Source organism: Actinomadura parmotrematis (assembly GCF_019458805.1).
Taxonomy (GTDB): domain Bacteria; phylum Actinomycetota; class Actinomycetes; order Streptosporangiales; family Streptosporangiaceae; genus Spirillospora; species Spirillospora parmotrematis.
The window spans coordinates 450,050-559,937 of record NZ_JAIBOA010000001.1 but is presented as its reverse complement, the minus strand read 5'-3'; the positions used below and the strand labels follow the sequence as shown (position 1 = coordinate 559,937).

Below are 109,888 nucleotides of genomic sequence, written 5' to 3'. Positions count from 1 at the left end.
TTCGGTGGCCCTCGCCGCCGAGTACGGCGACCCGGTGGTGTTCTCCAACGCGGGCCTGTCCAGCGAGAGCGCCCGCCCGCTCGTCGAGCACTACCGCGCCGAGTGGGCGCGGCACGGCCGGCCCGCCGACCGGCTGTTCACCGGCGCGGGCACGCCGGGGTTCCTGGTCGCCAAGACCTCGCAGGCGGCGGTCGCGGCGTACCGGCCCGCCTACGAGCGGCTCGCGGCGATGCAGCGGAGCATCGGCGCGCGGCCGCCGTTCGCGTCGGTGGAGGACTTCATCGCGCGCTCTCCCGCGCTCGTCGGCAGCCCCGCGCAGGTGATCGACAAGGTGCACCGCCAGCACGAGGTGTTCGGCCACTCCCTCATCGTGTTCAGCGTCGACCCCGACGGCCTGGCCGAGGACGACCACCGGGCGTCCCTGGAGCTGTTCGCCGGGGAGGTGGCCCCGGCGCTCCGCACCGCCCTTCCCGACCCACCCCCCTGACCCGGCGGGGACCGGTTGCCCGGACGGACGGCCGCGTGCCAGGCTGAGGCGTCCGCCCCCGGGAAGGGAGCCCGATGACAGCTGGATCACGGCTGCCCGACGACGTCGAGCCCGACACCTGCGCGGCGTTCCGCGACGCCCTCGACCGGGTCGGCAGCAAGTGGGGGATCGCGATCATCGCGGCCGCGAGCGACGGCCCGATCCGGTTCGCCGAGCTGCACCGCTCGATCCCCGGCATCAGCCGCCGGATGCTGACGCTGACGCTGCGCACCCTGGAGCGCGACGGCCTCATCACCCGCACCGTCCACCCGACGGTCCCCCCGCAGGTGGAGTACACCGCGACGGCGCTCGCCGAGGAGCTGTTCGCCTCCACCCGCGCCCTGTCGGCCTGGGCGCGCGACAACCACGCCAAGGTCGCGGCGGCGCGCGCCGCCTACGACGACGGCGAGGCCGCGCGCCACGAGGAGCGGGACCGTCCCGGCGGGCCCCAACCCTACTGAAACGATCGTTCGGGCATGGAACACCGCCCGGCAAGCACGAGGAGGGGACCGTGGTCTACCGCGACGCGGGAACGGCGGCCTGGCACGCGCGCATCGAGCACGTCCGCGGCGCGGACCTCGGCTCCGACACCGCGCAGACGGCGGGGATGCGCCGCTACGAGGCGATCTCGGGCCGGACCGTGGGGTCCGAGCGGCTCTGGATGGGCCGCACGCACGTCGGGCCCGCGACGAACTCCGGCGACCACCACCACGGCGAGGCCGAGACGGCGATCTACATCGTGTCGGGCCATCCGGTGTTCGTCTTCGCCGAGGGCGACGAGGAGGTGCGGGTGCGGACCGGGCCGGGCGACTACATCTTCGTCCCGCCCTACCTGCCGCACCGCGAGGAGAACCCCTCCGCCGACGAGGAGGCCGTCGTGGTCATCGCCCGCAGCACGCAGGAGGGCGTCGTCGTCAACCTGCCGAGCCTCTGGGCGGACGTCGGGCGCTGAACCGCCCGGAATGATCGCCGGAACGGCGAACCCGGACGGCCGTCCCGCCATCACAGGTACCGGAAAGATCGAACACCTGGGAAGAGCGGGGACATCATGGTCATGCAGCGCAGTGCGTTCGGGGGCGCCCGCCGGGCCGTCCTGCCCGTCGCGGTCGCGGCGTTCACCGCCTTCGGCGCCGCCGCCTGCGGTGGCGGGTCGTCGGGCGGGACCGCCTCGCCCGCGGCGGGCGGGCAGGACAGCGCGCCCGCCTCGGCTCCCGCGTCCGCGCCGGCCTCCGCGCCGGCTTCGGCGCCCGAGCCCGGACCGGCGGGGACGGCGGCGGCCCCCGGGAGCGGGCCGACCACCGCTCCGGCGGGCGCACCGGCGGGCGCGGCGCCGGCCGGGGCGCCGGCCGGGGCGCCGGCCCGGTGCACCGCCGCCCACCTGAAGCCGCAGCTCGGCCCGGCCGACGGCGCGGCCGGCAACCTCTACTACACGCTGCGCCTCGTCAACGTCGGCGCCTCGTCCTGCACCCTGTACGGCTACCCCGGGGTGTCGCTGCTCGGCGGGGACGGCGCCCCGATCGGCGTGCCCGCCACGCACGAGGGCACGTCGGGCGCCACCGTCCACCTCCCGTCCGGCGGGAGCGCGACCGTCGTCCTGCACACCGCCAACGAGGGCGTCTCCGACACGCCGTGCTGGGCGGTGCCGAGCCTGCTGAAGATCTACCCGCCGGGTTCCACCGCGTCGCTGACGCTCGCCACCGGCGGCCCGAAGGTGTGCGGGGGCCTGTTCACCGTCACCGCCGTGCGCGCGGGCTAGCGGCGGCTCGTGACGAAGCCGGTGATCGTCGCGATGGCGTGGTCGAGCATCTCCTCGGTGAGGCCGGGGAACACGCCGATCCAGAAGGTGCGCTCGGTGATGGCGTCGCTGTTGGCGAGCGTTCCCGACACCCGGTACTCCTGGTCGCGGTAGGCGGGCTGGCGGGTCAGGTTCCCGGCGAACATCATCCGGGTGCCGATCCGCCGGCCCTCCAGGTGCGCCACGAGGGCGTCGCGGTCGAACGGGGCGTCCGGCGCGACGGTGATGATGAACCCGAACCAGCTCGGGTCGCTGCCCGGCGTGGGCTCGGGCAGCAGCAGGCCGGGCAGGCCGTCGAGCCCCTCGCGCAGCCGCGCCCAGTTGCGGCGCCGGGCCGCGCCGAACTCCGGCAGGCGCCGCAGCTGGGAGAGGCCGAGCGCCGCTTGCAGGTCGGTCGTCTTCAGGTTGTAGCCCACGTGCGAGAACGTGTACTTGTGGTCGTAGCCGTAGGGCAGGCCGCCGAACTGCTGGGTGTAGCGCTTGCCGCAGGTGTCGCAGTCGCCGGGCTCGCACCAGCAGTCGCGGCCCCAGTCGCGCAGCGACTCCACGATCCGCGCGAGCTTCGGCCGGTCGGTGGTGACGCAGCCGCCCTCCCCCATCGTCAGGTGGTGCGCGGGGTAGAAGCTGACGGTGCTGAAGTCGCCGAACGTCCCGGTGAGGCGCCCCTGGTAGCGGGCGTCGACGCCGTCGCAGTTGTCCTCGACGAAGAACAGCCCGTGCTCCCTGGCCAGGTCGGCCACCTCGGCCGCCGGGAACGGGTTGCCGAGCGCGTGGGCGATCATGATGCCGCGGGTGCGCGGGCCGATGGCGGCGGCGACCCGCTCGGCGGTGGTGTTGTAGGTGCCGAGCTCCACGTCCACGAAGACCGGGACCATCCGGTTCTGCAGGATCGGGTTGACCGTCGTCGGGAAGCCCGCCGCCACCGTGACGATCTCGTCGCCGGGCTTCAGCCGGTCCGGGCCGATCTCCGGCTGGGTGAGCGCGGTGAGCGCCAGCAGGTTCGCCGACGACCCCGAGTTGGTGAGGTGCACCTTGCGGCGGTGCAGGGCGCGGCCGAGCTCGCGCTCCAGGGCGAGCGCGCTCGGGCCGGCGGCGATGCGCAGGTTGAGCGCGGCCTCGACGAGCGCGACGCGGTCGTCCTCGTCCAGGTCGGCGCCCGACGGCATCACCAGCGTCTCGCCGGGGACGAAGCTCCGCTCGCCGGTCTTCTCGCGGTGGTACTTGCGGACCAGTTCCAGGATGTCGTCCTGGGAGTCACCCATCATCGCCTCCGGGAAGCGCCGCGGCGCGAGCGCGGACCTCGTCCATGAAAGCAACGGGCGGCGGGGACCGTCCCCCTGTGGACCCCCCTGTCCGCCCGCACGGAACGGGTGCGGGCGGAGCGCTCGTCCTGCCCCTTCCCCCGGGTCAGCCCTCCTCGGGCACCGCGTTCGGGCCGTAGCAGCGGCAGACCGGTCCGGGCTTCGGCGGCCGCGGCCTCTTCGTCGGCCTGCGGGTGGGCTTCTTCGTGGGCTTCCCGGTCGGCGCCGGGGTGGCGGTCCGCCCCTCCTCCACGACGGTGTCGACGCAGGAGGCGTTCCGCGCCATGCTCCTCTCCGGCCGCGTGGTCTGCGTCGTCGCGCAGTTGACGATGCGGGTGCCGTCCGCGGTCCCGCCGTCGACCCGCTCGGTGATCTTGATGGTCCTGGTCCGGTGCGCGGGCAGCGTGCCGAGGGTGCAGTTCAGGGTGCCGCCGTTCTCGGCGCACTCGGCGGGGAAGCCGACGAGCGTCGCGTGCTCGTCGATCGGGTCCATTACGACGACGTCGGTGGCGTCCGCGTCGCCGTCGTTGCTCACCACCAGCGTGTAGGTGAGGGTGCCGTTCGGGTTCACCCGCGCCGGGCCGCTCTTGCGCACGGAGATGTCCGTGTTCTGGGGGCCGGTCGTCGGGGGCGGCCCGACGCTCGTTCCGGTGCACGAGTGGTTGTTGTCGGTGGTGGTCTCGCGGCTGCCGGTGTAGACCATCGCGCAGTTCTGGACGGCGGTGCCGTCGGCCAGCCCGGCGTTCGCCCGGACGGTGAAGGTGAACGTCCGCGTCTCGCCCGAGGTGAGGGTGCCGAGCGGGCAGCTCACGGTGAGGCCGCTCGCGGGGCACTCGGCCGGCAGGTCGGTGATCGCGGTGAGGTTGCCGTTGGTCGGGTCCTGCACGGTGACGTCCACGGCGTCGGACGGGCCGTGGTTGACGACGGTGATCGTGTAGGTGATGTCGCCGTTCGCCGCGGCCGTCGCCGGGCCCGTCTTGGTGATCTCCACGTCGGTCAGCGTGTGCGCCTGGCTGATGAGCCGGGTGCCCTGCGTCCGCGCGTCCGCTGTGGAGGTGGCGACGTCGGCGCGGTTGGTGAGGTTGGCGCCGTCGGACAGGCCGGAGTCCACCGTCACCGGGATCTCGTAGGCGACCGATCCGCCGGCGGAGACGGTGACGCCCGCACCGCCGCAGGTCGCCGTCCGCCCGGTGAGGGAGCAGCCGGCGGGCATGGTCCCGGCGGTGACGCCGCTCGGGAGCGCGTCGGTGACCGTGACGTCGGCGGCCGGCCGGTCGCCCGTGTTGGTGACCGTCACCTTGTAGACGGCCCGCGCGCCGATGGTCATCGGGTTCGGCGACACCGTCTTGCTCACCACCAGGTCGGCGGCGCGGAGCGCGGCCGCCGCCCGGACGGGACGCGCCACCGCCTCGTCGGGTACGGCGGCCGCCCCCGTCAGCGCCGCGGCCAGCACCGCGGCGGTGGTCCCGGCCGCCACCTTGAACAGTCCCGCCATTCCCGTCCCCCAATGCGTGCAGGCGTCACGAAACGTCAGCACCCTGCATCGTCTCCGAGAGCCACCCGGGACGCGGCCGGCGCGTGCCGGGGCTGGGCGTTCTTGTCCCGACCTTGTCCCGGCCCGGAAGGTCGGCGGCCGCTGCTACGTTCCCGCGCATGGGAACGAGATACCTGCCGTGGGACGAGGCCGTGGAGCTGTTCGAGCGGCGCGGGCTGCCCGAGTCGGCCTACGAGAACCTGTACGACGAGGAGTACATCCTCGTGGAGGGGCCCGCCGTGGTGGACGGCGACCTGCCGCTGGACGAGCACGGCCGGACGCCGTGGGCGCGCGACACCCCCGGCGCCGCCACCGGGTACATCGTCGACGGCGACCTCACCGTCACCGGCACGCTGGCCGACATCGACGACGGGTCCGCCGCGCTCGTCGTGCTGGGCTCCCTCACCGCCGGCGACGTCTACCTGGAGGGCGACGCGAAGATCCTCACGCGCGGCGACCTCACCGCGCGCGCGTTCGTCGGGTACATGACCGAGAAGCTCGTCATGGTCCACGGCGACCTGCGGACGCGGGTCGCGGTGCTGGCGGACGAGTTCGCGCCCGACCTCGTCACCGGCACGCTGTCGGGCCGCGTCCTCGCCCCCGACTACCTGGACCTGGCCGGGGACGAGGCGATCGGCGGCCTGTCCGACCCGGCCCCGGACGCCCCGCTCGCCGACCTCCTCGTCCCCGAGGTCCTCGGCGGCGACGGCGGGACGGACGGCGACTTCGCGGGGTTCGCCGAGCTCGGCCTCGACGGCGGGGCCGTCCGCGAGCGCGTCATGGCGGGCCTGCCGCTCTCCCCCGCCCCCTGACGGCCGCCGGTCCTCAGTGCCCGAGCTCGACGCCGTCCAGGGCGCAGACGGCGTTCGGGACCGGGACGGCGAGCGAGTGGTAGGCGGTCACGAGGTGGCTCTCGACGGCGCGGGCGTCGACGCCGAGGCGCCGCACGGAGACGCCCGGCTCGTGCTGGTCCGGCAGCTCGGCGGGGCGGAGGCCGACGACGCCCTGCCGGTCCTCGCCGGGACGCACGACCAGGATCGTGGTCGTGCCCCCGGCGACGGGGATCTTGTCGCAGGGCAGCAGCGGCAGGCCGCGCCAGGCGAGGAGGCGGTGGCCGTCCACGGCGACGGTGTCGGGCTGGAGGCGGCGGCGGTTGCACTGGCGGCCGAACGCCGCGATGGCGAGCGGGTGGGCGAGCAGGTGGCGCGGGCTGGTCTGCTTGCAGATCAGGGCGTCCAGGTCGGCCGGGGTCGGCGGCCCCGTGCGGGTGGCGATGCGGTGGCGCGGCGGCGGGGCGTGCAGCAGGCCGAAGCCGGGGTCGTTGACCAGGTCGTGCTCCTGGCGCTCGCGCAGCGCGTCCAGGGTGAGGCGGAGCTGCTCGGCGAACTGGTCCATCGGGTCGCTGTGGACGTCCGCGACGCGCGTGTGCACCCGCAGGACGGCCTGCGCGAGGCTGAGCGGGTACTCGCGGGGCGGCACGCCGTAGGCGATGCCCATGCCGGGCAGCACCGGCTCGCCGGTGTGGCCGGCGGCGGCGGGCACGCCGGGCTGGTCGCTGCCGGCCCGCTCCAGGGTGCGGCGCTCGGTGCGGGTGACGCGGTAGGTGCCGCCGGGGACGTCGGTCCACGGCAGGATCCGCAGCAGCCAGCGCGGGGTCGTCCCGGCGGTCAGCGGCGGCGTCTTGGCGGTCGTCGCCAGCAGCCGCGCGGCGCCGGTGGTGAGAGCCGTCGCGGACGGCGGGGCGTCGGTCAGGGGCGTGGCCATGCGGGTCCTCGGGAGTGCCGTGCCGGGTGCGGGGCGGAGTGCGGGGCGGGGTGGAACGGGCGGGCCGCGGACGTGCCGGGGCCGGCGGGGACGGGGACGCGCGGGACGGGCGTCCCGTAGCGGTGGGTGCGCGCGCCCCACAGCCGGTCGCCCGCGAGCCAGGCGCGCAGCCCGTCCACCAGCGGTGCCAGCTCGGGCGCCGCGGCCACCGCCTCGGCGGCGAGCCGGCCGAACTGGCCGGCGCGCGCCGCCCCGAGGTCGGCGACGACGTCGGCGGCGCGCTGCAGGCCGCAGCCGAGCAGCCGCTGCACGACGAGGACGCCGTTGCACGTCTCGCCCGGCGTGGCGACCTCCTTGGCGTGCGAGCGCAGGTCGTTGGCGATGGTGGCCTGGTCGGAGAAGGCCGCGAGCAGCGCCGGCGGCACGGCGGCGTCGAGGTCCAGCGCGTACCCCAGCAGGTCGCAGGCGATCGCGGTCGCGCCGGTCCGGCGGCGCATCTCCAGGTAGTCGACGGCGTCGGGGACGCGCTGCCGGGCGGCGCCCTCCATCTCCCAGGCGCAGCCGTCCAGGAACGCCCCGAAGTCCGCGGCCAGGCGGGCGCGGGCGGCGTCGCCGAGGCCGGCGGCGACGTCCCGCCAGACCTCGGCGAGGGCGCGCTCGGCGGCGCAGCCGGGCGGCGGCGGGCCGTCGGCGAGGAAGGCCGGCAGCCGCGCCAGGAACGCCCGCGCGCCGGCCAGGTCGCCGCGCGGTTTGAAGGCGCGGTCGAGCAGGTCGTCCAGGTGGGCGAGGACGACGCCCCAGCGGGCGACGGTGCGGAGCCGCGCGGCCGGCGCGTCCGGGTGGGTCATCGCGGCCCGGCCGCCGTGGTCGGCGGCGGCGAACGTCGCCGGGTCCCAGACGGTGCCGTCGAGCAGGCCGGTGCGGGCGGACCACACCGCGAGGTCGCTGCGGACGGCGGCGATGTGCGGGTTGACGCGGGCCGGACCGGCCGGGGGCGCGCCCGGGTCCTGGAAGGTCCGGGGCAGCCGGAGCACCGGCCGGTGCGCGGCCCACCGCCGCGCCGCGGCGGTGCCGAGCCCCGAGGGGCCCTGCCAGACCGGCGTGCGCGGGTCGCGGTCGCGGGTCGCCGCGTTGGCGTAGCGCGGGGACCGCAGATGCCATTCGTGGCTGCCGGCGTCGGCGTCCTGGAGGCAGCGGGCGAGCGTCAGCAGGTCGCGGCGGGTCCGCGCGTCGAGGCCGAGCTCGTCCATGAGGGCGGGCAGCTCGGCCGCCGCGGCGTCCTCGAACCGCTGCAGCCGGGAGGCGTGCAGGTCGGCGGCGGTGTCGGCGGCCCGCTGCGCGTCGACGCCGAGGAAGCGCTCCAGGATGAGGACGAAGTTGTGCAGCTCGCCCTCCTCGCGCGTCTCGCGCTCGTAGGACAGCAGGTCGTTCAGCAGGACCTGCGCGTCGGTGAAGGCGTCGCGCAGCACCTGCACGGGCCGGGACGCGACGACGCGGTCGGGCAGGTCCAGGCCCATGGCGAGCTCGACCAGGTCGGCGGCGAAGCGCCCGGCGCCGACGCCGCGCTTGTGCTCCAGGTAGTCGATCGGGTTCGGGATCCGCCGGGCGCTCAGGTTGTCGAGCTCCCAGAGGGCGTCGGTGATCTGCGCGAGGGTGTCGGCGGCGAACCGCGACCGCCATCCCGCCGACGTCCGGGGCACCGTGCGCGCCCACAGGTCGTGCAGGGCCCGCTGGACGGGGTCGCCGGGCTCGGGCACCGGGCCGGCCGGGTCCGCCGGCATGAACCGGCGGGTCCGGTCCAGCCAGGCGGCGGCGCCGGCGGTGTCCCGGCCGTCCTTGAAGACCCGCAGGAACCAGTCGTCGAGGAAGAACCCCCAGACGAACCAGTCGGTGATGAGCTCCAGGGCGGGCCGGTCGGCGTCGGGGTAGCAGTAGGCGGCGAGCAGCGCGAGGTCGATGGCCTCCAGGGCGGCGCCGTCCCACACCGCGGCGCCGGTCACGCCCTGCTCCGCGGCCCAGGCGCGGGTGTGCGCGCGGGCGGCGTCCAGGTGGGGGTTCAGGCGGGGCGGCCAGGGCCGGTAGAGGTCGGGCGTCCGGAAGGGCGGGGCGGCGGTCACGGTCGCGCCCTCAGCCCGCGTGGCCGAGCTCGACGCCCTCCAGCACGCCGAGGGCGTCGGGCACGAGGACGGCCGCCGAGTAGTAGGCGCTGACGAGGTAGGACAGCACGGCCTGGTCGTCGATGCCCATGAACCGGGCGTTCAGTCCCGGCTCGTACTCGTCGGGCAGTCCGGTCTGGTGCAGGCCGACGACGCCCTGCGCCTGCTCGCCGGTGCGCATCAAGAGGATCGAGGAGGTGCGGGTGCCGCTGATCGGGATCTTGTTGCAGGTGAGGATCGGGACGCCGCGCCAGGCCGGCACCTGGCGGCCGCCGATGTCGACGGTGGCGGGGTAGAGGCCGCGGCGGCTGCACTCGCGGCCGAACGCGCCGATCGTCTGCGGGTGCGCGAGGAACACCGCCGGGTCCTTCCAGACGACGGCCAGCAGGTCGTCCAGGTCGTCGGGGGTCGGCGGGCCGGAGCGGGTGGTGAGGCGCTGCGCGGGGTCGGCGTTGTGCAGCAGGCCGAAGTCGCGGTTGTTGACGAGCTCGTGCTCCTGGCGCTCGCGCAGCGCCTCGACGGTGAGGCGGAGCTGCTGCTCCACCTGGTTCATCGGCTCGTTGTACAGGTCGGCGACGCGGGTGTGGACGCGCAGCACCGTCTGGGCGACGCTGAGCTCGTACTCGCGCGGCGCGGTCTCGTAGGCCACGTAGGTGGCGGGCAGCACCGGCTCGCCCTCGTGGCCGGACGACAGCGCGATCGCGGCCTCGCCGCCGGCGTCGGTGTCGGGCGCGGGGGCGGCGAGCGCGGCCTCGACGTGCCCGCGCAGGCCGGCGTCGCGCGCCACGGTCTCGGCGAAGTCGCGGCGCGACAGGACCAGCATCGTGCAGGCGGTCGCGGCGCGCACGCCGTGCTCCCAGGAGCCGTCGTCGGCGACGAGGGCGTCCTCGCCGAAGTAGCCGCCGTCGCCGACGATGCCGTGCGAGACGGGCTCGCCGTACTCGCCGGTCCCGACGCGCTCGGCCTTGCCGTGCACCATCACGTAGAGCTGGTCGGCGGGCGTCCCGGCCTCGACGACGGTCTCCCCCGCCTCCCACTCGGTCTGCACGAACCGGTCGGCGAGCGCGCCCAGCGCGGCCTCGTCGCCGAACCCGCGCAGGTAGCGCAGCTCGCCGAGGTCGTTCGGGATGACGCGGGCCGACGCGCCGGTCGTCACGCAGTCGATGCGGCCGTCGCCGACGGTGTAGGACAGGCGCCGGTTCACCCGGTAGGTGCCGCCCGACACCTCCACCCAGGGCAGCACCCGCAGCAGCCACCGCGAGGAGATGCCCTGCATCTGGGGGACCGACTTGGTCGTCGTCGCCAGGTTGCGCGCCGCGGCCGTGGTCAGGCTGGTCGGCTGCTCCGCCGGCTCGGGAACGGTGGTCGTCATCGGGGGCCGTCCTCTTCTCGGTTGGCGAGGGCCTCCTGCGCGGCCCTCGGACGGCCCACACAGTGCCGATCGGCGGCCTCCGGGCGCGTCTGCCTTGGTGAACGCTTTGCCGCCTCCTCGCCAACAGCCGCCCCGCGTTCGGCGCATTCGACGCGCACACCGCAGGACGGGCGCCCCCGATCAGGGCGCGCCGGTCAGAGCCAGGACGTACCGAGCCAGGCCGCCGCGGCGGCCGCCGCCAGCAGCCCGATGTTGAGGCCGATCACGCGGGCCTCGCCGCGCGACAGGTGCACCGCGATGCCGCCGATCTGGATCAGGGCCAGGCCGACGGCGGCGGCGACGGCGAGCCAGGGCGCGATGCCGGTCAGCGGCGGCAGGACGAGGCCGGCGGCGCCGAGGACCTCCAGCACCCCGATCGCGCGGACGAGCGGCATCGGGACCTGGTCGACCCAGCCCATCATGGGCCGCAGCGCGTCCCGGCTCTGCACGGTCTTCTTGCCGCCGGCGTAGAGGTAGAAGGCGGCCAGCAGGGCGGCGAGGATCCCGTAAGCGATGTGCATGGGCGCCATGATGCGCCACCATGGAAAGCCGTACAAAAGGCACACGCGTGTGCGTGACGTGCAGGAGGCGGCCATGACGGGGTCCGAGCGCACCTGCCCGATCCGCGGGGACGGCGGGCGGGCGCTCCGCGCCGTCCTCGACCGGATCGGCACCAGGTGGACGCTGCTCGTCGTGGCGACCCTCGACCGCGGGGGGCTGCGCTTCGGCGAGCTGGAGAGGCGGCTCCCCGGGATCTCGCAGCGGATGCTGACGCTGACGCTCCGCAACCTGGAGCGCGACGGCCTGGTGTCGCGGACCGCGCACCCCGAGGTCCCGCCGCGCGTCGTGTACGCGCTCACCGCCACCGGCCGGAGCCTCATCGGCCCGGCCCTCGCCCTCGCCGGCTGGGCCGCCGAGCACGCCCCGGACCTGGAGGAGCGCCGGGCCGCCCACGAGGCCCGCGAGACCGCCGCGCACGACGAGTGAGTTGACGCGTCAACTCGCCATCGTCCATGATGCCGGGACGGGCGGGGGCGAACCCCGCCATTTCCCTACTTTTCCTGTCTCTTTCATCGACAATGTCGAGGGCGGCCCCGATGAAGTTCCTGCTGCTGCCGCACGTCCCCGACCAGCGCGCGTCCGACGCGGATCAGCTCCGGGAGCTGGTCGACACCGCCGTCCTCGCCGAGGAGCTCGGCTTCGACGGCTACGGCGTCGGCGAGCGCCACGACCGGCCCGTCGTCTCGTCCGCGCCGCCGGTCCTGCTCGCCCACATCGCGGCGCGCACGTCCCGGATCCGGCTGTTCACGACCGTGACGACGCTCGGGATGCTGGACCCGCTGCGGGCCTACGAGGACTACGCCACGCTCGACAACCTGTCCGGCGGCCGCCTCGACCTCATGATCGGCAAGGGCGGGTACCCGCGCACCGCCGCGCTGTTCGGGATCACGCCCGAGAACCGGTGGCGGCGGCTGCGCGACGGTTACGAGCTGTTCCGCCGCCTGTGGGAGAGCGACGACGTCACCGCGGACGGCCCGCGCCCTCTCGACCGCGCGGAGGCGCTGCCGCGCCCCTTGCAGAAGCGGCTGCGGGTCTGGCACGGCAGCGCCACCAGCCCGGAGTCGGCGGACTTCGCGGCGCTGCACGGCGACCCGCTCTTCTCCTCCAACGGCCGCGGGCGCCCCGAGCCGTACGCCGAACTCGTCCGGCACTACCGGGAGCGCTGGGCGCACCACGGGCACGACCCCGCCGGCGCCCTCGTCGGCATCGGCACCTCCGGCTACTTCGGCGCGCGGACCTCGCAGGAGGCGGTCGCCGGGTACCGGCCGGTGTTCGAGGCGCGGCTCGCGGTCAACCGCCGGTTCGACGGCGGGTCCATCCCCTACGACGACGTGGCGGAGTGGATCGCCGACAGTTCCGCGCTGGTCGGCAGCCCGCAGCAGGTCATCGACAAGGTGCACGCGCAGCACGCGCTGTTCGGCCACGAGGCGCTGCACATCCACGTGGACGCCGCCGTCCTCGGGGCCGCCGAGCACCGCCGCACCCTGGAGCTGTTCTTCTCCGACATCGCCCCGGTGCTGCGCCGGGAGCTGCCGAGCCGTCCGCTCGCCGCGGGCTAGACTCCCGCGCATGTCCGACGGCGCAGGCGAGTGGCTGGACGCGCGCGAGGACCGCGCGTGGCGGGCCTTCTTCGACGCCCAGGTGGGGTTCTGGCGGCGCATGTCCCGCGACCTGCAGCGCGACACCGGGCTCTCCGAGCCCGACCTCGCCATCCTCGGCGCGCTCCTGGACGCCCCCGGCGGCGCGCTCCGGCCCTACGAGCTCGGCGACGTCACCGACTTCGAGAAGAGCCGCCTGCACCATCACCTCACCCGGATGGCCGGGCGCGGCCTGGTCACCCGGGAGCCGAGCCCGGACGCGCCCCGCGCCGCCGTCGTCACGATCACCGGCGCCGGGCGCGCCGCCGTCGCCGCCGCGTTCCCGCTGCGCGCCGCCCACATCCGCCGCCGCCTCGTCGAGCCGCTCACCCCCGCCCAGCTCGACGCCCTCACCGAGATCTCCGAGCGGCTCGCCGCCGCGCTCCGCGACGACCCCTGACGGACCCTTCCGTCAGGTGGTGACCCTGGTGAGGAAGGAGGCGAGGTTGGCGCGGGTGCGGGCGACCTTCTCCTCGACGGTGAGCGTCTCGTCCGGGCCGTCGCCGGCGGCCGAGCGCCGCTTGCCGCGGGTGTAGAGGGAGCACGCCAGGTCGGTGCAGAGGTACTGGCCGACGGTGTTGCCCTGGCGGCCGGCCTCGCCGGTGCGGCGGGCGGTCATGAGGGCGACGCCGCCGCCGGTGTGCGTGGTCAGGCAGAGCGAGCACATGCTGCGGGCGGTGAAGCCGCGCCCCCCGGAGGCGACCGCGCGGAGCGCGACGCCGAGCGGCCGGCCGTCCCGCTCGGCCACCAGGTAGGCGCGCTCGGGGGCGCCCTGCTCGCGCCAGCCGAGGAAGTCCAGGTCGTCCCAGGGCAGCTCGGCGAGGCCCTTGGGGAGGTCCGCGCGCTTGGCCTCCCCCTTGGAGCAGTTGACGAACGACGCGCGGATGTCGCTTTCGGTCAGCGGTCTCATGGACCCGAGGCTAAGCGGGCTAATATATTTAGGCAAACGACTTATTCGATTAGCCTGCGGAGGTCCCGTGGCGCGTGCGGCCCTCACCCCCGAGCGCCTGACCAGGACGGCGGCGGAGGTGGCCGACGAGATCGGCTTCGACGCGCTGACCGTCTCGGCCGTCGCGCGGCGGCTCGGCGTCAAGGATCCGAGCCTGTACGCGCACATCCGCAACGCCCGCGACCTGAAGATGCGGGTCGCGCTGCTAGCGCTGGAGGAGCTGGCGGACCGGGCCGCCGCCGCCCTCGCCGGGCGGGCGGGCAGGGACGCGCTCGTCGCCTTCGCGGGCGCCTACCGCTCCTACGCCAAGGAGCATCCCGGCCGCTACACCGCGATGCGGTTCGAGCTGGACGCCGATGCCGCCGAGGACAGCGCCGCGCCGCGGCACTCCGCGCTGACGCGGGCGCTGCTGCGCGGCTACGGCCTGCCCGAGCCCGCCGAGACAGACGCCGTCCGCCTCCTGCACGGCGCCTTCCACGGGTACGTCGACCTGGAGATCGCGGGCGGTTTCGGGCACGGGCCCCGCAGCGCCGACGCCTCGTGGGCCTGGATCCTTGACACCCTCGACGCCGCCCTGCGGGACCGGGCGCGGGAATGACGCCGGCCCCCGTCCCGGGTACGGGACGGGGGCCGGCCGCCGCGGGCGTCAGGCGGTGACGGCCTCGATCGCGGGCGTCCGGACGGTGCGGCGGGCCGCGCCGAGGGCGGTGATCCCGGTGAGGGCGACGGCGAGGCCGACCACCGCGAGGTAGGTCCAGACGCTGCCGTCGGGCGCGGCCGAGCCCTTGCGGGCGAGGCCGAACGGGACGACGGTGAACACCGCCGCGACCGTCCCGCAGGCGACGCCGATCAGGATGACCGCCGCCGACTCCAGCGCCACCGCGCCGAGCACCTGGCCCGGGACGGCGCCCGCGAGGCGCGCCTGGGCGAACTCGCGGCGGCGGTGCGCGGTCGCCGCGACCAGCGTGTTCACCAGCATGATCGCGGTGAACAGCACGACCATGCCGATGACCGTCAGGTTGAGCGTCTCGATCGCCTTCTGGTCGGCGGTCTTGGCGAGGCCCGCCGCCGCCGTCGCGGCGTTCTCGGTGGCCTGGAGGAACAGCGTCCCGACGGCGGTGCCGGTGAACAGCACCACCGGCGTCACCGCGGACGCCACCGACGGCGCGCGGCGCCGCATGGTGGTGATCGCCAGGTCGCCCGCCGCGCCGAAGGCGCGGAACGGCCGGTCCAGCAGGGCCGCCGCCCACCGGACGAGCACCGGGGACAGCAGCGCGAGCCCGATCGCGGCGAGGATGTCGGCCTGCCCGGACGTCGCCATCGCGTCGCTGCCCTTGCCGTCCATGACCGTGACGGTGACGACGGCCTCGTCCACCGCGCCGAGCAGGAACAGCGCGGCGAGCACCAGGCGCTTGCGGCTCAGCCGCGCGGTGCCGGCGGAGGCCGCGGCGAGCGACGCGGCGGCGCCGGTGCGCCCGGCCCGCCGCGCGGCGACGAGCGCGGCGAGGAAGGCCGACGCGAAGGTGACGCCGGCGCCGATGGACAGCGCGGCCGCCCCGAACGCGTAGCCGACGTCCGCGGGGACCTGGTGCGTGCCGTGCAGCAGCCCGAGCAGGCCCCGGCCCGCGAGGGCGCCGGGGAGGACGCCGAGCGCCGTCCCGGCGGCGGCCAGGCCGCACGCCTCCCCGACGATCATGCGGGTGAGCTGGCCGGGGGTGGCGCCGGCGCTCTTCAGCAGCGCCGTCTCCGCCGCCCGCTGCTCGATCGCCAGGGTCAGCGTGGAGGTGACCGCGAACGCCACCAGCAGCAGGCCCCAGCCGCCGACGACCGAGGCCATCGTGACGAGGGTGCTGCGCGCCTGGCCGGTCGCGCCGCCCGCCCGCGCGGTGTCGAGCATCGACGCGAACGCCATGATGATCGCCGAGCCGAGGGCCATCGCGGCCAGGCTCGCGGTGAACGCGCCCGCGCGGCGGCGCAGGGACCGCAGTGCCAGCCAGGTCATCTCACGCCACCTCCGTCCGCTGCCGCGCGACTTCGTCGGCCAGGTGCGTCAGCCGCGCGGCGACGGTCTCGGCGGTCGGCGCGCTCTGGCGGCCGACGATCCGGCCGTCGGCCAGGTACAGGACGGCGTCGGCGTGCGCGGCGGCGACCGGGTCGTGCGTCACCATCACCACGGTCCGGCCGTCGGCGCGCACCGCCTCCTGGAGCAGCGCCAGCACGTCGCGGGCGCTGCGGGTGTCGAGCGCGCCCGTCGGCTCGTCGGCGAACAGGAGCGGCGGCCGCGCCACCAGGGCCCGCGCGATCGCCACGCGCTGCTGCTGCCCGCCCGACAGCTCGGCGGGCAGGTGGCCGAGCCGGTCGCCGAGGCCGACGCGGGCCAGGACGCCGCGCGCCGCGTCGCGGTCCACGCGGCGGCCCGCCAGCCGCAGCGGCAGCGTCGTGTTCTCCAGGACCGTCAGCGTCGGCAGCAGGTTGAACTGCTGGAACACGAACCCGATCCGCCGCCGCCGGAACCGGGTGAGCGCGGCCTCGCCGCGGCCCGCGAGCTCGGCGCCGTCCACGAACACCCGGCCCGCGCTCGGCAGGTCCAGCCCCGCCGCGCACTGCAGCAGGGTGCTCTTGCCCGACCCCGAGGGGCCCATCACCGCGGTGAAGGACCCGGCCGGCAGCGCCAGGGTGACGCCGTCCAGGGCGACGACCCGGTTCTCCTCGGGGCCGTAGACCTTCCGCACGCCCTCCAGCCGGAGCGCCTCGGGCGACGGTCCCCCCTCCGCCGGTCGTGCCGCCTCGCCTCGCCTCATCGTCTCCGCCTCTCCGCCGGCGCCCCGGTGGAGCGCTCTTGCGGACGAAGCTACGGACCGGCGGGGCGGGCGAGGAGGGGTCTAAGGTGCCGGTCGGGGTAGGGGAAGGCCTACCCTGGTGCCGCGCCCGTCAGCGGGGCGGCGGGTTGTGCCAGCCGTCGGCGCCGACCAGGGCCTCCGCCGCGTCCGGCCCCCACGAGCCGCGCGCGTAGGGGTGCGGGTCGGTCGGCTCCAGGATGGGGTCGACGATCCGCCAGCACTCCTCGATGGCCGGCATCGAGGCGAAGTGGCGCGGGTCGCCGGCGATCGCGCCGGCGATGATGTTCTCGTACGGCAGCTCCTCGCGGCCGAGCACCTTCTCGAAGTCCACCGCCACCGGGACCATGGTGGCGCGCTCCCCCGGCGCGGGCTGGTTCAGCAGCAGCTCGAAGGTGAGGCCCGCCGTCGGCTCGAACCGGAACCGCAGCAGGTCGGGTGGGGTGCCGCCGGCCAGCCCGCCGAACAGGTCGAGCGGCGGGCGGCGGAGCTGCACGACGACGTCGGTCGAGCTCGTCGTCAGCGCCTTGCCGCTGCGCAGGTAGAACGGGACGCCCGCCCACCGCCAGTTGTCGACCTCCAGGCGGGTCGCGACGTAGGTCTCGGTGATCGAGCCGGGCTTCACGCCCGCGACGTCGCGGTAACCCGCGTACTGGCCGCGCACCGTGCCGGCCGGGGAGATCGGCCGGGTCGCGCGCAGCACCCGCCACTTCTCGATCTGCTCGGCGCGCACGTCGGCGACGCTCGGCGGCTCCATCGCCACGAGCGCGAACACCTGGAGCATGTGGTTCTGCAGGACGTCCTTGACGCAGCCGACGGCGTCGTAGAACGAGCCGCGGTCGGCGACGTCGAAGTCCTCCAGCAGGTTGATCTGCACGTTGGCGATGTAGGACCGGTTCCACAGCGGTTCGAGCAGGGTGTTGGCGAACCGGGCGGCCTTCACCCCGTTGATCGGCAGCGAGCCGAGGAAGTGGTCGACGCGCAGCACGTGGTCGGCGTCGAAGGAGCGGGCGAGCTCGGCGTCCAGCCGCCGCGCCGACGCCAGGTCGTGCCCGAAGGGCTTCTCCACGACGAGCCGGGCGTTCTCGTTCAGGCCGACGGCGGCGAGCGACCCCGCGACGCTGGTGAACAGCGCGGGCGGGATAGCCAGGTAGTGGCTGAGGAACCCGCGGCCGCGCACCGCGTCGGCGAGGCGGGCGAAGGTGGCGCCGTCGGCGAAGTCGCCGGAGACCATGCTCAGCCGCCCGGCGAGCCGGGCGAAGACCTCCTCGTCGACGTCGCCCACGGCGGCGGCGACGGCCGCGCGGGCGTGCCGGCGGAGCGCGGCGTCGTCCCAGTCGCCGGCGGCGACGCCGACGACGGGCGCGGTCAGCTCGCCGCGCTCGGCCAGCCGGTACAGCGCCGGCATGATCATTTTCTTGACGAGGTCGCCGGTGATCCCGAACAGGACGAGGACGTCGGCGCGCGTGGTCGTGCCCATGGGCGGTCGTTCCTTCCGTGGTGCGCGGGTGCCGTGGTGCGCGGGCGCCGGTCAGCCCGCCCGGATCCCCCAGGTGCCGGTGAACGCGGCGCCCGGGTCGAGGGCGACGACGCCGGTCCCGCTCGCGAGGGCGTTCGGCGGGCAGGTCATGGGCTCGACGCCGAGGCCGCGCCGCCGGTCGCCCGCCGGCACGGCGTCGGCGGTGTAGATCTCGACCCAGGGGTGGGCGTCGTCCAGCCAGAGCTCGGCGGTGCGCGCCGAGCCGGTGAGGCGCACCCGGGCGCGGCCGCCGGCGTCGCGCTCCAGGCCGGTGAACGCGCGGTCGATCCGCCGGTCGCCGAGGACGCGGCCGCCGCGCAGGTCGTAGGCGGTCCCCTCGACGGGCTCGGCGGGGCCGCGCGGGATCATCCGCTCGTCGACCGGCAGGTGCTCGCGGGCGGGCACCGCGACCGTGCAGCCGTCGATCGGCTCGCCCACCGTCAGGTAGGGGTGGGCGCCGTGCCCGTAGGGCGCCGGGGCGCCGCCCTCGTTGCGGGCGGTGAGCCGGACGGTGAGGCCGCCGGCGGCGTCCAGGGCGTACTCGGCCTCCAGCGCCAGGCGGAACGGGTAGCCGGGCGAGCCGAGGAGGCGGCAGGCCAGGACGGCCCGGTCCGCCTCCTCGCGCACCGGCGTCCACGCCTTCCAGCGGGCGAGGCCATGGATCGCGCAGTCGCGCTCGACCTCGGAGATGTCGAGCTGCAGGTCGCGGCCGCGCCAGGTGTAGCGGCCGCGGTCGACGCGGTTGGGCCAGGGGGCGAGGAGCTGCCCGAACGCGGCGGGCGCCGGCTCGTCCGGGCCGTAGCCGAGGACGAGCGGCTCGCCCTGGAAGGTCAGCGACCGCAGGCCGGCGCCGCACTCGGTGACGACGGCCGCGTAGTCGCCGGCCGCCAGGGTGAGCTGCCGGCCGCTCAGCGCAGATCGCATGTCGGCGTACATACCCCCGCGCCGCGCGCGCTGATGTGTTCATCGCGGCAAAAGATCAGCAATGCCGCATGACGGGCGCGCCGCCGCGGGTCAGCTCGCGGGGAGCGGCGGGACGAGCGCGGGCGCGCGGTCCTCGACGGCCTGCGCGGCGTCCAGGAGCAGCTCCTCGGTGAAGCGGCCGCCGACGAGCTGGACGCCGACCGGCACGCCCTCGGCGAGCCCGACCGGGACCGTGACGCCGGGGAACCCGAGGACGGGCAGCGAGATCATGGGCCACTGCGCGGCGAACAGCGACAGGGCGCGGTCGTGGTCCGCGATGTCGGCGTCCTGCTCGAAGGGGAGCTCGGCGCAGGCGGGGGTGAGCAGGATCCGGTCGTTGCCGAGCAGGTCCTGCAGCCGGTTGATGAGGGTGGCGCGGCGCGCCCAGCCCTGGATGTAGACCTCCACGCCGGGCCGCTCGCCCCACAGCAGGGCGGCGTGCTCGTAGAAGTAGTCGAGGTTGGTGCGCAGCGCGTCGTCGCAGAGGTGGCGCATGCCGCCCTGCATCGGCCGCATGTCCTCGGCGAGGAGCAGCGCCCACAGCCGGGCCGCCTCGCCCAGCAGCGGCACCTCGATCTCCTCGACGAGGTAGCCGGCGTCGGCCAGCCACGCGGCGGCGGTGTCGAGGGCGGCGTCCACGGCCGGGTCCGGCTTGGCGAGCCCGACGTCGCGCACCAGCCCGACCCGGACCGGACCGGCCGGCGCGGGCGCCGGCGGCAGCGCGGGGACGCTGAACGCGTCGCGCAGGTCGGGGCCGGCCATCGCGCGCAGCCCGAGGCGGGCGTCGGAGACGGTCCGCCCGAGCGGCCCCTGCACCGCCCACGCCTGGAAGGTGAGCGGCCCCTCCAGCTCGTCGGGGCCGGGCGCCACCCAGTTGGACACGAGGCCGACGGTCGGGCGGACGCCGACCACGCCGCAGCAGGCGGCCGGGAAGCGGACCGAGCCGCCGATGTCGTTGCCCTGCGCGATCGGCGCCATGCCCGCCGCGACGGCCGCGGCGGCGCCCCCGCTGGAGCCGCCGGGGGTGCGCGCGGCGTCCCAGGGGTTGAGGGTGCGCCCGTGGACGTCGTTGGCGGAGAACCAGCGGACCGAGAACGCGGGCGCGTTGCTGCGGCCGGTGAAGACCGCGCCCGCCGCGCGGAGCGCCGCGACGCAGGCGTCGTCCTCGGTCGCCCGCACCCCGGCCATCGCCGCGACGCCGTGGGTGAGCAGCCGGCCCCGCTCCGCCGTGTTGATCTTCGTGGAGACCGGCACGCCGTGCAGCGGGCCGAGGTCCGCGCCCGCCGCGGCCCGCTCGTCGGCGGCCCGCGCGGCGGCGCGGACCGCCGCGGGGTCCAGCTCCACGAGCGCGTTGAGGGCGGGGTTCACCGCCGCGATCCTGCCGAGGCAGGACTCGGCGACCTCGGCCGCGGAGAACTCGCGGGCGCGGATCCCGGCCGCGAGCCGGGTCGCGGACAGCTGCCACAGTTGCATGCCTGCTCCTAGAGAGGGGCCGCCCACCTGCGGGGACGGGCCGGCGATGCGGAGGAGCGTACGTGATGCAACGCTGATGTACAACAGTGTTGTTCATCGGGTTCCGGCGGGCTACGCTGCCGCCATGCCAGTGGAGATCGACGTCACCGAGCGCCTCGCGACGATCGCCGCCGCCACGCTGGACATCGTGGCGGCCGAGGGGATCGACGGGGTCACCATCCGGGCCGTGGCCAAGCGGATCGGCGGGTCCACCACGCTCGTCACCAACTACCTGCCGACGCGCGAGGCGCTGCTCACCAACGCCGTCGAGCACGCGATCGGCGACTGGGAGGAGGACATGGCGCCGGTCGTCGCGGGCGCGCCCGCGCGCGACCGGCTCGCCGCGGTCGCCGCCTGGGCCTGCACGACGTCCGGCGACGACGAGGTGCTGCGCCGCCTCTTCATGGAGATCCTCGGCCGCGCCGACCCGGCGTCCGAGGCGCTCCGCGTCCTCGCCCGCGACGCCCGCCGCAACCACGGGCTGTTCGCCGAGGCCGCCGCCGACGCCGGGGCGCCCGACCCGGCCTTCGCCGCCGACGTGCTGCACCTGGTGCTGCGCGGCTTCTACGTGTCCAGCCTGGAGGACCCCGAACGCTGGAGCAGCGAGCGGACGGGCCCGGTGGTCGAGCGGCTCGTCCGGCTGCTGGTCGGCGGCCCGTGACCCGGCCCGCCCTCAGGCCCGCTCTCAGGCCCGCTCGCCGAGCGCGGCGAGCATCCGCTCGGCGAGCGCCCGCATCCCGGCCGGCCGCGAGGCGGGGAACGGCAGCGTCCCCAGCATCGAGTTGCCGAACGCCATGCAGAGCAGGGCGTAGGCCGCGCGCAGGCTCTCCGCCGAGCCGCAGCCGGGGACGGCCTCGCGGATCGCCGCGGCGACCTCGCGCTCCAGCCGGCTGTAGGTGTCGTAGACGCGGCCGCGCAGCCGGACGTCGTGCATCGCCCCGCTGATGAACGCCTCGATGACGGCGTCGTCGTCGTTGCGGGCCATCTGCGGCCCGAACAGGTAGTCCACCAGCGCGCGGAGCCGCGCGGCGGGCTCGCGGCCGGCGGTCGCGGCGGCCATCGAGGCGACGTAGGGCGTGATGACGTGGTCCCACAGGGCGTCGATGAGCTCGTCGCGGTTGCCCATGTAGTGGCGGACGTGCGAGCGGCTCAGGCCGGCCGCCTCGGCGATCCGCTCCTGCGTGCTGCCGGCGAGGCCGTGCCGCGCCACCGACCGGGCCGCCGCCCGCAAGATCTGCTCCCGCCGCTCGGCGGCGACGCTCGGCCTGCCCACCCCTGCCCCACGCTCCCGTAGTTGTGCCGCCGCGGCCGACAACCGCGCCCGCGCCGCGTTCCGTGCGCGGACCATCCTCTCACCCGTTCGCACGGGCATGCCCGCTGACCTCGATGTTCTTCTCCCGGCCCTTTTTGATTTGCAGTATTGACAATCAATCGGGACCGCGACCAGGCTGGGCGGGCCGCGTCCGGCAGCGGATCCGCCCCCCGCCGCCACGCCGCCACCGCCGCCGGCCGTCCCGGCCCGCGCCAGCACCACGAAGGGTCTCCCCATGGCTCGTCCACTCCCCGCCGCGCTCGCCGCGGTCCTGCTCGGCACGACCGCCCTCGCCGGCTGTACCGGCGGCGGCACCGCCGCCGGGGGCGCGTCCGCCCCGGCCGTCACCACCTCCGTCCCCGCGCCGACCGCGCAGGTCGGCACCGTCACCTGGAACTCCGCGCTCGGCGAGCCCGCCTCGCTGGACCCGGCGCTGTCCTCCATCGAGTCGGCCAGCACCGTCGTCGCCAACATGTGCGAGGGCCTGTTCACCTTCGGCCCCGGCTACAAGAGCGAGCCCGCGCTCGCGACGTCCGTCGACCACCCCGACCCGCTCACCTACGTGTTCCACCTGCGCAAGGGCGCGACGTTCTGGGACGGCAAGCCGGTGACTCCCGAGGACGTCGTCTACAGCGTGCGGCGCGTCCTGAACCCGGCGCTCGGCTCCTCCTGGGTCGGCTGGGCCGCCCACATGAAGAGCATCGAGCCGACCGGCGCCGACCGCGTCACGCTCAAGTTGAAGCAGCCCGACGTGCTCGTGCCGTCGTTCTTCGCGCTGCCGTCCTTCCACGTCGTGGAGAAGGCGTTCGCCGAGAAGGCCGGGAAGGCGTTCGGCACCGCCAAGGGCGGCGTCATGTGCACCGGCCCGTACAAGTTCGGCGCCTGGACGCAGGGCCAGAACATCACTCTCACCCGCAACGACGCCTGGTGGAACACCGCCGTCAAGCCCAAGGTGAAGGACCTGAAGTTCACCTTCATCGCCGATCCGGCCGCGCAGACCGCCGCGCTCGCGAGCGGCGACGTCGACGGCCAGTTCAACGTGCCGCGCCCCGCGCACAAGCAGCTCTCCGGCAAGGGCCACCTGCTGTACGGGCAGAGCCTCGCCCCGACGTTCCTGTCGGTGCTGAACCAGAAGGGCGCGCTCGGCGACCCGGCCGCCCGGCAGGCGCTCCAGGCCCTCATCGACTACAAGGGCATCACCGGCTCGGTCTACCAGGGCACCGCGCAGCCGCTCCGCGCGCTCGTCCCGCCCGCCGCCTGGGGCTACGCCGGCGACGTCTACAAGACCGCCTACGACGCGCTGCCCGAGCCCGTCCAGGACCTCGGCAAGGCCAGGAAGCTCGTGGCCGGGTCGCCGCGCGCCAAGCAGAAGATCGTGCTGGCCTACTCGCGGGCCATCGACGAGGAGAGCCGCATCGCCGCCTCCATCGCCGACACCGCGAAGCAGGCGGGCATGAACGTCGAGCTGAAGCCGCTCACCGGCGAGCAGTTCGGCGCGATGTTCGCCTCCCCCGCCGCCCGCGCGGGCGTGGACCTGTTCCTGTCCACCGGCTACCTGGACTTCCCCGAGCCGCTGGAGTACTACCAGTACTTCACCACCGGCAGCTTCTACAACTTCGCCGGGTACAGCGACAAGGAGTACGACGCGGCGGTCGCGTCCGCCCTCGGCACCGCCGGCCCGGCCGCCCGCGCCCGCCTGATCGTCAAGGCGCAGGGCATCATGACCCGCGACCTGCCGACGATCCCGATCGCGACGCAGTACGTCAACGTCTACTACGGCGCCCGCCTGACCGGCCTCGTCCCGCGGCAGGACTACCTGTACACGCCGTGGGCGACCACCCTCGGCGGCAAGTGATGGAGGCGCGCCCCCTCGCCGCCTGGATCGGGCGCCGGGTGCTCGGCGCGGTGCTCACCGTGCTCGCCGCCAGCGTCGTGATCTACGGGGCGCTGCGGCTCGTCCCCGGCGACCCGGTGCTCGCGCTGACCGCCGGGCGCCGGGTCACCCCCGACCAGATCGAGGCGCTCCGCCACCGCTACGGCCTCGACCGGGGCTTCGTGCAGGGCTACCTCGGCTGGCTCGGCGGCGCCGTCCGCCTCGACCTCGGCACCTCGCTGAACTACCAGACCGGCGTCGGGTCGCTCATCGCGAGCCGGCTCGCGGTGTCGGGGCTGCTCATCGGGTACGCGGCGGTCCTCGCGGTCGTCGCCGGCTGCGCGGTCGCGCTGGCCGCGGCGGTGCGCGGCGGGATCGCCGCGCGGGCCACGACGCTGGCGGCGGCCGTCACCACCGCGACGCCGCCGTTCGTCGCCGCCGTCGTCCTGCTGTCGGTGTTCGCCGTCGGCCTCGGCTGGTTCCCCGCCACCGGCGCGGGCGACGGCCTCGCGGGCCGGCTCTGGCACCTCACGCTGCCCGCCGTCGCGATGGCGGCGGCCGGGTTCGGGGTCCTCGCCCGCGTCGGCACCGCCGCGTTCGCCGACGAGCTCGGCCGCGAGCACGTGGAGGTCGCGCGCAGCCGCGGCGCCGGCGGCGCCGCGCTCGTGCGGCGGCACGTCGTCCGCAACGCGCTCGCGCCGCTGCTCACCGTCATCGGGCTGCTGGTCGCCGGGCTGTTCGTCGGGACCGCCGTCGTCGAGACGGCGTTCGGGCTCGACGGCGTCGGCGCGCTGCTGGTGAGCTCGGTGTCGCGCCGCGACTTCCCGGTGGTGCAGGGCGTCGCGCTCGTCGCCGTCGTGCTGTTCGTGCTGGTCAACACGCTGGTGGACCTGGCGATGCCGTTGATCGACCCGCGGGTGACGGTCGGGGGGCTCGGCCGATGACGCTCAGCGTCCCCGCGCTGCGGGCCCGGTCGGCGCGGCCCCGGCGGCGCCGCCCGCTCGGCCTGGCGCTCGCCGCCGCGTTCCTGCTCGCCGTCGCGGTCGCGGGCGCGGCCGCGCCGCTCCTCGCGCCGCACTCCCCCGACACCACCGACCTGCTCGGCTCGCTCGCCCCGCCCGGCACCGCGGGCCACCTGCTCGGCACCGACTCCTCCGGCCGGGACGTGCTGTCGCGGCTGCTGTACGGGGCGCGCCTGTCGCTGCTCGCCCCGCTCGGCGTCGTCGCCCTGTCGACGCTGCTCGGCACCGCGATCGGGCTGCTCGCCGCGCGCTGCGGCGGCTGGGCCGACGCCGCGCTGTCGCGCGCCATGGACGTGGTGTTCGCGTTCCCGAGCCTGCTGCTGGCGATGCTCGCCGTCGCGGTGTTCGGCCCCGGCCTCGCCGCGCCGGTCTGCGCGCTCGCGGTCGGCTACACCCCGTTCGTCGGCCGCGTCGTGCGCAGCATGGCGCTCCAGGAGGGCGCCCGCCCCTACCTGGAGGCGTACCGCGTCATGGGGTTCGGCGAGCCGTGGGTGACGCTGCGGCACCTGCTGCCGAACGTCGCGCCGGTCCTCGCCGCGCAGAGCGCCCTGTCGTTCGGGTACGCGCTGGTCGACCTGGCGTCGCTGTCCTACCTCGGGCTCGGCGTGCGGCCGCCCGCCGCCGACTGGGGGCAGATGATCGCCGAGGCGCAGGGCGCGATCCTGCAGGGCGCGCCGTGGAGCGCGCTCGTCCCCGGCGCGGCGGTGCTGCTCACCGTCGGCTGCGTCAACGCCGTCGGCGGCCACATCGGCGCGGCCATCGGCCGCACCCGGAAGGAGGGGCCATGACCGCCCTCGCGATCGAGGGGCTCGGCCTCACCGTCGGAGCGGGCGCCGTCCCGCTGCTGGACGGCGTCGGGGTGCGGGTCGGGGCGGGCGAGACCGTCGGCCTCGTCGGCGAGTCGGGGTCGGGCAAGTCGCTGACCGCCCGCTCGGCGCTCGGCATGCTGCCGCGCGGCGCCCGCGCCACCGGTCGCGTCACCGTCGCCGGCACCGACGTGCTCGCCGCGGGCCGCCGGGAGCTGCGCGAGCTGCGCCGCACCCGCGTCTCCATGGTGTTCCAGGACCCGCGCGCCGCCGTCAACCCGGTGCGGCGCGTCGGCGACTACCTGACCGAGGGGCTGCGCGCCCGCGGCGTGCCCGCCCGCGCCGCGACCGAGCGCGCCCTCGACCTGCTCGCGCAGGTCGGCCTCCGCGACCCGCGCGGCGCGCTCCGCCGCTACCCGCACGAGTTCTCCGGCGGCATGCTGCAGCGCGTCGTGATCGCCGGGGCGCTCGCCACCGAGCCCGCGCTGCTGCTCGCCGACGAGCCGACCACCGCCCTGGACGTCACCACCCAGGCCGAGGTCGTCGGCCTGCTGAAGGAGCTGCAGAAGGCCCACGGCACCGGGATGCTGTTCGTGACGCACGACCTGGACCTCGCCGCCGCCATCTGCGACCGCGTCTACGTCATGTACGCGGGCCGCATCGTGGAGGAGGCGCCGGGCGCCGCCCTGTTCGGCGCCCCCGCCCACCCCTACACGCGGGCGCTGCTGGAGGCGAGCCCGTCGGTGCGCGGCGAGCGCGCCGCCGTCAAGGCCGTCCGCGGGCGGCCGCGGTCGCTCGCCGAGGCGCCGGGCGGCTGCGCGTTCCGCGACCGCTGCCCGCTCGCCGGCGACGACTGCGCGCGCGCCGTCCCCGGGACGCGCCGCCACGGCGCGTCCCTCGCCGCGTGCCTGCGCGCGGGAGAGGAGCCCCGATGACCGGTCCCGGAACGACCGGCCCCGAAAAGACCGGCCCCGTGCTGTCGGTCCGCGGCCTGGTGAAGCGGTTCGGCGACGTCACCGCCGTGGACGGCGTCGGCTTCGACCTGCTGCCCGGCGCGTCGCTCGGCCTCGTCGGCGAGTCCGGGTCGGGCAAGACCACCACCGCCCGCATCGTCGCCGGGCTGGAGCGGGCGACGGCGGGCACCGTCGAGCTGGCCGGCGCGCCCGCCGGCGGCCGGTCCCGGCGCGACCGGCTGCGCCGCGCCCGGCACCTCCAGATGATCTTCCAGGACCCCTACGGCTCGTTCGACCCGCGCCGCACCGTCGCCCAGTCCATCGCCGAGCCGATCGCGCTGCACGCGCCCGGCCCGGCCGCCGCCCGGCACGCCCGCGTCCGCGAGCTGCTCGACCAGGTCGGGCTGAGCGCGCGGGCCGGGGACTCGCTGCCCCGCGACCTGTCGGGCGGCCAGCGGCAGCGCGCCGCGATCGCCCGCGCGCTCGGCGTCGCCCCGCGCGTGCTGATCCTGGACGAGGCCGTCGCCGCGCTCGACGTCTCGGTCCAGGCGCAGATCCTCACCCTGCTGGACGCGCTGCGCCGCGACACCGGCATCGCCTACCTGTTCGTCGGCCACGACCTCGCCGTCGTCCGGCACATCACCGACGAGGTCCTGGTGATGCGGCGCGGCCGCGTCGTCGAGCGCGGCGGCACCGAGCGGGTGCTGCGCGAGCCGCGCCACCCCTACACGCGGCTGCTGCTCGACTCCGTCCCGGTGCCCGGCTGGGACCTGGAGCGCGTCGCCCGCGACCGCCGGGCCCTCGACGGCCTCCCCGACGACCCCGACGTCCCCGACTCCCCTTCCCCCGACGGAGATCCCACGTGCTGAACATCCGGCGGGTCGGCCCCGCCGCCCCGCCCCCCGACGCTGCGCAGGCCGCCGTCCCGATGCGCGACGGCGCCCGCCTCGCCGCCGACGTCTACCTCGCGGACGGCGGCGCGCCCGGCCCCGCCGTGCTCGTCCGCCTGCCCTACGACAAGGACGGCGCCTACTGCTTCATGCCCGCCGTCGCCCGCCGCATGACGGCGCGCGGCTACCACGTCGTGGTGCAGGACGTGCGCGGCAAGTACCGCTCGGAGGGCGCCGCCGAGTTCGCCGTCCACGAGGCCGGCGACGGCCGCGACACGATCGAGTGGATCGCCGGGCGGCCCTGGTGCGACGGCGACGTCGTCATGTGGGGCGACTCCTACTTCGGGTACACCGCCCTCGCCGCCGCGTCCGCCGGGCACCCCGCCCTCCGCGCGATCGCGCCGCGCCTCACCGGCTCCCAGCTGTCCACGGTGCTGGACCACGGCGACGGCACCGCCGACGTCGAGCAGACGAGCCGCAAGGCCTACTTCGCCACCCACTACGTGGACGCCGGCCGCTACGAGTGGCAGCCGGACTGGACGGCCCGCCCCCTGCGCGCCGCCTTCGACGCCTTCTTCGCGCAGACCGGGACGCGCTCGGCGAACTTCGACGCCGAGTTCGAGGACGGCCCCGGCGCCGGGCGCTTCCGGCCGCGCCCGCTACAGGCCCTGCTCGACGCTCCGCCCGTGCCCGTCCTCTACACGATCGGCTGGTTCGACAACTGCGCCGTCTGGTCCTGGCACGACGTCCGCGCCCTAGCGCAGGACGCGCGGTGGGCGCCGCACCTGTACCTGCGCATGGAGCCGATCGACCACGAGAACTACCACCTCGCCGACGCGCCGATCGCCCCCGCCGACGACCACACCGCGAACGGCGCGGCGCTCGCCCGCCTGCTCCCCCGCTACCTGGACCCGGCGCTGGAGTTCTTCGACGCCGTCCTCGGCCGCTCCGGGGACCTGGCGGCGCTGCCGCGCGTCCGCTACGAGATCTGCCACGGCGACCGGCGGGAGGCCGCGTCCTGGCCGCCGCCGGGCACGCCCGGCCGCACGTACCACCTGGCCGCGTCGCCCTCCCCGCACCTGGCGGAGGCGCCCGAGCCCCGCGCGTCCCGGGTCGAGTGGGTCCACGACCCGTCCGACCTCGTGCCCTCCGCCGCCGCCGACCCGTTCGCCGCGCTGTTCGACCGGTCGGACCTTTCCGGGATCGCGGAGCGCGCCGACGTCGTCCGCTTCCTCGCGCCCGCCGCCGGCGCCGACACCGACCTGGTCGGCGCGGCCGTCCTGCTGCTCCGCCTGACGGCGCCGGCGGGCGCCGCCGTCCACGCCCGCCTGCTGGACGTGGACGCCGCCGGCGCCGCCCGGCTGATCGCCAAGGGCCAGGTCAGGGTGGCCGGGGCGGCCGAGAACGCCGAGGTCGCCCTCGACCTGCAGAGCGTCGCCTACCGGCTGCGCGCCGGGCACCGGCTGGCGCTGGACCTCATGAGCAGCGACTTCCCCGACCACGTCCCCGAGAGCCCCGCCGGGACCGACCCCTGGACGGCCCTGCCCGGCGCGCCGTCCCCGCGCTCGGTCGCCGTGGGAGGGGCGGGCGCCTCGCGCCTGGTCATCGGCGCCCGGCCGCCGGGCCGCTAGGAGGGGTCGGCGCTCGGCGACAGGGGGTGGCGGCGGCCGCCGTCCAGCCAGTCGACGGCGGCCTGGACGTTGGGCTCGGCGTACAGGAAGAGGAACATGCCGGTCGCGTCGAAGACGCGGGCCACCCGGCCGCGCAGGCCCGTCACCACCAGCGACGTGCCGCCGGCCCGGGACGCGCGGGCCAGGTGGGCGAACACCCCGAGGCCCGAGGAGTCGCAGAAGTCCACTCCCGCCATGTCGACGATCAGGGCGGCGCGGGTCCCCTCCAGCGCCCGCACCAGCAGCTCGCGCAGGCGCTCGTGGTTGCCCATGTCGATGGACCCGGCGAGCGTCGCGACGGCGTACACCGACCGCTGCTCCAAGCGGGCCGCCAGCCCGTCCGGCGCCTCGGCGGCGGAATCGTTGTCCGATGGCATGCATCCAGCGTCCCACGGGCGGGCCGGGGGCGGCGAACCGGCCGCCGGTCAGTCCTCGGTCCAGCCGGGGGTGGTGAGCCGCTCCCCGGCACCGGTGATCATCAGGGCCTCGTAGGGGGCCAGGCCCGCCAGCGCGTCCGGGCCCCGGGCCGCGGCGGCGGTGGCCCGCACGTCGGCCCAGAGCAGGTCCGGCCCGGCGACGGTCACCGACCGGACGGCGGCGGCGGGGCGCCCGGTGTGCGGGTCGATGATGTGGGCGCCGCGGTGGGCGCCGCCGGAGGTGGCGACCGCGCCGCCGCGGCGCGCGACGACCGCCATGACCCGGTCGGGCCGGGCCGGGTCCTCGATGCCGACCCGCCAGGGCGGCTGCCCCTCGGGGGCGTGCACCAGCACGTCGCCGCCGGCGTTCAGGCACCAGCCGGCGCCGTCCAGGGCCGCCAGGTGCCGGGCGGCGCGCTGCACGGCCCAGCCCTTGACCAGCCCGGACGGGTCGTAGCGGCGCCGCCCGGTGCGCGGTTCGGGCAGCCCGGCGGCGTCGAACCAGCCGCCGGTGCGCTCGCGGGCGAGGTCGCAGAGCTCCATGACGAGGGCGAGGTCGGGGTCGGCGTCGCCGAGGGCGAGCTCGCCGCGCTCCCAGCGCGACAGGTCGCTGGCGTCGCGGTAGGGGCTGAGGACGGCGTCGGCGCGGCAGAGGTCGGCGAAGACGCGGGCGACGGCGAGCTCCACGTCCGGGCGGGCCGGATCGGCCCCCCGGACGTGGACGCTGACCGGCAGCCCCATGATCTGCTCGACCCAGGCGCGGCGGGCGAGGCGGGCCGTCATGACAGGTGGGCGGCGTCGAGGGCGGCCTGCAGCGACTGCCTGTAGCCGTCGCTGGTGACGGTCGCGCCGGAGACGGTGTCGATGTCGGCGCTCTGCGCGTCCAGCACCTCCTCCTTCAGCCGCGGCAGCGCCTGCGCGTTGATCTCCTCGTCGCGGTGGTTGCCGTTCGGGTACGTCGGCACCCCCACGTCGGTGATCCTGCCGCCGGACACGGTGACGGTGACCTGGACGGGACCCCACTGCGTTTGCGCCACCGACCCCTGGTACGTCTTGGCCGCCGAGCCCTGCGTCCCGGCGGCCGCCGATGCCGACGGCGCCGGTGCGGACGCGCCGCTCGCCCGGACCGGCGCGGTGCCGTGCAGCGAGGTGCGGTAGCTGAACATCAGCACCAGCGCGGCGACCGTGGACAGCATCCACAGCGTGATACGTCGCATCGTCCTCTTCTCCGAGTTCACCAGGCGAACCGTTCGGTGTGCAGGCGGCCGGGCCGGACGCCCGCCTCCAGCGCGGCGGACCGGGCCGCGGCGGTCCACTCGCGCGGCCCGCAGATGTAGACGTGGGCGTCCTCGACCGGGCGCGCCATGCGGCGCAGCGCGTCGGCGTCGCCCACGTAGGACAGGTGGCCCGGCAGCCACGACGGGCGGCCCGCGCGCGGCCCGAGGAGGTGCACGACGCGGACGCCGCGCGCCTCGGCGAGGCTCCGCAGCTCCTCCCCGAACGCCATCTCCCGCTCGCTGCGCGCCCGGTAGATCAGGGTGGCCTCGCCGGGCGCGTAGGGCAGGTCCCGCAGCAGCGCGATCAGCGGCGTGATGCCGACGCCGCAGGCCAGCATGACGACGGGCCCGCCGGTGTAGGACTCCCCCGTCAGCGTTCCGTAGGGGCCCTCGACGAGGACGCGGGTGCCCGGTTCCAGCGACGCCGCGCGGGCGCTGCCGTCCCCGAGGTCCTTCACCGTGATCCGCATCAGGCCGTCGCGGGGCGTGGCCGACAGCGAGTACGGGTGCGCCCGCGACCAGCCGGGGCCGTCCAGGAACCGCCACTGGAAGAACTGCCCGGCCCGCACCGGCAGCCGGTCCAGGTCGCGTCCCCGCAGGTAGACCGAGGTGAGCCCGGGTCCCTCGGGGACGACGTGGCTGACGACCAGCCGGTGCCGCAGGTTGCGGTAGGCGGGCAGGGCGAGCCGCCAGACGACGACGGCGCCCGCGGCCGCGCCGTACAGCGTCCACCAGAACAGGCGGGCCGGGGCGGAGGAGACGAAGTCGGTGCCGGTCCACAGCTGGTGCGGCAGGGCGAGCCCGGCGCCGAGGTAGGCGTACAGGTGCAGCAGGTGCCACGACTCGTAGCGGAGGCGCCGCCGCGCGGCCCGCACGGACGTGGCGGCGACCAGGGCCAGCGCGGCGGTGCCGCCCGCGGCGAGCAGCATCCCGGGATAGGTGGTGACCATGTCCCAGACCTCGGCGAGCACGTTCGCCCGGCCGGCGAGGGCGTACCCGACGACGATCAGGACGATGTGCGCGGCCATGAGGTGGAAGGAGGCGAAGCCCGTCCAGCGGTGCCAGCGGGCCAGCCGGTCCTGCCCGAAGGCGCGCTCCACCAGCGGGATCCGGGCCATCAGCAGCACCTGGAGGAGCAGCAGGTCCGACGCCCAGAGGCCGGTGATCCGGCCGAGGGACGACAGGGCCTGCGCGGCGCCGCCGGCGAGCTGCTGCACGCCGCCGCCGTGCACCCAGAGCACGGTGACGGCGAGCAGGGTCAGCCAGGCCAGGGTGCCGGCGGCGTCCCCGTACCAGCGGGGCGCCGGGCGCGGCCCCGCCGCACCGGGCGGCGGCGCCTGGTGGTGCCCCGGCGGCCGGGGCAACGCTGTGGCGGTCATGCCACCACGATGGAATCCCCTGATGAGAGGCGTTACCGGGGTTGTCTGAGGATTGGATGAGAAGGCGCCGGCATCCCGGGCCGGCGCGGCGTCCGCACCGGCCCGGGACGGGCGGTCAGGACGCGGCGCCGGCCTCGGCGGGCGGCGTCACGCCGGACTTCTCGGCTGCGGCGAGCAGCTCCGCCCAGACCTTCGCGGCGACCGGGACGCCGCCGGCGGCGCGCGCGGCGCCGGTCGCGGCGCTGCGCTCGCCCGGGTAGGCGATCTCGGTGCCGGCGTCCGCGCGCGGCAGGCCCTTCAGCGCGTCGAGGGTGGCGCCGACCCCGGCGGCGTAGCCGTCCCCGGTGCCGAACGCGGCCGGGTCCAGCGCGACGATCAGCGCGTTCTGCCGGTGCTTGCGGCCGTCCGGGTCGTCGCCGTGGAAGGACGCCAGGATCGGCGCGCCGACCAGCACGCTGGTGATCAGCTCGAAGACCAGCGACATCCCGGCGCCTTTGGGGCCGCCGAGCGGCAGCGGCATCTTCGCCAGGTCCGGGTCGGTCGTCGGCGTCCCGTCGGCGGTCGCGGCGGTGCCGGCGGGCAGCTCCCGGCCCGCGTTGCGGTACTGCGCGATCTTGCCGAGCGCGATGCCGGCGGTCGCCATGTCCAGCAGGACGGGCGGCCGGCCCCCGGCGGGCACCGCGATCGACAGCGGGCTGGTCGCGACGGCGGCGCCCTGCACACCGGTGTAGCCCATGTTGGGCATGCCGGCGACGAAGGCGATGCCGACGAGGCCGCGCTCGGCGAGCAGCGAGGTGTAGTAGCCGATGGCGCCGGTGTGCACGGTCCGGCGGACCGCGACGGCGCCGATCCCGCCGGCGCGGGCGCGCTCGGCGGCGGCCCCGGCGGCCGCGGTGAGCGCGACCGGCCCGGGCGCCCGGTCGGCGTCCAGGGTCGCGACGGCCGCCGCGCCCTCGGTGAGGCTCATGTCGGGCTTGGCGTTGGCCTCGCCGGAGGCGAGCAGGTCCAGGTAGCGCGGCACGCGCGCGGCGCCGTGCGAGTCGACGCCGCGCAGGCTCGCCCAGATCAGGACGTCGCCGATGGTGGCGGCGTGCTCGGGCGAGGCCCCGGCGGCGGTGAGCAGCTCGGTCACGAAACCGGTCAGCGCGTCCGCGGGGATCACGACTTTGGCTGGTGGCATGGGTGGGGCTCCGGGTGGGTCAGCGGGAGACGGAGATGTTGACGAGGGCGGTGGTGCCGCCGCGCACGGACTTCAGGGCGCGGTCCAGGGCGGGCGCGAGCTCCCCGGGGCGCTCGACGGTCTCGCCGTGCATCCCGAACGGCTCGGCGAACGCGGCGAGCTCGGGCTGCCCCGACAGGTCGACGCCGAGGAACTCGCCGGTCCCGACGGCGGCGCCCTCGGGGTAGAACCGCAGGTGGTTCATCTTCATCGACCGGTACTCGCGGTTGTTGAAGACGACGATGAGCACCGGCAGGCCGTGCGTGCGCGCGGCGTCCAGCGACGGGATGACGGGGTTGTAGAGGAACGCGCCGTCGCCCACGGTGAGCACGACGGGCCGTTCCGGCGCGGCGAGCTTCACCCCGAGCGCGACGGCGATCCCCTGGCCGAGGCCGCCCTGCACGTAGAAGTAGGAGTCGGGGGCGTCGCGCCGCAGGTGGCGCTGCACGACCCGGCTGTGGGTGATGGTCTCGTCGACCACGATCGCGTCGGCGTCCGCGAGCAGCTCGCGGAGCGCCGCGGCGACCGCCACGGGGTCGATGCCGTCGGCGGCCGCGGCCCGCGCCTCGGCCGCCTCGATCGCGGCGGTCTCGGCGGCGCGGCGGGCGGCCTGGGCCTCCCGGCGCGGCGCGAGCGCGGCCCCGTCCGCCGCGCCCGTCGCGCCGGCCAGGCGGGCCAGCTCGCGGAGCGTGGCGGCGACGCCCCCTTCCAGGTAGTGGTCGGCGTACAGCACCTGGTAGGAGAGGTGCGGCCGCTGCGGCACGTCGTCGATGACGACGACGGCGGCGTTCGCGGGCCGCCGGCTCGGCGGGTAGAACGGCGCCCGGCAGTTCACCAGGATGATCAGGTCGGCGGTGTCCATGAACGGCCCGATGTCGCCGCCCGCGTGCAGCGGGTGGGTGCGCGGGAAGTTCACGCAGACCGCCGAGCTCGGCTCCACCACCGGGATCGCGAGGGCCTCGGCGAACGCGACGAGCGCCTCCAGGCCGCCGGCCTCGCGGCCGGCCGTCTCGGTGACGATCACCGGGTTGCGGGCGCGGGCCGCCAGGTCCAGCACGGCCGCGATCTCCGCGGGCGCGCTGACGGTCGTGCCGCGCGGCGCGACCGGCTTGACGTCCTGCTCCTCCCAGGGGTCGAGCAGCACCTCCAGCGGGATGTTGAGGTAGGCGGGCCCGGCGGGCGCCCGCCCGGCCAGCTCGGCCGCGCGGGTGACCATGCCGGTCAGGGTGTGCACGCTGGCGGCCTGCTCGGACCACTTCACGAACGGCTGCGCCATCGTGTGCGGGCCGCCGACGACCGACAGGTTGCGGTACCACTGGCCGCCCGGGTCGGGACCCGGGCCGTCGCCGTAGGTGAGGGACTCCGACGAGGCGACGACCATCGGCACCCCCGCGAGCAGCGCGCCGTGGATCGCGCACGAGCCCTGCAGCAGGCCGGGTCCGGCGTGCAGCAGGACGCCCTGGGCGCGGCGGGTGACCAGGGCGTACCCGGTCGCCATGCCGACCGCGACGGTCTCGTGGGTGAGGTCGAGGTAGTGCGGGCAGGGCAGCCCGTCGCGGTGGCGCCGGGCGAGGGACTCCCACACCGGCGCCCACTCCGATCCGGGCGAGGAGAAGAGGTGGTCGGCACCGGCGGCGGTCAGGGCGGTGATGACGGCGTCGCCGCCGTCGGCCCGGTGCTCCGGTGCCTGCTTCCGGTCGTCGCTCATCGCGTCCTCAGCTCTCGATCGGCCAGTCGAGGCACTCGCAGATGCCCCGGCCCATGATCCACTCCAGCTCGTCGGCCGTCAGGTCGAAGTGCTTGGTGAACTGCTCGATCGTCTCGACGTAGCTCAGGCCGTGGCCCATGAGGCGGGTCAGGTCGGTGCCCCAGAAGCAGCGCTCGGGGCCCATGCTGTCGACCATCTCGCGGACGTACTTCTCGATGTTGAGGTTCGGGAAGGGCTGCGTGGAGTAACCGGGCAGCGCCGAGACCTTCACGTAGATGTTGGGGTGCCCGTGCAGGTCGGCGGTCTCCTTCACCCAGTAGCCGATCGCGTCGTCCACGCAGCGGGCCATGATGCCCATGTGGTCGATGATGATCTTCAGCCCGGGGTGCCGGGAGGCGATGTCGCCGAGCTCCTTCTTCCAGATCGGCGCGTGCACCATCGTCGGGATGGCCAGCTCCTCGGCGATCGGCCAGTACCAGTCGTTGGTGCCGTCGATCATCCAGTTGCGGTCCTGCGGGCGGTGGAAGGTCAGCCGGGTGCCCTTGATGTAGGGGTTCTGCGCGAAGTCCTTCAGCATCGCGGTGCCCTCGACCGGGTCGTCCTGCGGGACGCGGGCCATGATGCCGAACCGCTCGGGGTAGGCCTCGCAGGCTTCCAGCGCGTAGTCGATCCGGTTGCCCTCCCAGGAGGGCGGCAGGATGAGGGCGCGGTTGACGCCGGCCTCGTCCATGAGGGAGACGCACTCCTCGTAGCTGAAGGGGTCCTCGCGGTGCCCGTTCAGCCGGATCCGCTCGCGGGCGCCGGGCACCCACGGGCGGTCGGGGGTTTCTTCCTTCCAGATGTGCACCTGGGAATCGACGACGAACACAGTGGGTTCCTTTCCGGGGTGGGGGTTCGCGCGGGTCGCGAATATGACGCTAGAGAAGAATGGGGACCGTGCGGAGTCCGCGCCGCGCAAACGGTTGTTGCACGAACCGACTGCCGCTTTCAGGCGGTCTTCTTGCCGTCGATGACGTCCATGACGTATTCGGCGATCGCCATCGACGACGTCGCCGCAGGTGAGGGTGCGTTGCGGACGGCGGTGACGGGACCGAGGCGGTGGATGCGGAAGTCGTCGACGAGCGAGCCGTCGCGGTCCAGGGCCTGCGCGCGCACGCCGGCCCCGGCCCGCACGACGTCGGCGGCGCCGACCTCGGGGACATAGAGCCGGGCCGCTTTCATATAGGCGCGTTTGGAGAACGATCCGTGCATCTCGCGCACGCCGGTGCGCCAATGCTGCGCCGCCATGCGCCAGGCGCCGGGCCAGGCGGCCATGCCGCGCAGGTCGCGCAGGGACACGTCGGCGCGCCGGTAGCCCTCGCGGGCGAGCGCGAGGACGGCGTTCGGGCCGACCTCGACCTCGCCCGACACGCGCCGGGTGAAGTGCACGCCGAGGAACGGGTAGCGGGGGTCGGGGACGGGGTAGATGAGGCCGCGCACGAGGTGCGCCTTGGCGGGCGTCACCGCCATGTACTCGCCCCGGAACGGGATGATGCGGGGCCCCGGCCCGTCCCCGGCGAGGCCGGACACCGCGTCGGCCTGGATGCCGGCGCAGAGGACGACGTGGTCGGCGCGGACGTCCTCGCCGCCCGCGGTCACCCGCAGGCCGCCGGCCTCGCGGGCGATGCCGGTGACCGGCGACGACAGCCGGATCTCGCCGCCGGCGGCGACGATGTCGTCGGCGAAGGCCCGCGCGATGGCGGGGTAGTCGGTGATGGCGGTGTGCGGCGAGTGCAGGGCGGCGAGACCGGCGGCGTGCGGCTCGATCTCGCGGATGCCGGCGGCGTCGAGGCGGCGGAGGCCGGGGACGGCGTTCCGTCCGGCCCGCTCCTCCAGGCCCCCCAGGCGCGCCACTTCCTCGGGGGTGACGGCGACGACGAGCTTGCCGCACTCGTCGTAGGGCAGGCCGCGCTCGGCGCAGTACTCGCGGACCAGCGTGCGGCCGCGGGTGCAGAGCTCGGCCTTCAGGCCGCCCGGCTGGTAGTAGATGCCCGCGTGCACGACCCCGGAGTTGTGGCCGGTCTGGTGCGCGGCGACCCGGTCCTCCTTCTCCAGCACGACGACGCGGGTGCCGGGCCGGCGCAGGGTGATCTCGCGGCCGACCGCGAGGCCGACGATGCCGGCCCCGACGATCACGGTGGTGGCGCCGGTCGCGGGGCGGGGCCCGCTCATGCGCCGAAGTGGATCGCGAAGGTCTTGACCCGGGTGTAGAACCGCAGCGCCTCGTCGCCCTGCTCCTTGAAGGGCGAGCCGGAGTCGCGGAACCCGCCGAACGGCAGGTGCACGTCCCAGCCCGAGGTGGTGGTGTTGACCGCGACCTGCCCGCAGTCGGCCTCGTCGACGAAGCGGTGCGCGGCGGCGAGGCCGGTGGTGAACACCGCGGCGGCGAGGCCGAAGTCGGAGTCGTTGACCTCGGCGATGGCCTGGTCGAGGTCCTCGACCGGTCGCAGCACCACGACGGGGCCGAACACCTCCTCGCGCCACACGTCCATGTCGGGGGTGACGCCGGTCAGGATCGTCGGGCTGACGTAGCAGCCGCCGGCGAGGGCGGCGTCGGCGGGCGCCGCGCCGCCGAGCTCGACGCGGGCGCCCTGCTTCACGGCGCGGGCGACGGCGTCGAGGACGCCGTCGCGGTGCCGCTCGCTGACCAGCGGGCCGACCCCGGTGCCGGGGTCGGCGCCGGGCCCGAGGCGGAGCGCGGCGACGCGCTCGCGCAGGATCCCGGCGAACCGGTCGTGCACGGCGCGCTCGACGAGGACGCGGCTGGTGGCGGTGCAGCGCTGCCCGGCCTGCCCGAAGGACGCGGCGACGATCGCGTCGGCGGCGGCGTCCAGGTCGGCGTCGGCGAGCACGACCGAGGCGTTCTTGCCGCCCATCTCGCCCTGGAAGCGGACGCTGCGGGCGGCGAGGCGGAGGCGGAGCCGCTCCCCCACCTCGTTGCCGCCGGTGAAGGTGACGGCGGCGACCCGCGGGTCGTCCAGCAGGGCGTCCGAGATCTCGCCGGTGCGGCCGGTGACGACGCTGAGGACGCCGGCGGGCAGGCCGGCGTCGTCGAGGGCGCGGGCCAGGTGCAGCGCCGAGGTCGGCGTCTCGCCCGCGGGCTTCAGCACGACGGCGTTGCCGGCGGCGAGGGCCGGCGCGAGCTTGCGCGCCGGGGTGAGCAGCGGATCGTTCCACGGCGTGATCGCCACGACGACGCCGAGCGGCTCGCGCTGGTAGCCGGTGCGGGTCTGGGCGCGGGCGTCGTGCAGCAGGGCGCCGTAGCCCTCGCGGGCGACGCCGGCGTAGTACTCCAGGAAGTCGGCGGCCTTCTCGGTCTCGCCGCGCGCCTCGGCGCGGGTCTTGCCGTTCTCGGCGACGACGGCCGCCGCGACCTGCTCGGACCGCTCGCGCAGCAGCGCGGCGGCGGCGGTGAGGATGCGGGCGCGGGTGAAGGGCGAGGTCTTCCGCCAGACCGCCGCGCCCTCGGCCGCCGCGTCGTGGACGCCGCGGACGTCCTCGGCGGTGAGGGCGGGGACGCGGGCGACGGCGGTGCGGACGTCGGCGGGGTCGAGCACCTCCAGCCACTCGCCGGCGCCCACCCAGCGGCCGCCCGCCAGGGTCTCCATCGGCTGCACGGGTATCGGCTGCGCGGGTATCGGCTGCACGGGTATCACTGCTCCTTCCGGCCGCCGCAGGGGACGGCCGAGCACGTATCGGGGGCCAACGATAAAAACCGGGGGGTCGCGGGACCACGCGCCCGGCGGCATTCATTGCTTGCGCGCTCGGCATCCTGCGCGGCGTCCGGTCCGTGGTGGAATCGGCCGGTCAACCGCTTCCCATCCCAGGCCAGGCCAGGAGGAATTCATGCCCTATGCGGTCGTGGCGCGCTACCGGTGCGAGCCCGGGGACGCCGAACTGGTCCGCGGCGCGCTGCTGGAAATGCGCGCGCACACGCTGCGCGAGCCGGGCAACCTGCTCTACATCGTGCATGCCGACACTTCCGACAGCGCCGCTTTCACGCTCTACGAGCAGTACGTCGACCGGGCGGCGTTCGACGCGCACACGCAGGCGCCGCATTTCGCCGAGCACATTCTCGGGACGGTCCGCCCGCGCCTGGTCGAGCGCTCCGTGTCGTTCGGCGAGGTGCTGTGAGGCCCGCCGGGCGCCCGTCCCTCGGAGACGGGCGCCCGGCGCCGCTCTACAGCTCGTTGCCCCAGCACATGCGGGCGATCGTCTCCACGTGGATGAGCTTGCGCCGCTGCTCGTCGGGGCCGAGGGCGTTGCCGTCCGCGCGGTCGGCGAAGCCGCCGCTCGGGGTGACGGCGATGTCCTGGACGTCCTTCAGCTCGGCGGCGGCGTCCATCCGATCCATGATCGTGTCGACGTCCTCCAGCTCGGCGCTGCGCGGGTCCACGATGCCGAGGGCGGCGTCGCGGTCGGCCGGGACGGCGCGCAGCAGCGCCGTCTCGCCCGCGGCGCCCCTGTCGTAGGGCAGCACCCAGCGGTCCACCGGCAGGTCGCCGAACAGCCGCTCGGCGGCGCCGGCGTCGACCTCGGCGGGCGCCCGGTGGGTCGGGCAGAGCCCGATCCGGACGCCCTCGGGGCGGTCGGCGACGCGCACCGCGGCGGCGTCGATGGCGATGGCCTCGTCCAGGGTGAGCGGCTGGCCGTCCCGCCCCGACAGGTAGGACCCGTAGCGCGGGTTGTTCAGCTGGATCAGCCGGACGCCGCGCGCGACCAGCAGCTCGATCTCCTCGCGCAGGATGCCCGCGAGGGCCTCGCCGAGCGCCACCGGGTCCTTGTAGAAGGGGCCGGTGACGGCGGGGTCGAAGCAGGTCGCGGCGAGGTAGGACGGTGCCGGCAGGCTCGCCTTCGGCGCCGCCATGGACGTCAGCCCGGCGAGCCCGGCGACGCTGTCGGCGACGATCGGGCCGCCCGCCTTGAGCTCGCCCGCGGCGACCCACACCGCGCGCCCGTAGGGGTCGAGGGCGCCGGTGCGGCGGAACCCGGCGACGCTCTCGAACACCGCGCTGCGGAAGTCCTCGCTGCGGAAGTCGCCGTCGGTGACGACGGAGGTGCGCAGCTTGCGCTGCAGCCGGACGGCCTCGGCGATCGCCTCGTCCTCGACGGCGCGGAGGCCCGCGTCGTCCAGGGTTCCGGCCGCGTGCCGCTCGCGGGCGGCGAGGACCTCGGCGGGCCGGACCAGGCTGCCGTGGTGGTCGATGCGGTACTTGAAGGTGTCAGCCATGGCCCTTCGCCCCTCCCCACGCCTGGAAGGAGAGCTCGTAGCCGAGGCCGCCGAGCACCTCCTCGCACACCTGCTGGTCCTCCTCGGCGGTGCCGCCGGAGATGCCGAGGCCGCCGAGGATCTCGCCGCCGCGCTTGATGGTGACGCCGCCGTCGGTGGCGACGATCGGCTGGGCGGCGTGCTGCGACAGCGAGGCGAAGAAGGCGGGGTTGCCCTCGGCCCACGCCTTCAGCATCTTCGTCGGCCGCTCCATCACCGCGGAGCTGTACGCCTTGCTGATCGCGATGTTGGGGGTGAGCGGGCGGGCGCCGTCGGAGCGCTTGACCGTCCGCAGGAAGCCGCCGGCGTCGACGACCGCGACGCTGAGGGCCTTGCCGAGGCCCTCGCCCGCTTTCAGGGCGGCGTCGACGATCCGCTCGGCCTCGTCGAGGGTGAGTTTCATGATCGGACCTTCTTGGCGGAGAGGCGCTCGCGGATGCGCGCGAGCGCGGCGTTGAACAGGTCGGGGCGCTCCCAGTACATGGAGTGCGGGGCGCCCGGGATCAGCTCCAGGTGCGAGTCCTTCACCAGCTCGTGCGCGCGGCGGACGGTGGCGGGGCTGATGACGGCGTCGCGCTCGCCGGCGACGAAGGTGACGTCGAGGCCGGCGGCGACGACGTCCTCGATCGTGGGGCCGCCGGTGGTGAGGTTGCGCAGGTCGGCCATCGTGGCGACGTTGAAGGTGCCCTGCTGCTGGAACAGGAAGGTCAGCGCGGCCTGCGACTCCTGGAAGTCCTTGCTGAGCAGCCGGTCGATGACCGGGAGCTTGACGGCCTCGGCGCGGTCGGCGGCGACGAGCGGCGTGAGCTCGGGGTGGTCGATGCCGCCGAGGGAGTGGCCGAGCGCGACGCCGCCGACGAGGTCGGGGCGGGCCAGGCCGGCGCGGAGCGCGGCGACCGCGCCGATGGACTGGCCGAACACCAGCACGTCGGACAGGCCGGCGTCCTCCAGCACGGCGACGATGTCACCGGGGAAGTCCTGGCCGTCGAACTCCGGCATCGAGGAGTCGGAGTTGCCGAAGCCGCGCAGGTCCAGCGTGACGAGGGTGTAGCGGTCGCGCAGCGCGGCGACCTGCTGCCACCAGGCGGCGTGGTGGCCGCCCGAGCCGTGGACCAGCGCGATCGCCGGGCCGCTGCCGTGCACCTCGTAGTAGATCCTCACGGTGCCGTCGGAGAGGGCGACGCCCATGGTGCCTCCTTCAGATGGGGTCGGGGCCGCTCAGGAGGGGCGCTTGCCGTGGTAGACCAGCTCGATCATGGTGTGGTCGGGGTCGTGGATGTAGCAGAACTTCGACTGGTTCTCCGGCCGCTCGATCGGCCGGGTGTGCCGGATGCCGAGCTCGGTGAGGTGGGCGAGGAAGCCGTCCCAGTCCTCGACCTCCATGGCGAAGTGGTAGGGCGCCATGCGGTCCATCTCCTCGACCGGGGTGAAGTGCAGGTCGAAGTTGCCGCGGGTCATGAGCAGCACCTTGGTGTTGCTCTTGGGCGTGATCGACTTCAGTCCGAAGACCTTGGCGTACCACTCCTTGGTGCGCTCGACGTCGGTCGTCGGGAAGTTGACGTGGTGGATGTAGAGCGGGCGGTTGCTCATCGCCGTTGCCTTTCGTCGGGTGGGGTCTCGGCGTGCACGGGATTCGACAGCACGCCGATCCCGCTGATCTCGATGTCGACGGTGTCGCCCGGCTCCAGCTGGCAGGTGCCGTCGGCGCCCATCCAGAGCACGTCGCCGGGGTGCATCGTGAGGTACTCGGTGGCGGCGGCGATGTACTCGAACGGATCGAAGATCATCGCGCCGGTGGGGAAGGACGCGCGGACCGCGCCGTTCACGCGGACGGTCGTCGTCTGGGCGAGCGCGTCCACGCCGGTCTCGATCCACGGGCCCATGGGCTTGAAGGTGTCGCTGTTCTTGCTGCGCCAGAAGGACCGGTCGGCGTGCTGCCAGGCGCGGGCGCTCACGTCGTTGCCGATGGTCCAGCCGAACACCGCCTCCCGCGCCTCTTCGCGGGTCGCGCGGCGGAGCCGGCGGCCGATGACGGCGACGAGCTCGCCCTCGGCCTCGAAGCGGCCCTCGACATCGGCGGGCTTGACGATCGGCGAGCCGTGCCCGGTGAGGGCGTTGTTGGCCCGGTAGCCGACCTCGGGCCGCTCGGGGACGGCGGCGGCGGGGTAGCCCTTGGCGAGGGCGTGCTCGAGGTGGCCCTTGTAGTTGAGGCCGACGGCGTAGAACACCGGCGGGACGACGGGCGGCAGGAGCGTCGCGGCGCCCAGCGCCAGCACCGTCCCGGTCTCGCGGACGGCGCCCTCCAGCGGGGAGCCGTCCAGGAGCACGACGTCCTCGCCCTCGACGCGGCCGAAGGCGGGGCGGCCGTCGTGCTCGACGCGGCAGATCCTCATGTCGCGGCCGCCTCAGGTCCCCAGCAGGTGCGAGACCCGCTTGGTGACCAGGTAGCCGTCCAGGCCCTCGGGGCCGCCCTCGCGGCCGTGGCCGCTCTCCTTGACGCCGCCCGACGGCGCCTCGTGCACCGAGCCGCCGCAGTGGTTGATCGACAGGATGCCGGCCTCGAACCCGGCGACCAGCCGCTCGGCGGTCGCCGCGGACTCGGTGAAGCCGTAGGCGGCGAGGCCGTAGGGCAGCGCGTTGGCGGTGCGCAAGGCGTCGTCCAGGTCGGTGAAGCCGGCGATGGGCGCGACCGGCCCGAACGGCTCCTCGACCATGATCCGCGCGTCGGCGGGGACGCCGGTGAGGACGGTCGGGGGGAAGAAGTAGCCGGCCCGGTCGGGCCGGCGGCCGCCGGTGCGGACCTCGGCGCCGCGGCTCACCGCGTCGGTGACGAGCTCCTCCATGGCCTTGACCCGGCGGGCGTTCGCCATCGGGCCCATGGTGACGCCGTCGGCGAGGCCGTCGCCCATGACGACGGCCTCGGCCGCCTCGACGAACGCGGCGGTGAACTCCGCCAGCAGGCTCTCGTGGACGAGGAACCGGCTCGGCGAGGTGCAGACCTGGCCGGCGTTGGCGAACTTGGCGGCGGCGGCGCGGCGCGCGGCCGTCACCGGGTCGGCGTCGGCGCAGACGATGACGGGCGCGTGGCCGCCGAGCTCCATCAGCGTCGGCTTCATCTCGGCGCCCGCCGCGGCGGCGAGCAGCTTGCCGACGGGGATGGAGCCGGTGAAGGCGACGAGCCGGACGGCGGGCGCGGCGATGAGGTGCGCCGAGACCTCGGCGGGCTCGCCGAACACCAGGTTGAGGGCGCCGTCGGGCAGCCCGGCCTCTTGGAGGCAGGCGGCGAGCGCGCAGGCGGTGCCGGGGGTCTCCTCGGACGCCTTGATGACGATGGAGCAGCCCGCCGACAGCGCCGCGGCGATCTTGCGCATCGGGGAGCCCGCCGGGAAGTTCCACGGCGTGAACGCGGCGATCACGCCGGCCGGCTCGCGCCGCACCGTCAGCAGGGTGCCGGGCGCGGACGGGATGACGCGGCCGTAGGCGCGGCGGGCGTCGTCGGCGTGCCAGCGCAGCGTGCCCGCGACGCGGACGGCCTCGCCGCGCGCCTCCTTCAGCGGCTTGCCCTGCTCGAGCGTCATGATCCGGCCGACCTCGCCGGCCCGCTCGGTGAGCAGGTCGGCGGCGGCGTGCAGGATCGCGGTGCGCCGCGCGATCGGGGTGGCGCGCCAGGCGGCGAAGCCGGTCTCGGCGGCCGCCAGGGCGCGGTCCAGGTCGCCGCGGGAGGCCAGCGGCACCCGGCCGACGACCTCCTCGGTGGCGGGGTTCAGCACGGCCGCGGTGCGCCCGTCCTCGCCCTGGCACCAGGTGCCGGCGATGAGCATCCGCGGCTCGGGGTAGTGCTCGGTCATCTTCTTCCTCGCGTTCAGACGCCGGAACCGTCCGGCGCGTCCTTGGCGGTGCGCAGGGTCCAGACGTGGTGCGGGGGCGCGGTCTCGTGCACCCGCGTGCCGTAGGCGCCGTCCACCCGGTCCATGTCGGCGGCGTACTCCACCCGGCCGCCGCAGGGGGCGTGCACGAAGCGGAAGACGTTGGAGCCGACGGTGTGGCGGCCGAGCCGCCGGGCCTCCCGCCAGCCCTGCGCGATCATGTGGTTGCCGCCCTCGATGACGTCGTCGAAGCCGGGGACCTCGAAGGCGACGTGGTTGACGCCGGCCCGGTCGGGCCGGTGGCAGAGCAGGAAGTTGTGCTGGTCGGCGTCCCCCGGGCAGCGCATGAACACGCCCATCGGCTTCACCACGTCGGTCGGGACGAAGCCGAGCCGGTCGATGTAGAAGGCGACCGCCTCCTCCCGGCCCGCCTTGGGGATGTTCAGCGCCACGTGGCACATCCGGAGCGGCCGCACCCGCCCGACCGGGGACACCGCGGTGTTCCAGCGGGCGACGTGCCCGAGGGTGTTGCCGGGGCGGGGCGCGGCCCGCTCGGTGTCGTCGGCCGCCGCCAGGGCGAGGCCGACGCCGAAGCCGGTCTCGTCGGCGGCGCGGTGCACGCCGTCGGCGTCCAGCCGGACCTCGCGGTCGGCGGCGACGCGGGCGACCAGGGCGTCCAGCTCGGCGGGGGTGTCCACGCCCCAGACGACCTCGCGGATCGTCGGGATGCGCTCCAGCGCCGGCGGCAGGCCGGGGATCTCCCCAGTCTCCAGGCGGACGGTCTGCCCGGTGACGGTCGCGAGCACGGCCCGCGCGGCGTCCCGCTCCACGGGCGCGAGCCCGAGGTCGGTGAAGAACCGGACGCACTCGTCCAGGTCCTCGACGCTGTAGAGCACGGACTCGATGCGCTGGATGCCCACCGTGCGGTCTCCTCGTGGCTTGCGGTTCGTGACCTGGGTCACCGGACGTGTCGATCCTAGGAACACCCCAAAGAGCAACCAACAGCTCAGGAGGCGCGAAAGTCGCAAACGTTGCTTGCAGCGGGTGCGGGGCGGGCCGCCGGCCGGGCTCAGCGCTCGAACGCCGGGATGGGGTTGTCGGAGAACCAGCGGGTGAGGAAGTCCAGGAAGACCTCCACCTTGCGGGGCACCTGGGCGGCCGGCCCGTAGATCGCGTAGAGCGAGCGGTCGGGCACGGCGAGCTCGGGCAGCAGCACCTGCAGCGCCCCGCTCACCAGGTCCTCGTAGGCGGGGCGGTGCGGGACGAGGGCGATGCCGCGCCCGTGCACGGCGGCCTTCTGCAGGGCGATGTAGGAGTTGGACTGGAACGCCACCTTGCGGATCTTGTGCAGGGTGCTGGCGTGCCCGTGCCCGATCCGCCAGACCGGGTCGTTGACGTGCACCAGGCAGTCGTGGTGGGCCAGCTCGTTCGGGTCGCTCAGCTCCCCGTGCTCGGCGACGTAGCCGCGCGAGGCGCAGAGCACGAACGGCAGCGCGGCGATCCGCTTCAGCCGGACGCTGGAGTCGCGCAGGTCGCGGGTGTGGAAGGCGACGTCGAAGCCCGAGTCCAGGAAGTCGTAGGTGCGGTCGGACATGCCGCCGAGCTCGAACCGCACGGTGATCTTGGGGTGCGCGACCGCGAACGCCGCGATCGCGTCCCCGAGGTCCAGCCCGCCGATCCACTTCGGGCAGATGATCGACAGCGCCCCCTCCGGCCGGTCGTGCAGCTCGGCGATGTTGGCGTCCTCGTCGTCGATCTCGTCCAGGATGCGCTGCGCGAAGGCGCTGTAGCGCTGGCCGGGCTCGGTCAGGCTGATCGAGCGGGCGGTGCGGTTGACCAGCCGGACGCCGACCTGTTTCTCCAGGTCGGCGACGTGCCGGGAGACGAGCGACCCGGAGGAGCCGAGGATCTTCGCGGCGCCGCTGAAGCTGCCGACCTTGGCGACGGTGACGAAGCTGCGCATGACGAGCAGGCGGTCCACGGGCTCCTCCGGGTTTCGGTGGGGACAGAGTTCTCTTTTCGGACGTCCCTTATCTACGTGATCGGGGTCACTTGAGGCAATACTGCGGGGCGGAGCTGAGATTCTCCTGAGTGATCAGCGAGATCGGGGTGTTCGCGATCTTGGGGGCGGCCTGCTTCTTCAGCAGCGCCACCGCGTTCTTCACCGCGAGCTGCCCGGTGACGGTCGCGGAGTTGGCGACGGTCGCGGCGAACCGGCCGTCCTTGACCGCGGCGAGCCCCTCGTCGGTGCCGTTCACCGTCACGATCTCGACGTTCTTGCCGGCCGCCTTGAACGCCTGCAGCGCACCGAAGGCCATGTCCTCGTTGGCGACGAAGGCGTACTTCAGGTTCGGGTGCGCCTGGATCATGTTCTCGGCGACGTCCTGGGCCTTGGCCCGCACGAACATGCCCGGCTGGTTGGCGACCACCTTGACGTTGGCCGGCAGCGCGCCGGTGAAGCCCTTCACCAGCAGGTCGGAGGCGGCGCCGGGGGCGCCGGCGATCACGCCGGCCTCGGCCGGGGCGCCGGCCGCGTCCTTGCCGACCCAGCCGGCGTCCAGGGCGCCGACCTTCGGCAGGTCGACCACGACGGCGCCGAGGATGTCGGTGGTGTCGGAGCTGATCACCGAGGTCAGGAAGATCGGGATCTTGGCGCTCCGCGCCTTGGCGATGTCGCCCTTCAGCGCGTCCACGTTGACCGTCTGCACGATCAGCGCGTCCACCTGGCGGGAGATCATGTCCTCGATGTTGGACAGCTCGGTCGCCGGGTTCTGCTGGGAGTTGGCGGTGATCACCTTGGCGCCGGACGCGCTCGCCTGGCTGGTGACGGCCTTCTGCAGGCAGGTGTGGAACTCGGTGTTGGCGCCGTTGACGAAGCCGAGCGTGGTCGTGCCGTCGCCGGACGCGCCGGAGTCGCAGGCGCTCAGCAGGGCCGCGCAGGTGGCGGCGGCGGCGAGCGCGCCGAGGGGTCGCAGGTGTCGGGGCATGGGGTGCTGCCTTTCAGGGTGGGTCTGGGGTGGGGGGCGGGACTCAGTGCCGGCGCTGCTGGAGGAGGTTGGCGATGGCCGCGACGAGCAGGACGGCGCCGACCGCGATCTGCTGGTAGTAGCTGGAGATCTGCAGGAGGTTGAGGGTGTTGTTGACGGTGCCGAGCAGCAGCACGCCGAGGACGGTGCCGAGCACCGTCCCGCGGCCGCCGGCGAGCGAGGTGCCGCCGATGACGACCGCGGCGACGGCGGTGAGCTGCAGGGTGAGGCCGCCGGTGCCGGGGCTGCTCGCGCCGAGCCGGGCCAGCAGCATGATCCCGGCGAGGCCGGACAGCGCGCCCGCGAGCGCGTAGAGGACGAGCTTGTCGAGGGCGACGCGGATGCCGCTGAGGCGGGCCACGTCCTCGTTGCCGCCGATCGCGAAGGCGTCCCGGCCGAAGGTCGTCCAGCGCATCACGACGGCGGTGGCGGCGAGCACCGCCAGCGCCACGAGCAGCAGGTTCGGCAGGCCGAGGGTGGTGGCGTCGCCGAGCGCGGTCAGCTTGGTGCCGATGGAGATGCTCAGCCCGTTGATGACCAGCAGCGCGACGCCGTCCAGCAGCGTCGCGGCGGCCAGCGTCGCGACGAACGGGGCGACCGAGGTGTAGGTGACCACCAGCCCGTTCACCAGGCCGATGCCGGTCGACAGCGCCATCGACACCGCGACGGCCTGCCAGACGGGGTGCCCGTGCGCGAGCAGCTGCGCGGCGACGGCCGTGTTCACCGCGACGTTGCTGCCCATGGAGAAGTCCATGCCGCCCGCGGTCATGAGCAGCGTCAGCCCCGCCGCGATCACCGACACGACGCTGACCTGCCGCAGCACGTTCAGCAGGTTCGTGGAGGTGAGGAAGGCGTCGGTGCGCACGCTGGCGAACACCACCAGCAGCGCCAGCACGAGAAGGAGTCCGGCGTGCGGGACCGCGTGCAGGGCCGGCAGGCCGCGCCGCCGGGCCGGGCGGGCGCCGGCCGCGGTGCCGCCGGTGCCGCCGCCGGTGCCGACGGGAGCGTCGATGCTCACGAGAGTCCTCCTCCTAGGACGGCGGCGATCAGCTCGTCGCGCGTGATTTTCTCGATCTCGTACTCGGCGACCGGGCGCCCGTCCCGGACGACGATCACGCGGTCGGCGAGGCGCATCACCTCCTCGGCGGAGGAGGAGGCGAGCAGCACGGCCACCCCCTGCTCGGCGAGCGCGTCGATCAGCACGTGGATGTCGGCCATCGCGGCGACGTCCACGCCGTTGGTCGGGTCCTCCAGGAAGCAGGCCGCCGGGCCGGTGGCGAGCCACTTGGCGAGCAGCACCTTCTGCTGGTTGCCGCCCGACAGCCGGTCCACCGGCGGGTTGCGGGCGAGCGACACGACCCGGTAGTCGTCGCGGAGCGGCGCCGCGCGGCGCGACAGCCCGCCCCGGCGGTGCAGCCGGCGCCGGTCCAGCCGGTCCTGGGCGAGCAGCAGGTTCTCGTCCACGGTGAGGCCGGGGACGAGGCCGAGGGCGCGGCGGTCGCCGGTGACGCAGCGCAGGCCGCTGGCGAGCGACCGCCCGATCCGGCCGAAGGGGACGCGCGTCCCGTCCACCTCCAGGGCGCCGCGGTCCGGCCGGCGGCGCCCCGACAGCACGTCGAACAGCCGCGACTGGGCGTCGCCGGCCGGGCCGAGCACCGCGACGATCTCCCCCTTGCGGACCTGCACGTCCAGGCCGTCCACGAACCGGCCGTCGCCGAGGCCGCGCAGGCCGAGGCCGACCTCGCCGAGCCGGGCGGTGCGCTCGGGCCGCCGCGACACCACGTCGCGGCCGACCATGTCGCGGACGAGGCCGTCCTCGTCGCTCTCCCCCGGCCCGCGGCTCGCCACCACCGCGCCGTCGCGCAGCACGGTGATGCGGTCGGCGAGGCCGAGCACCTCGTCGATGTGGTGGGAGATGTAGACGATCGCCATGCCGCCGTCGCGGAGCCGCCGCACCATGGCGCGGATCTGCTCGGCCGCCTCGGCGCCGAGGCAGGCGGTCGGCTCGTCCAGGATGAGCACCCGGCCGCCGCGGCGGACCTCGCGGGCCACCTCGACCATCGTCTGCTCGGCGACGGTGAGCGTCCCGGCCTCGACGGCGGGGTCGATGTCGACGCCGAGGCGGGCGAGCGCGGCGCGCGCCTCGGCCGCCACCGACCGCCAGCGCACCAGCGAGCCGCGCGCGGGCAGCGCGCCGAGCATGATGTTCTCGGCCACGGTGAGGCTCATGACCAGCTCGCGGCGCTGCGGGACGGTGGAGATGCCGAGCCGGCGCGCCCGCCGCGGGCCGAGCACGCCGTGCGACCGGCCGTCGATCTCCAGGTGCCCCGCGTCGGGGTTCTGCGCCCCCGACAGGATCTGCACCAGCGTCGACTTGCCGGCGCCGTTCATGCCCATGAGCGCGTGGATCTCGCCGGGCCGCAGCGACAGGCTGACGTCCTTCAGCGCGGCCGCGCCGCCGAAGCTCTTGCTGACCCCGCGGACCTCGATGACCGCACCGGTCCCGCTGCCGGCGGCGGTCTCCCGATCGGCCCGCACCGCGGTCACCGCGGCTCCTCGGGCACCTCGACCCGCTCGTAGCCGCGGACGTCGGGGAAGGGCGGGGTGCGGTCGGGCTGCAGGTCGACCTGGAAGGCGTTCAGGCACATGCCGAGCATGCTGAAGTTGCCGAGCGAGCCGACGGCGTCGACGAGGCCCTGCGGCCCGAAGTGCTTCTCGGCGGCGCGGAAGGTGTCCTCGGTGACGAAGTGCTCCTCCAGCAGCTCGTGGCAGAAGCGGTGGAAGGCGGCGTCCTCGTCCCGCTCGAACTCCGGCTCGCGGCGCTCGGCGATCGCCCGGACCGCCGCGGCCGGGATGCCGGCCTCGACGGCCTTGTCCACGTGGGCGTTCCAGGAGTACTGGGCGTCCCAATGACGGGCGGCCATCAGCAGCGACAGCTCGCGCAGCCGGAGCGGCAGGCTGGACTCGAAACGGACGAAGGCCCCGAGCGACTCGACGCGCTCGCACAGCTCCGGGCTGTGCAGCCAGACGCGGAACGGGCCGCGGACAGCTCCACGGCGCCCCGCGATCCGCGCACCGATCTCCCGCTGCCGTTCGTTCATCTCGTCGGGGGCGATGATGGGAAGTCTCATGGCGACCGAACCCTTGTCGTGTGATCCCGATCACTCGGAATGGGGTGGTTTCGCCAGAACGTACTGCTCGGCCGGGCCCGAACACAGATCGCTCCATGCAAGGTAAGGGTGCACTTCTCGTGACGCCCATCACCCCGGGCGCGGATCTAGGCTCGGGCGGTGTCGGACCAGGCGAGAGGCGGGGCACCATGACTGTGATCATCAAGGCGGCGGAGGTGCCGCCGCTGGACCGGGGCGGGTCGGTCGTCACCACACCGCTGGTCACCACTCCGGCGGCGGCCGGCGAGAACCGGATCACCAGCGGCATCAGCGTCTACCCGGTCGGCTCGGGCGCCCCGCTGCACTCGCACAACTGCGACGAGCACGTCACCGTCCTCGACGGCGACGCCGAGGTCCTGGTGGACGGCGAGGCCACCCGGCTCGCCCGCTACGACACCACCTACATCCCCTCGCCGATCCCGCACCTGTTCCGCAACGTCGGGGACACGCCGCTGCGGATCCTGTGGGTCTACACCTCGGGCACGGTGACGCGGACGTTCACCGAGACCGGCGTGACGGTCGAGCACCTGTCGGCCGAGGACCTCATGGGCCGCGACTAGCGCTCAGCCCGCGGACGCCGTCCCGAGCTTCACGGCGAAGCTGACGAACAGCGCGCCGACGGCGCCGGTGGCGAAGGCGGCGAGGCGCCTGCGGCCGCGGAACCAGCGGACCAGGAACGCGCCGCCGAAGATCAGCGCCGACAGGTGGGCGAGGCTGAACGCCTGCACGATGAGGCCGAGGACGACGAACGGCAGGGCGGGCGTCCCGTAGCCGGGGTCGACGAACTGGACGAAGAACGCCGCGAAGAACAGGATCGCCTTGGGGTTCAGCAGGCAGAGCAGGAGCGCCTTGCGGTACGGGCGGACGGTCGCGGGCTCCGCCGCCGCGCCCGCCGCCGCGGGCGCGGGGTCCGGCGCGGCGCCCCGGCGCCGCCGCCCGCGGACCGTCGCGTAGATCATCCGGGCGCCGAGGACGGCCAGGTAGGCGGCGCCCGCCCACTTGATCGCGGTGAACACCGCCGGGGCCGACCGCAGCAGCGAGGCGGCGCCGGTCGCGGCGAGCACCATGAGGAGCGTGTCGCCGGTGAAGACGCCGAGGGCGGCCCGGTAGCCCGTGCCGATCCCGTGGCGGGCGGCGGTGCTCAGCACGTACATCGAGTTCGGGCCGGGCAGGATGATGATGAAGAAGGCCCCGGCCGTGAACGTCCAGATGTCGACGACGCCGAAGAACATGCGCTACCCCTGACCTGCGCGGACGATCAGGCCAGGATGCCGCCTCCCCGACTTTTCGGGCAAACCATATTGGGTCCGCGGAACCGGCCCGGCCGCCGGGGCGGCCGAGCGCGGCGCGGGGGCCTCTCAGAGCTTGTAGAAGTCGGCGTAGTGGTCCGGCGTGAAGTACACCGCGCCGGTGCTGCTGTGGATCACCCGGTAGGCGTCGCGCGCGGCGCCCTTGGCCCGCGAGTACACGTCGTACTCGTGGTAGGTCGCGCCCGCCGGGAGCTGGCCGTCGTAGTTGTGGTAGACGCCGCCGGTGTAGTTGTACTCGCCGTCCGGCCAGGAGTACCAGCCCTTGGTGGAGGGCCATCCCTTGGCCGCCCAGGTCGTCGCCGCCGACCGGCCGGCCGAGCAGGTGGACAGGGTGCAGGACGAGTAGACGGTGGCCTCGGCGGGCACGGCGACGGCGCCGCCGATCGACGCGGCGGCGGCCACCGTGACGGTGATCCGGCGGGTCCAGGACGGGCGGGAGCGCTGCATGGGCACGGCCTCCTTGGCGGGGGAGCGGGAGCGGTGCTACGCCCGCACCCTCTCCGGACAAGATGGCCCTGTCCAGGACAGAAGGTAAATACGTTGTAAAACGGAAACACCGCGCCGTCTCACGCGGGCCGCGGGCGGCGCGCGACCAGTTCGAGCGTGACGGCGATCGCGACGGCCTCCGCCGCCAGCAGGCCCGCCGAGACGACGAGCTGGGCGGCCGCGGCCTGCGCGGCGGACGCGCCGCCGAGCAGCATGCCGACGAAGGCGCCCGGCAGGGTGACCAGGCCGACCGTGCGGGTCTGGTCGAGGACCGGCAGCAGCGCCCCGGACGCCGACGGGCGGCAGATCTCCAGGACGGCCTGCCGCGTGCCCAGCCCGATCGCGAGGGCCGCCTCGACCTCCCCGGCCCGCGTCCGCAGCTCCTCCCGGCACCGCCGGCCGCTGAGGACGGTGGCGGTCATCGTCCCGCCGATCAGGATCCCGGCCACCGGGATCAGCGCGACGCCCCGGGCGGGCAGGACCCCGGTGCCGAGCAGCAGCCACAGCACCGGCTGGGTGCCCGCCGCGATCGGCATCCAGGTCCAGGACGCCCGCCCGAGCCTGGAGCGCGCCGTCCAGGACGCCACCGCGTACATCAGCGCGATGAACAGGGCCGTCCAGCCGAGGGACTGCACGGCCCGCCCGATCAGGAGCGAGACGACGGCCAGTTGCAGGACCGCCCGGCCCCCCGCCGCGAGCACGGCCCGCGCATGCCCCAGCTCCGCCACCCAGCAGACCACCGCGCTCGCCAGCAGCAGCAGGACGAGGACGGCGGCGAGCGGCGCCCCCAAGGGAAAGAGTCCCTGCACGCCCGCCCCTCTTCTTCCAACGGCCCGCGCAGGATACCGATTCCAGTAGCGTCGGGGCATGCGGCTTCATGTGGGATGCGCGATGTGGCAGCACGCACCGTGGCAGAAGCGGTACCTGCCCCATCCGCTGCCGGCCGGCGAGCGGCTGCGCGCCTACGCCGAGTGGTGCAACGCCGTCGAGGGCAACACGACCTTCTACGCCACCCCGGCGCGCGCCACCGTCGAGTCGTGGGCGCGGCAGACCGGGGAGGACTTCCGGTTCCTGCCGAAGCTGCCGCGGACCGTCACCCACGACCGGCGCCTCACCGGCGGGGACGCCGAGCTCGGCGCGTTCCTGCGCGCCATCGAGCCGCTCGGGCCGCGCACCGAGGCGCTCTGGGTGCAGCTCCCCGGCTCGTTCGGCCCGAACGACCTCGGCGCCCTCGCCGCGTTCCTGCGGCGCCTGCCCGGCGGGCACCGCCGCGCCGTCGAGGTCCGGCACCCCGCCTTCTTCGAGGACGAGCGCGCCGCGACCGCCCTGGAGCGCGTCCTCGCCCCGCTGGACACCGAGTGGGTGCCCTTCGACACCGTCGTGCTGTTCGAGCGCACCCCCACCAGCGACGCCGAGCGCGAGGCGTGGACGAAGAAGCCCCGCCTGCCGCGCCGCTCGCGCGCCCTCACCGCCCGCCCGATCGTCCGCTACCTCGGCCGCGACGACGCCGACCTGACGGTCCAGGGCTGGGCCTTCTGGACCGAGCGCGTCGCCGCCTGGCTACAGGAGGGCCGCTCCCCCACCGTCTTCGTCCACACCCCCGACAACGCCGACGCCCTGGACCTGGCCCGCCGCTTCCACGCCGACGTCCGCGCCCGCGTCCCCGCCCTCGACCCCCTCCCCGAACCCGAGCCGACCACCCTCTTCTGACGCCCGCCAGGCGCGGGGGAAGGCGCGGGCGGCGGCCCCGCGATGTGTAGGGTGCACACGGATGTGCGAGACTCGGCCCGGCCCGTCCCCGCCCGTCCCGCTGGAGGTCCGCGCATGGCCCAGAGTGCCGCCCCCGAGCCGCCGTCCGACCCGCTCCTCCGCGTGGCGGACATGCCCGACGCCGAGCGCGCGGCGCTGCGCGAGATGTTCCAGGGCTCGCCGCTGAACGCCATGCTCGCCCTGGAGATCGTCGAGCTCGGGCCGGCGCACGCCCTCGTCTCCATGCCGGTGGCGGCCGACGCGCTGAACCACGCCGGGACGCTGCACGGCGGCGCGATCGCCACGCTGATCGACCAGACCTGCGGCACGATCGCCGCGCGGGCCGGCGGCCTGGACTACACCACCCACACCCTCGTCACCGCCGACCTGCACGTCCGCTACCTGGCGCGGACGCGCGGCGCGGCCGTGCACGCGCGCGCCGAGGTGGTGCGGGCCGGGCGGCAGCTCATCATCGTCGACTGCGCGGTCACCGACGACACCGGCACGCTCGTCGCGACCGCCGACTTCTCCTCGATGATCGTCCCGAAGCGGGCCCGCTAGTCCGGCGGGTCGGCGGCGGCGCGGAGGGCCTCGGCGGCGGCGCGGGCGTCGCCGGCGAGGCGGGCGATGCGGTCGCGGGCCAGGTCGTCGCGGACGGTGCGGGCGAGGAGCTCGCGGTCCCGGGCGTCCTGCTCGGGCAGCGCCTGCAGGACGCGCCACTCGTGGTAGGCGTCGTCGGCCTCGGCGGCGCGGCGCGCGTAGTCCTCCAGCGCGGCGATCCGCGCGGTCACCGAGCGGACCGACGCCTCCAGCGCGGCGTCCCGGGACCGCAGCAGCTCGCGCACCGGCGCGCTCAGCCGGCCGGCGTCCCGGGCGCTGCGCTCGCGGCGCAGCCGGGTGTGCTCGGCGAGCGTCCCGGCGATCTCCCACTCCTCGCGGGGCAGCTCGGCGGCGTTGCCGGCGGCGTCGAGCAGCCCGGCGCGGTGCGCCGCCGAGCCGAGGACGGCGTCGACGGCGCGCTGGGCGCGGGCGAGGAGCCGGGCGGCCGGCCCGTCCAGGTCGGCGGGCAGCAGGTAGCGGCCGTGCAGCTCGCGGGCGGCGCGGGCGGCGGCCGGCTCGCGGGCGGCGCGCGCCGCGCCCGCGCACCAGGCGGCGAAGCTCGCCGCGGCGAGGACGGCCGCCGCCTCGCGCTGCCCGCAGAGCAGCAGGACGACCTGGACGCCGGGCGTCAGCATCATCGCGAGCAGCGGCAGCCGCCCCCAGCGCAGCACCCGGCCGAACGGGTCCTCCTCGTCGAGCGAGGCGGTGAAGAACAGGTGGAACCAGCCGCCGGGCAGCACCCCGTAGAACAGCGCGAACAGCGGGATCCCGGCGGCGCGGGCGGCCGGGGCCGGGCGGGCCCGGACCGGCGCCGGCAGGTGCGCGGGGACGAGCCGGGCGGGATCCTCGGCGAGCAGCCCGCGGTCGCGGGCGGTCAGGGCGGGGTCGAAGACGGGCCGGAGCCCGGGGTCGTCGGGCATGGTCGCTCCCGCCTGGACGAGGGAGGGGACGGCGTCACTCCGTGCCTATCACGGGGGAGCGTTCCACTCCAGCGGCCGGCCGGTGCCTAGAATGCGGCACGACGTCCCGCTCTGCCCCGAGGTGGTCCCGTGCTCGCGTTCGCCGTGATCGTCGCGGGCGTGCTGCACGCCGGCTGGAACGCCATCGCCAAGGGCGTCCCCGACCGCTGGGCCGGCCTGGCGTTGATCGGCACCGGGGAGGCGGTCGTGGCGCTGGCGGCGCTGGCGTTCGTGCCGGTGCCGGCCGCCGCCGCGTGGCCGTGGCTGCTCGCCTCGGTGGCGGTGCACCTGGTCTACATGGGGCTGCTGCTCGCCTCCTACCAGCTCGGCGACTTCAGCCAGGTGTACCCGCTGGCGCGCGGCAGCGCCCCGCTCATCGTCGCCGCGGTCGCCGCCGTCGCCCTGTCCGAGCGGCTCTCCCTCGCCCAGACCGGCGGCGTCGTGGCCGTCAGCGCCGGCCTCGCCGTCCTCGCGCTCGTCCCCGCGGGCCCGGACGCCGCGCCGCGCGACCGCCGCGCGGTGGGCGCCGCCCTGCTGACCGGCGCGTCCATCGCCGCCTACACGGTGCTGGACGGGTCGGGGGTGCGGGACGCGGGCTCGGCCGCCGGATACGCCCTGTGGCTGTTCGCGCTGGAGGCGCCGCTGACGGTGCTGCTCGTGCGGCTGCTCCGGCGCGGCCCGCTCACCGGGTCGCTGGACCGGCGGCAGGCGCTGCTCGCCGCGGCGGGCGGCGTCATCTCGATGGCCGCCTACGGGATCGTGCTCTGGGCGCAGACGCGCGGCGCGCTCGCGTCGGTGGCGGCGCTCCGGGAGACCGGCGTGATCTCCGGGGCGGTCATCGGGGCGGTGTTCTTCGGCGAGCGGATGGGCGCGCGCCGCGTCGCGGCGGCATGCGTGGTGGCGGCCGGCGTGCTGCTGATCACCGCGGCCTGAGCCGCCCGCGCGCGGGCCGTCTGAGATGCTGCCGTATCCGCCGCCGTCGCGGGTAGGGGAAGATCATGGCGGGGCAGGACACCAGGCAGGGGCACGCGCGGGCGCGGCGCCCGGGAGGAGCATCGTGAACGCAGCGCTCGGCCTCGCGGCCGTGCTGGTGCTGACCGCGGCGACCGGCTACTTCGTGGCGCAGGAGTTCGCCTTCGTCACCGCCGACCGGATCGCGATGGACGCGCGCGCCGCCCACGGCGACCGCGCCGCGCAGCGCGCCGTGCGGGTGATGGAGCGATTGTCGTTCATGCTGTCGGGCGCGCAGCTCGGCATCACGGTGACCGCCCTCGTCGTCGGGTTCATCGCCAAGCCCGCGCTCGCCGACCTCATCGCCCCGGCGCTGGACGCGGCCGGCGTCCCGGCCGGCATGGCGGGCGGCATCGCGGTCGCCGCCGGGTTCGTGCTCGCCACGATCATTCAGATGGTGCTCGGCGAGCTGTTCCCCAAGAACCTGGCGCTGGTCAAGGCCGAGCCGATGGCCCGCGCGCTCGCCCGCTCCACGCTCGTCTACCTGATGCTGGCCTCCCCCCTCATCCGGCTGTTCGACGCCGCCGCCAACAAGCTGCTCCGCAGCGTCGGGATCGAGCCCGTGGAGGAGCTGCACCACGGTGCGACGCTGGAGGAGCTCGGCCTCATCATCGGCGAGTCCGGCGAGGAGCTGCCGGACGGCAACGCCGACCTGCTGGAGCGCGCCCTGGCGTTCTCCGAGCGGAGCGCCGAGGAGGTCATGGTGCCGCGCGTCGACGTCGTCACCGTCGCCGCCGCCGCGCCCGCCGCGTCCATGGACGAGGTCATCACCGCCACCGGCCACACCCGCTACCCCGTCATCGGCGAGCGCGTCGACGACGTCCTCGGCACCGTCGGCCTGGACGAGCTCGTGGCGCTCACCCCCGCGCAGGCCGCCGCGACCCCGCTGCGCGCCCTCGCCCGGCCGCCGCTCATGGTGCCGGCCACGCTGCCGCTGCCCGACGTCGTCGCCCAGCTCCAGGCGGCGCAGGCCCCGCTCGCCTGCGTGGTGGACGAGTACGGCGGCTTCGCCGGCCTCATCACCTGGGAGGACATCGCCGAGGAGCTCGTCGGCGAGATCACCGACGAGAACGAGGCGGACGAGGACCTGGCCATCGAGAGCGACGGCTGGTGGACCACCGACGCGGGCCTCCGCGTCGACGAGGTCGAGCACGAGACCGGCATCGCGCTGCCCGAGGGCGACTACGAGACCGTCGCGGGGCTCCTGTTGCAGCGCCTCGGCCGGGTCGCCGAGCCCGGCGACGTCGTCACCGTCGACCTGGAGCGGGCCCGCCTGGAGGACCCGCCGCGCCGCGCCGTCGTGGAGGTGCTGACCGTGCACCGGCACGTGCCCGAGCTGATCAGGGTCCGCGCCGACGACGCCGGGGACGGGGCGGAGCGCTGATGGACCTCTCGGTCGGAGCGCCGCTCACCCTGCTGCTGCTCGCCGGCAACGGCTTCTTCGTCGCCGCGGAGTTCGCGCTGGTCGCGGCCAAGCGGCCCCGGCTGGAGAAGGCCGCGGCCGAGGGCTCGCGGGCGGCCGCGCAGGCGGTCGCCGGCATCCGGGAGCTGTCGCTGATGCTCGCGGGCGCGCAGCTCGGCATCACCATGTGCTCGCTCGGCCTCGGCGTCGTGTCCGAGCCGGTGTTCGCCGGGACGCTGGCGCCGCTGTTCCACGCCGCCGGCGTCCCGGAGGCCGCCGCGCACGCCGTCGCGTTCGTGCTGGCGCTCGCCCTGGTGACGTTCCTGCACATGGTCGTCGGCGAGATGGCCCCGAAGTCGTGGGCGATCGCCCGCCCCGAGCGGTCGGCGACGGTGCTGGCGCCGCCGTTCCGGGCGTTCGCGCGGATCGTCCGGCCGGTGCTCGCCGCGCTGAACGCCGTGACGAACCTGCTGCTGCGCGCCGTCGGCGTGCGCCCGGGCGACGCCGGGGAGGTGTCGCGCACCCCCGAGCAGCTCCTCGGCCTGGCCGTGGAGTCGCGCCGGCTCGGCCTCATCGAGGAGAGCGACCTGAACCTGCTCGCCGCCGCGCTGGAGGCGCCGCAGGCGCCGCTCGCCGGCCTGGTGATCCGGCCCGCCGACATCGTCGCGGTGCCCGCGGGCGCGAGCCCGCAGGAGGTCGTCGACACCGCCGCGCGGACCGGCCGCACCCGGCTCATGCTGGACGGCGACGCCGGCGGGCCGCCGCTCCGGCCGGCCCGCATGGTGCACGTCCGGGACGCCTACCTGGCCCGCGGGCGGGGCCGCGCGACCCCGGCGGGCGAGCTCGCGCACCCGGTGCCCGAGCTCGCGGTGGACTGCCCGGTGGCCGAGGCGGTGACGACGCTGCGCGCCGCGCACAGCCATCTCGGCCTCGTCATCGACGCCGCCGGGCGCACGGCCGGCCTGATCAGCCTCGACGACCTGCTCGCCACCCTGGTCACCCCCGCCTGAGACCCCCGCCGATCGTCAACGGAGGTTGACACGCCCGTGCGCGTCAACCTACATTGACGCCATGAGCGATGGAGTGACGCTCGCCCGCGAGGCGAGCAGCCGCGACCCGGCGGTCGGCCTGCGCGCCGTCCGCGCCCTCCGCGAGCTCGCCGAGCGCCTGGAGGCGCTCCAGGTGGCGAGCGCGCGCGGGCAGGGCTGGTCCTGGCAGGAGATCGCGGTCTGCCTCGGCGTCAGCCGGCAGGCCGTCCACAAGAAGCACGGCGGGCGCCGCGTCCCCCGGAAGGAGCAGTGAGATGTTCGAGAGGTTCGGCCGGCAGGCCCGCCAGGCGGTGGTGGGAGCCCAGCAGGAGGCGTTCGACCTCGGCAGCGAGCAGGTCGGCACCGAGCACCTGCTGCTGGCGCTCGCGGGAGGCGACGGCGTCGCCGGCCGGGCGCTCGCCGAGCGCGGCGTGACGGCCGCCGGGCTGCGCGCCCGGATGTCGGCGCTCCGCCCCGGCCCCCTGGACGGCGAGGCGCTCCGCGCCTTCGGCATCGACCTGGACGCGGTCCGCGAGGCCGCCGAGGACAGCTTCGGCGCGGGCGCCCTCGACGCCCCCGCCGGCCGGTTCGGGCAGGGCGCCCGCAAGCACATCCCCTTCTCCCCCGCCGCCAAGCGGACGCTGGAGCTGACGCTCCGCCAGACCGTCCGCCTCGGCCACAAGCGGATCGACGACGGGCACGTCCTGCTCGGGCTGCTCGCCGACGAGCGGTTCCCGGCCGCCCGCCTGCTCGCCGACGAGGGCGTCGACCTCGCCGCCCTGCGCGCCGACCTCGACCGCGCCCTCGCCGCCTGACCCGCCCGGCCGCCCTACATGCGGTCGACGGCGGTGACGCGGAGGACGGCCTCGCCGGCCTGGTCGGAGCCCGCGAGGTCGACCTCGGCGCTGATGCCCCAGTCGTGGTCGCCGGCCGGGTCGTCGAAGACCTGGCGGACCCGCCAGAGGGCGTCCTGCGGCACCTCCTCGATCATGAGGAGCTTGGGGCCGCGCGCGTCGGGGCCGGTGAGCAGCTCGTCGTGCTCGTCGTAGTAGGCGTCGAGCGCGGCGCGCCAGCCGTCCGCGCCGAAGTCGGGGTCCAGCTCGGCGAGGGCGGCGTAGTCCTCGGCGGCGGCGAGCTCCACCCGGCGGAACAGCGCGTTGCGGACCAGCACCCGGAAGGCCCGGGTGTTGGCGGTGACGCGGGTGACGCGGTCCTCGATGACGACCTCGGCCGGGTCGTCGGACGGGTGGGCGAGCTGCTCCCACTCGTCCAGCAGGCTGGAGTCGACCTGGCGGACCAGCTCGCCGAGCCACTCGATCAGGTCGATGAGGTCGTCGTTCTTGATCGACTCGGGCACGGTCTGCTGGAGCGCCTTGTAGGCGCCCGACAGGTAGCGGAGCACCAGGCCCTCCCCGCGGGCCAGCTCGTAGTAGCCGGTGTACTCCACGAACGTCATCGCCCGCTCGTACATGTCGCGCACGACCGACTTCGGGCTGAGCGGGTGGTCGCCGACCCACGGGTGCCCGGCCCGGTACACCTCGTAGGCGGCGCCGAGCTCCTCCTCCAGCGGCTTGGGGTAGGTGACGTCCTGGAGCAGCTCCATCCGCTCCTCGTACTCGATGCCCTCGGACTTCATCTCCTGGACGGCGATGCCGCGCGCCTTGTTCTCCTGGGCGGCCAGGATCTGGCGCGGGTCGTCCAGCGTCGCCTCGATCACCGACAGGACGTCCAGGGCGTAGGACGGCGAGCCGGGGTCGAGGAGCTCGAAGGCGGCGAGCGCGAACGTCGACAGCGGCTGGTTGAGGGCGAAGTCCTCCTGGAGGTCGACGGTGATGCGGGCGTGGCGGCCCTGCGCGTCGGGCTCGTCCAGGGTCTCCACGACGCCGCCCGCGAGCAGCGACCGGTAGATGGCGACGGCGCGCGAGATGTGGCGGCGGCGCGCGGCCGGGTCCTCGTGGTTGTCGGTGAGCAGCCGCCGCATCGCGGCGAACGCGTCGCCGGGGCGCGCGATCACCGACAGCAGCATCGCGTGGCTCACCTGGAACCGCGACCGCAGCAGCTCGGGCTCGGCGGTCTGCAGCTTGGCGAAGGTCTCCTCGTCCCAGCCGACGAACCCCTCGGGCGCCTTCTTGCGCTGCACCTTGCGGCGCTTCTTGGGGTCGTCGCCGGCCTTGGCGAGCGCCTTCTCGTTCTCCACCACGTGCTCGGGGGCCTGCGCGACGACGAACCCGACGGTGTCGAACCCGGCCCGCCCGGCGCGGCCGGCGATCTGGTGGAACTCGCGGGCGCGCAGGCGCCGCACCCGGTGCCCGTCGTACTTGCTGAGCGCGGTGAACACCACGGTGCGGATCGGGACGTTGACGCCGACGCCCAGGGTGTCGGTGCCGCAGATGACCTTCAGCAGGCCGGCCTGCGCGAGCCGCTCGACGAGCCGCCGGTACTTCGGCAGCATCCCGGCGTGGTGCACGCCGATGCCGTGCCGCACGAACCGCGACAGGTTGCGGCCGAACCGGGTGGTGAAGCGGAAGTCGCCGATCAGCTCGGCGATCTTCGCCTTCTCCTCCCTGGTGCACACGTTGATGCTCATCAGCGACTGGGCGCGCTCGATCGCCGCCGCCTGGGTGAAGTGCACCAGGTAGATCGGCGCCTTCCGCTCGGCGAGCAGCTCCTCGATCGTCTCGTGCAGCGGGGTGACCCGGTAGTCGTAGATCAGCGGGACGGGGCGCTCGGCCGAGGACACCACGGCCGTCGAGCGGCCGGTGCGGCGGGTGAGGTCCCGCTGGAAGAACGACACGTCGCCGAGCGTCGCCGACATCAGCAGGAACTGGGCGCGCGGCAGCTCCAGCAGCGGCACCTGCCAGGCCCAGCCGCGCTCGGGCTCGGCGTAGAAGTGGAATTCGTCCATGACGACGACGCCGACGTCGGCGTCCGCGCCGTCGCGCAGCGCCATGTTGGCGAGGACCTCGGCGGTGCAGCAGATGATCGGGGCGTCGGAGTTGACGCTGGCGTCGCCGGTCATCATGCCGACGTTCTCGCGGCCGAACATCTCGCCGAGGTCGAAGAACTTCTCCGACACCAGCGCCTTGATCGGCGCGGTGTAGAAGCCGACCTGGTCGCGGCCGAGCGCGGCGAACAGCGCGCCCGCGGCGACCAGGCTCTTGCCCGACCCGGTCGGGGTGGCGAGGATCACGTTGGCGCCGGAGACGACCTCGATCAGCGCCTCCTCCTGGGCGGGGTACAGCGTGATGCCGCGCCCGGTCGCCCATCTCTCGAACGCCTCGAACAGCGAGTCGGGGCCGAGGTCGTCACCGGAGGGAAGCTGGTCGATGAGGCTCACCCCTCCATCCTGCCCCCGCCGGACCACCGCCCGAGCCATCCCCCGCCGGAAACGGCACCGATGATCCGCGGGCTCCGCGCCGCCGCCGGAGGTGACGGCGGCGCGGAAACCGGTGTCAGGCGTCGGCCTCGGTGCGGTCGCCGGCCCACAGGGTGTGGAACGCGCCGTCGCGGTCGGTGCGGCGGTAGGTGTGGGCGCCGAAGAAGTCGCGCTGGCCCTGCGTCAGCGCGGCCGGCAGGCGGTCGGCGCGCAGCGAGTCGTAGTAGGCGAGAGCGCTGGAGAAGCCCGGCGTCGGGACGCCGAGCCGGGCGGCCGTCGCCACCACCTCGCGCCAGGCGTCCTGGGCGTCGCCGAGGGCCTGCGCGAAGTGGTCGTCGGTGAGCAGCGTCGCCATGGCCGGGTCGGCGCGGTAGGCGTCGGTGATCCGGTTCAGGAACCGGGCCCGGATGATGCAGCCGCCCCGCCAGATCGTCGCCATCGCGCCGAGGTCGACGTCCCAGCCGTACTCGGCGCTGCCCGCGGCGATCTCGTGGAAGCCCTGCGCGTACGCGATGATCTTGGAGGCGTACAGCGCCCTCTCCACCTGGTCGGCGAAGCCGGATCCCTCGGTCGCCCGCCGCGCCGGTCCGGGCAGCCCGTGCGCCGCCTTCCGCAGGTCGGCGTGGCCCGACACCGAGCGGGCGAACACCGCCTCGGCGATGCCGCCGACCGGGACGCCGAGGTCGAGCGCGGTCTGCACCGTCCAGCGGCCGGTGCCCTTCTGCTCGGCCTGGTCCAGCACCACGTCCACGAACGGCCTCCCGGTCGCGGCGTCGGTGTGCGCGAGCACCTCGGCGGTGATCTCGATGAGGTAGGACTCCAGCCGCCCGGTGTTCCAGGTGCGGAACACCTCGGCGATCTCGGCCGGCTCCAGCCCGGCGGCGCCGCGCAGCAGGTCGTAGGACTCGGCGATGAGCTGCATGTCGGCGTACTCGATGCCGTTGTGCACCATCTTGACGAAGTGCCCGGCGCCGTCGGGGCCGACGTGGGTGGCGCACGGCACGCCGTCCACCTTGGCCGCGATGTCCTCCAGCAGCGGCCCGAGGCTCTCGTAGGACTCCGCCGACCCGCCCGGCATGATGCTCGGGCCGTTCAGCGCGCCCTCCTCGCCGCCCGACACGCCGGTGCCGACGAAGTGGATCCCCTGCTCGCGCAGGGCCTTCTCGCGGCGGCGGGTGTCGGCGAAGTGCGCGTTCCCGCCATCGATGATCATGTCGCCGGGTTCCAGCAGCGGCGCGAACTCCGCGATCACCGCGTCGGTGGCGGGCCCCGCCTTCACCATGATCATGAGGCGGCGCGGGCGCTCCAGCGCCGCCACGAACTCCGCGGCGGTCTCGGTGGCGACGAACGCCCCCTCGTCGCCGAACTCCTCGACGAGCGCCTTGGTCTTGGCCGTGGTCCGGTTGTGCAGGGCCACGGTGTGCCCGTGCCGGGCGAAGTTGCGGGCCAGGTTGCGGCCCATGACCGCCAGGCCGGTGACGCCGATCTGCGCCTTGTCCATAGTCGTCTCCCCTTCCGCCGGACCCCTACCCACGTTGTACGGCCCGCGATCACCCGCCGTTCGGCGGCCCGGACCGGCATGTCCTCGGTCCTGGCGGGGAAGAGCCCGGTGTCGGACCATCAGCGAGACGGAAGAGGAACGATGCTGGGACTGCCGGACGAGGTGCGGGCGTGCCTCTTCGACCTCGACGGGGTGCTGACCCGCACGGCCGCCGTCCACGCCGAGGCGTGGAAGGAGATGTTCGACGGGTACCTGAAGGCCCGCGCGGAGCGCGAGGGCGGCACCTTCACCCCCTTCGACGTCGGCACGGACTACGGCACCTACGTGGACGGCAAGCGCCGCGAGGACGGCACCCGCTCGTTCCTGGAGTCGCGCGGCATCCGCCTGCCCGAGGGGAGCCCGGACGACCCGCCGGACGCCGAGACCGTGCACGGCCTCGGCAGCCGCAAGAACGCCCTCGTCCTGAAGATCATCAAGGAGCGCGGGGTGGAGACCTTCGACGGCTCCATCGCCTTCGTCCGCGCCGCCCGCGCGGCCGGCCTGAAGACCGCCGTGGTGTCCTCCAGCGCCAACACCGCCCAGGTGCTGGAGTCGGTCGGCATCACCGGCCTGTTCGACGCCCGCGTCGACGGCGTCACCGCGCAGGAGCGCGACCTGCCGGGCAAGCCCGCCCCCGACATGTTCCTGGCCGGCGCCGAGGCCGTCGGCGTCACCGCCGCGCACGCCGCCGTCTTCGAGGACGCCCTCGCCGGCGTCGAGGCCGGCCGCGCCGGCGACTTCGCCTACGTCGTCGGGGTGAACCGGGTCGACGACGCGCACGCCCGCGACCTGGCCGGGCACGGCGCCGACATCGTCGTGAACGACCTGTCCGAGCTGGCGGAGGGCGGCCGATGACCCGGGCGGACGTGCCCGAGCCGACCTACCTCGTCGACCCCTGGTGCGTGCGCGAGCCCGAGCTGCGGATCGACCGGCTCGCCCAGAGCGAGTCGGTGTTCACCCTGTCCAACGGGCACCTCGGGCTGCGCGGCAACCTCGACGAGGGCGAGCCGAACGGCCTGCCCGGCACCTACCTGAACTCGCTGTACGAGCAGCGGCCCCTCCCCCACGCCGAGGCCGCCTACGGCAACCCCGAGTCCAGCCAGACCGTCATCAACGTCACCAACGGCAAGCTCATCCGGCTGCTGGTCGACGACGAGCCGTTCGACGTGCGCTACGGCCGCCTGCACCGGCACGAGCGGGTGCTGGACCTGCGCGCCGGCACCCTCGTCCGCGAGGTCGAGTGGACCTCCCCCGCCGGGCAGAAGATCCGGGTCACCTCCACCCGGCTGGTGTCGCTGACCCAGCGCGCCATCGCCGCGATCTGCTACGAGGTGGAGGTGCTGGACGCGCCCGCCCGCGTCGTCGCGCAGTCGGAGCTGGTCGCCAACGAGGACCTGCCCGACGGCGGCAAGGACCCGCGCGCCGCGGCCGTCCTCGCCGCGCCGCTCGCCTCCGAGGAGCACGTCGGCAGCGGCGGCAAGCAGGTCCTGGTGCACCGCACCAAGGTGAGCGGCCTCCGCCTCGCCGCCGGCATGGCGCACGAGGTCGCCGGCCCCGACCCGCTGAAGACCGAGGCCGAGAGCGTCCCCGACATCGCCCGCTTCACCGTGGCGACCCGGCTGGAGCCCGGCGAGAAGCTGCGCATCGTCAAGTACCTGGCCTACGGCTGGTCCAGCCAGCGGTCCCGGCCCGCGCTGCACGACCAGGTCGTCGCGGCGCTCGCGGCGGCCGAGCAGACCGGCTGGGACGACCTGCTCGCCGAGCAGCGCGAGTTCCTGGAGGAGTTCTGGCGCGGCGCCGACGTCGAGGTCGACGGCGACGCCGAGATCCAGCAGGCCGTCCGGTTCGCCCTGTTCCACATCCTGCAGGCGGGGGCCCGCGCCGAGCGGCGGATGATCCCGGCCAAGGGCCTCACCGGCACCGGCTACGACGGGCACACCTTCTGGGACACCGAGACGTTCGTCCTGCCGGTGCTCGCGCACACCTACCCCGACGCCGCCCGCGACGCGCTCGCCTGGCGGCACATGACGCTGCCGCTCGCCCGCGAGCGCGCCGCGCAGCTCGGCCTCACCGGCGCGGCGTTCCCCTGGCGGACGATCCGCGGGCAGGAGTGCTCGGGCTACTGGCCGGCGGGCACCGCCGCCTTCCACATCAACGCCGACATCGCCGACGCCGTCCTGCGCTACGTCGACGCCACCGACGACGTCGAGTTCGAGCGCGAGATCGGCCTGGAGCTGATGGTGGAGACCGCGCGCCTCTGGCGCTGCCTCGGCCACCACGACGTGGAGGGGGTGTTCCGCATCGACGGGGTGACCGGCCCCGACGAGTACACCGCGGTCGTGGACAACAACGTCTACACGAACCTGATGGCGCGCCGGAACCTCCAGGAGGCCGCCTCGATGGCGATGCGCCATCCCGACCTCGCCGACCTGCTCGGCGTGACCCCCGAGGAGGCCGCGTCGTGGCGGGACGCGGCGGCGGCGATGCTGGTGCCCTACGACGAGCGGATCGGCGTCCACCCGCAGTCCGAGGGGTTCACCAACCACGCCCGCTGGGACTTCGCCGGGACCAAGGCCGACCACTACCCGCTGCTGCTGAACTTCCCCTACTTCGACCTGTACCGCAAGCAGGTCGTGAAGCAGGCCGACCTCGTCCTCGCGCTGCACCTCTGCGGCGAGGCGTTCACCGCCGAGCAGAAGGCCCGCGACTTCGACTACTACGAGGGCCTCACCGTCCGCGACTCCTCGCTGTCGGCGCAGACGCAGGCGGTGGTCGCCGCCGAGGTCGGCCACCTGGACCTCGCGCACGACTACCTCGCCGAGACGGCGCTGCTGGACCTGCACGACCTGAACCACAACACCCGCGACGGCCTGCACATCGCCTCGATGGCGGGCGCGTGGAACGGCCTGGTCGCCGGGTTCGGCGGGATGCGCGCCGCGGAGGGGCGGCTGCGGTTCGCGCCGCGGCTGCCGAACGGCCTGTCGCGGCTGGCGTTCCGGCTGCGCTACCGGGGGCGGCGCCTGAAGGTGACGATCACCGCCGGCAGCGCCGTCTACGACCTGCGCGAGGGGAACCCGATCAAGCTGCTGCACCACGGCCGCGAGATCACCCTCGCCGACGAGCCGGCCGAGCTCGCCATCCCCCCGCTCGACCCGCGGCCCGCGCCGAGCCAGCCCGAGGGGCGGGCGCCGACGCCGCGCCGGGTCGACCCCCGGCACCAGGACGGCTGAGGCGCGTCAGCACTCCCCGGACGCGGCGCAGGCGCGCGCCGCGTCCGGGACGGGCGCCGCGGTCCCGGCGGCCTCCTTGCGGGCGGTGAGCAGGCGGCGCGGCCCGGGGCCGGTGTCGCCGAGCTCGTCGTAGGGGTTGGCGAGGGCGCAGCGGCTCATCGACAGGCAGCCGCAGCCGATGCAGTCGGTGAGGTCGTCGCGGAGCCGCTCCAGCTGGGCGATGCGGGCGTCCAGCTCGCCGCGCCAGCTCTCCGACAGGCGCGCCCAGTCGGCGACGGTCGGGGTGCGCTCGTCGGGGAGGGTGGCGAGGGCGGCGCGGATGTCGGCGAGCGGGATGCCGACGCGCTGCGACACCTTGATGAACGCGACGCGGCGGAGCGTGTCGCGGGTGAAGCGGCGCTGGTTCCCGGCCGTCCGGCGGCTGGAGATGAGGCCCTTGGCCTCGTAGAAGTGCAGCGCCGACACCGCGACGCCGCTCCGCTCGGCGAGCTGCCCGACGGTCAGCTCGTGGACCCTGTGCTCCAGCCGCGACATGGACGGAAGGCTACCCGGCGGGCGCGCGGTCGCGCCGCGCGCCCGCCGGGGGTCTAAAGGACGGTGCGGGCGCTGCCGGCGCCGGCGGTGCTCCCGGCGCGCTCCCCCATCTTGCGGACCCGGAACGCCGCGCCGATCATGAGGGCGCCGGCCAGGATCGAGAAGAACCCGATCATCCAGATCAGCGCGAGCGCGCCGGACGCAGGCCAGAGGAACAGCAGCAGCCCGAACAGCACCGAGATCGCGCCGGTGACGGCGTACAGCCACTCGCCCTCGATCTCCTTGCGCATCGCGATCGCCGCGACGATCTCCATGACGCCGGTGACCACCGCCCAGGCGGCGATCAGCATGAGCAGGGCGAGGCCGGTGATGCCGGGCCAGATCAGCGCGGCGAGGCCGAGCACGATGCCGGCGATGCCGGAGATCGCGAGCCAGGACCGCGACCCGGCCGTGCTGCCGGTGACCGCCCCGTAGACGGCGATGACGCCGTCCACCAGGGCGTAGGCGCCGAACAGCAGGACGAGCGCCCAGACGGTGATGCCGGGCCAGACCCAGGCGACGATGCCGAACAGCACGGCGAACGCGCCGCGCAGCGCCAGCACCCACCAGTGACGTGTCATCGCATCAAGCATCGTTGCCTCCCGTGGTGGAACCCGTGGTGGAACCGGGCGCGGCGCCGGCGGGCACCGCGTCCGGGGTCGAGGGCGGCGCGCCCTCGCGCACGTCGATGGCCAGGGCGACGTCGTCGCCGGCGTCCACCCGCACCCGCGCGCCCTCGGTGACGTCGCCGTTCAGCAGCATCCGCGACAGCGGGTTGTCCAGCTCGCGCTGGACGGTGCGGCGGAGCGGGCGGGCGCCGAACTCGGGCTTGTGGCCCTTGGCGGCGAGCCAGTCCTTGGCCGCGTCGGTGACCTCCAGCGCGACGCCCTGCCCGGCGAGGCGCTGCCGGGTGCGGCCGAGCAGCAGGTCCACGATCCGCCGCAGCTCGGTCCGGTCCAGCCGGGTGAAGACGATCGTCTCGTCGATCCGGTTGAGCAGCTCGGGCCGCAGGGTGTGCAGCAGCAGGTCCATGATCTGGTCGCGCAGTTCGGGGGTGTCGCCGCCCGCGTCCAGGATGAGCTGGGCGCCGACGTTGGAGGTCATGATGACGATCGTGTTGGTGAAGTCGACGGTGCGGCCCTGGCCGTCGGTGAGGCGGCCGTCGTCGAGCATCTGCAGCAGGATGTTCATGACGTCGGGGTGCGCCTTCTCGATCTCGTCGAGCAGCACCACCGAGTGGGGGCGGCGGCGGACGGCCTCGGTGAGCTGCCCGGCCTCGTCGTAGCCGACGTAGCCGGGCGGTGCGCCGATGAGCCGGGAGACGGTGTGCTTCTCCTGGAACTCGCTCATGTCGACGCGGATCATGTGGTCGGTGCCGCCGAACAGCACGTCGGCGAGGGCGCGGGCGAGCTCGGTCTTGCCGACGCCGGTCGGGCCGAGGAACAGGAAGCCGCCCTGCGGCCGGTCCGGGTCCGCGAGGCCGGCGCGGCCGCGGCGGACGGCCTCGGCGACGGCCCGCACGGCCTCGTCCTGCCCGACGACGCGCTCGTGCAGGTGCTGCTCCATGCGGAGCAGCCGGTCGCGCTCCTCCTCGGTGAGCTGGGACACCGGGATGCCGGTGCGGCGCGACACGACCTCGGCGATGTCGACGGCGGTGACCTCGGGGACGTCGTCGCGGCCCGCGCGGGCGCGCTCCAGCTCGGGCCGCAGCCGCTCGATCTCCAGGCGCAGCTCCTCGGCGCGCGCGAAGTTGTCGCTCGCGACGGCCTGGTCCTTGTCGCGGTGCAGGCCCTCCAGGCGCCGCTCCAGCTCGCGGGCGTCCTCGCCGGGCGACTGGGCGCGCAGCCGGACGCGGGCGGCGGCGTGGTCCATCAGGTCGATGGCCTTGTCGGGCAGGAACCGGTCGGAGATGTAGCGGTCGGACATGCGGGCGGCGGCGTCGAGGGCGCCGTCGGTGATGCGGACCTGGTGGTGGGCCTCGTACTTGTCGCGCAGGCCCGCCAGGATCGCGATCGTGTCCTCGACGGTCGGCTCGGGCACGAGGACGGGCTGGAAGCGGCGCTCCAGCGCGGCGTCCTTCTCGATGTTGCGGCGGTACTCGTCGATGGTGGTCGCGGCGACGACGTGCAGCTCGCCGCGGGCGAGCGCGGGCTTGAGGATGTTGGCGGCGTCCATGCCGCCCTCGGAGGCGCCCGCGCCGACCAGGGTGTGGACCTCGTCGATGAACACGACCAGGCCGTCGGAGTGCTCGCGGATCTCGTCGATGACCTTCTTGATGCGCTCCTCGAACTCGCCCCGGTACTTGGACCCGGCGACCATGCCGGTGAGGTCGAGGGCGACGACGCGCTTGCCCTTCAGCGACTCGGGGACGGCGCCGTTGACGATGCGCTGGGCGATGCCCTCCACGATCGCGGTCTTGCCGACGCCGGGCTCGCCGATCAGCACCGGGTTGTTCTTGGTGCGCCGCGACAGGACCTCGATGGCCTGCTCGACCTCGTCCTCGCGGCCGACGACGGGGTCGAGGGCGCCGTCGCGGGCGAGGTCGGTGAGGTCGCGGCCGTACTCGTCCAGCGTCGGGGTCCCGGACGCGCCGCCCTGGCGGGCCGCGCCGGTCCGCTCGGGCTCGTTCAGCACCGCGTCCTGCAGCTCGTTGGCCGACACGCCCTGCGCGGCGAGCAGCCGGGCCGCGCTGGAGTCGGGGTTGGCGGCGAGGGCGAGGAGCAGGTGCTCGGGCCCGATGTAGCTGGCCTCCAGGGCCCGCGAGACGCGCTGGGCGTCGAGCAGGGCGCGCTTGGCGGCGGGGGTGAAGGTGGTGGGCGGCTCGCCGGGCGCGCCGGAGCCGGTGAGGTCGGCGACGCGCGCGAGGAGCGCGTCGGGGTCGGCGCCCGCGGCGTCGAGGAGGCCGCGGGCCGGGCCGCTCTCGGCGGCGGCGGCGAGCAGGTCGACGACGTCGACGTCGGCGGCGCCGCGGCGGCCCGCGCGCTGCAGGGCGCGGGCGATGAGCTCGCGCCCGGTCTCGCTCAGCAGCTGCCCGATGTCGACCCGCTGCACCCCGCCCGAGCGCGGCGGCCACGATTCGGGCGCCCCGAACATCCTGCCCGTCAGGTACTCGAACCCGCGGAACGGGTCGTTGAACATCGATGAGCCGAACGGCGTGCTGGCCACAGTGGCTACCCCCTTGATCTTCAAGGTGACCGGGCGCCGCCTCGCGGAAGACCAACAGGGCCGACAATCTTGGCAAATTCCCCTAACGGGGCGGTGCGGCGAGCGCCTCGATCCGCCGCTCGATGCGCTCCAGCCGGGCGACGAGCTCGGTCACGTCGCCGTAGGTGGCGGACTGCTCGGCGCGGCGGAGCCGCACCACGACCGCACCGCCGGGCTCCAGCGTGATCAGCTCGGTGTCGCCGACGCCGTCGCCGCCCTGCTCCTGGACGGCCTGGTCGACGTCGCTCGGCAGCAGCGCGAGGCGGCGGAGGTTCGCCTCGTCGTAGTCGCCGTGCCGGGCGAGGGTGTACTGGCGGCCCTTGACGATCCGGCGCAGCCAGGGGACGCGATGCGCGACGCGGACGAGCACGCCGTTGGCGAGGAGCAGCACGACGGCCCCGACGACGCCGCCGAGCATGGAGTTGTCGGGGCCGATGATGGCGTTCTGCACGACGTTGGACAGCAGCAGCATGACGACGAAGTCGAAGCCGGTGAGCTGGGCGGTCTCGCGGCGCCCGAACAGCTGCAGGAGCAGCAGCACGACGAGGAACACCGCGACGGTCCGCACCACCTTGTCCAGCAGGGGGATCTGGATGGAGAACAGGTCGTGCCACATGCGCCGCTCCTCGCCGCCGGGGATGGTGGTCGGGGCAAAAATAGAACGGCCGCGGGGCGCGAGGCCCCGCGGCCGTCCGTCAGGCCCGCCCGGCGTGTCGCCGGCGCGCCCGGATCACTCGCCGAGGCGGTTCACCAGGGCGTGGTACTCGTCCCACAGCTCCTTCGGCAGGTGGTCGCCGAAGGTGTTGAAGAAGTCGGGGACGAGAGCCGCCTCCTGCTTCCACACCTCGGTGTCCACCGACAGGAGGGTCTCCAGGTCGGCGGCCGGCAGGTCCAGGCCGTCGGTGTCGAGGGCCGCGGCGGTCGGGAGCTGGCCGATCGGGGTCTTGGCGGCGTCGGCCTGGCCGTTCAGGCGCTCGACGATCCACTTGAGGACGCGGCTGTTCTCGCCGAAGCCGGGCCAGATGAACGTCCCGTCGGCGTCCTTGCGGAACCAGTTGACGTAGTAGATGCGGGGCAGCTTCTCGGCGTCGGTGGACTTGCCGATCTTCAGCCAGTGGCCGAAGTAGTCGCCCATGTTGTAGCCGCAGAACGGCAGCATGGCGAACGGGTCGCGGCGCAGCTCGCCGACGGTGCCCTCGGCGGCGGCGGTCTTCTCCGAGGCGATGTTGGCGCCGAGGAAGACGCCCTGCTGCCAGTCGAAGGACTCGGTGACGAGCGGGACCGCGGTCGCCCGGCGGCCGCCGAACAGGATCGCCGAGATCGGCACGCCCTTCGGGTCCTCCCACTCGGGCGCGATGATCGGGCACTGCCCGGCCGGGGTGGTGAAGCGGGCGTTCGGGTGGGCGGCCGGGGTCTCCGACTCCGGCGTCCAGTCGTTGCCCTTCCAGTCGGTGAGGTGCGCGGGCGGCTCCTCGGTGAGGCCCTCCCACCACACGTCGCCGTCGTCGGTGAGCGCGACGTTGGTGAAGATGCTGTTGCCCCACAGGGTCTTCACCGCGTTGGCGTTGGTGCCCTCGCCGGTGCCCGGCGCGACGCCGAAGAAGCCGGCCTCGGGGTTGATGGCGTAGAGGCGGCCGTCCTCGCCGAACCGCATCCAGGCGATGTCGTCGCCGACGGTCTCGACCTTCCAGCCCGGGATGGTCGGCTCCAGCATGGCGAGGTTGGTCTTGCCGCACGCCGACGGGAACGCGGCCGCGACGTAGCGGGTCTCGCCCTGCGGCGGGGTGAGCTTCAGGACGAGCATGTGCTCGGCCATCCAGCCCTCGTCGCGGGCCATCGTCGAGGCGATGCGGAGCGCGTAGCACTTCTTGCCGAGCAGCGCGTTGCCGCCGTAGCCCGAGCCGTAGGACCAGATCTCGCGGGTCTCGGGGAAGTGCGAGATGTACTTGGTGGAGTTGCACGGCCACGGCACGTCGGCCTGGCCCGGCTCCAGCGGGGCGCCGACCGAGTGCACCGCCTTGACGTAGGAGCCGCGCTCCTCGATCAGGCGGAGGGCGCCCGCGCCCATCCGCGTCATGATCTTCATGGAGACGACCACGTACGGCGAGTCGGTGATCTCCACGCCGAGCTGGGAGATGTTCCCGCCGAGGGGGCCCATGCAGAACGGCACCACGTACATGGTGCGGCCCTTCATGGCGCCGGCGAAGACGCCGGCGAAGGTCTTCCGCATCTCGTCCGGGGCGATCCAGTTGTTGGTCGGCCCGGCGTCGGCCTCGTTCTCGGAACAGATGTAGGTGCGGTCCTCTACTCGCGCGACGTCGCTCGGGTCGGAGGCGGCGTAGAAGCTGTTCGGGCGCTTGTCGGCGTTCAGGCGTTTGAACGTGCCCTGCTCGACCAGAAGGCCGGTCAGGCGCTCCCATTCGGCGTCCGAGCCGTCGCACCACTCCACCCGATCGGGCTGAGCGAGTTCGGCGATCCCGCGCACCCAGTCGATGAGGTCGGTGTGACTGGTCGGTGCCTGGTCGAGGCCGGGGATCTGGTGGGACACGGGCAACTCCTTCAGCTGTTCGCAGGATCTTTGCATCATGAACAAAAGCGCACGTCTTTGCCATTTGGTCTGGACCAATCCCCGCCACTTTTGGGCGTTCCGGCACCCATTTGTGATTGATGTCACCCGAAAACAGCGGGCGAACGCGGGGTGGCGGACAGGGGTCGGGCAGGCCGTCAAGCTGGGTAAACGTGTGTTTCGGCGGCTTTCACCGCGACCCACACACGCGCGCCCTCGGCCAATTGGAGTTCGGCGACCGCGCCCGCCGTCACGTCGGCGGCGGCGTCCAGCGGGGGCCCGGAGACGGTGACCCGGACGCGGTCGCCGTGGCGCTCGACGGCCGACACGGTCGCCTGCCAGACATTGCGCGGGCTGCCGTCGGGGCGGGACCGGTGCAGCGCCACCGCGGCCGGGGAGAAGGCAAGGAAAACCTCACCTTCGAGTGAGTCCAGGGTGTCGAGGACATGCCCGTCCCCCGTGCCGTCCGCCACGGTCACGCTCCGCCCGGCGGCGCGCCCCCGGTACAGGTTCAGCCCGACGAGGCGGGCGACGTAGTCGGTGCGGGGCCGCCGGGCGATCTCGGCGGGCGCGCCCTGCTGGACGAGGCGGCCGTCCTCGACCACCACGATGCGGTCGGCGAGGACCATGGCGTCCAGCGGGTCGTGGGTGACGAGCACCGCCGCGCCGCCGAACCCGGCGAGGTGGCGGCGGAGCGCGGCGCGGACCTCCAGGCGGGTGTGCGCGTCGAGGGCGGCGAGCGGCTCGTCGAGCAGCAGCAGCCGGGGCTCGACGGCGAGCGCGCGGGCGAGCGCGACGCGCTGCGCCTGCCCGCCCGACAGCGCGCGGGGGCGGTCGGACGCGCGGTCGGCGAGGCCGACGCGGTCCAGCCACGCGGCGGCCGCGCGCCGCGCCTCGCCCTTGCGGCGGCCCTGGCAGCGCGGCCCGAACGCGACGTTGTCGAGGGCCGACAGGTGCGGGAACAGCAGGTAGTCCTGGAACACCATGCCGATGCCGCGCCGCTCGGGCGGCAGCGGCCGCAGCTCGGCGCCGTCCACCCGGACGTGCCCGCCCGCCGTCGGGACGAGCCCGGCGAGGGCGCGCAGCGCGGTGCTCTTGCCCGCGCCGTTCGGGCCGAGGAGCGCGACGACCTCGCCGGGCGCGGCGGCGAGCTCCAGGTCGAGGTCGAACGCGCCGCGCCGCACCACCAGGCGCGCGTCCAGGCCGCTCATCCGGCGCCGCTCATCCGGCGCCGATCCAGCGGTCGCGCAGCGCGGCGAGGACGAGCACCGAGACGGCGAGCAGCACCAGGCTGAGCACGATCGCGGCCTGCGGGTCGGTCTCCAGCGCCAGGTAGACCGCGAGCGGCATGGTCTGGGTGCGGCCGGGGAAGTTGCCGGCGAAGGTGATGGTCGCGCCGAACTCGCCGAGCGCCCGCGCCCAGCAGAGCACCGCGCCCGCCGCGACGCCGGGCGCGACGAGCGGCAGCGTGACGCGCCGGAACACCGTCCAGCGCGACGCGCCGAGGGTCGCGGCGGCCTCCTCGAAGCGCTGGTCGGCGCCGCGCAGCGCGCCCTCCACGCTGATCACCAGGAACGGCATCGCGACGAACGTCTCGGCGAGCACCACGCCCGCCGTGGTGAACGGCAGCGTGAGCCCGAACCAGGCGTCCAGCCACTGCCCGACGAGGCCGCGCCGGCCGAGCGCGAGCAGCAGCGCGACGCCGCCGACGACCGGCGGCAGCACCAGCGGCACGGTGACGAGGGCGCGCAGCAGCCGCGCCCCCGGGAACGGCACGCGGGCGAGCAGCCAGGCGAGCGGGACGCCGAACAGCAGGCAGAGCGCGGTGGCGAGGGTGGCGGTGACGAGCGACAGCCGGAGCGCCTCCAGCACCTGCGGCTCGGCGAGCCGGGTGCCGAGGGTGGACCACGGGGCGCGGGCGAGCAGCCCGCCGAGCGGCAGCACCAGGAACGCCAGCCCGACGAGGGCGGGCAGCAGCAGGACCGCGGGCGGGCGCCGGATCACGGGGCCTCGAAGCCCGCCTGCGTCAGGACGGTCCTGCCCGGGGCCGACAGGACGAGGTCCACGAACTGCTTGGCGAGGTCGGGCTGCGGCGCCCTGGCCAGCGTCGCGATCGGGTAGGCGTTGATCGCCTTGGCGGACTCGGGGAACTCGATGCCCTTCACCTTCGCGCCGGCGGCCTTGGCGTCGGTGCGGTAGACCAGCCCGGCGTCGGCCTCGCCGAGCTCGACCTTGGTGAGCACGCCCTTGACGTCCTGCTCCTGCGACGCGGGCTTCACCTTGAGGCCGGCCGCGGCGAGCGCCTTCTGCGCGGCCGCGCCGCAGGGCACCGGGGTGGCGCAGAGCACGACCTTGAGGCCGGGCTCGGCGAGGTCGGCGAACTTCGCGACCTTGCCGGGGTCGCTCGGCGGGACGGCGATGACGAGGCGGTTCTTCACGAACGTGGTCGGTGTGCCGGCGGCGCCCTTGGCGTCGGTGACGGTCTTCATGGTGGCCGGGCTCGCGGCGGCGAACACGTCGGCGGGGGCGCCCTGGTTGATCTGCGCGGCGAGCGCGGAGCTCCCGCCGAAGTTGAAGCGGACCTTCACGCCGGGGTGCGAGCTCTCGAAGGACTTGCCGAGCGCGCCGAACGTCTCGGTGAGCGAGGCGGCGGCGAACACGTTCAGCGTCCTGCTCCCGCCGGACGCCTTCTCGTCGTCGCCGGTGTCGCCGCAGGCGGCGGACGCCAGCAGGGTGCTCGCCGCGACGGCGATGGCCAGGGTGCGCTTCACAGGGGGCTCCTCGTGCAGGGGGAAGGAGAGGGACGCGGGGTCAGAGGGCGTCGGGGCGCTCGACGACGACGGTGGTCGACTTCACGACGGCGTCGGCGACGACGCCGACCTCCAGCCCGAGTTCGTCGGCGGCCTCGCGGCTCATCAGCGACACCACCCGGAACGGCCCGGCCTGGATGTCGACCTTCGCCATGACGCCGTCGCGCACGACGCCGGTCACGATGCCGCGCATCCGGTTGCGGGCCGAGGAGAACCGCTCCCCGTGGCCGTCCTGGTCGCCGGGCCGGTCGCGGACGAAGGCGGCGAGCTCGGCGCCGGGGACGATGCGGTGGCCGTGGTCGTCGCGCGCGGCGGCGAGCCGGCCGCTGTCGACCCAGCGGCGGACGGTGTCGGCGCTGACGCCGAGGAGCGCGGCCGCCTCGCTGATCCGGAATGTCGTCACGGGGGACAGCGTAACGGCTCGCAGATTCCAGGACGAGTCCGAGATCACCCTTCGGTGTGCGAGGGGTATCGCCTCCTCTCCCTGGCAGGAGCGGCCCGATCGACCGATTACCGAACGGGATTCCAATAGCGGCCGCCGGATGCCACCATCGGAGGGCAGCCGACCGAAGGAGCACGCGGTGCCCGCACCCGAGCAGACCGAGCCCGAGCGGACCGGGTCCCGGCCCGCCGCCCTCGTCATCGACCGGCGGGGCGCCGCCAGCCTGCGCTCGCGCGCGGTCGCCGCGGGCGTCCGCCGCCTCCTGCGCCCCTACCTCGCCCGGTTCGAGGCGGCGCCGTTCGACGAGACCGCGCTCCGGCGGGCCGCGTCCTACGACCGGCTCGCCGCCCGCTCGCGCCCGCCGCGCGGCACGCACCGCGAGCGGGTGCGGTTCCCCGGCTTCGGCGCCGAGTGGGTGCACGGGCCCGGCGTCGGCCGCGCCCGCGACCGGGTGATCCTCTACCTGCACGGGGGCGCCTGGGTGAGCTGCGGCCTGAACACCCACCGGCCGATGGTGGCGCGGTTCAGCGCCGCCGCCGGGGTGCCGGCCCTGTCGGTGGACTACCGGATGATCCCCGACGTCCCGTTCGAGCGCGAGGTGGACGACTGCCTCGCCGCCTACCGGTGGCTGCTGGAGGAGCGCGGGGTGCCCGCCGCCGACATCGTGATCATGGGGGACTCGGCGGGCGGCCACCTGGCGTTCGCGACCGCGCTGCGCGCCCGCGCGGAGGGCCTGCCGCTGCCCGCCGCGCTCGTCGGCCTGTCCCCCATGCTCGACATGGACCTGACCGGCAAGCTCGCGCACGCCAACGCCTCGCTCGACCCGTCGGCGCCGGGCGTCCTGCTGGAGCGGCTGATGGAGGGCATCGTCGGGCACCTGGACGTCGCCGACCCGGCGGTGTCGCCGATCCGCGCCGACCTCGCCGGGCTGCCGCCGGTGCTGCTGACGGCGGGCTCGACCGAGCTGCTGTACTGCGACTCCGAGGAGATGGCGCGGCGCCTCGCCGCGGCGGGCGTCCCGGTCACCTTCCAGGTCTGGGACCGGCAGATCCACGTGTTCCAGATGTTCGGGCCGCTGCTGCCCGAGTCGCGGGAGTCCATCGCCGAGGTCGGCGCGTTCGTCCGCGACGCCCTGCGCCGCTGACCGGACGGCGCCTCATCCCCGGCGCGGGCCGTCCAGCACCTGGGCGATCATGCCGAGGGTCGCCCAGTCCACCAGCGCGCCGTCCCGGATCTCGGCGAGCCGCCGCACCTCCACGTGGGTGACCTCCCCGTGGGCGGCCACCCCGCCCGGCCCGGCGGCGCGCAGCGCGGCGACCTCGGCGTCGGTGATCTCGGCGGCGAACAGGTGCGCGCGGTAGGCGCTGAGCGTCGCGGCGACCTGCCGGACCGCGACCGGCCGCAGCCGCGCGGCGTCCAGCACGAGGCCGGTCTCCTCGCGCACCTCGGCGAGGGCGACGGCGGCCGGGCCGCCGTCGCCCGACCCGCCGGGCAGCTCGTGCACCTGGCCGTCGGCGGTCGCGGCCGGGCTGCGGAACTCGCGCACCAGCACGACCAGCGTGTCGCCGGGGTCGGGCGCGGGGCGGTACAGCACGACGGCCGAGACGTCGGGACGGCCGATCACCGCCTCGCCGGTCTTGACGCGGTCCTCGGCCGCGACGTGGACCCGCACGCGCAGCGCCCAGAAGGAGCGGAGGCGCCACTCCAGGCGGGCGCCGAGCAGGGTGTTGCCGGCGCCGCGCTGCGCGGCGTACCAGTCCTGGAAGTGCGGCGTCCGCCAGACCAGCAGCGGCACCTCGCGCTCCCCGCCGGTCCGGCGCGCGCCCGCCCCGAGGCGCTCCAGCACGGCGGCCGCGGCGCCGGGGACGTCGGCGGCCGTCGGTACGCCGGAGCGGCGCGCGTAGTGCAGCAGGTACTCGTTCTTCGGCGCCTCGGGCGGGGCGCCGAAGACGGCGCGGCCGCTGTCGTGCCACATGCCCCACTCCACGTTGGTGGTGAACGCGGGCATCGTGTCGAGCTCGCGCGGGACGTAGAAGAGCACCTCGTCGGACAGGTGCAGGCAGCGCTCCTCCCAGCCGACCTGCGCGGCGTGGTCGGCGGGCGGCCCGGCGGTGGCGCCCGGCGCGTACTCGGGCACGAAGACGACGAGGCGGCCGCCGCTCCAGCCCGCGCGCAGCGCGGCGACGGCGGCCGGTCGCCAGGACGCGACGCCCGGGTCGCGGGGCGTCGGCCCGGCGAGGAAGACCGCGGCGTCCCAGCCGTCCGGCGGTTCCTCGCCCGTGTGCACGACGTCGACCTCGCGGCTCATGGGCGGCTCCCGGATGCGCAGGCGTGGACCGGCCCCGTGAGGGTACAGGCCGGGCACAACACCACACCTCGCCCCGGGAGGGCGATATGACAGGAATCCGACACGTCCCCCGCTCCCGCGGCGTCCTCAGCGGCGCGCTGCTCGTGCTGCTCGGCGCCTGGGGCGCGCTGCTGCCCTTCGTCGGCCCCTACTTCGACTTCGGCTTCGCCCCCGACCGCACCTGGGTCTACGACACCGACCGGCTCCAGCTCAGCGTGGCGCCCGGCGCCGCCACGGCGCTCGGCGGCCTCATCGTCCTCGCCGCCGCGAGCCGCGCGTTCGCGGCGACCGGCGCCTGGCTCGCCGCGCTCGGCGGCGCCTGGTTCGCCGTCGGCCCGCAGGTCGCGGTGCTCTGGGACGCCGGGGGCGTCGGCGCGCCGCTCGGCACCGAGGAGGGGCGCCGGGTCGGCGAGCAGCTCGCGGGCTTCACCGCCCTCGGCGTGCTCATCGTGTTCTTCGCCGCGCTCGCGCTCGGCCGGTTCGCCGTGGTCGGCGTCAAGGACGTCCAGATCGCCGAGGCGCAGGCCGAGGCCGACCGGGCGCGCGCCGAGGAGGCCCGGCGAGACGAGGCCGGGGACGATCGGGAGGACGCGGAGGACGCCCCGTCCCACGCCACCACCCAGCCGTTCGCGCCCCCGCAGGGCCGCTACGGGCGCGGCGCCCCGGCCGCGCGGCCCCCGGCGCCCGCCGACCCCGACGACCAGCGGGTCGCGGGCCGCACCCTGACCGACCCGCCCGCCGGGACCGACCGGCGCGACGGCTTCAGCCAGCCGCCGCGATGACGGGGACGCCGTGCTCGGGGCACACCGGCACGGCGGTCCCATCGGCCCCGCCCGGCACCACCCCGCAGAGGGTGGGGCGCCGCCGCCGCAGGTCGGTGATCTCCAGCCGCCCGCCCGCGGCCCGCGCGTGGTGGTGGCGCCACAGCACGTGCAGCCGCCCGCACCCCGGCGCCCGCGCGCCGTAGTAGCCGACGACCAGGTCGTGCAGCAGGACCGGCCCGTCGAGGGCGAGCGCCGTCGCGACGTCGGCGCGGGGCAGCGCCCGCACGCGGACGCCCGGCCCGGCGGCGTCCGCCAGCGCGGCGGCCGACGCCTCCAGGGTGGCGGGGACGTCGACGACCACGGCGCGCCCGGCCCTCGCGGCGAGCCGCACGGCGCGCGCGTCCAGCAGCGCCCGGCGCTCCTCGTCCAGCACGTCGGCGCCCGGCGACAGCAGCACCCCGTAGGCGGGACCGGTGCGCCCGAGGCGGCCCCGGTCGAGCATCGCGTCGCGGACCTCCAGCACCGGGACGCCGCGCGCGGGCACGCCGGCGGTCCGCAGGGCCGCGCGGAGGGCCGCCGCGCCGCCGGTCCACAGCGACGGCTCGCGCGCCGGGCCGTAGGGGCGGCCGAGGGGGCAGAGGCGGAACGCCTGATCGGTGAGGAGCGCGGCGGGCACCGGCACGACGTCGTCCAGCTCGCGCCCGGCGGCCGCCCACTGCTCCCGGTAGAAGGGCACCTCGCGGAAGGCGCGGGCGACGGTGCGGCGCCGGGCGGCGTCCCAGCGTGCCGGGGAGAACCCCGCGCGGGCGGAGGCGTCGGTGGGGGCGGGCCGGGGGGCGGGCATGGCGGTGCGGCTCCGGGTGGGGTTCGGGCGGTTCGCCCGGAAGGGCTGCTCTTCTAGATCATTTGATGCCAGACTCCGACTGTGGTCAAGGGCGTCGCGATCGAGATCCACCCCCTGCGCGGGAGCGCCGGGCCCGCGGGCTGGGCGGGCTTCGCGCGGTCGGCGGACCTCGGGCCGCTCTGGGCGCACGAGGTGCTGCGCGGCCTGGCCGAGCCGCCGGGCGCGCCGCTGCTGCTCGCGGTGGCGCGCGACGGCGACGGGATCTGCGCGGCGCTCTGCGGCGCCCCGGCGCGGACCGTCCCGTTCGGGCCGACCGTGCTGGACGTCCGGCTGCCGGGCCAGGCGCACGGCCCCGCGTGGCGCTTCGCCCCGCGCGTCCCCGACGGCCGCCGCCGCGACCTGCTGCGCGCCGCCGAGCGCGCCGCCGTCCGCTCCCTCGGGCCGCGCTGCGCCGGCGCGGCGTACCGGCACGTCACCGGCGGGGCGCTGCCGCTCGTCGCGCGGCGGGGCGCCCGCGTCCGGCGGTCGCTGGACGCGGCGGCGATGCGGCTGCCGGGCTCGGCCGAGGAGTGGCTGGCGTCGCTGCGCAAGAGCCGCCGCACCGACCTGCGCCGCCAGGTCCGCCTGGTCGACGCCGACGCGGGCCTGAAGGTGGAGGCCGGCGCCGCGCGCACCGACCTCGACCCGGACCTGCTCGCCGCCCTGCACCATCGGCACTCGGGCCGGCGCGCGTCCCGGCTGGACCCGCGCGCGCCGCTGCCCGCCGCCTACTTCGCGGCGCTCTGCGGCCGCGAGGACGTCGTCACGGTCTCCTACCGCGAGGCGCCCTCCGGGCGGCTGCTGGCGTTCGGCGTGCTGGTGGACCACGCGGCGGCGCCGCAGAGCACGGCGTGGGCGAGCCTGGCCCCCGAGGAGGGCGGCCGCAAGCACCTGTACTTCGACCACTTCGTCCGCCTGATGCGGCACGTGACGCGGCACGCGGGCGCCGAGTTCGGCGCCGGGCAGGGGATGGCCGAGGTCAAGGCGTCCCTGGGGTTCGCGCCGGTGCCGATGTGGACGGTCCTCGCGCCGCGCCTGCCGGGGCGCCGATGACCTTCGAGGCGATCGTCGTGGACCCCCGCCGCGAGCCGGTGCCGGCCGGGTGGGCGGCGCTCGCGCGCGCGGCGGGCCTGCCCGCGACCTGGGACGCCGACGTGCTCGCCGCGCTCGCCTGGTGCGAGCGGCACCGCCGCCTGCTGGCGGTCGTCGCCGACGCCGGGGGCGCGCCGTGCGCGCTGTTCGCCGCCCGGCACGTCGCGCCCGCGCTGCGGCGCGGCTACGGCGGGAGCCGCCTGCCGGGCCTGCTGGAGTGCCACCTGCCGCCCGCGATCACCCAGCCCGGCCACGCGTTCCACCCCGACCTGGACGCCGCCGGGCGCGCCGAGGCCGTCCGGGTGTTCGAGCGCGCCGCCGCCCGCCGCCTCGGAGCGCGCGCGGCGGGCGTCGTCTACCGGCAGGTCGGCGCGGACGACCTGCCGGCGTTCCGCGGGCTCGGCCGGCTGGTCCGCCCGGCGCTGCCCGAGGCCGTCGTCGACAACGTCTGGGACGGGTTCGACGGCTACCTGCGCCACCTGCCGCGCCGCGACCGCCGCAACCTGCAGCGCATCCTGCGCCTGGTCGACCGCTCCCCCGACGTGGCCGCCGCCGTCGAGGACCGCCTCGACGGCGCCGAGGCCGCGCGCCTGCTGCACAACGTCCAGGTGCGGCACTCCACCGCGCGCCGCGCCCCCGCCCCCTTCCCGGCGGTCTACCACGACCTGCTGGGCGGCCGGCCGGGCGTCCGCTACTTCACCTACCGCTCCCCCGCCGGCGCCCTGCTCGCCTACGGGCTGCTGGTGGACGACGGCCGCACGATGAGCTGCCAGGGCTGGGGCGCGCTGGACGGCGCCGACGGCGGCCGCGACAACCTGTACTTCGACCACTTCCTGCGGCAGATCGCCCATCTCATCGAGCAGCGGCGCGGCCGGCTGATCCTGGGGAAGACCATGACGGAGCTGAAGGAGCGGTTCGGGGCGCGCAACGTCCCGCTGTACGGCGCGGCGGCCCTGCGGGGCGCCCGGTGATCGGGCGGCGCCGCGCCGCCGAGCCGGTGACCGAGTGCCCCCAGTGCGGGCGCGACGGCGCCGACGTGCTGCGCCGCACGGCGCGGCGGGTCCGGCGCTCGTGCCGGGCGTGCGGCGCGGTGACCGTCACGGCGGCGTCCTGGACGGGCCGCCCCCGGATCGCGGCCGGCGCCCCCGCCGACCCGCTCGCCGCGTACATGCCCGCCGCGATGGCGCGCTGGCTGCGCGAGCGCCCCGGCGGCGCGGACCTGCCGGCCGCGCCCGGCCGCACCGACCTGGTGGAGTGGTACAGCCGGTTCGACGACCTGCTCGTCCGGGCCCGCACGTCCCCGGAAATCCGGGCGCGCTACGAGGAGCTGGCGGGCGACGGCGACCCGCTGCGCGACCTGCGGCCGGCCGCCAAGGCCCCCAAGTTCACCAAGGTGATCGGCGCGGTGAACGCCGCCTGCTTCGACGCCGGCGCCGCCGCGGCGCGGCTGCTGCCGCCGGGCGCGGGCGAGGCCGAGCGGGCGGTGACGGTCGAGCGGGCGCGCGGCGCGCTCGCCTGGCTGGCGGGACCGGGCGCCGCGCACGCCTGGATCTCCGGCTCCGCGCCCGAGCCCGCCCGCGCCGACGTCGAGGGGCTGCTCGCCGCGCCCGACCTGGCGCTGGCGGTGCGCGGGCCGGGATCGGGAGTGCTCTGCGCGGCGCTGTTCGGCGTGGCGAAGGGACCGAACGCCGGCGGCGTCATCGCGCTGTTCACCGAGCCGACCGTGCGGGCGGCGCTGCGCGCCTACCTGGACGCCGGCGAGCGCCCGCTGCTGGAGGAACTGCGCGAACGGCTGAAAACCGAATCGTGAATTGACCATCCGCGGATGATCACTCGTGATGGCCCACGGGAACGTTCCATCGCCCTTTCCCGAGGTGCCGGAGTCCGATGAAAGGCCGTTCAGGCTAGCCGCCTTTGGAACGCTCTTCAATACCTGAACGCTCGCTGAACATGCCACGAAAACCCTTGCCCCATGGGCGATCCTTGCCAGCCGACCCCCCTTCCGGCACATCTTGAAAAGGTTTTCCGGACGGTTGTTTTCGCGCACGCAACTCGCTCTGGTTGGACCTAATTAGAGGTGCTAGCGTCCCGATCCGACGTTCCCAGTTCCCCGTGCGGTGATCCCGCCCGGGTTTTCCAGCTCCCGGCCCGAAGCCCCGTCACCGCGGGGTTCGGGCATGCCCGGAAAGGTTGCGCGCCGATGTCCGGTCCGGTCTTCATCACAGGGGTGGCGGGTTTTCTCGGCAGCCATCTCGCCGACGCCCTGATCGCCGAAGGTCACTCCGTCCGCGGGATCGACAACCTGAGCGGCGGCTACAAGGACAACGTCCCGGACGGCGTGGAGTTCCGCGACGCCGACTGCCGCGACGTCGCCGCCTACGCCGACCTGCTGGACGGCGTGGAGACCGTCCACAACTGCGCGGCCGCCGCCTACGAGGGCCTCAGCGTCTTCGCCCCCCACCACGTGTACGAGCACACCTGCGGGGCGACGGTCGCGGTCCTGTCGGCGGCCGCGAACGCCGGCGTCCGCCGGTTCGTGCACTGCTCGTCGATGTCGCGCTACGGCGACGGCGCCCCGCCGTTCACCGAGGACGCCCCGCCCGCGCCGCTCACGCCCTACGGCATCGCCAAGTACGCCGCCGAGCTGACGGTGCGCTCGGTCTGCGACACGCACGGCATGGAGTACAACATCGCCGTGCCGCACAACATCATCGGCCCCCGGCAGCGCTACGACGACCCCTACCGCAACGTCGCCGCCATCATGATCAACCGGATGCTGCAGGGCCGCCGCCCCGTCATCTACGGCGACGGCTCGCAGGTGCGCTGCTTCAGCTTCGTCGAGGACGTCGTGTCGTGCCTCGTCCGGCTCGGCGCCGACCCGGCGGTGACGGGCGAGGTCGTCAACGTCGGCCCCGACGAGAACCCGGTGACCGTCCTGGCGCTCGCCGAGGCCATCGCCGCGGCGATGGGCGTGCCCTGCGACCCGGTGTTCATGCCCGAGCGGCCGCTGGAGGTGCACCACGCGACCTGCTCGTCGGACAAGGCGCGCCGCCTGCTCGGCTACGCGACCCGCACGACCCTGGCCGAGGGCATCGGCCGCATGGTGGAGTGGCTGGAGCGGCGCGGCCCGCGCCCCTTCGACTACGGCATCGAGCTGGAGATCGTCAACGAGCTCACCCCCCGCACCTGGACCGACCGGCTGATATGAGCGAGATCGCCGGTACGGCGCACGACGCGGACGCCACGGGCCTCACGGTGGTGGTGCCCTGCTACAACGAGGGCGCGCAGGTGGAGACCGCGCACCGCGAGCTCACCGGCGCGCTCGCCGGGATCTCGCCGCTGGAGATCCTGTTCGTCGACGACGGCAGCCGCGACGACACCCTGGAGCGGCTCCGCCGCCTCGCCGGCGCCGACCCGCGCGTGCGGTACCTGTCGTTCACCCGCAACTTCGGGCTGGAGGCGGCGCACGCGGCCGGGTACGGCTACGCCTCCCAGCCCTGGTGCGCGCAGATCGACGCCGACCTCCAGGCGCCGCCCGGGGAGATCCTGCTGCTGCTCGCCAAGGCCGCCGAGGGCTACGACGTGGTGTTCGGGGTCCGCCGCGACCGGCGCGACCCGCTGCCGCGCCGGGCGGGCGCGGCGGTCCAGCAGTGGGCGGCGGCCCGGCTGCTCGGCATCGAGATCCCCCGCGGCGCCTCCACCTTCCGGGTCGTGCGCACCCCGGTGGCGCGGACGCTGGTCGGGCTGCGGCTCGGCTCGCCCTACTTCCTGGCGATGGTGCCGATGGCCGGGGCCCGCTACGCGACCGTCGAGACCGGCCACCGGCCCCGCACCGCGGGCCGTTCCAAGTTCAGCGCCGCCCGGCTCGCAGCGCACAGCTTCGAGCTGTTCTTCGGCTACTCCTGGCGGCCGCTGAACGCCGTCTACCTGCTGGCCGCGCTCGGCGTGCTGCTCGGCCTGCCGGCCGCCGCGCTCGGCTACGCCGGGATCGGCGCCGGCGGTCCGCTCGCGGCGACCGCCGTCGTGCTGTCCGGCCTCACCCTCGCCGCGACCGCGCTCGTCGGCCGCTACCTGCACCGGCTGATGCGCGATCTGCGGCGCTTCCGGCCGTTCTACGTCAAGGAGGCGAACGTGCCGCTCCGTCCCGAGGACACCCTGGACGGCGGGGTGCCCGGCCCGCGCCCGCCCGCCGTCCGCGCCCTGGCCGAGCGGTGAGCGGGCCGCTGCTGGTCCTCGGCGCGGCCGAGGAGCAGATCCCGCTGTACGAGGAGGCGCGCCGCCGCGGGGTGCGCACCATCGCCGTCGACCGGCGCGCCGACCGGCCCGCGATCGCGCACGCCGACGCGTTCCTGCGCGTCTCCACCCACGACCCGGACGCGATCGCCGCGGCGCTGCGGGACGAGCGCCCGGCCGGCGTCGTCGCGGCGGCGAGCGACAACGGGCTGCGCGCCTGGCACGCGCTCTGCCTGCGCTACCGCACCCCCTACGTCTACCCGGCGGCGGCGATCGGGCCGTCCACCAACAAGGCCGCCTTCCACGCGCTGGCCCGCGAGGCCGGGGCGGCCGGGTACGGCTGGACGTGCTCGCCCGACCCGGCCGTGCTCGCCGGGCGGGCCGCCGCGCTGCGCTTCCCGCTGGTGGTGAAGCCCGCCGACGGCTCGGGCAGCAAGGGCGTGCGGCGGGTCGCGGACCCGGCCGCGCTGCCCGCGGCGATCGCGCACGCCCGCGCGTTCGCCCGCGACGGCCGGGTGATCGCCGAGGAGGCCGTCGCGGGCCGCCACCTGGTCGTGGAGACCTTCCGCCGCGGCGGCGCCGCCTGCTACACCGCCGTGCTGGAGAAGGACTTCGTGCCCGGCACCGACTACGTCGTGCGGCGGCTGACCTGCCCGGCCGACCTGGACGCCGCCACCGAGGCGGCCCTCGCCGCCCTCGCCGGGCGGCTCTGCGCGGCGCTCGGCGTCGTCGACGGGCCCGCCGACTTCGACGTGGTGCTGCCGCCCGCCGGGCCGCCGGTGGTGATCGAGGTGAACGCCCGGCTCGGCGGCAACGGCATCCCCCGGCTGCTCCGCGCGGCGCTCGGCGTCGACGGCGTCGCCGCGCTCGTCGCGCTGGCGCTCGGCGAGCCCTGCGCGCCCGTCCCGACCCGCTCCCGGCACGCGCTGCTGGAGCTGGTCGGCTCCCCGCTGGACCGCGACGGCGAGCTGGCGGACGCCGCCGGCCTCTCCGCCGCCCGCGCCGTCCCCGGCGTCACCGACGCCGAGCTGTTCGCCGCGCCCGGCGACCTGGTGCGGCCCTTCGACCAGTCCGGTCACAAGATCGGCCACGTCGCGGCGGCCGGCGACACCGCCGCCGCCGCGCGAGAGGCCCTGGAGCGGGCGCTCCGGGAGCTGCGCCTGACCGTCCTGCCCCTCCCCGACAACGCTCCCGAAGGAGACCTGCATGTCCTCCACTGAGACCGCCCGCGCCGACGCGCCCCCGCGCGAGCCGGACGGTGCGGGCGGCGGTCCGCTGCCGCCGTTCCTGCGCGCCAACGCGGTGACGCTGGCGGCCGGCGCGGTCGCCGCGCTGCTCGGCGGCGTCGTCTGGTTCGCGCTGCCGCACGAGCACGACATCACCTCGCTGTGGATCTTCCTGTTCAAGCTGACGCCGTTCGCGGCGGGCGCCGTCGCGGTCGCCTGGCTGCACGTCGGCTGGGCGCGGCGGCTCCGGCTGCCGCTGGTCGCGGTCCCGGCCTGCTTCCTGGTGTTCTTCTGCTTCTTCGTGCCGCGGATCTTCTTCGTCGCGCGCAAGCCCACCGAGGAGCTGTACTACACCGTCCTCACGCTGGTGCCGTTCGTCATCCTCGCGCTCGCGCTCGCCTACCGGCTCGGCGGCGGCCCCCGCGGCACCACGCTGCGGCTGTCGGCGGCGATGCTGCTGCTCCAGCTCTCGGGCCTGGAGGACCTGGCGTTCCTGACGGTGAACCCGCAGACCGACCCCAAGTGGACGCCGATCCCCGACACCTGGACCTGGGCCGACCACATCAAGGTGTTCCTCGGCCACTACCCGAGCAAGGAGGAGGCGTACGCCTTCATCGCCGTGCACGTCCTGCTGGCGCTCGCGGTGCTGTTCGTCCCCGCGAGCGCGGTGCGGGCGGGGTGGGCGAAGGTGCGGCGCGGCCGATGACCGTCCGGGCCGGGGGCGCCCTGGAGGTGCTCGACCCGCGCCACGACCCCGAGCCGCCGTACTGGGCGGCCCTCGCCGCCGGTGCCGGCCGGCGCGCCGTCTGGTCCTACGACCTGCTGCGCGTCGCCGCCTGGACGGCCCGCCGGCCGCTGCTGCTGACGGTCGTGCGCGACGACGGGGGCGCGCCCGCCGCCGTCGTCTGCACGACCCTCGCCGGGCTCGCGGCCCGCGGCTACGCCGCCACCGGCGTCCCGCGCCTCGGCCTGCCGACGGTGCAGGTGCCGGGCAGCCCGGCCGAGCGCGGCTGGTGGTTCGCCGGCTCCCGCGCCCCGGCGGAGCGCCGCGCCCTGCTGCGCCGCTACGTGCGCGGCACCCGCGCCCTGTTCGGGGCCGGGCGGCCGGGCGTGCTCTGGCTGCGGGCCGGGGCCGCCGACCTGCCGGCGGTGCCGGGCGGCCTCCGGCTGGTCCGGCCGCTGCACCCGGTGGCGCGGCTCGCGGCGCCGTGGGAGGACGTGGACGGCTGGTACGCCGCCCTCCCCCGCTCGCGGCGCGCCGACCTGCGGCGGCAGCGGCGCGGCCTGTCCCACCTGGATTGCCGTGTCGGGCCCGCCGCCGCGCTGACGACCGGGGCGGAGGCCGCCGCTCTCCTGTGGGGCAACGAGGACAAGTACCGGGCCGGTCGGTTCCCCGCCCCGCCGCTCGCGCTGCCCTACCTGGAGGCGCTGGTGCGGCGGCCCGACGTCCTCGCCGTCACCTACCGCGACGCCCGCGAGCGGCTCGCCGGCGTCGGGCTCGTGCTGGACCACCCGCGGTGGCCGCTGTACTGGCGGTGGGGGGCACTGCCCGCCCGGCACCTGTACTTCGATGCCTACACGCGGCTGCTGGAATGGGCGATCGGCGCGGGCCGGGCCGGGCTCGTCCTCGGCAAGGGCAAGCCGGAGCTGAAGGCGTCCCTCGGCGCCGAGCTCGTCCCCTCCTACGCGATCGCGACGGCGCTGTGACCGGCGCGGGCGGCCCCGCGACGGTCCACGCGGCGGTCCGCGGGGCGCTCGCGCGCCCGGCGGTGCGGTGGATGGCGCCGCTGCTGGCGGGCCGGGCCGCGTTCCGGGTGGTGCTGTACCTGTCGGGGCCGCTGCTGCTCCTGGCCTGGGGGCGCGGCGCCTTCAACGGGTACGCCGCCGCCGTCGGCTCGGTGACGTGGCTCACCGTGCTGGTGCAGGCGGGGCCGGAGAAGGCCGTCCTGAAGCTGGTGCCCCGCTCCCGGCGCACGCGCGGCGACCTGCTGCGGCCGCTGCGCGCGATGGTGGCGTGGCTGCCGGTCCCGGCGGCCCTCGCGACCCTCGCCGCGCTCGCGGCGGCCCCGTCGGCGACCGCGACGCTGTACCTGGCGGCGGCCGCGTTCCAGGTCGCGATCGGCTGCACGCTGCTCGGCACCGCGCTGCACCGCTCGCTCGGCCGGTCCCGGCCCGACCTCGCCGCCTACGCGGTGCTGACGGCCGGCATCGCCGCCGCGACCGGCCTCGCCCTCCTCTGGACGCCGGCGCCGCAGCTCTACCTCGCGGGGCTGATGGGCGTCTGCATGCTGGTGAACGTCGTGCTGGTGCGGGCGCTGCCGGTCCCGCGCCCGGCGGGGCGGCGCGGCGTCCGCGGGCTGCTCGCCGGGACGGTCCTGCTGATGGGCGCCCCCGAGGTCATGACCAACGCCGCGACGAGCCTGCTCTACGTGGAGCTCGCGCTCGGCCCGCACGCCGGGCAGAGCGGCCGCCTCTACCTGGTGCTGACGGTCTGGTCGCTGGTGATCGTGACCGGCTACTTCGTGCAGCGGATGCTGCAGCCCGCCGCGTCGGCGCGGCTGAGCGGCGAGGGCGCGGCGGCCGGGCAGGCGCGGGCCCGCCGGATCGCCTGGTCGGTCCTCGCGGCCAGCGCGGCGTGGCTCGCCGCCGCGGGCGCCGTCCTCGCCGCGCTCGGCCCGCACCGGGCGGCGTCGGTCCCGGTGCTGGCGGTCCTGCTGCTCAGCCGCGCCCCGCTCTACCTGCTCATGGCCTACGCCGCCTACCTGCTGGAGAACACCGGCGGACGGGACCTGCGGACCAGCGCGGCGGGCGGCGCCGCCGGCCTCGCCGCGGTCGTGCTGGCCGGGGCGGCCGCGGTGCCGCTCTGGGGCGCGGCGGGCGCGGTGTACGCGCTCGGGGCCAAGGACCTGGTGCTCGGGGCCGTCGTCGCCGCCCGCACCGGCCGCCGCCCCTGAGCGGGGTCAGCGGTTGCGGGACCGCATGTTGCGCACGCTCTTGCTCGTCTCGTACCCGCTCTGGTCGTCGTCGCTCACGTCGTCGCGGTCGGTGAACATCGCGACGAACGCCACCAGCAGGCCGACCCCGCCGATCCAGGGCGCCCGCCAGTAGAAGCTGAGGCCGATGCAGACCGCAGCGACAGCGAGCAGGAACAGGAGCTTCACGTCGCACCCCTCGACCGCGAGCGGACGGCCGCCCGTCGGCCGTCCGAAGAACTAGAACACGTTCCCATTGCGGAGTCAACGAGTAATGGAGGACTTACCGACCCCGCTCCCCGCATCCTGGCACGCCGCGGCCCGCCGCGGGAAGACTCCCGGGCGGGCCGCACGCGCACGCGCCGCTACTTGCGCTTGCCGCGCTTCTCGCGGATCTTCATGGTGATGTCCAGGGGCGTGCCCTCGAAGCCGAACTCCTCGCGCAGCCGCCGCTCGATGAAGCGCCGGTAGCCCTCCTCCAGGAACCCCGAGGTGAACAGCACGAACCGGGGCGGCCGCACGCCCGCCTGGGTGGCGAACAGGACGCGCGGCTGCTTGCCGCCGCGGATCGGGTGCGGGTGCGAGCTCACCAGGTCGGCGAAGAACTGGTTCAGCTTGGACGTCGGCACCCGGGTGCCCCAGCCCTCCAGCGCCGTCTCGATCGCCGGGACGAGCTTCTCCATGTGCCGGCCGGTGCGGGCGGAGATGTTCGCCCGCGGCGCCCAGCGGGCGTTGTGCAGCTGCCGGTCGATCTCGCGCTCCAGGTAGTGGCGGCGCTCCTCGTCCAGCAGGTCCCACTTGTTGTAGGCGATGACCAGGGCGCGGCCCGAGTCCACCACCATGGAGATGATCCGCAGGTCCTGCTCGGCGAGCGGCTCGTCGGCGTCGACCAGCACCACCGCGACCTCGGCGCGCTCCAGCGCCGACTGCGTGCGCAGCGTGGCGTAGAAGTCGGCGCCCTGGTTCTCGCGGTGGCGGCGGCGGATGCCGGCGGTGTCGATGAACCGCCACACCTTGCCGCCGAGCACGATCTCCTCGTCGATCGGGTCGCGGGTGGTGCCCGCCACCGCGTCGACGACGGCCCGGTTCTCCCCCGCCAGCTTGTTCAGCAGGCTGGACTTGCCGACGTTCGGGCGGCCGAGCAGCGCGACCCGGCGCGGCCCGGCGGCGACGCCGAAGGTCTCCGGCGGCGCCTCGGCGGGCAGCGCCTCCAGGACCGCGTCCAGCAGGTCGCCGCTGGAGCGGCCGTGCAGCGCGCTCACCGGGTGCGGCTCGCCGATGCCGAGGCCCCACAGGACGGCGGCGTCGGCCTCGGCGGCGATGTCGTCGACCTTGTTGGCGACCAGCACCACCGGCTTGCCGGACCGGCGCAGGATCTCCACCACGGCCTCGTCCACGTCGGTGGCGCCGACGGTGGCGTCCACCACGAACATCACCACGTCGGCGAGGTCCACCGCGAGGCGGGCCTGCTCGGCGATGGCGGCGGCGAGGCCGGTCTCGTCGGGCAGCCAGCCGCCGGTGTCCACCACGGTGAAGCGGCGGCCGCTCCAGGTCGCGTCGTAGGCGACCCGGTCGCGGGTCACCCCCGGCACGTCCTCCACGACCGCCTCGCGGCGGCCGATGATCCGGTTGACCAGGGTCGACTTGCCGACGTTCGGCCGGCCGACGACCGCCACGACCGGCGCGGGCGGCAGCTCCGCCTCGTCCTCGGGTCCGGTGTCCAGATCGATGTCCAGGCCCGCCTCGGCGGCCTCCTGGTAGTCGTATTCGCTCACGATGCATCCCCCGCGGGGCGTAGCGGCGCCGCGCGCCGCCCCCGCTCAATCAACGTTCTTGGTGAGGCGGACGACCGCCTCGATGACCTCGGCGAGGCTGAGCTCGGTCGAGTCGATCTCGTGCGCGTCCGCCGCCTTCGCCAGCGGGGACGCCTTCCGGGAGGAGTCCAGCCGGTCCCGGCGGGCCTGCTCGGCCTGCGTGACCGCGACCGAGGCGCCGGGGTCGGCGGCCAGGTCCCTGGCGCGGCGGGCCGCGCGGGCCTCCTCGCTCGCCGTCAGGTAGACCTTGACGGGCGCGTCCGGCGCGACGACGGTGCCGATGTCGCGGCCCTCGACCACGATGCCGCCCGCGCCGATCGCGGCGCGCTGCAGCTCCACCAGGCGCGCCCGCACCTCGGGCACCGCCGACACCGCGCTCACCGCGTTGGTGACGGTGCGGGTGCGGATCGGCTCGGACACGTCCGTCCCGTCCACCGCGATCGTCGGGCGGTCGGGGTCGGTGCCCGACTCCAGCACCGGCTCGGCGGCGCGGGCCGCGACGGCCGCGGCGTCCTCGACCGGGACGCCGTGCTCCAGCATCCACCACGTCATGGCGCGGTACATGGCGCCGGTGTCGAGGTAGCGGAGCCCGAGCGCGCGGGCCACGCCCTTGGACGCGCTGGACTTGCCCGACCCGGACGGGCCGTCCATGGCGATGACGAGCGACACGGGCGCTCCCTTTCAGTGACGTCTGCGGTGCTGCTGGCGCAGCGGGAATGACGGGGTGCCCCGTAGTCCCCCGCGGACCGGCCCCAACCGCCCAGGTTACCGGCACCGGGCGACCGCCGATCACGGTTCGGCCGGGGCGGGTCAGCCCGGGACCGACCAGCCGCGGGCGCGCAGCTCGGCGGTGAGGGTCTCGGCGGCCTCCGGCGCCACCGCGATCTCCAGGGCGCCGAGGTCGCGGCCCGGCGAGTGCTCGATGGTGACGTCCTCGATGTTGACCCCGGCGATCCCGGCCGCCTGGAAGATCATCGCCAGCTCGCCGGGGCGGTCGGGGATCATCACGGTGACGGTGGCGTAGGTGCGCGGCGCGCTGCCGTGCTTGCCGGGGATGCGGGCGCGCCCGGCGTTGCCGCGCAGCAGCAGGTCGGCGACGTGCACCGCGGCGCCCTCGCTGCCGTCGCGCAGCAGCGAGGCGGCCACCGCGAGGTCGGTCGCGACGGCCTCCAGGACGTCGGCGACCGGCTCGGCGTTGGCGGTGAGGATGCCGATCCAGAGGCGCGGGTCGCTCGCGGCGATCCGGGTGACGTCGCGTACGCCCTGCCCGGCCAGGCCGAGCGCGGTGCCGTCGGCGCCGGTGAGGCGGGCCGCGACGGCGGCCGACACCACGTGCGGGGCGTGCGAGACGAGCGCCACGGCCCGGTCGTGCTCGTCCGGCGCCACCGTGGCGGGCTCGGCGCCGCAGGCCCGGACGAGCGCGGTGACGGCCGCCAGGGCGTCCTCGCCGGTGCCGGGCGTCGGGCAGAGCGCCCAGGGGCGGCCGAGGAACAGGTCGGCGCGGGCCGCGGCCGGCCCGGACCGCTCGCGCCCGGCCAGCGGGTGGCCGGCGACGAAGCGGGTGAGGTCGCAGCCGAGCTCGGCGGCCTGCGCGATCGGCAGCGCCTTCACCGACGCGACGTCGGTGTAGGCGGTGGCGAGGCCGCGCTTCTGGGCGTCCAGCAGGGTGACCGCGACGGCGGCGGGCGGGACGGCGAGCACCGCGAGGTCGGCGGGCCCGTCCAGGGCGCCGTCCGGGAGGGCGGTGCCGGCGCCGAGCTCCACGGCGACGGCGAGGGCGGCCCGGTCGCGGTCGGTGAGCAGCACCTCGGCGCCGCGCTCGCGCAGCGCCAGCGCGATCGACGTCCCGATCAGCCCGGTACCGACGACGATCACGCGTGCGGGGACGCCCTGTTCAGCCACCCGACCAGGGTAGCGGCCCGCGCGGGACACCGATCACCGCGCGGGCCGCGCCCGCGTCATCGCGCCCGCGTCACTGCGCGATGTCGAGCCGCAGCGCGGTCGCGCCGCGCAGGTAGACGTGCTGGACCTCGGCGCGCGGGCGGTCCGTCGCGACGTGCGCCATGAGCCGGATCACCCGCGGCAGCGCGTGCGGGACGGCGATCTCCGACGCGCAGATCAGCGGGACCTCGTGAAAGCCGAGCTTGCGGGCGGCGAGCGCGGGGAACTCCGCGGTGAGGTCGGGCGTCGCGGTGAAGATCACGCTGATCACGTCGTCGGTGGTCAGCGCGTTGCGCGCCAGCACCGCCGCCACCAGCTCGGTCGTCGCCTCCAGGATCTGGTCCCGGTCGTCGGCCTCGACCTGCGTCGCGCCCCGAACCGCCCGTACCGCCACGCTCGTCCTCCTCGCGTCCCGCGGGCGCCGCCCGCGCCCTCCGCCTACGGCTGCCGCCGCCTACATCCCGACGGCCTTGTACAGCTCGCCGACCTCCCGGGTGGTGAGCGCGCGGATGCCGCCGGGGCTCAGCTGGCCCAGCTTGATCGGCCCGAACTCTACGCGGGCGAGCTGCTGGACCGGGAACCCGACCTCCTTCAGCAGCCGCCGCACGATGTGCTTGCGGCCCTCGTGCAGGGTGATCTCGACCAGCACCCGCCGGCCCGCCTGGTCGAAGATGCGGAACCGGTCGGCCTTGGCCGGGCCGTCCTCCAGCATGACGCCCTGGCGGAGCCGCTTGCCGAGGTCGCGGGGGATCGGGCCGTGCACCTCGGCGAGGTAGACCTTGTCGACGCCGAAGCTCGGGTGGGTGAGCCGGTGCGCGAGCTCGCCGTCGTTGGTGAGCAGGATGAGGCCCTCGGTGTCGGTGTCCAGGCGGCCGACGTGGAACAGCCGCTCGGGCACCTCGACGTAGTCGGCGAGGGACTTGCGGCCCCGCTCGTCGGACATGGTGGACACCACGCCGCGCGGCTTGTTGATCATGTAGTAGCGCATCTCGGCGCGGGTCTCCACCCGGGCGCCGTCGACGTGGATGACGGCGGTCCGCGGGTCGACGCGCTCGCCGAACCGGAACACCTTCTTGCCGTCGACGGTGACCCGGCCCTCGCCGATCAGTTCCTCGCAGTGGCGGCGGCTGCCGATCCCGGCGTCCGCCAGGACCTTCTGCAGGCGTACGCCTTCGTTCTCGCTCACGTTCCCTCGATGATGTCGTCGGGCAGGTCGTCGGGCAGGAAGGGGGCCAGCTCGGGCAGCTCGTCCAGCGAGCGCAGCCCGAGCCGTTCCAGGAAGTAGCCCGTCGTGCGGTACAGGTGCGCCTGGGTCTCGGTGTCCTGCCCGGCCTCCTCGATGAGGCCGCGCAGGGTCAGGGTGCGCATCACGCCGTCGCTGTTGACGCCGCGCACCGCCGAGACGCGCGCGCGGCTCACCGGCTGCCGGTAGGCGACCACCGCGAGGGTCTCCAGGGCGGCCTGGGTGAGCCGGGCCTGCTGGCCGTCGGTGACGAAGCGCTCCACGACCGGCGCGCAGACGTCCCGGGTGTAGAACCGCCAGCCGCCGGCCGCCTCCCTCAGGTCGAACCCGCGGCCCTGCGCGGTGTATTCCGCGCTGAGCTCGCGGAGCGTCGCGGCGATCTCGTGGCGGGGCCGCTCCAGCAGCTGGGCGAGGGTGATCTCGCCCACCGGCTCGTCCACCACCAGCAGGATCGCCTCGACGGACGCGCGCAGCCCCGGCAGGGCGGCGTCCGGCGGTGCCCCGGCAGGGGCGGCCCCGTCCGGGGCGGGGGTCTCGGTCATGCGCCCTTCTCGTCGTCGGTGGGCCGCGCGGGCGCGCCCTCGTAGTCGTCGCCGACGCTGACGTCGCCCTCGTCGGTCCCGGTCCAGGTGATGCCGAGCACGCCGAGCGGCTCGGGCTGGTCGAAGGCGACGGCCCTCTCCCGGTACAGCTCCAGCAGGGCCAGGAAGCGGGCCACCACCTCGAAGGTGCCGGCGGCGTCCTCGACCAGCACGCCGAAGGTGGTCTCCCGCAGCTCGCGCAGCCGGGCGACCACGATCTCGGCCTGCTCCTTGACGCTCGCCTTCGGCTGGTACATGTGCTCGACCGACACCGACGGCGGCGCCTTCGGCGCCATCGCCTTGGCGGCCAGCTCGGCGAACCGGTCCGGCCCGATGCCGAGCAGCACCTCCGGCAGCAGGTTCGCGAACCGCGGCTCCATCGGCACGAGCCGCGGGAACCTGCGGCCCTGCTCGGCCATCATGCCCGCCAGCACCTGCGCGACGTCCTTGTAGGCGCGGTACTGCAGCAGCCGCGCGAACAGCAGGTCGCGGGCCTCCAGCAGCGCCAGGTCCTCCTCGTCGTCCACCTCGCCGGACGGCAGCAGCCGCGCGGCCTTCAGGTCGAGCAGGGTGGCGGCGACGAGCAGGAAGTGCGTCGTCTGGTCGAGGTCCCACTCCTTGCCGTGCGCGTTGATGTGCGCCAGGAAGTCGTCGGTGACCTTGTGCAGCGACACCTCGGTGATGTCGAGCTTGTGCTTGGAGATGAGGCCGAGCAGCAGGTCGAAGGGGCCCTCGAAGTTCTCCAGGTGCACCTGGAAGCCCTGGTGCTGCTGTTCGGCGTCCGGCTCCTGCACGGATGCGGCTGGTGGGGTCACGAGAGAGAACGGTAACCGAAGCGGCCGCGCGGACCGGCATCGAAGCGCGAACCGGCGCCCCGTCCGGCCGCGGACGGGGCGCCCGGCGGCCCGGCTACTCGACGAGCTTCCAGCGCTCCAGGACCTCGCGGGCGAGGCCCCGGTAGGCGTTGGCGCCCATCGAGGTGGGGTCGAAGTAGGTGATCGGCTCGCCGGCGACGGTGGCGTCGGGGAACCGCACCGTCCGGTTGATCACGGTGTGGAAGACCTTGTCGCCGAACGCCTCGACGATGCGGCCGAGCACCTCGCGGGTGTGCAGGGTGCGCGAGTCGTACATGGTGCCGAGGACGCCGTCGATGACCAGGTCCGGGTTGATCCGGGCCTGCACCTTGTCGATCGTCTCCATCAGCAGCGCGACGCCGCGCATGGCGAAGTACTCGCACTCCAGCGGGATCAGCACGCCGGCGCTCGCGGCGAGCGCGTTGATGGTGAGCAGGCCGAGGGAGGGCTGGCAGTCGATGAGGATGTAGTCGTAGTGCGGGATCGCCGACTTCAGCGACCCGGCGAGGATGTACTCGCGGCCGACCTCGTGGACGAGCTGCACTTCGGCGCCCGACAGGTCGATGTTGCTCGGCAGCAGGTCCATGCCGTCGACACCGGTCTCGATGACGACGTCCTCCCACTCGGTGTCGTGCTCGAGCAGCAGGTTGTGGATCGTGACGTCGAGCTGGCGCGGGTCGCCCTTGCCGAGGCCGACCGACAGGGCGCCCTGGGGGTCGAAGTCGACGAGCAGGACGCGGCGCCCGTACTCGGCGAGCGCGGCGCCGAGGTTGATGGTCGTCGTCGTCTTGCCGACGCCGCCCTTCTGGTTGCAGATCGACACGATCCGCGCGGGACCGTGCTCGGCGAGCGGTTCCGGGGTCGGGAACACCGGCACGGGTCGCTGAGTGGGCCCGAGCGCTCGGCTCGGGTCGGTCTCTATGGTCGCGGAGGCGAGGCCCTCCGGAGCCTGTGTGCTGGTCACCCGATCCCTCCCCGGCAGCCCGAAAATGCCACCCGAATCACTGGGACTCTATGGCTTGACCCTCATCGTCTCAAGCCGACGCGCGTCGATAGTCGGGATTTGTCACCGGCGGGCACGGCCCCGCTGATCAGCCCCGGGCACGCGGATGGGAGGTCGCGTAGACCTCGCGCAGCAATTGCACCGTGACCAAAGTGTAGACCTGTGTCGTGGTCACCGAGGCGTGTCCGAGCAATTCCTGGACGACCCGTACATCGGCCCCGCCGTCGAGCAGATGTGTCGCGAACGAATGCCGCAATGTATGGGGGGACACATCGGTCAGACCGGCGCGTCCGGCGGCGGCGTGCAGCACCATCCAGGCGCCCTGCCGCGACAGCCGGCCGCCGCGGGCGTTGAGGAACAGCGCGGGCCCGCCGCGCCCGCCCTTGGTCAGCTCGGGCCGCGCCCGCACGGTGTAGGACTCGACGGCGCGGCGGGCGTAGTCGCCCATCGGCACGACGCGGGTCTTGCCGCCCTTGCCCGCGACGCGCGCGAAGCCCTCGTCCAGGTCCAGGTCGTCCAGGTCGAGGCCGACCGCCTCGGAGATCCGCGCGCCCGACCCGTACAGCAGCTCCAGCAGGGCGCGGTCGCGGAGGCCGCGCGCGGTGCCGGGGTCGCCGGCGGCGTTCAGCAGGCGCTCGACGTCGCCGACGGAGATCGCCTTGGGCAGCCGGCGCGGCGGGGTGGGCGGCTTGACGTCGCGGGCCGGGTCGGCGGCGGCGAGTCCCTCGCGGAGCGCGAAGCGGTGCAGGCCGCGGACGGCGACGACGGCGCGGGCGGCGGACCCGGCGGCGAGCGGCGGGTGCTCGGCGTCGCCCTCGCGGAGCCCGACGAGGAAGGCCCGCACGTCGTCCTCGCCGACCTCGCCGATCGCGTCCCGGCCGCGAGCGGCGAGCACCTCGGTGTAGCGGCGCAGGTCGCGCCGGTAGGACGACAGGGTGTTGGCGGCGAGGCCGCGCTCGACGGCCAGGTGCCCGAGGTAGGTGCGCACGGCGGCCTCCAGCCCGGCCGCGCCCGCGCCGGGGTCCGCGCCCGCGCTCACGGACGTGCTCGGGGACGTGCTCGGGGACAGTGCGGCACCTCTTCTGGACGGGTCGGCCGTACGGTACGTGCCCCATCATGCCGGTTCCCGGCCCCGATACGGCGAAGGACGCCCCCGTGCCGGGCCGCGGCGCCGGGGACGTCCTTCGGAGGCGGGCCGGCGCTACTCCTCGGGCGCGTCGGCGGGCCGCAGGGAGCGGTAGCCGTCGTCGCGGGCGGCGCGCAGCGCGAGCACGCCGACGGCCGTGAGGGTGTTGTGGACGTGCCCGGCGAGGACCTTGGCGACGGCCTCGTCCAGGGGCACCCAGACGACCGGCATGTCGGCCTCCTCGTGCACCCGCTCGAAGTCGATCTCGCCGTCGGGGACCTCGGTCAGGTCGCGGGCGAGGAACACCCGGGACCGCTCGTCGGCCATGCCCGGCGTCGGGTAGATGTCGACCAGGGTGTCCCAGCGGGCGGCCCGGTACCCGGCCTCCTCCAGCAGCTCGCGGGCGGCGAGGTCGCGGAGCGGCTCGCCGGCCTTGTCCCGCAGGCCGGCCGGGATCTCCCAGAGGAGCCGGCCGACGGCGTGCCGGTACTGGCGGATCAGCAGGACGCGGCCGGCGCCGTCCAGCGCGACGATGCCGACCGACCCCTGGTGCTCGATGACGTCGCGGCGGGCGGTCTCGGTGCCGTCGCCCTTCGGCATGGTCACCCGGTCGCTGCGGACCTTGAAGATCGGGCCGTCGTAGGCGGTCTCGCTGCCGGTGACGTCCCAGCGCTCGGGCACGTCGCGGACGTCGGCCGGGCCGAGGCCGCGGGCGCGGTCCCCCGCGGGGCCGCTCACGCGCCGGCCCCGTCGGCGCCGCTGCCCTCGCCGCGGTCCGCGTAGGCGATGGCGGCCTCGACGAGGCCGGTGAACAGCGGATGCGGGCGGGTCGGGCGGGACCGGAACTCCGGGTGCGCCTGGGTGCCGACGAAGAACGGGTGGACCTCGCGCGGCAGCTCGACGTACTCGACGAGGCGGCCGTCGGGCGACAGGCCGCTGAACACGATGCCGGCCTTCTCCAGCTGCGGCCGGTAGGCGTTGTTCACCTCGTAGCGGTGCCGGTGCCGCTCGGACGCCTTGGCCTCGCCGTACAGCTCGCGGACGATGGATCCCTCGGCGAGGTCGGCGGGGTACATGCCGAGCCGCATGGTGCCGCCCATGTCGCGCTCGCCGGCGACGACGTCGAGCTGGTCGGCCATGGTCGCCACGATCGGGTCGGTGGCGCCCGGGTCGAACTCGGTGCTGCCGGCGCCGGCGACGCCGGCCAGGTCGCGGGCCGCCTCGATGACCATGCACTGCAGGCCGAGGCAGATGCCGAGCAGCGGGACGCGGTGCTCGCGGGCGTGCCGGATCGCGCCGAGCTTGCCCTCGATGCCGCGCACGCCGAAGCCGCCGGGGATGAGCACGCCGTCGACGCCGGCGAGCTCGCGGGCGGCGCCCTCGGGGGTCTCGCAGTCGTCGGACTTGACCCAGCGGATGTGGACCTTGGCGTCGTTGCCGAACCCGCCGTGGCGGAGCGCCTCGGTGACCGACAGGTAGGCGTCGGGCAGGTCGATGTACTTGCCGACGAGGGCGATGGTGACCTCGCGGGCGGGCTTGTGGACGCGGCGCAGCAGCTCGTCCCAGGCGCCCCAGTCGACGTCGCGGAACGGCAGGTCGAGGCGGCGCACGACGTAGGCGTCGAGGCCCTCGGCGTGCAGCACCTTCGGGATGTCGTAGATGCTGGCGGCGTCCACCGCCGACACCACGGCCTCGCGGTCCACGTCGCACATCAGGCTGATCTTGTGCTTGAGGCCGTCGGTGATGGGGCGATCCGAGCGGCACACGATGGCGTCGGGCTGGATGCCGATGGAGCGGAGCGCAGCGACCGAGTGCTGCGTCGGCTTGGTCTTCAGCTCGCCGGACGGGCCGATGTAGGGCAGCAGCGACACGTGCAGGAAGAAGCAGTTGTCGCGGCCGATCTCGTGCCGGATCTGGCGGACCGACTCCAGGAACGGCAGCGACTCGATGTCGCCGACGGTGCCGCCGACCTCGGTGATGACCAGGTCGACGTCGTCGCCAGCCATCCCGCGGATGCGGTCCTTGATCTCGTTGGTGATGTGCGGGATCACCTGGACGGTGTCGCCCAGGTACTCCCCGCGGCGCTCCTTGGCGATCACGTTGGAGTAGACCTGGCCGGTGGTGACGTTGGCCGACCCGTGCAGCTCGGTGTCGAGGAAGCGCTCGTAGTGGCCGATGTCCAGGTCGGTCTCGGCGCCGTCGTCGGTGACGAACACCTCGCCGTGCTGGAAGGGGTTCATCGTGCCGGGGTCGACGTTGAGGTAGGGGTCCAGCTTCTGCATGGTGACCCGGAGGCCGCGCAGGGTGAGGAGCCGGCCGAGGCTGGACGCCGTCAGGCCCTTGCCCAGGCTGGAGGCGACACCGCCGGTGACGAAGAGATGCTTGGTAGGACGCGTCCTACCGGTGGCTGCCGAAGGCAAGAAGTCACTCCCGTGGTCGTTGCGAGGCGGACGAAGCGCACTGTCCACGGGCCACCAGGATAACAAACGCCGATCGGTGCGCCGTCCGGGACGCGCCCGGACGGGCGAGGGCGGCCCCCGGTCGGTGCGCGGCGGCCCCGCCCCGCGGCCGTGCGGGCCGCGGGGGCGGGCGCGGGGCCGTCGATTCGGCGGTCGGCGCGCCTTACAGGCGCGGCGCGCCGGTCGGCATGATGGTGCGCAGCTGCCGGGTCAGCTCGTCGATCAGCGAGCGGGCCTGGTCGGCGGACTGGCGGGCGGCGTCGCGCTCCTGGGACAGCTCGGCGATCACCGCGCGCTGCTCGGTGACGGCCTGGGCGAGCTGGTCGACCCACTGGTCGCGCTCGGCGAGCTTCTCGGCGATGGCGTCGCGCTCGGCGGCGAGCTGGCGGAGGCCGGTGACGGCCTTCTCCTTCTCGCGGGCCTCGGAGTCGGCGCGGCCGCGCGCGATGGTGAGCTCGGACTCGGCGCGGGTCTGCGCCTGCACGGCCGTCTGGCGGGCGCCCTCGGCGGTGTCGCGGGCCTTGGCCATCTCGGCGAGAGCCTGCTCGGCCTTCTGCGCGGCGTCCAGGGCCTGCGCGGCGGCGTCGCGGGCCTGCTGGCGGTCGGCCTCGGCGGCGGCGATCATCTTCTGCGCCTCGGCGGCGCGGCGCTCGGCGTCCTGGGCGCGGCGCTCGGCGTCGCCGGCGCGGCTGTCGGCGCCCTTGGCGCGCAGCTCGTGCTCGCCGGCGCGCCGCTCGTGCTCCTTGGCCCGGCCCTCGGCGGCGGTGGCGCGGATGCGCGCCTCCTCCAGGTCCTTGGCGTGCTGGCCGACGGCGTGCTGGAAGTTCTTGACCGCCATCTCGGTCTCGGCGAGCTTGGCGCGGTGCTGGCCGAGGTCGCCGTGCGCGGCCTCCAGCGCCCGCGACAGCTCGGCGGCCTGCTCGCCGATGCGGTCGCGCTCGGCCTCGACGGCGCGGCGGCCGTTGACGGCGTCCTCGACGGCGCGCAGCGCGTCGTCGCGGGCCTCGCTCATCGCGTCGCGCTGGGTGATGGCCTGGCGAACGGTCGCCTCGGTCTCGGCGATGCGCTGCTCGGCCTGCGCGACGGCGGCCTGCGCCTGCTCCAGCTGCGCGCGGGCCTGGTCGGCCTGCGCGCGGTGCTGCTCGGCCTGGGCGCGGTGCTGCTCGGCCTGCCCGCGGGCCTGGTCGGCCTGGGCGCGGCCCTGCTGGGCCTGGTTCCAGGCGGCGGCGGCGTCGCGCTGGGCGTTGTCCTTCTCCTCCTGCAGCGCGGCGATCTGCTGGACGGCCTCGGCCTGCACGTCGGCGAGCTTGCGCTCGGCCTCGGCGAGCTTGCGCTCGGCTTCCACGGCGCGGCGGTCGGCCTGCTCGGCCTGCCCGCGGGCGCGCTGCACCTCGCCCCACGCCGCGGCGGCGTCGCGCTGGGCGGACTCCTTCTCGGCGGTGAGGGCCTGGATCTGGGCGGCGCTCTCCTGCTGGACCTCGCCGACGCGGCGCTCGGCCTCCACCACCCGGCGGTCGGCCTGCTCGGCCTGCCCGCGGGCGCGCTGGACCTCGCCCCAGGCGGCGGCGGCGTCGCGCTGCGCGGCCTCCTTCTCAGCCTGGACGGCGGCGACCTGCGACGCCGCGTCGTTCTGCGCCTCGTTGACCTTGCGCTCGCCGGCGACCAGCGCGTCGCCGACGAGGTCGGCCATCTGGCGCAGCCGCTCGACGATGTCCCAGGGCTGGGCGGCGGGCACGATCGCCTCGGCCTCGGGGGCGGGGCGGGGCGCCTGGGCGGGCCGCGGGGCGGCCAGGTCGGGCTTGCCGCCGGTGCGCAGGGGCCAGGGCGAGGCGGCGTCCGGAACGCCGCGCGAACCACCCGATCCGTTGAGCTCGCTCACGTCTCTCCTCGCCTGTTCGCCGCTCTCCTCGCCTGACGGCTCGCCGCATGGCTCACAAAAGGCACTCTAGTGCCGTCCCGCAGAACGTTTGCCCAGTTTGGGGTTTAGTTTCGTGATCCCCCCGGTCCCGCCGCGAAAGATCGCCCCCGGTTCCGGGCGGTCCGGGCCTACCCCGGGCGGGATGGAAGAATCTTCGGCCATGGAGGAGCTGCGCACCCTGTACCCGCCGATCGAGCCGTCCGAATCCGGGCTTCTGGAGGTCGGCGCCGGGAACGAGATCTACTGGGAGGTCTGCGGGAACCCGGCCGGCAAGCCCGTCGTCATGCTGCACGGCGGCCCCGGCGGCGGCTGCACCGCCGAGCACCGGCGCCAGTTCGACCCCGACGCCTACCGCATCGTCCTGTTCGACCAGCGCAACTGTGGCCGGAGTAGGCCGCACGCGAGCGATCCGTCGGTGTCGCTGGAGGACAACACCACCTGGAACCTGGTCGCCGACATCGAGCGGCTGCGCGAGCACCTCGGCGTCGAGCGCTGGATGGTGTTCGGCGGCTCGTGGGGCAGCGCGCTGGCGCTGGCCTACGCCGAGACGCACCCGGACCGCGTCACCGAGCTGGTGCTGCGCGGCATCTTCACGCTGCGCCCGTTCGAGCTGTACTGGTTCTACCAGGAGGGCGCCTCGCTGCTCGTCCCCGACCGCTGGGAGGAGTACCTGGCGCCGATCCCCGAGGACGAGCGCGAGGACCTGCTGTCGGCCTACCACGAGCGGCTGGAGTCCCCCGACCCCGCGATCCGCGTCCCGGCGGCGCAGGCGTGGGCGCGCTGGGAGGGCGCGTCGGTCACGCTGCTGCCGAACCCCGAGCTGGTGGAGCACTTCGGCGGCGAGGACTACGCGGTGGCGTTCGCCCGGATCGAGAACCACTACTTCGTCAACGAGGGGTTCCTGGAGGACGAGCAGCTCATCCGCGACGTCGACAGGATCCGGCACATCCCGGCCGTCATCGTGCAGGGCCGCTACGACCTGTGCACGCCCGCCGCCACCGCCTGGGACCTGCACCGCGCCTGGCCCGAGGCCGAGTTCCACCTGGTGCCCGACGCCGGGCACGCCTTCGACGAGCCGGGCATCCTGCACCGCCTCATCGAGGCCACCGACCGCTTCGCCCGCTCCTGACCCGCGTCCCGGCCCGGACGCCGCCACTGCGGCGCCGTCCGGGCCGGGGTGACACATCCCACAGAATCGATCGCGTCGCCGCCGGAATGGTGCGGCGCAAATCCCGCTAGCCGCGCCGACTGTTCACCGGAACTCTTCGCTCCGGCCACGTTCGACCCGCTTTTTGCGCCATTCCGGCCCTTCGCTAAATTCCCGGCCCATGGCACCGAACCCCGCGGCGGACCAGGTGGTCCTCCGGCGACCGGCGATCGAGGACGGGCCGCTTCTCTGGCGCCTGGCCCGCGACTCCGGCGTCCTGGACGTCAACTCCCCCTACGCCTACGCCCTGTGGTGCCGCGACTTCGCCGCCACCTCCGTCATCGCCCGGGACGGCGGCCGCGCCTGCGGCTTCGCCACCGGCTACGCGCGGCCGGACGCCCCCGACACCCTTTTCGTGTGGCAGGTGGCCGTGGACCGCGACCACCGCGGCCTGGGCCTGGCCCGCCGCATGCTCGACGAGCTGGTCCGCCGCCCGGCGCCGCGGCCCACCCGCTTCGTGGAGGCGACCGTCACCCCGTCCAACACCGCCTCGGCGGCCCTGTTCGCCTCCTTCGCCCGCGACCGCGGCTGCCCCCTGACCCGCACCCCGCTCTTCGCCCCCGCCCACCTCGACGGCCACGAACCCGAGCACCTCCACCGCCTCGGCCCCCTCCCGGACCGCCCCGCCGCCCCCTGACCGAACCGCGTTCGGTACCGTGGCGGGCGGGGAGTGCCCGCGCGGGCGCCCGGGAGGAGACACCGGTGGTGATGCATGACTGACGGCGCGGCCATCGCGGGGCTCGGCATGACCGAGCTGGGCAAGGTGTACGGGCGCAGCCCGCGGCGGCTCGCGGCCGACGCGGTGCGGCTGGCGGCCGCCGACGCGGGCCTCGCCCTGGCCGACCTGGACGGCCTCCTGGTCAGCCACGGCATGGGCGGCTCCCCCGGCATCGAGCTCGCCGACGCGCTCGGCCTGCGCGACCTGCGGCTGCTCACGCAGATGAACTCCTTCGGCGCGACCGCCGGCGCGATGATCTCCTACGCGGCGATGTCGGTCGCCTCGGGCGCGGCGTCCACCGTCGCCTGCGTGTTCGCCGACGCGCCGCTGAAGCCGAAGCAGTCGGCGGGCTCGGCCTACCACCGCGACGCGCGCGAGTGGTACGGGTTCGGCGGCATGACCGCGGCGCTCGGCCTGCGCAGCGTCAACGCCTTCTACGCCCTGGCCGCGCAGCGCCACATGGCGCGTTACGGCACGACGAGCGAGCAGCTCGGCGCGATCGCCGTCAGCACCCGGCAGTGGGCCGCGCGCAACCCGCTCGCCCAGATGCGCGAGCCGATCACGATCGAGGACCACCAGGCGTCCCGCTGGGTCGCCGAGCCGCTGCACCTGCTGGACTGCTGCCTGGTGTCCAACGGCGCGATCGCCGTCATCGTCACCTCCGCCGACCGGGCCCGCGACCTCGCCCGCCCGCCGGTGCACGTCTGGGGCTGGGGGCAGGGCCACCCCGGGCACCGCAAGGAGCGCGGCAGCGGCTTCGGCCTCACCACCGGCGCCGCCACCTCCGGGCCGGTCGCGATGAAGATGGCCGGGGTGACCGTCGACGACATCGACGTCTGCGAGCTCTACGACTGCTACACCTACACCGTCCTCGTGTCGCTGGAGGACTACGGCTTCTGCGCCAAGGGCGAGGGCGGCGCGTTCGCCGCGTCCGGCGCGCTCGGGCCGGGCGGGACGCTGCCGACCAACACCGGCGGCGGGCAGCTGTCGGGCTACTACATGTGGGGCATGACGCCGCTGTCGGAGGCGGTGATCCAGGCGCGCGGGGACGGCGGCGAGCGCCAGGCCGGCAAGAACGACGTGATCCTGGTCAGCGGCAACGGCGGCATCCTGGACCACCACGCGACGCTGATCCTCAGCCCGCACCAGAAGGGGGCCTAGGGATGGGCATGGACATCGGGATCCTGCGCCGCGACGGCCGCACCGACCCGTTCTTCGACGGCGCCGCCGCGGGCCGCCTCACCGTCCGGCACTGCGCCGCCTGCGACCACTGGATCGCCCCCGGCGAGGCGTCCTGCCCCGGCTGCGGCGACGAGGACCCGCGGTGGCGGGACGCGTCCGGCGAGGCGACGCTGGTGACCTGGACGGTCACCCACGGCCGCCCCGCCGCCGACGGCACCGCCCCGCCGCCCGCCGTCCTCGCCCTGGTGGAGCTCGCCGAGGGGCCGTGGCTGCACACCCGCCTGGACGGGGTCGACGCCGCCGAGCTGCGCGAGGGCCTGCCGCTGAAGGCGGTGTTCGCGCATCCGGAGGAGGGCGAGTCCTACCTGCTGTTCCGCCCTGCGTGACACTGGGGGCATGGGCCTCACCACGTTCTACCCGCCGATCGAACCGCACGACTCGGGGATGCTCGACGTCGGCGACGGCGACCTCCTCTACTGGGAGGTGTCGGGGAACCCGTGCGGCAAGCCCGCCGTGCTCGTGCACGGCGGGCCGGGCGCCGGGACGTCCCCGCTCCACCGCCGCGTGTTCGACCCGGCGGCCTACCGAATCGTCCTGTTCGACCAGCGCAACTGCGGGCGCAGCATCCCGCACGCGAGCGAGCCGGAGATCGACCTGTCGGCGAACACGACCGCGAACCTGGTCGCCGACATGGAGCGCCTCCGCGAGCACCTGGGCGTCGACCGGTGGCTGGTGTTCGGCGGCTCGTGGGGCAGCACGCTGGCCCTCGCCTACACCGAGGCGCACCCGTCGCGCGTCACCGAGCTGGTGGTGCGCGGCGTCTACCTGGTGCAGGAGTCCGACGAGCCGTGGTGCTACGCCGAGGGCGGGGTGTCGCGGCTGTTCCCCGACGCCTGGGAGCGGTTCGTCGCCCCGATCCCCGAGGACGAGCGCGGCGACCTGATGGCCGCCTACGCGCGGCGCCTCGCCTCGCCCGACCCGGCGGTGCACGGCCCGGCCGCGCTCGCCTGGACGCACTGGGAGGACTCGGCCGGTGCGCTGCTGCCGCGCCCGCTGGACGGCGACGTGCGCGCGGCGCTCGCCGTCGCCCGCCTGGAGAGCCGGTACTTCGGCGCGGGCTGCTTCCTGGAGCCGGGGCAGCTGCTGCGCGACGCCGGGCGCCTGGCGGGCGTCCCGGGCGTCATCGTCAACGGGCGCTACGACCTGCTGACGCCGCCGGACGCGGCGTGGGCGCTGCACGAGGCGTGGCCGGGGTCGGAGCTGCACCTCGTCCCCGACGCCGGGCACGCCTTCGACGAGCCGGGCACGCTGCACCTGCTCATCGGGGCCACGGACCGCTTCCGCCCCTGGACCGAATGACGTTCGGTCCGTTAGCGTCGGCGGCATGCGCACCGAGGTCTGTGAGATGTTCGGGATCGAGTTCCCGCTGTTCGCCTTCAGCCACTGCCGCGACGTCGTCGCCGCCGTCACCAACGCCGGCGGCCTCGGCGTCCTCGGCGCGGTCGCCTACACGCCCGAGCGGCTGGAGGAGGAGCTGCGCTGGATCGACGAGCACACCGGCGGCCGCCCCTACGGGGTGGACGTCCTGGTCCCCGCCAAGATCCACGAGTCGGCGGAGCGGGCCGGGCGCGGCGAGGGCGGCCTCGACACGATGCTCGCGGCCGTCCCCCAGGAGCACTGGGACTTCCTGTTCGGGCTGTTCGCCAAGTACGACGTGCCGCTGCCGGACTTCGAGAAGGCCAAGCGGTCCAACTCCTCGGGCGGCACGCAGGTCACCAAGGAGGGCGCGACGGCGCTCATCGACGTCTCGCTGGCGCACCCCATCCGGCTGATCGCGAGCGCCCTCGGCACGCCGCCGCCGGTGATGGTGGAGCGCGCGAAGGCCGCGGGCGTCCCGGTCGCCGCGCTCGTCGGCACCGCCGAGCACGCCCGCCGCCAGGTCGCCGCGGGCGTCGACCTCATCGTCGCGCAGGGCGGCGAGGCGGGCGGCCACACCGGCGAGATCTCCACGATGGTGCTGGTGCCCGAGGTCGTGGACGTCGTCGCCCCGATCCCCGTCCTCGCCGCGGGCGGCATCGCGACCGGCCGCCAGATGGCGGCGTCCCTGGCGCTCGGCGCGTCGGGGGTGTGGTGCGGGTCGGTGTGGCTGACGACCGAGGAGGCCGAGACGCCGCCGCCGGTGAAGGAGAAGATGCTCGCGGCGACGTCCCGCGACACCGTCCGCTCGCGCTCGCGCACGGGCAAGCCGGCCCGCCAGCTCCGCTCGGCGTGGACCGACGAGTGGGAGGGCGCGGACAGCCCCGGGGCTCTGGGGATGCCCCTGCAGATGATCGTCGCCGAGGGCGCCATGCGGCAGATCAACAAGGTCGCCGAGACGGGCAACCCGGGCGCCCGGCAGCTCGCGAACTACTTCGTGGGGCAGGCCGTCGGGCAGATGAACGCGGTGAAGCCGGCCAAGCAGGTCGTCTACGACATGGTGCAGGAGTTCGCCGACGCCATCGAGCGGCTGAACGCCATCACGGCCGACTGACCGGCGGCCCGGCGGGGAACCGCATCCACACCGTGGTGCGGTCCCCGTCGGCCCGCACGCCCCACCCGAGCGCGAGGGCGTCGATCATCCGCAGCCCCCGCCCGTCCTCCCCGAGCGGCTCCTTCCGGACGGCAGGCCGCGCGCCGCCCGCCCCGTCGTCGGTCACCTCGGCCACCAGCCGCCCGCCGTCGACGGCGAGCAGCACGGTGACCTTGCCGCCCCGCCCGGACGCGGTGTGCTCGACGGCGTTGGCGAACGCCTCGTTGACGCAGATCTGGACGTCGTCGAGCGCGGGCGTCCCGTCCAGCATGTCCCGCACGAACCGCCGCACATGCCCGGCGGCCTGCCCGGCCCCGGGCAACGTCAACGACGCGATCACCTTCACGCCGCCACCCCACGCCCGATGACGGCGGCGACGTCGTCCGCCTGCCGCGCGTCGAACTCGTCCCCCCGCCACAACACCCGCCACCCGCTCGGGCGCTCGACAACGAGCACGGCCTCCCGCCGCCCGCCCCGCCCCCGCACGTAGAGGACGGCCTCAGCGTTCCTTGGCAACACGATCCAGCACGCGATGGAAGCGCCCCGCATCCGCCACGCGAGCCCGCAGAGGATCTCGAACCTGGTCCCGCTGGGTGCCATGCCCCGCTCCCTTCATCCGGCACCCGCTAGGCTCCCCGCCCCCACCAGCGCAAACAACGCCTTCGGCGCATGCTTCAGGCATCAGTCACTGGAATTTGAGCGCCTGAGACTTTCACGGACAGCAGACGCACAGCGTGAGAACCTGATTACATGCCTAAAGGGTCGCGTTCGACCATCCGTCTCCGCCTGATCGGCAACACCATCAGGGACATGCGGGAAGGCGCCGGCCTGACGCAGGAGGCAGCGGCTCGCCGTCTCGAACGCTCAGCCTCTTCCCTCAGCCTGATCGAGAACGGCGTGCAGTCACTTCGACTCAGGGACCTGTCCCACATCCTTGACGTGTACAAGGCAGACCCTTCCCTGCGCGATCGCTTGCTGGCCATCGCCGACCAAGAATTGCAGAGAGGCTGGTGGGACGGTTTCAAGGGGCTCATCTCCGCCGACGCCATCGACTATGCCTCGGTCGAGTTCAGCGCTTCCCGAATCGACGCCGTTGACGGAATGATCCCC

Annotated in this window: 111 protein-coding genes (2 of these 111 cut by a window edge); 45 read left to right on the top strand and 66 right to left on the bottom strand. The window is 75.0% G+C overall.

Annotation, left to right across the window (positions count from 1 at the left end; genetic code table 11):
- The 4 genes from K1Y72_RS02645 to K1Y72_RS02630 all read left to right on the top strand — a co-directional run.
- A protein-coding gene (locus K1Y72_RS02645; RefSeq protein ID WP_220162800.1) for an LLM class flavin-dependent oxidoreductase crosses the window boundary here: on the top strand, window positions 1–487 show its 3' portion. The gene continues 548 nt to the left of window position 1, outside the view; 487 of the gene's 1,035 nt are visible here — the last part of the coding sequence; the start codon falls outside the window, past its left edge; its stop codon occupies window positions 485–487.
- A 74-nt stretch (window positions 488–561) separates the two neighbouring features.
- The gene (locus tag K1Y72_RS02640; protein WP_220162799.1) at window positions 562–987 is read left to right on the top strand and encodes a winged helix-turn-helix transcriptional regulator; all 426 of its coding nucleotides are present in this window, start codon (window positions 562–564) and stop codon (window positions 985–987) included.
- Between the two features lie 50 nt (window positions 988–1,037).
- A complete protein-coding gene (locus K1Y72_RS02635) occupies window positions 1,038–1,478 on the top strand; it encodes a cupin domain-containing protein (protein WP_220162798.1) in 441 nt (146 codons plus the stop codon).
- A 102-nt stretch (window positions 1,479–1,580) separates the two neighbouring features.
- The gene (locus K1Y72_RS02630) at window positions 1,581–2,282 is read left to right on the top strand and encodes a DUF4232 domain-containing protein (protein ID WP_220162797.1); all 702 of its coding nucleotides are present in this window, start codon (window positions 1,581–1,583) and stop codon (window positions 2,280–2,282) included.
- Here K1Y72_RS02630 and rfbH read toward each other — a convergent pair.
- Both rfbH and K1Y72_RS02620 read right to left on the bottom strand, forming a co-directional pair.
- Window positions 2,279–3,583 carry a lipopolysaccharide biosynthesis protein RfbH gene (gene rfbH / locus K1Y72_RS02625; RefSeq protein WP_220162796.1) on the bottom strand — a complete coding sequence of 435 codons (1,305 nt, stop codon included), beginning with the start codon at window positions 3,581–3,583 and terminating at the stop codon, window positions 2,279–2,281. The genes K1Y72_RS02630 and rfbH overlap by 4 nt on opposite strands.
- A 145-nt stretch (window positions 3,584–3,728) precedes the next feature.
- On the bottom strand, window positions 3,729–5,117 hold the full coding sequence (locus tag K1Y72_RS02620; protein ID WP_220162795.1) for a DUF11 domain-containing protein: 1,389 nt from the start codon (window positions 5,115–5,117) through the stop codon (window positions 3,729–3,731).
- Between the two features lie 158 nt (window positions 5,118–5,275).
- Here K1Y72_RS02620 and K1Y72_RS02615 point away from each other — a divergent pair, with 158 nt between their 5' ends.
- Window positions 5,276–5,968 (top strand): hypothetical protein, encoded by a 693-nt coding sequence (locus K1Y72_RS02615; protein ID WP_220162794.1) that lies wholly within the window; start codon window positions 5,276–5,278, stop codon window positions 5,966–5,968.
- A 13-nt stretch (window positions 5,969–5,981) separates the two neighbouring features.
- Here K1Y72_RS02615 and K1Y72_RS02610 read toward each other — a convergent pair whose 3' ends face one another.
- From K1Y72_RS02610 to K1Y72_RS02595, 4 genes are all read right to left on the bottom strand, one after another.
- Entirely contained in the window at window positions 5,982–6,920 is a 939-nt protein-coding gene (locus K1Y72_RS02610; RefSeq protein ID WP_220162793.1) for a hypothetical protein, read from the bottom strand.
- A complete protein-coding gene (locus tag K1Y72_RS02605) occupies window positions 6,905–9,037 on the bottom strand; it encodes a terpene synthase family protein (RefSeq protein ID WP_220162792.1) in 2,133 nt (710 codons plus the stop codon). Before K1Y72_RS02605 ends, K1Y72_RS02610 begins: the two co-directional genes overlap by 16 nt.
- Window positions 9,038–9,047: 10 nt before the next feature.
- Window positions 9,048–10,448 (bottom strand): family 2B encapsulin nanocompartment shell protein, encoded by a 1,401-nt coding sequence (locus K1Y72_RS02600; protein WP_220162791.1) that lies wholly within the window; start codon window positions 10,446–10,448, stop codon window positions 9,048–9,050.
- Window positions 10,449–10,642: 194 nt separating this feature from the next.
- Window positions 10,643–11,008: a DoxX family protein gene (locus K1Y72_RS02595; protein WP_220162790.1), complete on the bottom strand. Its 366-nt coding sequence runs from the start codon at window positions 11,006–11,008 to the stop codon at window positions 10,643–10,645.
- A gap of 73 nt (window positions 11,009–11,081) precedes the next feature.
- Here K1Y72_RS02595 and K1Y72_RS02590 point away from each other — a divergent pair, with 73 nt between their 5' ends.
- From K1Y72_RS02590 to K1Y72_RS02580, 3 genes are all read left to right on the top strand, one after another.
- On the top strand, window positions 11,082–11,474 hold the full coding sequence (locus K1Y72_RS02590; protein WP_220162788.1) for a winged helix-turn-helix transcriptional regulator: 393 nt from the start codon (window positions 11,082–11,084) through the stop codon (window positions 11,472–11,474).
- 110 nt (window positions 11,475–11,584) lie between these two features.
- Entirely contained in the window at window positions 11,585–12,607 is a 1,023-nt protein-coding gene (locus K1Y72_RS02585; protein WP_220162786.1) for an LLM class flavin-dependent oxidoreductase, read from the top strand.
- A gap of 10 nt (window positions 12,608–12,617) precedes the next feature.
- On the top strand, window positions 12,618–13,085 hold the full coding sequence (locus tag K1Y72_RS02580; RefSeq protein ID WP_220162784.1) for a MarR family winged helix-turn-helix transcriptional regulator: 468 nt from the start codon (window positions 12,618–12,620) through the stop codon (window positions 13,083–13,085).
- Window positions 13,086–13,097: 12 nt separating this feature from the next.
- Here the strand turns inward: K1Y72_RS02580 and K1Y72_RS02575 are convergent, their stop codons facing one another.
- A complete protein-coding gene (locus tag K1Y72_RS02575) occupies window positions 13,098–13,595 on the bottom strand; it encodes an FBP domain-containing protein (RefSeq protein WP_220162782.1) in 498 nt (165 codons plus the stop codon).
- Window positions 13,596–13,662: 67 nt separating this feature from the next.
- Between K1Y72_RS02575 and K1Y72_RS02570 the strand changes: the two genes are divergently transcribed.
- Window positions 13,663–14,232: a TetR/AcrR family transcriptional regulator gene (locus K1Y72_RS02570; RefSeq protein ID WP_220162780.1), complete on the top strand. Its 570-nt coding sequence runs from the start codon at window positions 13,663–13,665 to the stop codon at window positions 14,230–14,232.
- Window positions 14,233–14,280: 48 nt separating this feature from the next.
- Here K1Y72_RS02570 and K1Y72_RS02565 read toward each other — a convergent pair whose 3' ends face one another.
- The 5 genes from K1Y72_RS02565 to K1Y72_RS02545 all read right to left on the bottom strand — a co-directional run bounded on the left by K1Y72_RS02565 (window position 14,281) and on the right by K1Y72_RS02545 (window position 20,426).
- Window positions 14,281–15,636 (bottom strand): FtsX-like permease family protein, encoded by a 1,356-nt coding sequence (locus K1Y72_RS02565; protein ID WP_220162778.1) that lies wholly within the window; start codon window positions 15,634–15,636, stop codon window positions 14,281–14,283.
- Between the two features lies 1 nt (window position 15,637).
- Window positions 15,638–16,435: an ABC transporter ATP-binding protein gene (locus K1Y72_RS02560; protein WP_220162776.1), complete on the bottom strand. Its 798-nt coding sequence runs from the start codon at window positions 16,433–16,435 to the stop codon at window positions 15,638–15,640.
- Between the two features lie 130 nt (window positions 16,436–16,565).
- Complete coding sequence (zwf, locus tag K1Y72_RS02555; RefSeq protein WP_220162773.1) at window positions 16,566–17,951, bottom strand: glucose-6-phosphate dehydrogenase; 1,386 nt, start codon at window positions 17,949–17,951, stop codon at window positions 16,566–16,568.
- A 51-nt stretch (window positions 17,952–18,002) separates the two neighbouring features.
- Complete coding sequence (locus K1Y72_RS02550) at window positions 18,003–18,914, bottom strand: aldose 1-epimerase family protein (RefSeq protein ID WP_220162771.1); 912 nt, start codon at window positions 18,912–18,914, stop codon at window positions 18,003–18,005.
- A gap of 90 nt (window positions 18,915–19,004) precedes the next feature.
- Window positions 19,005–20,426 carry an amidase gene (locus K1Y72_RS02545; RefSeq protein ID WP_220162769.1) on the bottom strand — a complete coding sequence of 474 codons (1,422 nt, stop codon included), beginning with the start codon at window positions 20,424–20,426 and terminating at the stop codon, window positions 19,005–19,007.
- Between the two features lie 124 nt (window positions 20,427–20,550).
- Here K1Y72_RS02545 and K1Y72_RS02540 point away from each other — a divergent pair, with 124 nt between their 5' ends.
- Window positions 20,551–21,126 (top strand): TetR/AcrR family transcriptional regulator, encoded by a 576-nt coding sequence (locus K1Y72_RS02540; RefSeq protein ID WP_220162767.1) that lies wholly within the window; start codon window positions 20,551–20,553, stop codon window positions 21,124–21,126.
- 24 nt (window positions 21,127–21,150) lie between these two features.
- Here the strand turns inward: K1Y72_RS02540 and K1Y72_RS02535 are convergent, their stop codons facing one another.
- Window positions 21,151–21,738 (bottom strand): TetR/AcrR family transcriptional regulator, encoded by a 588-nt coding sequence (locus tag K1Y72_RS02535; RefSeq protein ID WP_220162765.1) that lies wholly within the window; start codon window positions 21,736–21,738, stop codon window positions 21,151–21,153.
- A gap of 274 nt (window positions 21,739–22,012) precedes the next feature.
- Here K1Y72_RS02535 and K1Y72_RS02530 point away from each other — a divergent pair, with 274 nt between their 5' ends.
- The 6 genes from K1Y72_RS02530 to K1Y72_RS02505 are packed head-to-tail and all read left to right on the top strand — an operon-like array spanning window position 22,013 to window position 28,952.
- On the top strand, window positions 22,013–23,632 hold the full coding sequence (locus tag K1Y72_RS02530; protein ID WP_220162763.1) for an ABC transporter substrate-binding protein: 1,620 nt from the start codon (window positions 22,013–22,015) through the stop codon (window positions 23,630–23,632).
- Window positions 23,632–24,594, top strand: coding sequence for an ABC transporter permease (locus tag K1Y72_RS02525; RefSeq protein ID WP_220162761.1), 963 nt, complete (start codon window positions 23,632–23,634; stop codon window positions 24,592–24,594). Before K1Y72_RS02530 ends, K1Y72_RS02525 begins: the two co-directional genes overlap by 1 nt.
- Complete coding sequence (locus K1Y72_RS02520) at window positions 24,591–25,460, top strand: ABC transporter permease (protein WP_220162759.1); 870 nt, start codon at window positions 24,591–24,593, stop codon at window positions 25,458–25,460. The genes K1Y72_RS02525 and K1Y72_RS02520 overlap by 4 nt, the downstream gene beginning before the upstream one ends.
- Window positions 25,457–26,413 (top strand): ABC transporter ATP-binding protein, encoded by a 957-nt coding sequence (locus K1Y72_RS02515; protein WP_220162757.1) that lies wholly within the window; start codon window positions 25,457–25,459, stop codon window positions 26,411–26,413. The genes K1Y72_RS02520 and K1Y72_RS02515 overlap by 4 nt, the downstream gene beginning before the upstream one ends.
- Entirely contained in the window at window positions 26,410–27,300 is an 891-nt protein-coding gene (locus K1Y72_RS02510) for an ABC transporter ATP-binding protein (protein ID WP_220162755.1), read from the top strand. Before K1Y72_RS02515 ends, K1Y72_RS02510 begins: the two co-directional genes overlap by 4 nt.
- On the top strand, window positions 27,294–28,952 hold the full coding sequence (locus K1Y72_RS02505; RefSeq protein ID WP_220162753.1) for a CocE/NonD family hydrolase: 1,659 nt from the start codon (window positions 27,294–27,296) through the stop codon (window positions 28,950–28,952). The genes K1Y72_RS02510 and K1Y72_RS02505 overlap by 7 nt, the downstream gene beginning before the upstream one ends.
- Here K1Y72_RS02505 and K1Y72_RS02500 read toward each other — a convergent pair.
- From K1Y72_RS02500 to K1Y72_RS02460, 9 genes are all read right to left on the bottom strand, one after another.
- Window positions 28,949–29,368 carry an STAS domain-containing protein gene (locus tag K1Y72_RS02500; RefSeq protein ID WP_220162751.1) on the bottom strand — a complete coding sequence of 140 codons (420 nt, stop codon included), beginning with the start codon at window positions 29,366–29,368 and terminating at the stop codon, window positions 28,949–28,951. The two genes, K1Y72_RS02505 and K1Y72_RS02500, sit on opposite strands and share 4 nt — an antisense overlap.
- Window positions 29,369–29,416: 48 nt before the next feature.
- Entirely contained in the window at window positions 29,417–30,190 is a 774-nt protein-coding gene (locus K1Y72_RS02495; RefSeq protein ID WP_220162749.1) for an FAD:protein FMN transferase, read from the bottom strand.
- Entirely contained in the window at window positions 30,187–30,624 is a 438-nt protein-coding gene (locus K1Y72_RS02490; protein WP_220162748.1) for an FMN-binding protein, read from the bottom strand. Before K1Y72_RS02490 ends, K1Y72_RS02495 begins: the two co-directional genes overlap by 4 nt.
- A gap of 17 nt (window positions 30,625–30,641) precedes the next feature.
- Window positions 30,642–32,063 (bottom strand): ferredoxin reductase family protein, encoded by a 1,422-nt coding sequence (locus K1Y72_RS02485; RefSeq protein ID WP_220162746.1) that lies wholly within the window; start codon window positions 32,061–32,063, stop codon window positions 30,642–30,644.
- A 115-nt stretch (window positions 32,064–32,178) separates the two neighbouring features.
- A complete protein-coding gene (locus K1Y72_RS02480) occupies window positions 32,179–33,243 on the bottom strand; it encodes an Ldh family oxidoreductase (protein WP_220162744.1) in 1,065 nt (354 codons plus the stop codon).
- A gap of 19 nt (window positions 33,244–33,262) precedes the next feature.
- A complete protein-coding gene (locus K1Y72_RS02475) occupies window positions 33,263–34,990 on the bottom strand; it encodes a thiamine pyrophosphate-dependent enzyme (RefSeq protein ID WP_220162742.1) in 1,728 nt (575 codons plus the stop codon).
- Window positions 34,991–34,997: 7 nt separating this feature from the next.
- Entirely contained in the window at window positions 34,998–35,858 is an 861-nt protein-coding gene (locus K1Y72_RS02470; RefSeq protein ID WP_220162740.1) for an amidohydrolase family protein, read from the bottom strand.
- A gap of 119 nt (window positions 35,859–35,977) precedes the next feature.
- Window positions 35,978–37,201 carry an L-2-hydroxyglutarate dehydrogenase gene (gene lhgD / locus K1Y72_RS02465; protein ID WP_220162737.1) on the bottom strand — a complete coding sequence of 408 codons (1,224 nt, stop codon included), beginning with the start codon at window positions 37,199–37,201 and terminating at the stop codon, window positions 35,978–35,980.
- Window positions 37,198–38,676 (bottom strand): aldehyde dehydrogenase family protein, encoded by a 1,479-nt coding sequence (locus K1Y72_RS02460; RefSeq protein ID WP_220162735.1) that lies wholly within the window; start codon window positions 38,674–38,676, stop codon window positions 37,198–37,200. The genes lhgD and K1Y72_RS02460 overlap by 4 nt, the downstream gene beginning before the upstream one ends.
- A gap of 199 nt (window positions 38,677–38,875) precedes the next feature.
- Here K1Y72_RS02460 and K1Y72_RS02455 point away from each other — a divergent pair, with 199 nt between their 5' ends.
- Window positions 38,876–39,163, top strand: coding sequence for a putative quinol monooxygenase (locus tag K1Y72_RS02455; RefSeq protein WP_220162733.1), 288 nt, complete (start codon window positions 38,876–38,878; stop codon window positions 39,161–39,163).
- Window positions 39,164–39,209: 46 nt separating this feature from the next.
- Here K1Y72_RS02455 and K1Y72_RS02450 read toward each other — a convergent pair whose 3' ends face one another.
- From K1Y72_RS02450 to K1Y72_RS02395, 12 genes are all read right to left on the bottom strand, one after another.
- Complete coding sequence (locus K1Y72_RS02450; RefSeq protein ID WP_220162731.1) at window positions 39,210–40,259, bottom strand: uroporphyrinogen decarboxylase/cobalamine-independent methonine synthase family protein; 1,050 nt, start codon at window positions 40,257–40,259, stop codon at window positions 39,210–39,212.
- Window positions 40,252–40,701, bottom strand: a complete 450-nt coding sequence (locus tag K1Y72_RS02445) for a GlcG/HbpS family heme-binding protein (protein WP_220162729.1) — start codon at window positions 40,699–40,701, stop codon at window positions 40,252–40,254. Before K1Y72_RS02445 ends, K1Y72_RS02450 begins: the two co-directional genes overlap by 8 nt.
- Window positions 40,698–41,486, bottom strand: coding sequence for an alpha/beta fold hydrolase (locus K1Y72_RS02440; protein WP_220162727.1), 789 nt, complete (start codon window positions 41,484–41,486; stop codon window positions 40,698–40,700). The genes K1Y72_RS02445 and K1Y72_RS02440 overlap by 4 nt, the downstream gene beginning before the upstream one ends.
- A 30-nt stretch (window positions 41,487–41,516) precedes the next feature.
- Window positions 41,517–41,888 (bottom strand): VOC family protein, encoded by a 372-nt coding sequence (locus K1Y72_RS02435; RefSeq protein ID WP_220162725.1) that lies wholly within the window; start codon window positions 41,886–41,888, stop codon window positions 41,517–41,519.
- Complete coding sequence (locus K1Y72_RS02430) at window positions 41,885–42,691, bottom strand: fumarylacetoacetate hydrolase family protein (protein ID WP_220162723.1); 807 nt, start codon at window positions 42,689–42,691, stop codon at window positions 41,885–41,887. Before K1Y72_RS02430 ends, K1Y72_RS02435 begins: the two co-directional genes overlap by 4 nt.
- Before the next feature lie 12 nt (window positions 42,692–42,703).
- Window positions 42,704–44,146, bottom strand: coding sequence for an NAD-dependent succinate-semialdehyde dehydrogenase (locus tag K1Y72_RS02425; protein ID WP_220162722.1), 1,443 nt, complete (start codon window positions 44,144–44,146; stop codon window positions 42,704–42,706).
- Between the two features lie 14 nt (window positions 44,147–44,160).
- The gene (locus tag K1Y72_RS36950) at window positions 44,161–45,084 is read right to left on the bottom strand and encodes a VOC family protein (RefSeq protein ID WP_220162720.1); all 924 of its coding nucleotides are present in this window, start codon (window positions 45,082–45,084) and stop codon (window positions 44,161–44,163) included.
- 149 nt (window positions 45,085–45,233) lie between these two features.
- On the bottom strand, window positions 45,234–46,145 hold the full coding sequence (locus K1Y72_RS02415) for a LysR family transcriptional regulator (RefSeq protein ID WP_220162718.1): 912 nt from the start codon (window positions 46,143–46,145) through the stop codon (window positions 45,234–45,236).
- A 67-nt stretch (window positions 46,146–46,212) separates the two neighbouring features.
- Window positions 46,213–47,151 carry a sugar ABC transporter substrate-binding protein gene (locus K1Y72_RS02410; RefSeq protein ID WP_220162716.1) on the bottom strand — a complete coding sequence of 313 codons (939 nt, stop codon included), beginning with the start codon at window positions 47,149–47,151 and terminating at the stop codon, window positions 46,213–46,215.
- Between the two features lie 43 nt (window positions 47,152–47,194).
- On the bottom strand, window positions 47,195–48,208 hold the full coding sequence (locus K1Y72_RS02405) for an ABC transporter permease (RefSeq protein WP_220162714.1): 1,014 nt from the start codon (window positions 48,206–48,208) through the stop codon (window positions 47,195–47,197).
- A complete protein-coding gene (locus tag K1Y72_RS02400; protein ID WP_220162712.1) occupies window positions 48,205–49,737 on the bottom strand; it encodes a sugar ABC transporter ATP-binding protein in 1,533 nt (510 codons plus the stop codon). The genes K1Y72_RS02405 and K1Y72_RS02400 overlap by 4 nt, the downstream gene beginning before the upstream one ends.
- Entirely contained in the window at window positions 49,734–50,321 is a 588-nt protein-coding gene (locus K1Y72_RS02395) for a carboxymuconolactone decarboxylase family protein (RefSeq protein ID WP_220162710.1), read from the bottom strand. Before K1Y72_RS02395 ends, K1Y72_RS02400 begins: the two co-directional genes overlap by 4 nt.
- Window positions 50,322–50,509: 188 nt before the next feature.
- On the opposite strand from K1Y72_RS02395, the gene K1Y72_RS02390 reads away from it, so the two are divergent.
- Window positions 50,510–50,920, top strand: coding sequence for a cupin domain-containing protein (locus K1Y72_RS02390; protein ID WP_220162708.1), 411 nt, complete (start codon window positions 50,510–50,512; stop codon window positions 50,918–50,920).
- A gap of 3 nt (window positions 50,921–50,923) precedes the next feature.
- Here K1Y72_RS02390 and leuE read toward each other — a convergent pair whose 3' ends face one another.
- From leuE to K1Y72_RS02375, 3 genes are all read right to left on the bottom strand, one after another.
- Window positions 50,924–51,592: a leucine efflux protein LeuE gene (gene leuE, locus K1Y72_RS02385; protein WP_220162706.1), complete on the bottom strand. Its 669-nt coding sequence runs from the start codon at window positions 51,590–51,592 to the stop codon at window positions 50,924–50,926.
- Window positions 51,593–51,718: 126 nt separating this feature from the next.
- A complete protein-coding gene (locus tag K1Y72_RS02380) occupies window positions 51,719–52,117 on the bottom strand; it encodes a ribonuclease domain-containing protein (protein ID WP_220162704.1) in 399 nt (132 codons plus the stop codon).
- A gap of 119 nt (window positions 52,118–52,236) precedes the next feature.
- Window positions 52,237–52,965, bottom strand: a complete 729-nt coding sequence (locus tag K1Y72_RS02375) for an ABC transporter permease (protein WP_308286844.1) — start codon at window positions 52,963–52,965, stop codon at window positions 52,237–52,239.
- 58 nt (window positions 52,966–53,023) lie between these two features.
- Between K1Y72_RS02375 and K1Y72_RS02370 the strand changes: the two genes are divergently transcribed.
- Both K1Y72_RS02370 and K1Y72_RS02365 read left to right on the top strand, forming a co-directional pair.
- Window positions 53,024–53,866 carry a DUF72 domain-containing protein gene (locus tag K1Y72_RS02370; protein ID WP_504739478.1) on the top strand — a complete coding sequence of 281 codons (843 nt, stop codon included), beginning with the start codon at window positions 53,024–53,026 and terminating at the stop codon, window positions 53,864–53,866.
- Between the two features lie 114 nt (window positions 53,867–53,980).
- Window positions 53,981–54,466: a PaaI family thioesterase gene (locus tag K1Y72_RS02365; RefSeq protein WP_220162698.1), complete on the top strand. Its 486-nt coding sequence runs from the start codon at window positions 53,981–53,983 to the stop codon at window positions 54,464–54,466.
- On the opposite strand, the gene K1Y72_RS02360 is transcribed toward K1Y72_RS02365, so the two are convergent.
- Window positions 54,463–55,425 (bottom strand): hypothetical protein, encoded by a 963-nt coding sequence (locus K1Y72_RS02360; protein ID WP_220162696.1) that lies wholly within the window; start codon window positions 55,423–55,425, stop codon window positions 54,463–54,465. The two genes, K1Y72_RS02365 and K1Y72_RS02360, sit on opposite strands and share 4 nt — an antisense overlap.
- A 129-nt stretch (window positions 55,426–55,554) precedes the next feature.
- Here K1Y72_RS02360 and K1Y72_RS02355 point away from each other — a divergent pair, with 129 nt between their 5' ends.
- From K1Y72_RS02355 to K1Y72_RS02335, 5 genes are all read left to right on the top strand, one after another.
- Window positions 55,555–56,397: an EamA family transporter gene (locus K1Y72_RS02355; protein ID WP_308286843.1), complete on the top strand. Its 843-nt coding sequence runs from the start codon at window positions 55,555–55,557 to the stop codon at window positions 56,395–56,397.
- A gap of 124 nt (window positions 56,398–56,521) precedes the next feature.
- Window positions 56,522–57,859 (top strand): hemolysin family protein, encoded by a 1,338-nt coding sequence (locus K1Y72_RS02350; protein WP_220162694.1) that lies wholly within the window; start codon window positions 56,522–56,524, stop codon window positions 57,857–57,859.
- Complete coding sequence (locus K1Y72_RS02345; RefSeq protein WP_220162692.1) at window positions 57,859–58,887, top strand: hemolysin family protein; 1,029 nt, start codon at window positions 57,859–57,861, stop codon at window positions 58,885–58,887. The genes K1Y72_RS02350 and K1Y72_RS02345 overlap by 1 nt, the downstream gene beginning before the upstream one ends.
- Window positions 58,888–58,948: 61 nt before the next feature.
- Window positions 58,949–59,179 (top strand): helix-turn-helix domain-containing protein, encoded by a 231-nt coding sequence (locus K1Y72_RS02340; RefSeq protein ID WP_220162690.1) that lies wholly within the window; start codon window positions 58,949–58,951, stop codon window positions 59,177–59,179.
- A 1-nt stretch (window position 59,180) separates the two neighbouring features.
- Window positions 59,181–59,720, top strand: a complete 540-nt coding sequence (locus tag K1Y72_RS02335; RefSeq protein ID WP_220162688.1) for a Clp protease N-terminal domain-containing protein — start codon at window positions 59,181–59,183, stop codon at window positions 59,718–59,720.
- Window positions 59,721–59,734: 14 nt separating this feature from the next.
- Here the strand turns inward: K1Y72_RS02335 and K1Y72_RS02330 are convergent, their stop codons facing one another.
- Complete coding sequence (locus K1Y72_RS02330; protein WP_220162686.1) at window positions 59,735–62,242, bottom strand: DEAD/DEAH box helicase; 2,508 nt, start codon at window positions 62,240–62,242, stop codon at window positions 59,735–59,737.
- A gap of 115 nt (window positions 62,243–62,357) precedes the next feature.
- Window positions 62,358–63,782, bottom strand: a complete 1,425-nt coding sequence (gnd, locus tag K1Y72_RS02325; protein WP_220162684.1) for an NADP-dependent phosphogluconate dehydrogenase — start codon at window positions 63,780–63,782, stop codon at window positions 62,358–62,360.
- Window positions 63,783–63,923: 141 nt separating this feature from the next.
- On the opposite strand from gnd, the gene K1Y72_RS02320 reads away from it, so the two are divergent.
- Together K1Y72_RS02320 and K1Y72_RS02315 are read left to right on the top strand one after the other, a co-directional pair.
- On the top strand, window positions 63,924–64,676 hold the full coding sequence (locus K1Y72_RS02320) for an HAD family hydrolase (protein ID WP_220162682.1): 753 nt from the start codon (window positions 63,924–63,926) through the stop codon (window positions 64,674–64,676).
- On the top strand, window positions 64,673–67,051 hold the full coding sequence (locus K1Y72_RS02315; protein ID WP_220162680.1) for a glycoside hydrolase family 65 protein: 2,379 nt from the start codon (window positions 64,673–64,675) through the stop codon (window positions 67,049–67,051). The genes K1Y72_RS02320 and K1Y72_RS02315 overlap by 4 nt, the downstream gene beginning before the upstream one ends.
- A gap of 6 nt (window positions 67,052–67,057) precedes the next feature.
- Here K1Y72_RS02315 and soxR read toward each other — a convergent pair whose 3' ends face one another.
- The 9 genes from soxR to K1Y72_RS02270 all read right to left on the bottom strand — a co-directional run bounded on the left by soxR (window position 67,058) and on the right by K1Y72_RS02270 (window position 76,607).
- On the bottom strand, window positions 67,058–67,585 hold the full coding sequence (gene soxR / locus K1Y72_RS02310; RefSeq protein ID WP_220162678.1) for a redox-sensitive transcriptional activator SoxR: 528 nt from the start codon (window positions 67,583–67,585) through the stop codon (window positions 67,058–67,060).
- Between the two features lie 53 nt (window positions 67,586–67,638).
- Window positions 67,639–68,205, bottom strand: coding sequence for an HdeD family acid-resistance protein (locus tag K1Y72_RS02305; RefSeq protein ID WP_258571748.1), 567 nt, complete (start codon window positions 68,203–68,205; stop codon window positions 67,639–67,641).
- 4 nt (window positions 68,206–68,209) lie between these two features.
- Window positions 68,210–70,762, bottom strand: coding sequence for an ATP-dependent Clp protease ATP-binding subunit (locus K1Y72_RS02300; RefSeq protein ID WP_220162908.1), 2,553 nt, complete (start codon window positions 70,760–70,762; stop codon window positions 68,210–68,212).
- 109 nt (window positions 70,763–70,871) lie between these two features.
- Entirely contained in the window at window positions 70,872–71,444 is a 573-nt protein-coding gene (locus tag K1Y72_RS02295; protein WP_220162675.1) for a DUF421 domain-containing protein, read from the bottom strand.
- 114 nt (window positions 71,445–71,558) lie between these two features.
- Window positions 71,559–73,376: a phosphoenolpyruvate carboxykinase (GTP) gene (locus K1Y72_RS02290; protein ID WP_220162673.1), complete on the bottom strand. Its 1,818-nt coding sequence runs from the start codon at window positions 73,374–73,376 to the stop codon at window positions 71,559–71,561.
- Between the two features lie 176 nt (window positions 73,377–73,552).
- On the bottom strand, window positions 73,553–74,605 hold the full coding sequence (locus tag K1Y72_RS02285) for an ABC transporter ATP-binding protein (protein ID WP_220162671.1): 1,053 nt from the start codon (window positions 74,603–74,605) through the stop codon (window positions 73,553–73,555).
- A gap of 10 nt (window positions 74,606–74,615) precedes the next feature.
- Entirely contained in the window at window positions 74,616–75,398 is a 783-nt protein-coding gene (locus tag K1Y72_RS02280; RefSeq protein WP_220162669.1) for an ABC transporter permease, read from the bottom strand.
- Window positions 75,395–76,165, bottom strand: a complete 771-nt coding sequence (gene modA, locus K1Y72_RS02275) for a molybdate ABC transporter substrate-binding protein (protein WP_220162667.1) — start codon at window positions 76,163–76,165, stop codon at window positions 75,395–75,397. Before modA ends, K1Y72_RS02280 begins: the two co-directional genes overlap by 4 nt.
- Before the next feature lie 40 nt (window positions 76,166–76,205).
- Entirely contained in the window at window positions 76,206–76,607 is a 402-nt protein-coding gene (locus tag K1Y72_RS02270) for a TOBE domain-containing protein (RefSeq protein ID WP_220162665.1), read from the bottom strand.
- A 178-nt stretch (window positions 76,608–76,785) separates the two neighbouring features.
- On the opposite strand from K1Y72_RS02270, the gene K1Y72_RS02265 reads away from it, so the two are divergent.
- A complete protein-coding gene (locus K1Y72_RS02265) occupies window positions 76,786–77,790 on the top strand; it encodes an alpha/beta hydrolase (RefSeq protein WP_308286841.1) in 1,005 nt (334 codons plus the stop codon).
- A 12-nt stretch (window positions 77,791–77,802) separates the two neighbouring features.
- On the opposite strand, the gene K1Y72_RS02260 is transcribed toward K1Y72_RS02265, so the two are convergent.
- Window positions 77,803–78,954, bottom strand: coding sequence for a nucleoside 2-deoxyribosyltransferase domain-containing protein (locus tag K1Y72_RS02260; protein ID WP_220162662.1), 1,152 nt, complete (start codon window positions 78,952–78,954; stop codon window positions 77,803–77,805).
- 86 nt (window positions 78,955–79,040) lie between these two features.
- Here K1Y72_RS02260 and K1Y72_RS02255 point away from each other — a divergent pair, with 86 nt between their 5' ends.
- The gene (locus tag K1Y72_RS02255; RefSeq protein ID WP_220162659.1) at window positions 79,041–79,775 is read left to right on the top strand and encodes a hypothetical protein; all 735 of its coding nucleotides are present in this window, start codon (window positions 79,041–79,043) and stop codon (window positions 79,773–79,775) included.
- Here K1Y72_RS02255 and K1Y72_RS02250 read toward each other — a convergent pair.
- Window positions 79,756–80,601: a hypothetical protein gene (locus K1Y72_RS02250; RefSeq protein ID WP_220162657.1), complete on the bottom strand. Its 846-nt coding sequence runs from the start codon at window positions 80,599–80,601 to the stop codon at window positions 79,756–79,758. The two genes, K1Y72_RS02255 and K1Y72_RS02250, sit on opposite strands and share 20 nt — an antisense overlap.
- Before the next feature lie 81 nt (window positions 80,602–80,682).
- Here K1Y72_RS02250 and K1Y72_RS02245 point away from each other — a divergent pair, with 81 nt between their 5' ends.
- The 9 genes from K1Y72_RS02245 (at window position 80,683) to K1Y72_RS02205 (ending at window position 90,145) form a co-directional block, all read left to right on the top strand.
- A complete protein-coding gene (locus K1Y72_RS02245) occupies window positions 80,683–81,693 on the top strand; it encodes a GNAT family N-acetyltransferase (RefSeq protein ID WP_220162655.1) in 1,011 nt (336 codons plus the stop codon).
- Window positions 81,690–82,703: a hypothetical protein gene (locus tag K1Y72_RS02240; protein WP_220162653.1), complete on the top strand. Its 1,014-nt coding sequence runs from the start codon at window positions 81,690–81,692 to the stop codon at window positions 82,701–82,703. Before K1Y72_RS02245 ends, K1Y72_RS02240 begins: the two co-directional genes overlap by 4 nt.
- A complete protein-coding gene (locus tag K1Y72_RS02235) occupies window positions 82,700–83,542 on the top strand; it encodes a hypothetical protein (RefSeq protein WP_220162650.1) in 843 nt (280 codons plus the stop codon). Before K1Y72_RS02240 ends, K1Y72_RS02235 begins: the two co-directional genes overlap by 4 nt.
- 390 nt (window positions 83,543–83,932) lie before the next feature.
- Window positions 83,933–84,940, top strand: a complete 1,008-nt coding sequence (locus K1Y72_RS02230; RefSeq protein ID WP_220162648.1) for an NAD-dependent epimerase/dehydratase family protein — start codon at window positions 83,933–83,935, stop codon at window positions 84,938–84,940.
- Window positions 84,937–85,947: a glycosyltransferase gene (locus K1Y72_RS02225; RefSeq protein ID WP_258571747.1), complete on the top strand. Its 1,011-nt coding sequence runs from the start codon at window positions 84,937–84,939 to the stop codon at window positions 85,945–85,947. The genes K1Y72_RS02230 and K1Y72_RS02225 overlap by 4 nt, the downstream gene beginning before the upstream one ends.
- Entirely contained in the window at window positions 85,944–87,185 is a 1,242-nt protein-coding gene (locus K1Y72_RS02220; RefSeq protein WP_220162646.1) for an ATP-grasp domain-containing protein, read from the top strand. Before K1Y72_RS02225 ends, K1Y72_RS02220 begins: the two co-directional genes overlap by 4 nt.
- A complete protein-coding gene (locus tag K1Y72_RS02215) occupies window positions 87,172–87,897 on the top strand; it encodes a hypothetical protein (protein ID WP_220162645.1) in 726 nt (241 codons plus the stop codon). The genes K1Y72_RS02220 and K1Y72_RS02215 overlap by 14 nt, the downstream gene beginning before the upstream one ends.
- Window positions 87,894–88,898, top strand: a complete 1,005-nt coding sequence (locus tag K1Y72_RS02210) for a hypothetical protein (protein WP_220162643.1) — start codon at window positions 87,894–87,896, stop codon at window positions 88,896–88,898. The genes K1Y72_RS02215 and K1Y72_RS02210 overlap by 4 nt, the downstream gene beginning before the upstream one ends.
- A complete protein-coding gene (locus K1Y72_RS02205) occupies window positions 88,895–90,145 on the top strand; it encodes a hypothetical protein (RefSeq protein WP_220162642.1) in 1,251 nt (416 codons plus the stop codon). The genes K1Y72_RS02210 and K1Y72_RS02205 overlap by 4 nt, the downstream gene beginning before the upstream one ends.
- A 6-nt stretch (window positions 90,146–90,151) precedes the next feature.
- Here K1Y72_RS02205 and K1Y72_RS02200 read toward each other — a convergent pair whose 3' ends face one another.
- The 13 genes from K1Y72_RS02200 to K1Y72_RS02140 form a co-directional block, all read right to left on the bottom strand.
- Window positions 90,152–90,352: a hypothetical protein gene (locus K1Y72_RS02200; protein ID WP_220162641.1), complete on the bottom strand. Its 201-nt coding sequence runs from the start codon at window positions 90,350–90,352 to the stop codon at window positions 90,152–90,154.
- Between the two features lie 176 nt (window positions 90,353–90,528).
- On the bottom strand, window positions 90,529–91,938 hold the full coding sequence (der, locus tag K1Y72_RS02195; protein WP_372452812.1) for a ribosome biogenesis GTPase Der: 1,410 nt from the start codon (window positions 91,936–91,938) through the stop codon (window positions 90,529–90,531).
- Between the two features lie 45 nt (window positions 91,939–91,983).
- Window positions 91,984–92,646 carry a (d)CMP kinase gene (gene cmk / locus K1Y72_RS02190; protein WP_308286840.1) on the bottom strand — a complete coding sequence of 221 codons (663 nt, stop codon included), beginning with the start codon at window positions 92,644–92,646 and terminating at the stop codon, window positions 91,984–91,986.
- Window positions 92,647–92,787: 141 nt separating this feature from the next.
- Window positions 92,788–93,879, bottom strand: a complete 1,092-nt coding sequence (locus tag K1Y72_RS02185) for a prephenate dehydrogenase (protein ID WP_220162640.1) — start codon at window positions 93,877–93,879, stop codon at window positions 92,788–92,790.
- 70 nt (window positions 93,880–93,949) lie between these two features.
- Window positions 93,950–94,312, bottom strand: a complete 363-nt coding sequence (gene aroH / locus K1Y72_RS02180; protein ID WP_220162639.1) for a chorismate mutase — start codon at window positions 94,310–94,312, stop codon at window positions 93,950–93,952.
- A gap of 60 nt (window positions 94,313–94,372) precedes the next feature.
- Window positions 94,373–95,104, bottom strand: a complete 732-nt coding sequence (locus K1Y72_RS02175; RefSeq protein WP_220162638.1) for a pseudouridine synthase — start codon at window positions 95,102–95,104, stop codon at window positions 94,373–94,375.
- Window positions 95,101–95,703 (bottom strand): SMC-Scp complex subunit ScpB, encoded by a 603-nt coding sequence (gene scpB / locus K1Y72_RS02170; RefSeq protein WP_220162637.1) that lies wholly within the window; start codon window positions 95,701–95,703, stop codon window positions 95,101–95,103. Before scpB ends, K1Y72_RS02175 begins: the two co-directional genes overlap by 4 nt.
- Window positions 95,700–96,557: a segregation and condensation protein A gene (locus K1Y72_RS02165; RefSeq protein WP_220162636.1), complete on the bottom strand. Its 858-nt coding sequence runs from the start codon at window positions 96,555–96,557 to the stop codon at window positions 95,700–95,702. The genes scpB and K1Y72_RS02165 overlap by 4 nt, the downstream gene beginning before the upstream one ends.
- A gap of 94 nt (window positions 96,558–96,651) precedes the next feature.
- Window positions 96,652–97,518, bottom strand: coding sequence for a ParA family protein (locus K1Y72_RS02160; RefSeq protein WP_308286849.1), 867 nt, complete (start codon window positions 97,516–97,518; stop codon window positions 96,652–96,654).
- A 169-nt stretch (window positions 97,519–97,687) separates the two neighbouring features.
- A complete protein-coding gene (gene xerD / locus K1Y72_RS02155; RefSeq protein WP_308286839.1) occupies window positions 97,688–98,638 on the bottom strand; it encodes a site-specific tyrosine recombinase XerD in 951 nt (316 codons plus the stop codon).
- A 162-nt stretch (window positions 98,639–98,800) separates the two neighbouring features.
- Window positions 98,801–99,463 carry an NUDIX domain-containing protein gene (locus tag K1Y72_RS02150; protein ID WP_220162633.1) on the bottom strand — a complete coding sequence of 221 codons (663 nt, stop codon included), beginning with the start codon at window positions 99,461–99,463 and terminating at the stop codon, window positions 98,801–98,803.
- Entirely contained in the window at window positions 99,460–101,145 is a 1,686-nt protein-coding gene (gene pyrG, locus K1Y72_RS02145; RefSeq protein ID WP_220162632.1) for a CTP synthase, read from the bottom strand. The genes K1Y72_RS02150 and pyrG overlap by 4 nt, the downstream gene beginning before the upstream one ends.
- Before the next feature lie 202 nt (window positions 101,146–101,347).
- A complete protein-coding gene (locus K1Y72_RS02140) occupies window positions 101,348–103,063 on the bottom strand; it encodes a coiled-coil domain-containing protein (RefSeq protein WP_220162631.1) in 1,716 nt (571 codons plus the stop codon).
- Between the two features lie 208 nt (window positions 103,064–103,271).
- Here K1Y72_RS02140 and pip (K1Y72_RS02135) point away from each other — a divergent pair, with 208 nt between their 5' ends.
- The 6 genes from pip (K1Y72_RS02135) to K1Y72_RS02110 all read left to right on the top strand — a co-directional run bounded on the left by pip (K1Y72_RS02135) (window position 103,272) and on the right by K1Y72_RS02110 (window position 108,739).
- Window positions 103,272–104,231 carry a prolyl aminopeptidase gene (gene pip, locus K1Y72_RS02135; RefSeq protein ID WP_220162897.1) on the top strand — a complete coding sequence of 320 codons (960 nt, stop codon included), beginning with the start codon at window positions 103,272–103,274 and terminating at the stop codon, window positions 104,229–104,231.
- Between the two features lie 199 nt (window positions 104,232–104,430).
- Window positions 104,431–104,946, top strand: a complete 516-nt coding sequence (gene ectA, locus K1Y72_RS02130) for a diaminobutyrate acetyltransferase (protein ID WP_220162630.1) — start codon at window positions 104,431–104,433, stop codon at window positions 104,944–104,946.
- A gap of 75 nt (window positions 104,947–105,021) precedes the next feature.
- Entirely contained in the window at window positions 105,022–106,188 is a 1,167-nt protein-coding gene (locus K1Y72_RS02125) for a thiolase family protein (RefSeq protein ID WP_220162629.1), read from the top strand.
- Between the two features lie 8 nt (window positions 106,189–106,196).
- The gene (locus tag K1Y72_RS02120; protein ID WP_220162628.1) at window positions 106,197–106,595 is read left to right on the top strand and encodes a Zn-ribbon domain-containing OB-fold protein; all 399 of its coding nucleotides are present in this window, start codon (window positions 106,197–106,199) and stop codon (window positions 106,593–106,595) included.
- A gap of 10 nt (window positions 106,596–106,605) precedes the next feature.
- The gene (gene pip, locus K1Y72_RS02115; protein WP_220162627.1) at window positions 106,606–107,568 is read left to right on the top strand and encodes a prolyl aminopeptidase; all 963 of its coding nucleotides are present in this window, start codon (window positions 106,606–106,608) and stop codon (window positions 107,566–107,568) included.
- A 25-nt stretch (window positions 107,569–107,593) separates the two neighbouring features.
- Entirely contained in the window at window positions 107,594–108,739 is a 1,146-nt protein-coding gene (locus tag K1Y72_RS02110; RefSeq protein WP_220162626.1) for an NAD(P)H-dependent flavin oxidoreductase, read from the top strand.
- Here K1Y72_RS02110 and K1Y72_RS02105 read toward each other — a convergent pair.
- Together K1Y72_RS02105 and K1Y72_RS02100 are read right to left on the bottom strand one after the other, a co-directional pair.
- A complete protein-coding gene (locus tag K1Y72_RS02105) occupies window positions 108,726–109,106 on the bottom strand; it encodes an ATP-binding protein (protein ID WP_220162624.1) in 381 nt (126 codons plus the stop codon). The two genes, K1Y72_RS02110 and K1Y72_RS02105, sit on opposite strands and share 14 nt — an antisense overlap.
- A gap of 14 nt (window positions 109,107–109,120) precedes the next feature.
- On the bottom strand, window positions 109,121–109,378 hold the full coding sequence (locus K1Y72_RS02100; protein WP_220162622.1) for a hypothetical protein: 258 nt from the start codon (window positions 109,376–109,378) through the stop codon (window positions 109,121–109,123).
- Window positions 109,379–109,528: 150 nt separating this feature from the next.
- Here K1Y72_RS02100 and K1Y72_RS02095 point away from each other — a divergent pair, with 150 nt between their 5' ends.
- Window positions 109,529–109,888: the 5' end (the start) of a helix-turn-helix domain-containing protein gene (locus K1Y72_RS02095; protein WP_258571746.1), read on the top strand. It continues 492 nt past the right edge of the window; only the first 360 of its 852 coding nucleotides appear in the window; it begins with the start codon at window positions 109,529–109,531; its stop codon lies beyond the right edge, outside the window.

What these genes read in the sequence shown, in the direction of transcription:
- K1Y72_RS02640 (WP_220162799.1), top strand. Translation starts at nt 562, where the DNA reads ATGACAGCTGGATCACGGCTGCCCGACGACGTCGAGCCCGACACCTGC.
- K1Y72_RS02630 (WP_220162797.1), top strand. Translation starts at nt 1,581, where the DNA reads ATGCAGCGCAGTGCGTTCGGGGGCGCCCGCCGGGCCGTCCTGCCCGTC.
- rfbH (WP_220162796.1), bottom strand. Translation starts at nt 3,583, where the DNA reads ATGGGTGACTCCCAGGACGACATCCTGGAACTGGTCCGCAAGTACCAC.
- K1Y72_RS02620 (WP_220162795.1), bottom strand. Translation starts at nt 5,117, where the DNA reads ATGGCGGGACTGTTCAAGGTGGCGGCCGGGACCACCGCCGCGGTGCTG.
- K1Y72_RS02615 (WP_220162794.1), top strand. Translation starts at nt 5,276, where the DNA reads ATGGGAACGAGATACCTGCCGTGGGACGAGGCCGTGGAGCTGTTCGAG.
- K1Y72_RS02610 (WP_220162793.1), bottom strand. Translation starts at nt 6,920, where the DNA reads ATGGCCACGCCCCTGACCGACGCCCCGCCGTCCGCGACGGCTCTCACC.
- K1Y72_RS02600 (WP_220162791.1), bottom strand. Translation starts at nt 10,448, where the DNA reads ATGACGACCACCGTTCCCGAGCCGGCGGAGCAGCCGACCAGCCTGACC.
- K1Y72_RS02595 (WP_220162790.1), bottom strand. Translation starts at nt 11,008, where the DNA reads ATGCACATCGCTTACGGGATCCTCGCCGCCCTGCTGGCCGCCTTCTAC.
- K1Y72_RS02590 (WP_220162788.1), top strand. Translation starts at nt 11,082, where the DNA reads ATGACGGGGTCCGAGCGCACCTGCCCGATCCGCGGGGACGGCGGGCGG.
- K1Y72_RS02585 (WP_220162786.1), top strand. Translation starts at nt 11,585, where the DNA reads ATGAAGTTCCTGCTGCTGCCGCACGTCCCCGACCAGCGCGCGTCCGAC.
- K1Y72_RS02580 (WP_220162784.1), top strand. Translation starts at nt 12,618, where the DNA reads ATGTCCGACGGCGCAGGCGAGTGGCTGGACGCGCGCGAGGACCGCGCG.
- K1Y72_RS02575 (WP_220162782.1), bottom strand. Translation starts at nt 13,595, where the DNA reads ATGAGACCGCTGACCGAAAGCGACATCCGCGCGTCGTTCGTCAACTGC.
- K1Y72_RS02565 (WP_220162778.1), bottom strand. Translation starts at nt 15,636, where the DNA reads ATGACCTGGCTGGCACTGCGGTCCCTGCGCCGCCGCGCGGGCGCGTTC.
- K1Y72_RS02560 (WP_220162776.1), bottom strand. Translation starts at nt 16,435, where the DNA reads ATGAGGCGAGGCGAGGCGGCACGACCGGCGGAGGGGGGACCGTCGCCC.
- zwf (WP_220162773.1), bottom strand. Translation starts at nt 17,951, where the DNA reads ATGGGCACGACCACGCGCGCCGACGTCCTCGTCCTGTTCGGGATCACC.
- K1Y72_RS02550 (WP_220162771.1), bottom strand. Translation starts at nt 18,914, where the DNA reads ATGCGATCTGCGCTGAGCGGCCGGCAGCTCACCCTGGCGGCCGGCGAC.
- K1Y72_RS02545 (WP_220162769.1), bottom strand. Translation starts at nt 20,426, where the DNA reads ATGCAACTGTGGCAGCTGTCCGCGACCCGGCTCGCGGCCGGGATCCGC.
- K1Y72_RS02540 (WP_220162767.1), top strand. Translation starts at nt 20,551, where the DNA reads ATGCCAGTGGAGATCGACGTCACCGAGCGCCTCGCGACGATCGCCGCC.
- K1Y72_RS02530 (WP_220162763.1), top strand. Translation starts at nt 22,013, where the DNA reads ATGGCTCGTCCACTCCCCGCCGCGCTCGCCGCGGTCCTGCTCGGCACG.
- K1Y72_RS02525 (WP_220162761.1), top strand. Translation starts at nt 23,632, where the DNA reads ATGGAGGCGCGCCCCCTCGCCGCCTGGATCGGGCGCCGGGTGCTCGGC.
- K1Y72_RS02520 (WP_220162759.1), top strand. Translation starts at nt 24,591, where the DNA reads ATGACGCTCAGCGTCCCCGCGCTGCGGGCCCGGTCGGCGCGGCCCCGG.
- K1Y72_RS02515 (WP_220162757.1), top strand. Translation starts at nt 25,457, where the DNA reads ATGACCGCCCTCGCGATCGAGGGGCTCGGCCTCACCGTCGGAGCGGGC.
- K1Y72_RS02510 (WP_220162755.1), top strand. Translation starts at nt 26,410, where the DNA reads ATGACCGGTCCCGGAACGACCGGCCCCGAAAAGACCGGCCCCGTGCTG.
- K1Y72_RS02500 (WP_220162751.1), bottom strand. Translation starts at nt 29,368, where the DNA reads ATGCCATCGGACAACGATTCCGCCGCCGAGGCGCCGGACGGGCTGGCG.
- K1Y72_RS02495 (WP_220162749.1), bottom strand. Translation starts at nt 30,190, where the DNA reads ATGACGGCCCGCCTCGCCCGCCGCGCCTGGGTCGAGCAGATCATGGGG.
- K1Y72_RS02490 (WP_220162748.1), bottom strand. Translation starts at nt 30,624, where the DNA reads ATGCGACGTATCACGCTGTGGATGCTGTCCACGGTCGCCGCGCTGGTG.
- K1Y72_RS02485 (WP_220162746.1), bottom strand. Translation starts at nt 32,063, where the DNA reads ATGACCGCCACAGCGTTGCCCCGGCCGCCGGGGCACCACCAGGCGCCG.
- K1Y72_RS02480 (WP_220162744.1), bottom strand. Translation starts at nt 33,243, where the DNA reads ATGCCACCAGCCAAAGTCGTGATCCCCGCGGACGCGCTGACCGGTTTC.
- K1Y72_RS02475 (WP_220162742.1), bottom strand. Translation starts at nt 34,990, where the DNA reads ATGAGCGACGACCGGAAGCAGGCACCGGAGCACCGGGCCGACGGCGGC.
- lhgD (WP_220162737.1), bottom strand. Translation starts at nt 37,201, where the DNA reads ATGAGCGGGCCCCGCCCCGCGACCGGCGCCACCACCGTGATCGTCGGG.
- K1Y72_RS02455 (WP_220162733.1), top strand. Translation starts at nt 38,876, where the DNA reads ATGCCCTATGCGGTCGTGGCGCGCTACCGGTGCGAGCCCGGGGACGCC.
- K1Y72_RS02450 (WP_220162731.1), bottom strand. Translation starts at nt 40,259, where the DNA reads ATGGCTGACACCTTCAAGTACCGCATCGACCACCACGGCAGCCTGGTC.
- K1Y72_RS02445 (WP_220162729.1), bottom strand. Translation starts at nt 40,701, where the DNA reads ATGAAACTCACCCTCGACGAGGCCGAGCGGATCGTCGACGCCGCCCTG.
- K1Y72_RS02440 (WP_220162727.1), bottom strand. Translation starts at nt 41,486, where the DNA reads ATGGGCGTCGCCCTCTCCGACGGCACCGTGAGGATCTACTACGAGGTG.
- K1Y72_RS02435 (WP_220162725.1), bottom strand. Translation starts at nt 41,888, where the DNA reads ATGAGCAACCGCCCGCTCTACATCCACCACGTCAACTTCCCGACGACC.
- K1Y72_RS02430 (WP_220162723.1), bottom strand. Translation starts at nt 42,691, where the DNA reads ATGAGGATCTGCCGCGTCGAGCACGACGGCCGCCCCGCCTTCGGCCGC.
- K1Y72_RS02425 (WP_220162722.1), bottom strand. Translation starts at nt 44,146, where the DNA reads ATGACCGAGCACTACCCCGAGCCGCGGATGCTCATCGCCGGCACCTGG.
- K1Y72_RS02410 (WP_220162716.1), bottom strand. Translation starts at nt 47,151, where the DNA reads ATGCCCCGACACCTGCGACCCCTCGGCGCGCTCGCCGCCGCCGCCACC.
- K1Y72_RS02395 (WP_220162710.1), bottom strand. Translation starts at nt 50,321, where the DNA reads ATGAGACTTCCCATCATCGCCCCCGACGAGATGAACGAACGGCAGCGG.
- K1Y72_RS02390 (WP_220162708.1), top strand. Translation starts at nt 50,510, where the DNA reads ATGACTGTGATCATCAAGGCGGCGGAGGTGCCGCCGCTGGACCGGGGC.
- leuE (WP_220162706.1), bottom strand. Translation starts at nt 51,592, where the DNA reads ATGTTCTTCGGCGTCGTCGACATCTGGACGTTCACGGCCGGGGCCTTC.
- K1Y72_RS02380 (WP_220162704.1), bottom strand. Translation starts at nt 52,117, where the DNA reads ATGCAGCGCTCCCGCCCGTCCTGGACCCGCCGGATCACCGTCACGGTG.
- K1Y72_RS02370 (WP_504739478.1), top strand. Translation starts at nt 53,024, where the DNA reads ATGCGGCTTCATGTGGGATGCGCGATGTGGCAGCACGCACCGTGGCAG.
- K1Y72_RS02365 (WP_220162698.1), top strand. Translation starts at nt 53,981, where the DNA reads ATGGCCCAGAGTGCCGCCCCCGAGCCGCCGTCCGACCCGCTCCTCCGC.
- K1Y72_RS02360 (WP_220162696.1), bottom strand. Translation starts at nt 55,425, where the DNA reads ATGCCCGACGACCCCGGGCTCCGGCCCGTCTTCGACCCCGCCCTGACC.
- K1Y72_RS02345 (WP_220162692.1), top strand. Translation starts at nt 57,859, where the DNA reads ATGGACCTCTCGGTCGGAGCGCCGCTCACCCTGCTGCTGCTCGCCGGC.
- K1Y72_RS02340 (WP_220162690.1), top strand. Translation starts at nt 58,949, where the DNA reads ATGAGCGATGGAGTGACGCTCGCCCGCGAGGCGAGCAGCCGCGACCCG.
- K1Y72_RS02335 (WP_220162688.1), top strand. Translation starts at nt 59,181, where the DNA reads ATGTTCGAGAGGTTCGGCCGGCAGGCCCGCCAGGCGGTGGTGGGAGCC.
- gnd (WP_220162684.1), bottom strand. Translation starts at nt 63,782, where the DNA reads ATGGACAAGGCGCAGATCGGCGTCACCGGCCTGGCGGTCATGGGCCGC.
- K1Y72_RS02320 (WP_220162682.1), top strand. Translation starts at nt 63,924, where the DNA reads ATGCTGGGACTGCCGGACGAGGTGCGGGCGTGCCTCTTCGACCTCGAC.
- K1Y72_RS02315 (WP_220162680.1), top strand. Translation starts at nt 64,673, where the DNA reads ATGACCCGGGCGGACGTGCCCGAGCCGACCTACCTCGTCGACCCCTGG.
- soxR (WP_220162678.1), bottom strand. Translation starts at nt 67,585, where the DNA reads ATGTCGCGGCTGGAGCACAGGGTCCACGAGCTGACCGTCGGGCAGCTC.
- K1Y72_RS02305 (WP_258571748.1), bottom strand. Translation starts at nt 68,205, where the DNA reads ATGACACGTCACTGGTGGGTGCTGGCGCTGCGCGGCGCGTTCGCCGTG.
- K1Y72_RS02300 (WP_220162908.1), bottom strand. Translation starts at nt 70,762, where the DNA reads ATGTTCAACGACCCGTTCCGCGGGTTCGAGTACCTGACGGGCAGGATG.
- K1Y72_RS02295 (WP_220162675.1), bottom strand. Translation starts at nt 71,444, where the DNA reads ATGTGGCACGACCTGTTCTCCATCCAGATCCCCCTGCTGGACAAGGTG.
- K1Y72_RS02285 (WP_220162671.1), bottom strand. Translation starts at nt 74,605, where the DNA reads ATGAGCGGCCTGGACGCGCGCCTGGTGGTGCGGCGCGGCGCGTTCGAC.
- K1Y72_RS02260 (WP_220162662.1), bottom strand. Translation starts at nt 78,954, where the DNA reads ATGAGCCGCGAGGTCGACGTCGTGCACACGGGCGAGGAACCGCCGGAC.
- K1Y72_RS02255 (WP_220162659.1), top strand. Translation starts at nt 79,041, where the DNA reads ATGACAGGAATCCGACACGTCCCCCGCTCCCGCGGCGTCCTCAGCGGC.
- K1Y72_RS02250 (WP_220162657.1), bottom strand. Translation starts at nt 80,601, where the DNA reads ATGCCCGCCCCCCGGCCCGCCCCCACCGACGCCTCCGCCCGCGCGGGG.
- K1Y72_RS02240 (WP_220162653.1), top strand. Translation starts at nt 81,690, where the DNA reads ATGACCTTCGAGGCGATCGTCGTGGACCCCCGCCGCGAGCCGGTGCCG.
- K1Y72_RS02230 (WP_220162648.1), top strand. Translation starts at nt 83,933, where the DNA reads ATGTCCGGTCCGGTCTTCATCACAGGGGTGGCGGGTTTTCTCGGCAGC.
- K1Y72_RS02225 (WP_258571747.1), top strand. Translation starts at nt 84,937, where the DNA reads ATGAGCGAGATCGCCGGTACGGCGCACGACGCGGACGCCACGGGCCTC.
- K1Y72_RS02215 (WP_220162645.1), top strand. Translation starts at nt 87,172, where the DNA reads ATGTCCTCCACTGAGACCGCCCGCGCCGACGCGCCCCCGCGCGAGCCG.
- K1Y72_RS02210 (WP_220162643.1), top strand. Translation starts at nt 87,894, where the DNA reads ATGACCGTCCGGGCCGGGGGCGCCCTGGAGGTGCTCGACCCGCGCCAC.
- scpB (WP_220162637.1), bottom strand. Translation starts at nt 95,703, where the DNA reads ATGACCGAGACCCCCGCCCCGGACGGGGCCGCCCCTGCCGGGGCACCG.
- ectA (WP_220162630.1), top strand. Translation starts at nt 104,431, where the DNA reads ATGGCACCGAACCCCGCGGCGGACCAGGTGGTCCTCCGGCGACCGGCG.
- K1Y72_RS02125 (WP_220162629.1), top strand. Translation starts at nt 105,022, where the DNA reads ATGACTGACGGCGCGGCCATCGCGGGGCTCGGCATGACCGAGCTGGGC.
- K1Y72_RS02120 (WP_220162628.1), top strand. Translation starts at nt 106,197, where the DNA reads ATGGACATCGGGATCCTGCGCCGCGACGGCCGCACCGACCCGTTCTTC.
- pip (WP_220162627.1), top strand. Translation starts at nt 106,606, where the DNA reads ATGGGCCTCACCACGTTCTACCCGCCGATCGAACCGCACGACTCGGGG.
- K1Y72_RS02110 (WP_220162626.1), top strand. Translation starts at nt 107,594, where the DNA reads ATGCGCACCGAGGTCTGTGAGATGTTCGGGATCGAGTTCCCGCTGTTC.
- K1Y72_RS02100 (WP_220162622.1), bottom strand. Translation starts at nt 109,378, where the DNA reads ATGGCACCCAGCGGGACCAGGTTCGAGATCCTCTGCGGGCTCGCGTGG.